General features: G+C 42.3%; 95 protein-coding genes and 3 tRNA genes (2 of these 98 only partly in view). 62 read left to right on the forward strand and 36 right to left on the reverse strand.

The window, feature by feature from the left end; translation table 11 throughout:
* Nucleotides 1-1,487: the 3' end of a ribonuclease E gene (gene rne / locus HFU86_RS11510; protein WP_187129301.1), read on the forward strand. Its footprint begins 1,708 nt before the window's first position; only the last 1,487 of its 3,195 coding nucleotides appear in the window; its start codon lies off the left edge, out of view; it ends in the stop codon at nt 1,485-1,487.
* 157 nt (nt 1,488-1,644) lie between these two features.
* Here rne and tmaR read toward each other — a convergent pair whose 3' ends face one another.
* Nucleotides 1,645-1,980 carry a PTS system regulator TmaR gene (gene tmaR, locus HFU86_RS11515; protein WP_132495292.1) on the reverse strand — a complete coding sequence of 112 codons (336 nt, stop codon included), beginning with the start codon at nt 1,978-1,980 and terminating at the stop codon, nt 1,645-1,647.
* A 288-nt stretch (nt 1,981-2,268) separates the two neighbouring features.
* Between tmaR and HFU86_RS11520 the strand changes: the two genes are divergently transcribed.
* The 3 genes from HFU86_RS11520 (at nt 2,269) to sbcB (ending at nt 4,423) form a co-directional block, all read left to right on the forward strand.
* On the forward strand, nt 2,269-2,583 hold the full coding sequence (locus HFU86_RS11520; protein ID WP_132495294.1) for a type II toxin-antitoxin system RelE/ParE family toxin: 315 nt from the start codon (nt 2,269-2,271) through the stop codon (nt 2,581-2,583).
* Nucleotides 2,584-2,591: 8 nt separating this feature from the next.
* Complete coding sequence (locus tag HFU86_RS11525) at nt 2,592-2,909, forward strand: addiction module antidote protein (protein WP_132495296.1); 318 nt, start codon at nt 2,592-2,594, stop codon at nt 2,907-2,909.
* Between the two features lie 74 nt (nt 2,910-2,983).
* Complete coding sequence (sbcB, locus tag HFU86_RS11530) at nt 2,984-4,423, forward strand: exodeoxyribonuclease I (protein ID WP_187129851.1); 1,440 nt, start codon at nt 2,984-2,986, stop codon at nt 4,421-4,423.
* A 178-nt stretch (nt 4,424-4,601) separates the two neighbouring features.
* Here sbcB and dld read toward each other — a convergent pair whose 3' ends face one another.
* The 5 genes from dld to HFU86_RS11555 all read right to left on the reverse strand — a co-directional run bounded on the left by dld (nt 4,602) and on the right by HFU86_RS11555 (nt 12,524).
* Nucleotides 4,602-6,329, reverse strand: a complete 1,728-nt coding sequence (gene dld, locus HFU86_RS11535) for a D-lactate dehydrogenase (protein WP_187129302.1) — start codon at nt 6,327-6,329, stop codon at nt 4,602-4,604.
* Between the two features lie 353 nt (nt 6,330-6,682).
* The gene (locus HFU86_RS11540) at nt 6,683-8,065 is read right to left on the reverse strand and encodes an APC family permease (RefSeq protein WP_036953041.1); all 1,383 of its coding nucleotides are present in this window, start codon (nt 8,063-8,065) and stop codon (nt 6,683-6,685) included.
* A 524-nt stretch (nt 8,066-8,589) separates the two neighbouring features.
* Nucleotides 8,590-9,147, reverse strand: a complete 558-nt coding sequence (locus HFU86_RS11545) for a hypothetical protein (RefSeq protein WP_132495304.1) — start codon at nt 9,145-9,147, stop codon at nt 8,590-8,592.
* A gap of 186 nt (nt 9,148-9,333) precedes the next feature.
* A complete protein-coding gene (locus tag HFU86_RS11550; RefSeq protein WP_132495306.1) occupies nt 9,334-11,355 on the reverse strand; it encodes a ligand-gated channel protein in 2,022 nt (673 codons plus the stop codon).
* 383 nt (nt 11,356-11,738) lie between these two features.
* A complete protein-coding gene (locus HFU86_RS11555) occupies nt 11,739-12,524 on the reverse strand; it encodes a DJ-1/PfpI family protein (RefSeq protein ID WP_132495308.1) in 786 nt (261 codons plus the stop codon).
* A 101-nt stretch (nt 12,525-12,625) separates the two neighbouring features.
* Here HFU86_RS11555 and HFU86_RS11560 point away from each other — a divergent pair, with 101 nt between their 5' ends.
* Nucleotides 12,626-13,261: a TetR/AcrR family transcriptional regulator gene (locus HFU86_RS11560; RefSeq protein ID WP_187129303.1), complete on the forward strand. Its 636-nt coding sequence runs from the start codon at nt 12,626-12,628 to the stop codon at nt 13,259-13,261.
* Nucleotides 13,262-13,337: 76 nt separating this feature from the next.
* Here the strand turns inward: HFU86_RS11560 and HFU86_RS11565 are convergent, their stop codons facing one another.
* Together HFU86_RS11565 and yieE are read right to left on the reverse strand one after the other, a co-directional pair.
* A complete protein-coding gene (locus HFU86_RS11565; RefSeq protein ID WP_036953029.1) occupies nt 13,338-14,825 on the reverse strand; it encodes an amino acid permease in 1,488 nt (495 codons plus the stop codon).
* A 145-nt stretch (nt 14,826-14,970) separates the two neighbouring features.
* Entirely contained in the window at nt 14,971-15,834 is an 864-nt protein-coding gene (gene yieE, locus HFU86_RS11570; RefSeq protein WP_187129304.1) for a DNA-binding transcriptional regulator YeiE, read from the reverse strand.
* Between the two features lie 190 nt (nt 15,835-16,024).
* Here yieE and HFU86_RS11575 point away from each other — a divergent pair, with 190 nt between their 5' ends.
* Both HFU86_RS11575 and nfo read left to right on the forward strand, forming a co-directional pair.
* Entirely contained in the window at nt 16,025-17,104 is a 1,080-nt protein-coding gene (locus HFU86_RS11575) for a YeiH family protein (protein ID WP_132495312.1), read from the forward strand.
* 132 nt (nt 17,105-17,236) lie between these two features.
* The gene (gene nfo / locus HFU86_RS11580; RefSeq protein ID WP_132495314.1) at nt 17,237-18,082 is read left to right on the forward strand and encodes a deoxyribonuclease IV; all 846 of its coding nucleotides are present in this window, start codon (nt 17,237-17,239) and stop codon (nt 18,080-18,082) included.
* An 82-nt stretch (nt 18,083-18,164) separates the two neighbouring features.
* On the opposite strand, the gene fruK is transcribed toward nfo, so the two are convergent.
* The gene (gene fruK, locus HFU86_RS11585; RefSeq protein WP_036953017.1) at nt 18,165-19,100 is read right to left on the reverse strand and encodes a 1-phosphofructokinase; all 936 of its coding nucleotides are present in this window, start codon (nt 19,098-19,100) and stop codon (nt 18,165-18,167) included.
* 182 nt (nt 19,101-19,282) lie between these two features.
* Between fruK and HFU86_RS11590 the strand changes: the two genes are divergently transcribed.
* The 3 genes from HFU86_RS11590 (at nt 19,283) to yeiP (ending at nt 21,830) form a co-directional block, all read left to right on the forward strand.
* Nucleotides 19,283-19,723 carry a nucleotide triphosphate diphosphatase NUDT15 gene (locus HFU86_RS11590; RefSeq protein ID WP_132495316.1) on the forward strand — a complete coding sequence of 147 codons (441 nt, stop codon included), beginning with the start codon at nt 19,283-19,285 and terminating at the stop codon, nt 19,721-19,723.
* A 147-nt stretch (nt 19,724-19,870) separates the two neighbouring features.
* Entirely contained in the window at nt 19,871-21,115 is a 1,245-nt protein-coding gene (mtr, locus tag HFU86_RS11595; protein ID WP_108477943.1) for a tryptophan permease, read from the forward strand.
* 142 nt (nt 21,116-21,257) lie between these two features.
* Entirely contained in the window at nt 21,258-21,830 is a 573-nt protein-coding gene (yeiP, locus tag HFU86_RS11600) for an elongation factor P-like protein YeiP (protein WP_132495318.1), read from the forward strand.
* A gap of 154 nt (nt 21,831-21,984) precedes the next feature.
* On the opposite strand, the gene HFU86_RS11605 is transcribed toward yeiP, so the two are convergent.
* Nucleotides 21,985-22,317 carry a hypothetical protein gene (locus HFU86_RS11605; RefSeq protein WP_243698965.1) on the reverse strand — a complete coding sequence of 111 codons (333 nt, stop codon included), beginning with the start codon at nt 22,315-22,317 and terminating at the stop codon, nt 21,985-21,987.
* Between the two features lie 1,064 nt (nt 22,318-23,381).
* Here HFU86_RS11605 and mepS point away from each other — a divergent pair.
* Nucleotides 23,382-23,969 (forward strand): bifunctional murein DD-endopeptidase/murein LD-carboxypeptidase, encoded by a 588-nt coding sequence (mepS, locus tag HFU86_RS11610; protein WP_036953007.1) that lies wholly within the window; start codon nt 23,382-23,384, stop codon nt 23,967-23,969.
* A 132-nt stretch (nt 23,970-24,101) separates the two neighbouring features.
* On the opposite strand, the gene HFU86_RS11615 is transcribed toward mepS, so the two are convergent.
* The 3 genes from HFU86_RS11615 to rsuA all read right to left on the reverse strand — a co-directional run bounded on the left by HFU86_RS11615 (nt 24,102) and on the right by rsuA (nt 27,080).
* On the reverse strand, nt 24,102-24,443 hold the full coding sequence (locus HFU86_RS11615; RefSeq protein ID WP_132495320.1) for a hypothetical protein: 342 nt from the start codon (nt 24,441-24,443) through the stop codon (nt 24,102-24,104).
* A 723-nt stretch (nt 24,444-25,166) separates the two neighbouring features.
* Nucleotides 25,167-26,351, reverse strand: a complete 1,185-nt coding sequence (locus tag HFU86_RS11620; protein ID WP_036953002.1) for a Bcr/CflA family multidrug efflux MFS transporter — start codon at nt 26,349-26,351, stop codon at nt 25,167-25,169.
* 24 nt (nt 26,352-26,375) lie between these two features.
* Entirely contained in the window at nt 26,376-27,080 is a 705-nt protein-coding gene (gene rsuA / locus HFU86_RS11625; protein WP_187129305.1) for a 16S rRNA pseudouridine(516) synthase RsuA, read from the reverse strand.
* Nucleotides 27,081-27,302: 222 nt separating this feature from the next.
* On the opposite strand from rsuA, the gene HFU86_RS11630 reads away from it, so the two are divergent.
* Both HFU86_RS11630 and rplY read left to right on the forward strand, forming a co-directional pair.
* Nucleotides 27,303-29,075 (forward strand): DEAD/DEAH box helicase, encoded by a 1,773-nt coding sequence (locus HFU86_RS11630; protein WP_187129852.1) that lies wholly within the window; start codon nt 27,303-27,305, stop codon nt 29,073-29,075.
* 209 nt (nt 29,076-29,284) lie between these two features.
* Nucleotides 29,285-29,566: a 50S ribosomal protein L25 gene (rplY, locus tag HFU86_RS11635; protein ID WP_187129306.1), complete on the forward strand. Its 282-nt coding sequence runs from the start codon at nt 29,285-29,287 to the stop codon at nt 29,564-29,566.
* 126 nt (nt 29,567-29,692) lie between these two features.
* Here the strand turns inward: rplY and yejK are convergent, their stop codons facing one another.
* Nucleotides 29,693-30,694: a nucleoid-associated protein YejK gene (gene yejK, locus HFU86_RS11640; RefSeq protein ID WP_187129307.1), complete on the reverse strand. Its 1,002-nt coding sequence runs from the start codon at nt 30,692-30,694 to the stop codon at nt 29,693-29,695.
* A 238-nt stretch (nt 30,695-30,932) separates the two neighbouring features.
* Here yejK and HFU86_RS11645 point away from each other — a divergent pair, with 238 nt between their 5' ends.
* The 27 genes from HFU86_RS11645 to HFU86_RS11770 all read left to right on the forward strand — a co-directional run bounded on the left by HFU86_RS11645 (nt 30,933) and on the right by HFU86_RS11770 (nt 64,762).
* Complete coding sequence (locus HFU86_RS11645; RefSeq protein ID WP_108477939.1) at nt 30,933-31,160, forward strand: YejL family protein; 228 nt, start codon at nt 30,933-30,935, stop codon at nt 31,158-31,160.
* Between the two features lie 21 nt (nt 31,161-31,181).
* Nucleotides 31,182-32,897 carry an LPS biosynthesis-modulating metalloenzyme YejM gene (gene yejM, locus HFU86_RS11650; protein ID WP_036952989.1) on the forward strand — a complete coding sequence of 572 codons (1,716 nt, stop codon included), beginning with the start codon at nt 31,182-31,184 and terminating at the stop codon, nt 32,895-32,897.
* A 106-nt stretch (nt 32,898-33,003) separates the two neighbouring features.
* Nucleotides 33,004-33,080, forward strand: a tRNA-Pro gene (locus tag HFU86_RS11655).
* 141 nt (nt 33,081-33,221) lie between these two features.
* Nucleotides 33,222-33,764, forward strand: a complete 543-nt coding sequence (locus HFU86_RS11660) for a YcxB family protein (RefSeq protein ID WP_187129308.1) — start codon at nt 33,222-33,224, stop codon at nt 33,762-33,764.
* Nucleotides 33,765-34,286: 522 nt separating this feature from the next.
* Complete coding sequence (tssB, locus tag HFU86_RS11665) at nt 34,287-34,784, forward strand: type VI secretion system contractile sheath small subunit (RefSeq protein WP_036952987.1); 498 nt, start codon at nt 34,287-34,289, stop codon at nt 34,782-34,784.
* 19 nt (nt 34,785-34,803) lie between these two features.
* Nucleotides 34,804-36,348: a type VI secretion system contractile sheath large subunit gene (gene tssC, locus HFU86_RS11670; RefSeq protein WP_187129309.1), complete on the forward strand. Its 1,545-nt coding sequence runs from the start codon at nt 34,804-34,806 to the stop codon at nt 36,346-36,348.
* A 22-nt stretch (nt 36,349-36,370) separates the two neighbouring features.
* The gene (gene tssK, locus HFU86_RS11675; protein WP_132495334.1) at nt 36,371-37,708 is read left to right on the forward strand and encodes a type VI secretion system baseplate subunit TssK; all 1,338 of its coding nucleotides are present in this window, start codon (nt 36,371-36,373) and stop codon (nt 37,706-37,708) included.
* Nucleotides 37,705-38,361 carry a type VI secretion system protein TssL, short form gene (tssL, locus tag HFU86_RS11680; protein WP_132495336.1) on the forward strand — a complete coding sequence of 219 codons (657 nt, stop codon included), beginning with the start codon at nt 37,705-37,707 and terminating at the stop codon, nt 38,359-38,361. The genes tssK and tssL overlap by 4 nt, the downstream gene beginning before the upstream one ends.
* A 2-nt stretch (nt 38,362-38,363) precedes the next feature.
* A complete protein-coding gene (locus HFU86_RS11685) occupies nt 38,364-40,103 on the forward strand; it encodes an OmpA family protein (protein WP_187129310.1) in 1,740 nt (579 codons plus the stop codon).
* A 2-nt stretch (nt 40,104-40,105) separates the two neighbouring features.
* Nucleotides 40,106-40,597 carry an Hcp family type VI secretion system effector gene (locus tag HFU86_RS11690; RefSeq protein ID WP_006660409.1) on the forward strand — a complete coding sequence of 164 codons (492 nt, stop codon included), beginning with the start codon at nt 40,106-40,108 and terminating at the stop codon, nt 40,595-40,597.
* 203 nt (nt 40,598-40,800) lie between these two features.
* Nucleotides 40,801-43,464 carry a type VI secretion system ATPase TssH gene (tssH, locus tag HFU86_RS11695; protein WP_187129311.1) on the forward strand — a complete coding sequence of 888 codons (2,664 nt, stop codon included), beginning with the start codon at nt 40,801-40,803 and terminating at the stop codon, nt 43,462-43,464.
* The gene (locus HFU86_RS11700; protein WP_187129312.1) at nt 43,461-45,986 is read left to right on the forward strand and encodes a type VI secretion system Vgr family protein; all 2,526 of its coding nucleotides are present in this window, start codon (nt 43,461-43,463) and stop codon (nt 45,984-45,986) included. Before tssH ends, HFU86_RS11700 begins: the two co-directional genes overlap by 4 nt.
* Before the next feature lie 43 nt (nt 45,987-46,029).
* The gene (locus HFU86_RS20170; protein WP_336431768.1) at nt 46,030-46,872 is read left to right on the forward strand and encodes an esterase/lipase family protein; all 843 of its coding nucleotides are present in this window, start codon (nt 46,030-46,032) and stop codon (nt 46,870-46,872) included.
* A gap of 82 nt (nt 46,873-46,954) precedes the next feature.
* Complete coding sequence (locus HFU86_RS20175) at nt 46,955-47,749, forward strand: acetyltransferase (protein ID WP_336431769.1); 795 nt, start codon at nt 46,955-46,957, stop codon at nt 47,747-47,749.
* The gene (locus tag HFU86_RS11710) at nt 47,730-48,842 is read left to right on the forward strand and encodes a T6SS immunity protein Tli4 family protein (protein WP_154599443.1); all 1,113 of its coding nucleotides are present in this window, start codon (nt 47,730-47,732) and stop codon (nt 48,840-48,842) included. Before HFU86_RS20175 ends, HFU86_RS11710 begins: the two co-directional genes overlap by 20 nt.
* 199 nt (nt 48,843-49,041) lie before the next feature.
* Nucleotides 49,042-50,178 carry a T6SS immunity protein Tli4 family protein gene (locus tag HFU86_RS11715; protein WP_187129313.1) on the forward strand — a complete coding sequence of 379 codons (1,137 nt, stop codon included), beginning with the start codon at nt 49,042-49,044 and terminating at the stop codon, nt 50,176-50,178.
* 190 nt (nt 50,179-50,368) lie between these two features.
* Nucleotides 50,369-50,626: a PAAR domain-containing protein gene (locus HFU86_RS11720; protein ID WP_187129314.1), complete on the forward strand. Its 258-nt coding sequence runs from the start codon at nt 50,369-50,371 to the stop codon at nt 50,624-50,626.
* A 17-nt stretch (nt 50,627-50,643) separates the two neighbouring features.
* Nucleotides 50,644-51,729 (forward strand): hypothetical protein, encoded by a 1,086-nt coding sequence (locus HFU86_RS11725; RefSeq protein WP_154634308.1) that lies wholly within the window; start codon nt 50,644-50,646, stop codon nt 51,727-51,729.
* Between the two features lies 1 nt (nt 51,730).
* Nucleotides 51,731-55,084: an ImcF-related family protein gene (locus tag HFU86_RS11730; protein WP_187129315.1), complete on the forward strand. Its 3,354-nt coding sequence runs from the start codon at nt 51,731-51,733 to the stop codon at nt 55,082-55,084.
* 20 nt (nt 55,085-55,104) lie between these two features.
* The gene (gene tssA, locus HFU86_RS11735) at nt 55,105-56,715 is read left to right on the forward strand and encodes a type VI secretion system protein TssA (RefSeq protein ID WP_154633510.1); all 1,611 of its coding nucleotides are present in this window, start codon (nt 55,105-55,107) and stop codon (nt 56,713-56,715) included.
* 23 nt (nt 56,716-56,738) lie between these two features.
* Complete coding sequence (gene tssF / locus HFU86_RS11740; protein ID WP_187129316.1) at nt 56,739-58,490, forward strand: type VI secretion system baseplate subunit TssF; 1,752 nt, start codon at nt 56,739-56,741, stop codon at nt 58,488-58,490.
* Nucleotides 58,466-59,557, forward strand: a complete 1,092-nt coding sequence (gene tssG, locus HFU86_RS11745) for a type VI secretion system baseplate subunit TssG (RefSeq protein ID WP_187129317.1) — start codon at nt 58,466-58,468, stop codon at nt 59,555-59,557. The genes tssF and tssG overlap by 25 nt, the downstream gene beginning before the upstream one ends.
* 15 nt (nt 59,558-59,572) lie before the next feature.
* The gene (gene tssJ / locus HFU86_RS11750; RefSeq protein WP_187129318.1) at nt 59,573-60,112 is read left to right on the forward strand and encodes a type VI secretion system lipoprotein TssJ; all 540 of its coding nucleotides are present in this window, start codon (nt 59,573-59,575) and stop codon (nt 60,110-60,112) included.
* A 1-nt stretch (nt 60,113) separates the two neighbouring features.
* Entirely contained in the window at nt 60,114-60,542 is a 429-nt protein-coding gene (tssE, locus tag HFU86_RS11755) for a type VI secretion system baseplate subunit TssE (protein ID WP_004912512.1), read from the forward strand.
* 23 nt (nt 60,543-60,565) lie between these two features.
* A complete protein-coding gene (locus tag HFU86_RS11760) occupies nt 60,566-61,909 on the forward strand; it encodes a VasL domain-containing protein (RefSeq protein WP_187129319.1) in 1,344 nt (447 codons plus the stop codon).
* A gap of 48 nt (nt 61,910-61,957) precedes the next feature.
* Nucleotides 61,958-63,505, forward strand: a complete 1,548-nt coding sequence (locus HFU86_RS11765; RefSeq protein WP_255425975.1) for a lipase family alpha/beta hydrolase — start codon at nt 61,958-61,960, stop codon at nt 63,503-63,505.
* A gap of 189 nt (nt 63,506-63,694) precedes the next feature.
* Complete coding sequence (locus HFU86_RS11770) at nt 63,695-64,762, forward strand: T6SS immunity protein Tli4 family protein (RefSeq protein WP_187129320.1); 1,068 nt, start codon at nt 63,695-63,697, stop codon at nt 64,760-64,762.
* A 19-nt stretch (nt 64,763-64,781) separates the two neighbouring features.
* Here the strand turns inward: HFU86_RS11770 and HFU86_RS11775 are convergent, their stop codons facing one another.
* Nucleotides 64,782-65,012, reverse strand: coding sequence for a hypothetical protein (locus tag HFU86_RS11775; RefSeq protein WP_187129321.1), 231 nt, complete (start codon nt 65,010-65,012; stop codon nt 64,782-64,784).
* 165 nt (nt 65,013-65,177) lie between these two features.
* Here HFU86_RS11775 and HFU86_RS11780 point away from each other — a divergent pair, with 165 nt between their 5' ends.
* Both HFU86_RS11780 and HFU86_RS11785 read left to right on the forward strand, forming a co-directional pair.
* A complete protein-coding gene (locus HFU86_RS11780) occupies nt 65,178-65,855 on the forward strand; it encodes a DUF1345 domain-containing protein (RefSeq protein WP_132495366.1) in 678 nt (225 codons plus the stop codon).
* A gap of 140 nt (nt 65,856-65,995) precedes the next feature.
* The gene (locus tag HFU86_RS11785) at nt 65,996-66,256 is read left to right on the forward strand and encodes a DinI-like family protein (RefSeq protein WP_036952942.1); all 261 of its coding nucleotides are present in this window, start codon (nt 65,996-65,998) and stop codon (nt 66,254-66,256) included.
* Nucleotides 66,257-66,426: 170 nt separating this feature from the next.
* Here HFU86_RS11785 and HFU86_RS11790 read toward each other — a convergent pair whose 3' ends face one another.
* Nucleotides 66,427-66,666, reverse strand: coding sequence for a hypothetical protein (locus HFU86_RS11790; RefSeq protein WP_187129322.1), 240 nt, complete (start codon nt 66,664-66,666; stop codon nt 66,427-66,429).
* A gap of 161 nt (nt 66,667-66,827) precedes the next feature.
* Here HFU86_RS11790 and HFU86_RS11795 point away from each other — a divergent pair, with 161 nt between their 5' ends.
* The 3 genes from HFU86_RS11795 to HFU86_RS11805 all read left to right on the forward strand — a co-directional run bounded on the left by HFU86_RS11795 (nt 66,828) and on the right by HFU86_RS11805 (nt 69,560).
* Entirely contained in the window at nt 66,828-67,502 is a 675-nt protein-coding gene (locus HFU86_RS11795) for a response regulator (RefSeq protein ID WP_132495368.1), read from the forward strand.
* Complete coding sequence (locus tag HFU86_RS11800; RefSeq protein WP_187129323.1) at nt 67,492-68,859, forward strand: ATP-binding protein; 1,368 nt, start codon at nt 67,492-67,494, stop codon at nt 68,857-68,859. Before HFU86_RS11795 ends, HFU86_RS11800 begins: the two co-directional genes overlap by 11 nt.
* A 125-nt stretch (nt 68,860-68,984) precedes the next feature.
* Nucleotides 68,985-69,560 (forward strand): cysteine hydrolase family protein, encoded by a 576-nt coding sequence (locus tag HFU86_RS11805; RefSeq protein ID WP_132495372.1) that lies wholly within the window; start codon nt 68,985-68,987, stop codon nt 69,558-69,560.
* Nucleotides 69,561-69,896: 336 nt separating this feature from the next.
* On the opposite strand, the gene HFU86_RS11810 is transcribed toward HFU86_RS11805, so the two are convergent.
* Nucleotides 69,897-70,412 carry an anti-virulence regulator CigR family protein gene (locus tag HFU86_RS11810; RefSeq protein ID WP_187129324.1) on the reverse strand — a complete coding sequence of 172 codons (516 nt, stop codon included), beginning with the start codon at nt 70,410-70,412 and terminating at the stop codon, nt 69,897-69,899.
* A gap of 175 nt (nt 70,413-70,587) precedes the next feature.
* On the opposite strand from HFU86_RS11810, the gene HFU86_RS11815 reads away from it, so the two are divergent.
* The 5 genes from HFU86_RS11815 to HFU86_RS11835 all read left to right on the forward strand — a co-directional run bounded on the left by HFU86_RS11815 (nt 70,588) and on the right by HFU86_RS11835 (nt 76,707).
* Complete coding sequence (locus HFU86_RS11815) at nt 70,588-71,838, forward strand: mechanosensitive ion channel family protein (protein ID WP_036952924.1); 1,251 nt, start codon at nt 70,588-70,590, stop codon at nt 71,836-71,838.
* Between the two features lie 308 nt (nt 71,839-72,146).
* The gene (locus HFU86_RS11820; RefSeq protein ID WP_132495376.1) at nt 72,147-74,576 is read left to right on the forward strand and encodes a DMSO/selenate family reductase complex A subunit; all 2,430 of its coding nucleotides are present in this window, start codon (nt 72,147-72,149) and stop codon (nt 74,574-74,576) included.
* An 11-nt stretch (nt 74,577-74,587) separates the two neighbouring features.
* A complete protein-coding gene (locus HFU86_RS11825) occupies nt 74,588-75,205 on the forward strand; it encodes a DMSO/selenate family reductase complex B subunit (RefSeq protein WP_036952921.1) in 618 nt (205 codons plus the stop codon).
* A gap of 1 nt (nt 75,206) precedes the next feature.
* Nucleotides 75,207-75,983: a dimethyl sulfoxide reductase anchor subunit family protein gene (locus HFU86_RS11830; protein ID WP_187129325.1), complete on the forward strand. Its 777-nt coding sequence runs from the start codon at nt 75,207-75,209 to the stop codon at nt 75,981-75,983.
* Between the two features lie 124 nt (nt 75,984-76,107).
* The gene (locus HFU86_RS11835) at nt 76,108-76,707 is read left to right on the forward strand and encodes a TorD/DmsD family molecular chaperone (RefSeq protein ID WP_132495380.1); all 600 of its coding nucleotides are present in this window, start codon (nt 76,108-76,110) and stop codon (nt 76,705-76,707) included.
* 61 nt (nt 76,708-76,768) lie between these two features.
* On the opposite strand, the gene HFU86_RS11840 is transcribed toward HFU86_RS11835, so the two are convergent.
* The gene (locus tag HFU86_RS11840; RefSeq protein ID WP_036952909.1) at nt 76,769-77,311 is read right to left on the reverse strand and encodes a DUF924 family protein; all 543 of its coding nucleotides are present in this window, start codon (nt 77,309-77,311) and stop codon (nt 76,769-76,771) included.
* A gap of 464 nt (nt 77,312-77,775) precedes the next feature.
* On the opposite strand from HFU86_RS11840, the gene HFU86_RS11845 reads away from it, so the two are divergent.
* The gene (locus tag HFU86_RS11845) at nt 77,776-78,051 is read left to right on the forward strand and encodes a hypothetical protein (protein WP_036952907.1); all 276 of its coding nucleotides are present in this window, start codon (nt 77,776-77,778) and stop codon (nt 78,049-78,051) included.
* Nucleotides 78,052-78,119: 68 nt separating this feature from the next.
* On the opposite strand, the gene HFU86_RS11850 is transcribed toward HFU86_RS11845, so the two are convergent.
* The 5 genes from HFU86_RS11850 to HFU86_RS11870 are packed head-to-tail and all read right to left on the reverse strand — an operon-like array spanning nt 78,120 to nt 84,310.
* On the reverse strand, nt 78,120-79,862 hold the full coding sequence (locus tag HFU86_RS11850; protein ID WP_187129326.1) for an acetyl/propionyl/methylcrotonyl-CoA carboxylase subunit alpha: 1,743 nt from the start codon (nt 79,860-79,862) through the stop codon (nt 78,120-78,122).
* Nucleotides 79,849-81,453 carry an urea amidolyase family protein gene (locus HFU86_RS11855; protein ID WP_036952904.1) on the reverse strand — a complete coding sequence of 535 codons (1,605 nt, stop codon included), beginning with the start codon at nt 81,451-81,453 and terminating at the stop codon, nt 79,849-79,851. The genes HFU86_RS11850 and HFU86_RS11855 overlap by 14 nt, the downstream gene beginning before the upstream one ends.
* 8 nt (nt 81,454-81,461) lie before the next feature.
* Nucleotides 81,462-82,268 carry a putative hydro-lyase gene (locus HFU86_RS11860; protein WP_187129327.1) on the reverse strand — a complete coding sequence of 269 codons (807 nt, stop codon included), beginning with the start codon at nt 82,266-82,268 and terminating at the stop codon, nt 81,462-81,464.
* Nucleotides 82,265-83,044: a LamB/YcsF family protein gene (locus HFU86_RS11865; protein ID WP_187129328.1), complete on the reverse strand. Its 780-nt coding sequence runs from the start codon at nt 83,042-83,044 to the stop codon at nt 82,265-82,267. Before HFU86_RS11865 ends, HFU86_RS11860 begins: the two co-directional genes overlap by 4 nt.
* A 27-nt stretch (nt 83,045-83,071) precedes the next feature.
* Nucleotides 83,072-84,310, reverse strand: a complete 1,239-nt coding sequence (locus HFU86_RS11870; RefSeq protein ID WP_132495390.1) for an NRAMP family divalent metal transporter — start codon at nt 84,308-84,310, stop codon at nt 83,072-83,074.
* Between the two features lie 429 nt (nt 84,311-84,739).
* On the opposite strand from HFU86_RS11870, the gene HFU86_RS11875 reads away from it, so the two are divergent.
* The 3 genes from HFU86_RS11875 (at nt 84,740) to HFU86_RS11885 (ending at nt 88,962) form a co-directional block, all read left to right on the forward strand.
* A complete protein-coding gene (locus HFU86_RS11875) occupies nt 84,740-85,402 on the forward strand; it encodes a GntR family transcriptional regulator (protein ID WP_132495392.1) in 663 nt (220 codons plus the stop codon).
* Between the two features lie 396 nt (nt 85,403-85,798).
* A complete protein-coding gene (gltP, locus tag HFU86_RS11880) occupies nt 85,799-87,106 on the forward strand; it encodes a glutamate/aspartate:proton symporter GltP (protein ID WP_132495394.1) in 1,308 nt (435 codons plus the stop codon).
* A 347-nt stretch (nt 87,107-87,453) separates the two neighbouring features.
* Nucleotides 87,454-88,962, forward strand: coding sequence for a phosphoethanolamine transferase (locus HFU86_RS11885; RefSeq protein ID WP_187129329.1), 1,509 nt, complete (start codon nt 87,454-87,456; stop codon nt 88,960-88,962).
* Between the two features lie 407 nt (nt 88,963-89,369).
* On the opposite strand, the gene HFU86_RS11890 is transcribed toward HFU86_RS11885, so the two are convergent.
* The 4 genes from HFU86_RS11890 to HFU86_RS11905 all read right to left on the reverse strand — a co-directional run bounded on the left by HFU86_RS11890 (nt 89,370) and on the right by HFU86_RS11905 (nt 90,269).
* Nucleotides 89,370-89,657, reverse strand: coding sequence for a putative quinol monooxygenase (locus HFU86_RS11890; protein ID WP_154599427.1), 288 nt, complete (start codon nt 89,655-89,657; stop codon nt 89,370-89,372).
* Nucleotides 89,658-89,724: 67 nt separating this feature from the next.
* On the reverse strand, nt 89,725-89,892 hold the full coding sequence (locus HFU86_RS11895) for a hypothetical protein (protein ID WP_187129330.1): 168 nt from the start codon (nt 89,890-89,892) through the stop codon (nt 89,725-89,727).
* A gap of 208 nt (nt 89,893-90,100) precedes the next feature.
* A tRNA-Thr gene (locus HFU86_RS11900) sits at nt 90,101-90,176 on the reverse strand.
* A gap of 5 nt (nt 90,177-90,181) precedes the next feature.
* Nucleotides 90,182-90,269: transfer RNA gene (locus tag HFU86_RS11905), tRNA-Ser, on the reverse strand.
* Between the two features lie 215 nt (nt 90,270-90,484).
* On the opposite strand from HFU86_RS11905, the gene rcsD reads away from it, so the two are divergent.
* Both rcsD and rcsB read left to right on the forward strand, forming a co-directional pair.
* Nucleotides 90,485-93,184 (forward strand): phosphotransferase RcsD, encoded by a 2,700-nt coding sequence (gene rcsD, locus HFU86_RS11910; RefSeq protein WP_187129331.1) that lies wholly within the window; start codon nt 90,485-90,487, stop codon nt 93,182-93,184.
* Nucleotide 93,185: 1 nt separating this feature from the next.
* A complete protein-coding gene (gene rcsB / locus HFU86_RS11915) occupies nt 93,186-93,836 on the forward strand; it encodes a response regulator transcription factor RcsB (RefSeq protein ID WP_004259923.1) in 651 nt (216 codons plus the stop codon).
* Nucleotides 93,837-93,916: 80 nt separating this feature from the next.
* Here the strand turns inward: rcsB and rcsC are convergent, their stop codons facing one another.
* Both rcsC and gyrA read right to left on the reverse strand, forming a co-directional pair.
* Nucleotides 93,917-96,769 (reverse strand): two-component system sensor histidine kinase RcsC, encoded by a 2,853-nt coding sequence (gene rcsC / locus HFU86_RS11920; RefSeq protein WP_187129332.1) that lies wholly within the window; start codon nt 96,767-96,769, stop codon nt 93,917-93,919.
* Between the two features lie 147 nt (nt 96,770-96,916).
* Nucleotides 96,917-99,520, reverse strand: a complete 2,604-nt coding sequence (gene gyrA, locus HFU86_RS11925) for a DNA topoisomerase (ATP-hydrolyzing) subunit A (protein WP_187129333.1) — start codon at nt 99,518-99,520, stop codon at nt 96,917-96,919.
* A gap of 329 nt (nt 99,521-99,849) precedes the next feature.
* Between gyrA and ubiG the strand changes: the two genes are divergently transcribed.
* From ubiG to yfaE, 4 genes are all read left to right on the forward strand, one after another.
* Nucleotides 99,850-100,572 carry a bifunctional 2-polyprenyl-6-hydroxyphenol methylase/3-demethylubiquinol 3-O-methyltransferase UbiG gene (ubiG, locus tag HFU86_RS11930; protein WP_036952802.1) on the forward strand — a complete coding sequence of 241 codons (723 nt, stop codon included), beginning with the start codon at nt 99,850-99,852 and terminating at the stop codon, nt 100,570-100,572.
* 335 nt (nt 100,573-100,907) lie between these two features.
* Nucleotides 100,908-103,199 (forward strand): class 1a ribonucleoside-diphosphate reductase subunit alpha, encoded by a 2,292-nt coding sequence (nrdA, locus tag HFU86_RS11935; RefSeq protein WP_187129334.1) that lies wholly within the window; start codon nt 100,908-100,910, stop codon nt 103,197-103,199.
* An 11-nt stretch (nt 103,200-103,210) separates the two neighbouring features.
* On the forward strand, nt 103,211-104,347 hold the full coding sequence (nrdB, locus tag HFU86_RS11940; protein WP_036952796.1) for a class Ia ribonucleoside-diphosphate reductase subunit beta: 1,137 nt from the start codon (nt 103,211-103,213) through the stop codon (nt 104,345-104,347).
* Between the two features lie 2 nt (nt 104,348-104,349).
* Nucleotides 104,350-104,613, forward strand: a complete 264-nt coding sequence (yfaE, locus tag HFU86_RS11945; RefSeq protein ID WP_108478594.1) for a class I ribonucleotide reductase maintenance protein YfaE — start codon at nt 104,350-104,352, stop codon at nt 104,611-104,613.
* A gap of 164 nt (nt 104,614-104,777) precedes the next feature.
* On the opposite strand, the gene HFU86_RS11950 is transcribed toward yfaE, so the two are convergent.
* Complete coding sequence (locus tag HFU86_RS11950; RefSeq protein ID WP_006660307.1) at nt 104,778-106,118, reverse strand: anaerobic C4-dicarboxylate transporter; 1,341 nt, start codon at nt 106,116-106,118, stop codon at nt 104,778-104,780.
* A 483-nt stretch (nt 106,119-106,601) separates the two neighbouring features.
* Between HFU86_RS11950 and tyrP the strand changes: the two genes are divergently transcribed.
* Nucleotides 106,602-107,750 carry a tyrosine transporter TyrP gene (gene tyrP, locus HFU86_RS11955; RefSeq protein WP_255426013.1) on the forward strand — a complete coding sequence of 383 codons (1,149 nt, stop codon included), beginning with the start codon at nt 106,602-106,604 and terminating at the stop codon, nt 107,748-107,750.
* A gap of 245 nt (nt 107,751-107,995) precedes the next feature.
* On the opposite strand, the gene HFU86_RS11960 is transcribed toward tyrP, so the two are convergent.
* Complete coding sequence (locus HFU86_RS11960) at nt 107,996-108,538, reverse strand: YfaZ family outer membrane protein (protein ID WP_006661376.1); 543 nt, start codon at nt 108,536-108,538, stop codon at nt 107,996-107,998.
* A 334-nt stretch (nt 108,539-108,872) separates the two neighbouring features.
* Between HFU86_RS11960 and HFU86_RS11965 the strand changes: the two genes are divergently transcribed.
* On the forward strand, nt 108,873-110,312 hold the full coding sequence (locus HFU86_RS11965) for a catalase (RefSeq protein ID WP_187129336.1): 1,440 nt from the start codon (nt 108,873-108,875) through the stop codon (nt 110,310-110,312).
* 84 nt (nt 110,313-110,396) lie between these two features.
* On the opposite strand, the gene menE is transcribed toward HFU86_RS11965, so the two are convergent.
* The 5 genes in view from menE to menD are tightly spaced (at most 12 nt apart) and all read right to left on the reverse strand, a layout consistent with a single transcriptional unit that may run on beyond the window.
* Nucleotides 110,397-111,812 carry an o-succinylbenzoate--CoA ligase gene (menE, locus tag HFU86_RS11970; RefSeq protein WP_132495424.1) on the reverse strand — a complete coding sequence of 472 codons (1,416 nt, stop codon included), beginning with the start codon at nt 111,810-111,812 and terminating at the stop codon, nt 110,397-110,399.
* Nucleotides 111,800-112,771 (reverse strand): o-succinylbenzoate synthase, encoded by a 972-nt coding sequence (gene menC, locus HFU86_RS11975; protein ID WP_132495426.1) that lies wholly within the window; start codon nt 112,769-112,771, stop codon nt 111,800-111,802. The genes menE and menC overlap by 13 nt, the downstream gene beginning before the upstream one ends.
* Nucleotides 112,771-113,628 carry a 1,4-dihydroxy-2-naphthoyl-CoA synthase gene (menB, locus tag HFU86_RS11980; protein WP_036952775.1) on the reverse strand — a complete coding sequence of 286 codons (858 nt, stop codon included), beginning with the start codon at nt 113,626-113,628 and terminating at the stop codon, nt 112,771-112,773. The genes menC and menB overlap by 1 nt, the downstream gene beginning before the upstream one ends.
* Nucleotides 113,629-113,640: 12 nt before the next feature.
* The gene (menH, locus tag HFU86_RS11985; RefSeq protein ID WP_132495428.1) at nt 113,641-114,423 is read right to left on the reverse strand and encodes a 2-succinyl-6-hydroxy-2,4-cyclohexadiene-1-carboxylate synthase; all 783 of its coding nucleotides are present in this window, start codon (nt 114,421-114,423) and stop codon (nt 113,641-113,643) included.
* Nucleotides 114,417-115,343: the 3' portion of a 2-succinyl-5-enolpyruvyl-6-hydroxy-3-cyclohexene-1-carboxylic-acid synthase gene (menD, locus tag HFU86_RS11990; RefSeq protein ID WP_187129337.1), read on the reverse strand. It continues 753 nt past the right edge of the window; only the last 927 of its 1,680 coding nucleotides appear in the window; its start codon lies beyond the right edge, outside the window; the stop codon is at nt 114,417-114,419. The genes menH and menD overlap by 7 nt, the downstream gene beginning before the upstream one ends.

Consider the following 115,343-nt stretch of genomic DNA (forward strand, 5'->3'; position numbering starts at 1 on the left):
TTGCTGCTTTCTTTAAAGGTCTCTTTGCTGAAGAAGAAAAAGCGGTTGAAAAACCAGCGCAGAAACCACGTCAAAATAACAATGACCGTCGCCGCAATAATGATCGCCGTCGCAATAATAACGACCGCCGTAATAACAATCGTCGCGACCGCGATGATAATTACGAAAATCGTGATAACCGCGACAATCGTGACAACCGCGATAACCGTAATAATCGCAATGCACAATCTGAAGATGCTGCAAACCGCAACAAGGGACGTAACAACAAAAATACGAACCAAGTTGAAGAGCAAACCACTGACAATGCAAACCGCGAAAATCAGCAGCAACGTCGAGATCAGCGTGCAGAACGTCGCCGTCGTCAAGATGAAAAACGTCAACAACAAACTGCAAAAACGCAGCAAGATAACCAGCAAGCCGCTGTTGATAATGCCGCTGTAGAAAAAGATGAAGAAGAACAACGTCCTGTTGCTCCTCGTCGTCAACGTCGTCAATTAACACAAAAAATTCGTGTGACTGACAATGACCAAGCAGCAGAAACGTCAATGGTTGCTGATACCGCCGTTGTTGCAGAAAAATCTGCGCCGATTGCAGCATTACCAGCAGCAGTGAATGTTGAGAAAAAACAATCTCATGTTTCGCTGGACGAAGATGACAACGTAGCAACTAGCTCAGAACAATTGGATGATGATGAAAAACAAGACACCATCATTCCACGTCGTTCTCGTCGTTCGCCACGTCATCTGCGTGTGAGTGGTCAGCGTCGTCGCCGTTACCGTGATGAGCGTCATCTGAATAAATCACCAATGCCTTTAGCGGCGGCTGTAGCCTCCCCTGAATTAGCCTCTGGTAAAGTATTTATTCGTTACCCAGTCGTTCAGCCTCAACAAGAAAGCATGGCTATCATGACCAATGAAGAGATGCTGGAACAGCAGAACACGGTTCAAGCGCCTGTGGTAGCTGCACCGATTGAACATATTGAAGTGAAAGCGAAACATATTGACGTACCTGTAGTCAATGAAGCTCTCGTTGAAACGCCAAAAGTAGAAACTGAAGCCCGCGTTATTGTTGAAATCGCAGCAATGGAAAGCGATGTTGCTGAAAATGGTGTTGTTGAGAGTGTCGCAGCAGACGTTATCGAAGAGACAAAATCAGAAGTCGCTGAAACCCTGGTTGAAGTCCCTGTAGCTGAAGAAATCAAAACTGTTGTTGAACCTGTCGTTGCTGATGTAGTGATTGAAACCGCAGTTACAGCAATTGTTGAAAACGCCGTAATTGAACCAGCTTCAACAGCAAATGCAGTTAGCTTACACAAACGTCATGCATACTCACCAATGACGAAAGCCCCAGCGCCTGCTGTAGTGGCTTCAGACTTTGAAATTAAAGAGTATCAACGTGAGCCATCAACCTTTGAATCTAAAGGTGCAGGTGGTCATGTGGCAGCCAATATTGCGACATCAGAAATGGCAAAACCTGCTAGCGTCTGATTTTAGCAAGTTACTGACGAAAGCCTTGATGGGAAACTATCAAGGCTTTTTTGTTGGTAACACATTTCTCCATCGCTAATTCGCATAAAACCCGCAAAAACAAAAAGAGCCATTAATTAGGCTCTTTCTTCGTATTTAACCACTTTAGATTGGGGGATTATTTAATATCTAACTTAGAAGACAGTTCACCCATTTCTTTAAGTTTTTTAGAGATCTCGCGACGCTCTTTGGATAACTCAGCATTCTTAATGATGTAATCATCGATACGATCATCATAGTCGCTACGCATGTTTGCGATGATGCCATGGATATCATCAATGGACATACCTGGTTTGATATACTCACTCAGGTTATCTAACAGCAAAACACGCTTTTGGTTATCACGAATTTTCTTTTCGTTATCCGTGATTTCGCGACGAATTTTATTTTTACGACGAAACATACGCACAAATTCCAGTACATTCTGGAAAGTTGGTTTGTTGGCGTTGTCCATGTTTAAAATCCCCTATTCAATAATCAAAATGTATTGTCTATTAACACAATACCTTCTTCTAGGGTCACCTTACAAGATACATTCGCTATTTTATTGATTTGAATTTAATGATTTGCATTGCCAATGCATCTTTAGACTTCAATTTGCGAGCGTGCTCGTAAGCCATTTACATACAGACAAACTTCCTCTATTAAATCCCGCCTGTTTTATTAATCAATGTTAGTAATAACCTTCTTCATTGAAACAAAACACTTGAACATTGTAGCCTATAAGATACCATGAGGACATATGCGTATAATTCGGCATTATTTAACCACGGATGGTAAAGATCCATGCTCAGATTTCATCGATAAAATCAAAGACCCAATTGCTAGAATTAAAGTGGTCATGCGTATTAACCAACTCGCTAAGGGGAATTTAGGGAAACATAAATATTGTCGAAATAGAGTATGGGAGTTAAAAATTGAGCAAGGACCTGGATATCGCGTCTATTACAGCTTAGTTAAAGACGAGATTATTTTACTGCTTTTAATGGGTACGAAAAAAACACAACAAGCAGACATTGATATCGCAATTCAGTATCTAACCGATTATTTAAGGTAGGAACAAATATGGCTAAATCTCGATTACATGACGATGCAGTAGTTGAAATGCTACGTAAAGATCCAACTCTCATCCCAATTTACCTACAGCAAGCCTTTGTACAGATTGATGAAGATGGCGGGCAAGCCGCATTTTTATTAGCTTTACGTCATATTATTGAAGCTCGAGGAGGGATGGCGGATATAGCCGAACAGTCCGGCTTATCCCGAGAAACACTCTATCGAACATTATCCCCGACTGGAAACCCAACATTAAAAACGCTACGCAGCATCATTAATGCAACTGGAATACCATTTTCTTCACTCGCGACGCCATCTCCCACATAAGTTTAGATTTTTTGCCAGATGGTTTACCATAGCATCAAACCGTTATGCGTTTGCATTACTCACCTAAATCGACGATGGATCTCATTTTGAAAAATAAGCATAATCAGCCGACCTTTTTTATCCATGACTATGAAACATTTGGTAAGCATCCGGCTCTGGATCGCCCTGCTCAATTTGCGGGTGTGCGGACAGACTTAGATTTCAACATCATCGATGAACCTGAAGTATTTTACTGCAAACCTACGGATGATTATCTTCCTCAGCCAGAAGCAGTAATGATAACCGGCATTACCCCGCAAATCGCCATGGCCAACGGCGTGAATGAAGCGGAATTTGCGAAGCGCATCCATAACGCATTCAGCGTACCTAACACCTGTATTATGGGTTATAACAATATTCGCTTTGATGATGAAGTGACGCGAAATATTTTTTATCGTAACTTTTATGACCCTTACGCCTATAGCTGGCAGCAAGGTAATTCTCGCTGGGATTTATTGGATGCATTACGTGCTTGCTTTGCGCTGCGCCCTGAAGGGATCAACTGGCCAGAAAATGATGACGGGTTACCTAGCTTACGCCTTGAGCACTTAACCAAGGCCAACGGTGTGGCTCATGAAAATGCTCATGATGCGATGTCTGACGTTTTAGCGACCATTAATATGGCTAAGTTACTGAAACAAGCTCAACCTCGTATGTTTGATTATTTCTATCAACTGCGAAATAAAAACAAAGTTAACCAGCTGATCGACATCGTAGATATGACCCCGTTAGTTCATGTATCAGGAATGTTTGGTGCGGTACGCTCTTATGTCAGCTTAGTTGCCCCTCTCGCTTGGCACCCCGAGAATAAAAACGCGGTGATTATGTGTGACCTATCTTCCGATATGTCTCCGCTTCTCACGTTAAATGCGGATGAACTTCGTGAGCGCTTATACACACCGAAAGCTGAGTTAGGTGACGAGCTACCCGTCCCAGTTAAGCTGGTACATATTAATAAATGCCCAATCCTTGCCCCTGAAAAGACCTTGCGAACGGTAGATGCGGAGCGTACAGGCATTGATCGTGACCTGTGCATGCGTAATTTAGAGCTGTTACGTAAGAATCCTGATGTGCGTAATAAGCTGATTGAATTGTTTAGTGTCGCCCAACAATTTGAAGAAAATAACGATGTAGATAGCCAAATCTATAATGGCTTTTTCAGCCCATCAGATCGCTCTACGATGGACATTATTCGCGAAACGCCACCCCAAAATTTACCCGCATTAGATCTTAGCTTCGAAGATAAGCGAATGAAGGAGCTATTTTTCCGTTATAAGGCACGCAATTTCCCTGCGACACTCTCTTATGATGAGCAACAGCGTTGGTTACAGCATCGCCGCGATTATTTTACTGAGAGCCGTTTAACGGATTATCTACAGCAAATTCAATTACTCATGGAAGTTTATCATGAAGATGAAAAACGCTGTCAGCAATTAAAAGCCTTAGTGAACTATGCCGCAGAATTAGCAAGTTGATTGTCAGTGATAGGGATGAAAATGGCTCTTTTTGAGTTGTAAAATTAACAAGGAAAATCAATTTATTGATTTTCGCCTGATAACACAAAGAGGGAAAAATCACGCTTTTATCCCTCTTTGTGATCAATCTCATGGGCAGAAAACCCGCCCATTTTATTATCTTCTATCTTTTAGTGACCTAGTGGTCACAACCGCAATCCCCTTCCCAATGTTTCCGCTTAGTGGTCTTTCCAAGACCTGGATTCATAGTATTTGTTGGGTCGGACTCTTTATAGAACGATTTCAATTGTTCCGGCGCTTTATACAAATGCCCAACGTTGTGCTCTGCTGGGTACTGAGCGCCTCGCGCATCCAGTAATTCCAACATTTTTTGCTTCAGCTCTTTCGGATCTACGCCTTTTTTCAAGACATAATCTTGGTGCATGACGTGGCACATAAAATGTCCGCAATATAATTTATGCACGATCAGATTTTCAATTTCTGGTGGCAATTTTTCAAACCAATCACGGTCATTACGTCTTAGTGCAATATCTAGCGGTAGGACATCTTCCACATCATTATTATGTACGGCATGGTAGCGAACGGCAGATCCCGCAGCGGCAAAGCGATGTAAGAATGCTTTTGCACCTTCTTCTGGTGTGCATTCAAAATAGCCACCATCGGCTGTGGCGAAGAAGGATTTCAACCAAACTTTAGCTTCATCAATACCGTCCCCCGCCATTTTGAGCATTAAATGGTGCTCGTACTGGTCACGGAACTGTTTCATGCGCGGTGGTAGATGAGATGGCCACAGTTTGCTTAGCAGCTGCATGGTGCGGTCAATTAAGTTTGATGGCAGAAGTGGTACTTTATTCAGCACCGCATCCATACGCCCTTTAATGGTAAAGAAGGTTGGCATTTTGTCGGTGCCAAATTTATCGATCATTAAGAACGTATCTTTGCCGTAAATTTCGGCAATATCAAAGCAGCCACGGTGCATATATTCACCTGCGACAGGCAAATTTTCAAACTCACTCAAAATATGGCGACGAATGTCTTCTAGGACATCAGGATTGTTTGAACCAATATAGAAAACTTGTGTGGCTTTGTCCGCAGGGAAAGTATCTAAGCGAACAGCGAAAACCGCTAACTTACCAGCACAGCCTGAGGCTTCAAACAAACGACGTTCGTCCGCATTAAAGCGCGATGGCGTGTCTGCATCGACATCACGCACGCGTTCTGCGTAATCATGATCGGATGCCAACTTTTCACTATTTTCGATATCTTCACTGCTATAGCGACGGTTTTGTAGGTTGGTTAAGATCTCTTCTGGGGTTTTCCCCAATTCGATACCTAAATGGTTTACCAGCTCAACCTTGCCATTTTCATTGACGCGTCCATATAGGGCCAACTCCGTATAAGCCGGACCACGACGCACAAGGGAGCCACCAGAACTATTACAGATCCCTCCCACAACGGATGCACCAATACATGAAGAGCCAATTAAGGAGTGCGGTTCACGCCCCAGTGGTTTGAGGATTTTTTCGAGGTCATAGAGCGTACTGCCAGGCATCGCAACCACTTGGTTAAATTCGGGTAGTACTTGAATTTGGTTTAGGCGTAACGTGCTGATAATGACGATATCGCGATCATAATCATAACCGCTTGGGGTTGAGCCTTCGGTGAGCCCCGTGTTCGCCGCTTGCATGATCACAATTTTGTCAGCTTCGACGCAAGCTTTAAATACATACCACTGTTCGAGTAACGTGGTTGGGAATACAACGGCAATGGCATCACCCACTCCTGAGCGGAAGCCTTTGCGGTAACGTTCTGTTTTATGGGGTTCGGTAAGGATATTTTTTTTGCCAACAATGTTCCTGAGTGTGAGTAATAATCGTTGGTTCTCAGGATTTTTTACATCATTCATCTCATGCCTTCCTGTCAGGGTCTTGTCATTAAACCCATTCACAATATCACATAAGATTAATATGTTAAGAAATTATTAATACCCTTTAGAAACAAAAACAGCACCCAAAGGCGCTGTTTTTATTAGTCATCAATTTCAGTTCGCAGTTCGCAGTTCGCAGTTCGCAGTTTAACTATTTTGATGCCAACCTGTATTTGAAGTTATATTTAGGCAGCTATGCTGACATATATTCAAAATAATTCGTGTTGTAGCTAGGCGGCAAGCAAGCTAGACCCTAGGAGCATACATAAGTATGTGACTAGGGCTAGCGCGTGCAGCCAACAACGCTACGACGCGAAGAATGAAGAATATATTTATAGGTCGCTCATCTGCGGCATAGGCCTACGGAACATACGTGTTAATACCGCCATATACACCAGACCAACCGCCGTCCAAATCAGACCATAAACCATTGAATCTTCTTCGATATTCAGCCACAGCACACAAACTGTTAGCGTACCGATGATCGGTAATATCAAATAGTTCATGATATTTTTGAAGCCTTTAATTCGGCGTTCACGAATAAAGAACTGGCTGATGACTGAAATATTGACGAATGTAAATGCAATCAGCGCACCAAAGTTAATTAATGCTGTTGCAAAATCCATCTCAAACCAGATAGCGCCGAGGGCTAAGAAGCCTACTAATAAGACGTTATACGCCGGAGTACGCCATGTTGGGCTAACGTAGCCGAACACTTTTTCTGGGAATACGCCATCACGACCCATTACATACATTAAACGCGCACTACCCGCATGAGCTGCCATACCGGATGCTAATACCGTGACACAGGAGAACACAAGGATAATGGCTTGGAAGAAGGACCCCGCCACAAATCGCATAATGTCAGGCTGTGTTTCGTTAATATTCGCAAAGCGTGAAACGTCTGGGAAAAATTGCTGTAAGAAGAACGAAACGGTAATAAAAATCACACCACCAATCAGTGCAGTTAAGAAAATTGCACGAGGAATAACTTTACCTGCGTTTGGTGTCTCTTCTGACAGTGAACTTAACCCATCAAAACCTAAGAATGAGAAACAGAGTATGGTTGCCCCAGCTATCAGCGGGATCATCTCAGTTTTTTCATTCGCAAATGGATTGAATGTCCAGATCTCCCCTGTCCCTTCACCATTTGAAACTCCGTGGATCACTAAACCTGTAAATACCGCCATTACCCCCATTTGGATAATCGCAATTACAGTACTTAAGTTTGCAATCACGTTGATACCCCGTAAGTTGGCGGCAGTCATTAAAATGACCAAGCCAATAACAAAATACGCAGGTTCAACATTCGGGAAAATATCTTGTAAATAAATCTTTGCCAATAAGATATTGATCATTGGCATGAAAATGTAGGACAGCAAAGATGTCCAACCCACAAGGAAACCAATATGTGGACTCATTGATTTCTGGGCATAAGTATAGGCTGAACCCGCTGATGGGAAGCGTTTAACCAGCTTACCATAGCTCAGTGCAGTAAACAGTATCGCAGCAAGTGCAATAATGTATGAAGTCGGGACGTGACCACCAGTCTTATCTGATACCATTCCGAAAGTATCGAAGATAGTCATTGGCTGAATATACGCAATACCAATCATAACAACTTGTACAAGCGTTAATGTCTTCGCAAGTTGAACACGGTTATTGGCGCCAGTTTGGTTGTGGCCGATATCTAAAGGTACGGAATTATTTTGCATGATAAAGCCCCCCCATAACTTTCGATTGCGTACTTCGACTCAATCGACAGTTACTGGGAAGACTTTGCATCTGCCTATAAGCAGAGAAGAAAGAAGAGAAGTGGAAAAGGGTCTGTGCGAAGCCGGTGTTTGCTCCGTAGTCATCAATGCGGCAACGACGACCGCTTGGCCCTGCTGCCAGTGCGAAAAAGTAAGCCATAAAAGCATTCCTCAAAGCTGTAGCATGAAATATTAGCTACATGTAAATATTTATTTATCTATCCGGCCTGATATCCGGCCCCGTTAAAATGAAAGAACCCTAAAAAGCAAAAAAACCGATGCCGGTTTTTATCAGGCATCAGTCATTTTTTAGTCCGCGCATTTTGCACGTCATACCTGTAAATAGCAAGCCAATTTGTTAACAAAACGCCCCCTTTTCGATGAGAAATTCTGATAATTTTGGACTTTCCGTTCTGATAGCTAATATGACATGCTTTTAAGACGATAAATGACACTAAAGCCGATTGATTATCCTTAATAAAATGCTAAACCGGTCGGTCTAATTTCGCGGCACTTTTTTCCAATAACATATCTAAACTTGAATGCAATAATTTACTTTTTACGGCTTTGGTTTCTGACTGCAATGGACTACCGACTTTGTTATCCATCGTATAGACCGTCACTTTTCCCTCTTGATGGTTATAAATCAATAAACCATCCACGCCATAATCATATTGGTCTTTAAAATTACCCAGTACCGATTGCATACTGTTTCTCGCCTCAACATCACCATTGACGGCTTTACGGAGTGCTTCGATGGATAACCCCACCGGAACTGAGTAGACATACAACACTTCCACATCAGAATCACCATCGTCACTGCCATTACACATAAAGCAGGCATCCCTTTGAACTGAAGAAAGCCGTTCCATTTTGCGTAATTCGATTAATAATTTTTGACCATCTTGATACGGTGATTGCGAGATATCGAGAAAAACTAATCGGTAAGGTCCCGGGTCACCTGCAAGGGCATGGGAAATACCGCCTATAAATAGTAAAAAACTCAGACAACTAGCTCTAAAATAACGGTTAAATTTGGGCATAGTCTATTCCTGCTCGGCTCCATATCGCGGTGAGGAAGATTGACGCAGTTAGCGGTAAATAACCATATCTTTATTCCGAATTACTGATTTTCTTTTTGGATACCTATTTTCTTTTTAAATAATAGTACAAAAAAGCCCTTTGGCGATTAACCAAAGGGCTTAGATAAATAAAAATTAATGGTTTAATTAGAAGTTGTAGTTGATACCGATATTATAACGACGACCATCCGAAACTTTATCAAACTCTTCTTCAGTTAAACGCTTGTCTAAAATGTTGTATACACCACCCACTAAGTTCACATTCTTAGTAAGATAGTAGCTTGCGCCTACATCAACAAACGTATAAGAAGGTCGTTCTTTTGCCATGCTTGAGCGAGATAAGAATGCACTGCTACGGCCATTAAAGTTCACTCGGTTCCATAACTGCAGATCTTCTCTTGCTTGCCATGTTAAAGAACCATTCGCCATGTGCTTAGGTGTACGGCTCAGAGGCTTGCCACTGAATTTCCCACTTTTTTGTTCTGAATCGGAATAAGTATAGTTTGCCGCAAATGCTAAGTCTGCCGTGATATCCCAATTAAAGGTCAACTCAGCACCACGTAGATTTGCCTTATCAACGTTTTCACGCGTGCTGATAAATTTATAGGCTTCTCCGTCATACATACATTCCCCACTGGCTACGCTTCCTGGCGTTTTACCTGTTGAGTCGGTACAGGTACGGATCTCCATAATTTTATCTTTAAAATCAGTATTAAAGAATGTGATCCCCACATTTAGATTGTCTTGATTGTTCCAAATAAAGCCAATCTCTTCTGTCACACTTTTCTCAGGTTTCAAGTCTGGGTTACCTATGATAACAGCAGGATCGCCACCACCGCCGGTACCTTGCCCCCAGTTAGCCGCAACTTGACGTAACTCTGGTGAACGGTATCCCGTAGAAACCCCACCTTTAATTACCCACTCATCCGATGTATGCCAAACACCATATAATCTAGGAGTCCAATGAGAACCGAAGTTTTCATCTTTATCCATACGTAGGCCACCTGTTAAGGAGAAATCGTTTGTCATCATCCACTCATCTTCTGCGAATAACGCCCAGCTATAACGATTTAATTGGTCAACGCCACCCGCAGATTTCAGTTTGTTTCCTTTATCACGCAGGTCTTCATAACGATATTGTCCACCAATACTTAAAGTATGGTCACCTAAGTTAAAGACGGTTTGGTTCTTCACTAATGTATCGTTGTATTCCATATTACGACTTGGGTTTTTAGACTCGTCACGCTGAACGAATGTTTCAGCAGCACCCCAGTCATAAACCCCATTATGCGTAAGCGCATAGTTATTTTTTCTATATGTCGTATTGGAATCTTCGCACTGAACTGGAACAGGTTTACCATTCACTTTAGTTGTACACATCAGCACTTTTGATTTTCCAGCTGTACCATTCCGTTGCTGTTCATCATATTTAAAGTCAAAGTCGAAGGTATTAAACTCATCAGGCGTTAACGTTAGTGTCGTCCCAATCGCACCGATCTTTTGCTCGTTGAAACCACCTTCGAATTTGTCTTCACCGCGATGTGAATATAATCCATTGAATTTTACGCCCAGTAATCCATCCACTAATGGGCCAGATGTGTAGAAACTACCTTGGCCTTGATTCCCTGAATCACGATGAGAGTTAATGGTTGTATCCGCACGTAAAGATGTGGTCCATTCTTTACCAACTTTACGAGTGATGATGTTGATAACCCCGCCCATTGCATCAGAACCGTATAATGATGACATAGGACCACGTACCACTTCGATTCGTTCGATGGCAGGTAATGGTGGCAACCAGCCTTGCTCAATACCGGAACCATCACTGTTTGGACGCGTTCCTCGGGTATCAACACGTTTACCATCAACCATGATCATGGTGTACTTCGCATCCATTCCTCGGATACTAATATCAGAGCTACTACCACCACCTGTGACTTGAACACCCGGTAAATCCTTCAGGGCATCCGTCACATCGCGATAAGCTTTAGTTTCTAGCTGTTCACGTGTCACAACGGAAATTGATGCTGGCGCATCTTCAATCTTTTGCTGATAACCTGATGCAGTTGTTACAAAAATTTTATCGCTGCTGTCATCCGCAAAAGCAGGTACCGCAGTGATAGCCGCAATAATGCTAACTGCTATTTTTCTTTTAGTAAAAACAACCATTCCCAATTCTCCAAGAGATTTCTTTATCTTAACAATGAATTTTCTATGCTCAGCATGGGTCGTCTAACGCCCCAAAGGTTTATTATTCTTTTGACATGATACTTTCTGAGGTTTACCACTTTTGAAGTTAAATCAATTAAGTAATTAACTCTCATTCGCAGGCGGTAACAATAATGTAAATGGTAATACTTATCAATACCATTATTGAATGATTCATGACTTTCCGTGATGAATTGTGTGACTTAAGTCAAAGGTTAAATCTTTTGAATCAAGATCTGCGGCTGATTATTCATCAGTCGTAGATCCTCTTAAAAACGAAGAAAGGTGAGCGCTTGCCAAAAGAAGACTAAATACAAGCGCGAAAAGACAGTAGATACAGAAGGCTAATGATTAATATTCTGGTTAAACTGTTCGTAACCGCGTTTTGCCGCAGCGTGATATTGTTGGTTTAATGGTGCAGTCATCTGTTGCGCTATTCCCGTCATTTCAGGGCCTGCGAGTTCAGGTGAACCGGTACGAAACGGTGGGCGAGGATCATACTCAATTGCCAATTCGACAAGGGAGGCAACCTCTTCTCCACGTAAGGCTTTGAGCACCAACAGTGAAGCGTCAAATGAACCGGTTGCGGGTCCAGAGGTATAAATCGAACCATCGATGACAACATCACTGCCCCCTACGGCGATTGCCCCTACGTCTGGTAGCATCGGGACAACATTACTATTACTGGTTGCCCGCTTACCCCGCAATAACCCTGCCGTTCCTAACATTAGCGAACCATAGCAAGTACCAATCACCGTTTTTGCGGTATGCCCAACCCGAGCAAAAAACTGAATCACTTCAGGATCTTCAATAACCTCTGGAGGCACCATACCCGTGACTAAAACATCTAAATCATCAGGGCACTCATCGAATGTCATTGTTGGCATAGTTGGCCACCCTGTGTAACCCTCAAGCAACTCTTTACGCTTCCAGATAAAATAAATTTCAGCGCCCACAATAGTAAAAACGGATTGTGCTCCATTAATGTCCATTGGCATAAATCCTGGGCAGACAAAAATACCCACTTTAAGTAAAGAAGATTGTTGCGCCCTACCCCCTGCAATCAGCGCCTGAATTGACGGTGTTGTCAACCCAGCGGCTGTGCTAATGGCATAATCATATTTATTCATTCTATTATCCTTGGTTATTTAATCATCATTATTATACTGATCGGTAAGATAATATATGATATACAATGAAGTAAACTATTTTTGTACTGAGTGGTAATAAAATGGCACAAAAAGGTAGACCACGAAATTATGATAGCCATGAAGCGCTAAATAACATCATGGCGTTATTCTGGCGCAAGGGGTATTCCGCGACTTCACTTGAAGATTTGGTTGACGTCACTGCGATGAAAAAGCCGAGTCTCTACGCCGCTTTTGGAAACAAAGCGCGACTGTATGAATTAGCAATGGCACGGTTTGGTGAAATCGCGCAGGCACATTATGCAGCTGCGCTAGCTGAGCAATCGCCAAATGAGCCGTTGTTTGCACGACTTAGCCGTTGGCTTCGTGCCACCGTCTCCTTGTATAACGGAGTAGACGGTAAAACGGGCTGTATGGTGCTCTCTACTGCCGTAGCAGAAACCGATGACCCACAGGTACAAGCCTTCCTAAAAGACGTTATCCTTGCACAGGAGACGATGCTTATCACTTGTCTCGAAAAGAAAAAATCGGCCTTACGTGAACCTGAAAATGCGCGATTACTGGTAAAAACGCTTATCGCATTACTGCATTCAGTATCGCTACGAGCGAGAGCGGGCGAAACAGAAGAGGAGTTGTCCGCGCTAATTGATGCGGGAGAGATGGTGCTGCGTGCAACGCTAGTTATACCAGAAAACACCCAATCAACGTCATCCCCTTAGAAAACAAAAATGGGTAATGTCGTCAGAAAACTCACTGACCAACATTACCCATTAACATCTTAATTTTAAGAGAAAATTACTTCTCTAAATTCTCTTTATATGACGGGAAGCTCATCTCTTTATAACGGATAATCGAGGTTTTCTTCACGATTTTATATCCGAACCAGATAGCTAAGAATAGAGGAATACCGATATAGGTTGCGGTAACACCTACCCAGTCAATCTTATCTTCTAAGAAAGCTTGATAGTTTTGACCCAGTGTAATCACTAAGCACAGGATAAAGGCGAAAATTGGCCCGATTGGGAAGAAACCTGACCGATATGGTAAGTCATTAAGATCTCTACCTTGCGCAATATAGCCTCTTCTGAAGCGGTAATGGCTGATGGCAATCCCTAACCACGCGATAAACCCAGTCATACCTGACGTGTTTAATAACCACAGATATACCGTTTGGTTCCCAAACATTGAGCTTAAGAAGCACAAACCCGCCACAACCGTGGTTGCCAGCAATGCATAACGTGGTACACCACCTTTAGAGAGGCGAGCAAAGATTTTCGGCGCTTTACCCTCACGAGCTAAGGTGTACAGCATACGCGTTGAGGCATACATCCCGGAGTTACCCGCAGAGAGAACCGCAGTTAAGATAACGGCGTTCATCACCGCAGCCGCTGATAATAAACCTGCATTCTCAAATACTAGTGTAAATGGACTCACGCTAATGTCTTTCACGTCGTTACGCAGTAAGCTTGGATCAGTGTAAGGGATAATTAAGCTAATGATTAAAATCGCGAAGATATAAAACAGCAAAATACGCCAGAACACTTTACGCACCGCACGAGGGATATTTTTCGCTGGATCTTTTGACTCACCCGCCGCAATACCGATTAATTCAGTACCTTGGAATGAAAACCCTACGATCATCGCCACACCAATCATGGCAGAGAAACCTCCAGCAAATGGTGCATCACCAATTTCCCAGTTATGCCAACCCGCGTTTTCTGCGCCGTTCATAATGCCGAAAATCATCAGCACGCCAACGACGATAAAAATAACCACCGTGGTCACTTTGATTAGCGAGAACCAATATTCCGCTTCACCGAAGCCTTTAACGGAAATGTAGTTCAGTAAGAAAATGATTGCTAAGAAGATAGCACTCCAGATCCAGCCTGGGGTATCTGGGAACCAATAGGTCATCACTAATTGTGCCGCTACAAGGTCAACCGCAATAGTTACCGCCCAGTTGTACCAGTAGTTCCAACCTAATGCGAAGCCAAAGCCTTCATCGACATATTTTGCGCCATAAGTCGCAAAGGAGCCAGAGACTGGCATGTACGCAGCTAATTCACCTAAGCTGGTCATTAAGAAATACACCATTAAACCAATAATGGCGTATGAGAGGAGCGCTCCACCCGGTCCAGCTTGTGCTACTGTGGCACCGGATGCCACAAATAAACCGGTTCCGATGGAGCCGCCAATTGCGATCATCGCGAGGTGGCGAGCTTTTAGTTCTCGACGTAATCTTGGTCCGCCGCTCATCGATGTCGTTGTATGTTGTTCTGCCATCTGTTCCCTGTATTTTATTTTCAGTCAATAACGCGGGGGATTCTAACAAACTCAAACGGCAGAACTAAGCAACTCTTTGCTGTTATAAGATACCTTCATAATCCAGCGATAATTATTAGCAAAACACGTTATAGTGAATAAAACGTCAATTACAATAATCCAACAGATTCGTTATCGCGTTAGAAAGATGCTTCTGACGGTGATAAATCAGGTATAACGTACGCTCAAGTTGTAACTCTTCCACTTCAAGCTCCACCAGCGTGCCATTCTCTAATTGCTCCGCAATCACACGGCGAGATAAACAGCTCATACCCATCCCAAAACGTACCGCATGTTTAATCGCTTCGGAATTACCTAACTCCATTAAAATATGGAATCCTGGAAGGTGAGCAAAGAGTAGTTGATCTAGTACATCGCGCGTACCAGAGCCTCTTTCACGCAAGATCCATGGCGCATCTTTTAACTCTTTTAAAGTCACTTTTTTTTGTGCTAATGGGTTACTTGGCGCGGAAAACACCACTAACTCATCTTTTAACCACGGTTTTGAGATGAGTTCAGGACTGTGGCAAACCCCTTCAATCAGCCCCACATCAGCCCGAAACTCCATCACGCCTTTAATGACTTCCTCAGTATTTCCGATAAATAATTCCAGTGGAATTTCAGGATTATCATGACGGTACCCGGCTAAAATCTCAGGCAACATATAGTTACCGATTGTGGTACTTGCCGCCAAACGAACTGCGCCCATCTCTTTTTTGAACAGTTGCTCGACTTCAAATGCTTGTTCTAATAACGCTAATGCCTTTGGGTAAAGTAGGCGCCCATGTTCGTTAGTGACAAGTCGTTTACCTACACGGTCAAAGAGTTGCACACCTAATTGCCCTTCCAAGTCAGTCAGTGAAGCGCTCACTGCGGACTGCGATAACGCTAATAATTGCGATGCTTGCGTCGTGGAGCCACTTTTTAATACTTCCGTGAAAACTTCAAGCTGCCTCAGTGTAATACGCATACAGAAAGCTCCAAGATGATTATGTAGTTGTAATAATATTGTTAATATTAATCATTTATTAGCAATATACCAGAAGAAACTCTTAATCTGTTTTTTAGATAAATAATACAAAAACAATCAATTTAGATTATTACATTTTTTGTTATATGCTTATTCCAACTTAATCTAAGTCGTCATAAAGAGTGTAGTCATGGATAAAACTGGAACCAAAGCAATCACACAAAATAATTCATTCCCTATTCTAAAACTTGTTCCGGGGATCATTTTAGCGGGAATTTTAACAGCCATTGCCATATACCTTGGTGAACAATCATGGTTTATGGATATCGGGCTGGGCGCGCTCACTCTAGCTATTCTTCTTGGTATTTTTGTGGGAAATACCGTTTACCCTGCGATTAGTACAAGTAGCGATGCAGGAATTAAATTCGCTAAGCACTATTTTTTACGTGCCGGTATTATTTTGTATGGCTTTCGCCTGACTTTTCAGCAAATCACCGACGTGGGAGCCACTGGACTGATTATTGATGCGCTCACATTAACCTCCACTTTTTTATTAGCTTACTGGCTTGGTAAAAAAGTGTTCAAACTTGATGATGAAACCACCATGTTAATTGGTGCGGGTAGCAGTATTTGTGGTGCCGCTGCCGTAATGGCAACCGAGCCGGTTGTTAAAGCGTCCGCAAGTAAGGTCGCTGTTGCCGTTTCAACCGTGGTGATCTTCGGCACCATTGGCATTTTTGTCTACCCATGGTTATATCAGTTAAATGCGCATTTCGGCTGGATCCCTGCGACTCAAGAAACGTTCGGGATTTATATCGGTTCAACCGTACATGAAGTCGCCCAAGTTGTTGCCGCAGGTCATACTATTGGCCCAGATGCAGAAAATGCTTCTGTGATAGCGAAAATGTTACGCGTGATGATGCTGGCGCCGTTTTTAATTATCTTATCTGCATTTATTAGCCGTAAAAATGCGGCCAGCACGCAAGAAGGCGCCCAAAAAAGTAAAATTACGATCCCTTGGTTTGCGGTGATTTTTATCTTGGTCGCCGCGTTTAACTCATTCAACTTATTACCTGAGCAACTGGTTAAACAAATTATTACGTTAGATACCATCCTATTAGCGATGGCGATGGTGGCATTAGGGTTGACAACGCATGTCAGTGCGATTCGACAAGCGGGGATCAAACCTTTATTGATGGCTGCTATCTTGTTCGCTTGGTTAATTTTCGGCGGTATCGTAATTAACGTTGTTATTCAGTCGGTGTTTTAACCCTCATTTTCTACTTGCTAAGTTTGTCTCCTTTTCTAAGCACCTCCGATTGCCGCTTTTTATAAGCGGCATTTTTTATTGGTTTCATTTCTTTAGTTATTAATGGCATACTCCTGAAAAAAGGAGTCAATCATGAAATATGTTGGAGCACATGTCAGCGCCTCTGGCGGCGTAGACCAAGCAGTCATTCGCGCCCATGAAATTGGAGCCACCGCATTTGCTTTATTTACCAAGAATCAGCGTCAATGGAAAGCAGCCCCCCTTAGCGACGAAGTAATTAAAAGCTTCAAACAAAACTGCGCTAAATACGGTTATGGGAAACACCAAATTTTACCCCACGATAGTTATCTCATTAATTTGGGGCACCCTGAATTTGAAGCATTAGAGAAATCTCGCGTCGCTTTTATTGATGAAATGCAGCGTTGTATGCAATTGGGGATTGACCTGCTGAACTTCCATCCCGGCAGCCACCTTAAGCAAATTGAAGTTGATGATTGCCTAGCTCGCATTGCAGAATCGATCAATATCGCCTTAGAAGAAACTGAAGGCGTTATCGCCGTCATTGAAAATACCGCAGGACAAGGGACAAATCTTGGTTTTGATTTTACGCATCTAGCTAAAATCATCGAGCGCGTTAAAGATCAAAGCCGTGTCGGTGTTTGTATTGATACGTGCCATGCTTTTGCCGCAGGTTATGACCTGCGCACAGCAGAAGATTGCGAGAAAACATTCCAACAATTTTCTGACATTGTGGGCTTTGAATTCTTAAAAGGTATGCATCTTAATGATGCGAAAAGTGAATTTGCCAGTCGTGTTGACCGCCATCATAGCTTAGGTGAAGGCAACATTGGCTATGCACCATTTAGCTATATTATGAAAGACCCACGTTTTGATGGTATTCCGCTGATTTTAGAGACCATCAACCCTGATATTTGGCCACAAGAAATTGCATGGTTAAAATCGCAACAAAATAGCTAAGACAGCTAATAAACTAAAAGTATCGCAAACAAAAAGGCGGCCTTCTATAAGCCGCCTTCTCAATGAAACAATCGTAAAATAGTTACAGCGATTTCATCTCTATTTTTGCCATCATATCTGCTAGCTTATTACGATTTTTCAAGCCAACATCCGGCTGAGAAACTGATAACGCAGAAATTGCGGTTGCCATGCGGAGTGTATGTTCGCTAGTCTCACCATTTAATAAACCGTAAGCTAACCCTGCAACCATTGAGTCGCCAGCGCCTACCGTACTGACAACTTCACATTGAGGCGGTTTCGCGAGCCAAGACCCCGAAGCATTTACCCAAAGAGCACCTTCTTCACCAAGAGAAATGACCACGTGAGATATGCCTTTATCCCGCAGCTCATGTGCCGCCGCAATAACATCTTTTAAATCCGGTAATTTGCGCCCTACCCATGTTTCTAACTCTTGACGATTAGGTTTAACTAACCATGGGGATGCTTTCAGGCCCGCTTTTAATGCTTCGCGGCTGCTATCAAAGATAATACAAGGGCATAACTGACGCAGGCGAGTCATCCAACGTGTGAATTCTTCAGGTTCAATCCCATTAGGTAAACTTCCGCTGACCACCACCATGTCAAAATGACCAAGCCAATTAAGGGATTCCGTGGAAAAACGGTTCCAATCTTCTTTACTGACATCAAAACCAGAGAAATTAAAGTCTGTGGACTCACCGTTATTTTCTGTGAGTTTAACATTAATGCGTGTACGACCTGGCACCATGCTAAAACGGTTTGCCATGCCATTTTCACTAAAGAAGTGTTGGAATTCTTCTTGGTTGTCCTTACCCATAAAGCCGCTAACGGTGATATCAATACCGAGGTCACGCAGGACTTTTCCTACATTAACCCCTTTGCCTCCAGCATTGAGACTAGCGGTCTTAACTAAATTGACTTCACCGACTTCGATGGAAGGGCATAGCCCCACAAGGTCATAAGCAGGATTTAATGTAATTGTAGCAACCCGGCGAGTCATAACCACTTATCTCCCTTATCATTATTGTCTTCGTGCAGACGGTCTTATCACAAGATTTTCAGGGCATAGTTATAACACTAATAACTGTTAGTTTCAGTGATATTTGTATTTTTTCCTGATTGTAATTTGAAAGTAACGTGGCAAAATTCTTTCCTCTATAAAAATAAGAAGAAGGAAAAATAATGTCGGATCCTCAATATGTTGTTGTTGGTGTCGGTGTACTGATTACTAACGCCCAAGGGCAAATTCTCCTAGGTAAACGTAGCAGTCAGCATGCGCCTTACTGGTCTATTTTCGGAGGCCATGTTGACCCAGGAGAATCTTTCGAAGCCTGTGCAATCCGTGAAATAAAAGAAGAGATTGGTATTGATATCGAGACCCCAACCGTATTTGGTATCAGCAATAATATCGAAACCTTCCAACAAGAAGGAAAACATACCGTTTCCATCTGCATGCATGTGGAATATAACGGAGAAAAAGCCCCACAGATCATGGAAGCGGATAAATGCGAAAGCCTGTTGTGGATTTCTCCGACTGACCCATTACCTGAGCCTCATTTTGAAGCTAGTCGTAATACCATTGAGCTATGGCTCAACAAACGCTTTTATCAGCCTCACTTCTAAACCCCATATGCACAAATTTCATCCTGTTTGTGCATATAGTAATCACCATTAATTATTTTTTATTTTATTATCTTTTAGATGTTTACATTATTTCAGTCCTAATGTATCGTTCAGCTAGTACAGTGAAACAATCATTCAGGAGTCATCATGGAAGCCGATGTAACAAAACCACCAAAGCGCCCCTCTATTTTAGGCGGTTCAATGATCATAGCCGGTACCGCAGTCGGTGCTGGTATGTTTTCTATTCCGATGGTGACTTCAGGTGTTTGGTTTTCCGGTTCAGTTGTCTTACTGATCTACACATTTATCTGTATGTTATTATCAGGATTAATGATTTTAGAAGCCAATATGAATTACCCGGCAGGTGCTAGTTTTCATACCATGGTAAAAGATTTATTAGGCTCCGGCTGGAATACCATTAATACCCTCTCCATTACGTTTGTATTATATATTTTGACCTATGCCTATATTTCGGCAGGTAGCTCAATTATTACAGAGAACATTTCTCAATATGTTCAAGTTCCACAAGCACTCTCAGGCTTTGTTTTTGCGGTCGTTATCGCGTTTTTTGTTTGGTTATCTACCCGTGCAGTTGATAGGTTAAGTACAATTTTAATTGGTGGGATGGTGATCACGTTCGTCATGTCTATTGGTGGCATGGTCACAACCGCTTCGCCTTTAGTTCTCTTCGACCAATATGAAAATAGCCACAGTGAATATTTACCTTATGCATTAGCTGCGTTGCCTTATTTACTGACCTCTTTTGGTTATCACGGTAACGTGCCGGGATTAGTGAAGTACTACAATAAAGATAGCCGTAGTGTCATGTTGAGCTTAGTGTATGGTGCAGGAATTACCGTCACTATCTATATCTTATGGCAGTATGCTATTCAGGGTAATATTCCGCGCTCATCCTTTATTGCGATCAGAGAAAATGGTAACAATATTGGCGCGTTACTGAATCAAATGAATATTTCCGCACAGAGTAGCTTTATTTCGCAATTTTTAACACTGTTCTCTTACATGGCATTAGCTAGCTCGTTTTTAGGCGTATCCCTCGGCTTATTTGATTTTATCGCTGACTTCTTTAAATTTAACGATAGCCATCAAGGGCGATTTAAATCAGTCATTATTACTTTCTTACCGCCAACAGTTTTAGGTTTAGCGTTCCCTGACGGCTTTATTTATGCCATCGGTTTTGCAGGACTTGCAGCCACTATTTGGGCGGTCATTGTCCCTGCCATGATGGCAAGAGCAAGCCGTAAGCGTTTTCCTAATAATAGCTATCGAACACCCGGCGGAAGCTTTGTGATTGGGTTCGTAATCTTATTTGGTTTGATTAACGCAGCAGCCCATATTTTGTCTCTGTTAGGTTTATTGCCTGTTTATTAAGTTATTCAAAGACAATCATTGTTTAAAAAGAGATCCCTAGCGTGAAAACTAGGGATTTTTTTGATGTTAACATCTTGCCTAATCCGTTATCTGCGAGTAATTTTGTCGAACTCTTTTTGACTAATAACAAAGAAGGTTATTTATGGCTAAGGCCAACGAAATCAAACGTGGTTTTGCAATAAACTACAACGGGAAATTACTGCTGGTTAAAGACATTGATATCCAATCCCCAAGCGCTCGTGGCGCAAGTACACTGTATAAAATGCGCTTTACCGATATCAAAACTGGCCAAAAAGTTGAAGAACGCTTCAAAGGCGATGATGTTTTAGACACTATTTCACTCACTCGCCGTGCGGTAAGCTTCTCGTATATTGATGGTGATGAGTATGTGTTCATGGACAATGAAGACTATACCCCATATATCTTTAAAAAATCTGATATTGAAGAAGAGCTGCTATTTATTCCTGAAGAAGGTTTACCAGGAATGCAGGTTTTAACAATGGATGGGCAAGTGCTAGCACTTGAATTGCCACAAACTGTCGATATGGTGATTGCTGAAACAACGCCAGGTATTAAAGGCGCTTCTGCAAGTGCTCGTACTAAACCTGCAACAATGCCGACTGGCTTAACAGTTCAAGTTCCTGAATATTTAACTACCGGTGAAAAAATCCGTATTCACATTCCTGAACGCCGTTATATGGGCCGTTGTGATTAATTATTTTACTCTATTTTCTCAGTAAGAAAATAAGCTTACACTACCTATGGGCATTCCGCCCATAGGCGTCATTATAAATAAACATCACTCATTCATCCTAGAATCGCATTCCATTTAACATTCAAAAATTAATATAAAAATGACAATTTAGTTATTAGTCATAAATAACCGTGTAAACCCCTATTTTATTTTCCTTATTAATCCATTTGAATGTTTGAGTTCCTTTATGATTTGGAAGCACAGTTCCTTTTTCAGTCAATTTATTAAACTTTACTGACGTCGTTTTAACGGCTCCATCATCATTCCAACATTTTGTATCAATACTCTGTTCAATACTCGTGATAACGCAAGGTGATGCGACAATCGCTCCGACAAAGTGGATAGTACCTGATGCAACGGGTTTTGCTTCGCTATGTGTAGAGGCTTTAGCGTGCATACCGAATGTTAATGCCATTAAAGAAAATACTGCTAATGTTATTTTTTTCACTGAGTGATCCACAAGAATTTCTCCGCTTAAAATTAAGTTATCGTCAATTACTAGAATTTATTTACATCTAATTGATGCGTTGTTTAATAAATTTCGGATATAAGCTTAATTTGAGTAGGGAAATAGTTATTTCACATATGGTCGCCATTTTTTATTTTTAGAAACCCGCAAAGGGAGGCAAGATTTTTAGTGTTTAAAATTTAACTTAGATACAATAAATTTCATTGGAATTGATTTCATTTATATAACAAATCACTTTCTATTTTATTAAAATTAGTCATCTTATCCATCAATTGCATTTGATGTTTATTAATTAGAACTACTATCAACAATTCTCTAATTAAATTCATTTTCTTAGTAAGTTTTTAATCTATTTAATTCATTTCACTTATTAAAAGAGTAAAACTTCATAGTATTGAATAATGAACATAACTGTTTAGCTCTCTTCATTGGAAGCTTAATGCATAAAAAACACACGATAATGTAGTAAGAATATCCGCAACATATACCCATCTAATACGGACAATTTGTTTTTACATTTAAGTGACAAACAATATAAATTTAAACTTCTTTACAAATCAGATTGAAATTTAAAAAATCACCACTGTTTTTATAAAGATATTAGATAATAAACGTGACTATGATCATGTTTTCTTTGAAAACGGTCTTCCTAAGAGCGCAAAAACACTGGATTATTCGCATTCTGAAGGCAAGTTAATGATGGATCTCTCGTTTTATATAATGTTTTGTAAATTATGCCCCTATTAACTCGCCATTTCAGCTTTGTTTATGTATATTCTTTATGTTTGGTTAAAGAACCTAATATTCATCAGCCAAATATATAAAATAAGTACGATTTTTAGCAGCTTCTGATTATTTTTTTATAATCAACAGGTGTTAGAGCACAAGATAGCTGCTAATTTAGAGCATAATTTGTTCGATACATAAACACTTTCTGCGAAAAATACACTCAGTCGTTTAATGCGTTTTTCACAGGGATCAGTTTAAGTGTGTTGTGTAATTTCCACACGGCAACAAATAAAATGGCAAGGGATATTCTATTAATGTTAACTTCTGAAAAATTTAAGCGCTATATCTGGCGCATTGTTCCGGCAGTCGCAATTGCCGTAACGCTTTCAGCATGTACGGCACCGAAAACGTCGAAGAATGGTCAGACAACCACAAGATCTTCAGATGCTCGTATGTTAAATGCAACATCGAATGACTCACTCGCAATGGCATCTCAAGATGAATTCGAAGATTTAGTCAGAAGTGTTGATACCAAATCCAAAATCATGGATCAATATGCAAGCTGGAAAGGCGTAAGCTACCGTTTAGGTGGAACCACGAAAAGTGGTGTTGACTGTTCTAGCTTCGTACAACGTACTTTCCTCGAACAATTTGGCGTGCAATTACCACGTACTACCTCTGAACAAGAGTCTTCAGGTAAAAGTGTAAAACGCAATAATTTAAGAGCGGGTGACTTAGTTCTGTTTAAAACAGGTCGCACGATGAAGCATGTAGGGATTTATATCGGGGACAATAAGTTTGTTCACGCCTCTACAAGCAATGGCGTTATCGTTTCTGAAATGACTAACGATTATTGGAGCAAGCGTTATTACGCAAGCCGCCGTGTGGTTAATGGTTCATAAAACCCAGAAACATTAATGCAGTAACATATAGATACCTTGCCAATAAAAAAGCTTCCAGGCTCTAAACCGGAAGCTTTTTTATTGGGCCGAATATCATAAAGACGACCTTAAGATTAAATAGTTTCAATGCCATCAAGCACAATAGAAACCAGAAGCCATTTCTGCGATAGCAACACCGGATGCTTTTAAACGGCACATTGCGGTTAGCTCATCACTCGCTCGGATAAATAAACACATCTCTTTTTGCCATTCTAAAATGGCGTTATCGATCTGCATTTCCGATAACGAGTCAGATAAATGCTTCATTGCAATACAATCTGTTGCACAGTCGTGGCTCAGCAATTTTAGCCCCACTAGCTTATCGCTATTCATATCATTCATAGGCACAACTTCAACATCTGTCCCTATTTTTCCCGATAACCAGCGGTAGCTTTGCGGTAGCCTGTGCACCACCGAAAGACCTAATTTTTCCACAAAAATTTCCTATTAAAACATGTCATCATTTTGCCAAGTAAATTGACTAGCCAAATCGCCATTTAATTTACATTTCACTCAATGAATATCGATTCTTTTAGATACTGAAACTCCCCCAAGAGACAACGTCCCTCTTCCTTGTACCTCTCTCTATATTAGAGAGTGAATAGAGCTACATATGTCTTAAAGAAATCCTCGTTCAAACCGAACTTTTAACTCAATCGAAAAGTAACATGAATGTTAAAAGCAAGAACTTAAATATAACATTAAAAAAGTAGCATGTCGTTAAATTTTTGTGACACACATCATTGCATACGAATTTTTTTGACAAAAAAGTTAATTTTTAAACAAATTTTGAGAACAAACCTCAAAATAAACCATAGTAAATTAATCTATTTTTTACATTATTATTCAAATATATTAACAATTATCTATTTTTTAAGCTCATGTAACCTTATTTAGGATCATTAGAAAATGAGTCCCACCTTTCATCGAAAACAGAAATTTAACAAACATTCCATTTAAGATAATTGATATGGATCATTTTTTGATAAATACTTTAATTTCTTCACGAAATTAATCGATTTTATCGAAGTGTTAAGCAGGTTAATCAATAGGTATTGTGAATAATATATTGGTGAGATAAATCAGCATGATATAAATAATTGAGGGAAATTAATGAGTTTATCAGTTTCATCCTTGAAACTGATTCTATTGGAGATGTTATTTTGCTCTTTTCGCTAAAAGCACAAATAACATGGAGAGAGCCACACAACCAACCATCGAGCCTACCATCGGCCATGCATTTTTAGCAGGGATCATCGATAACAAAGTCCCCACCAATGCACCAATAGAAAAACGAATTGTGCCGGCAAGTGAAGACACTGTTCCTGCAATATGAGGATAATTATCGAGTATCACTGCCATCGAGTTTGAGGTGATCATGGCAATCCCACTCACATAAATCGCGACGCCGATCACTAATGTCCAGAAATCCATACCCAATGCTGTCGTCGTTAATAACCATATTCCCATAACGAACTGAACAATAATCCCGAAATACAACATTCGCTCAGCGCCAAATTGCCTTACAAATTTGCCGTTAATCGTCGTCATAATAAATAAGAAGACAATATTGATGCCAAAGTAATAGCCAAAATGTTGAGGCGATACTCCGTTAAGGTCGATATAGACAAATGACCCCGCATTCAAGAAAGAAAACATACCGGAAAACGAAAATGAGCTGGCCAAAATATAGAACAATACTTGGCGAGCTCTGAATAACGTCGCAAATTGGCGTAATGTGGTTCCAATATGGAATTTTTGTCGCCTTTCAACGGGTAGTGTTTCTCGGATAAATAAACTGACTAGCACCACAGCGATAACAGCCGCAATTGCAATACTCCAGAAAATGGCGTGCCATGAGAACCAGCGCATCATTTCGCCGCCCATGATAGGTGCCATCAACGGTGCAATTGTCATCACTAATACGACGAAAGACATGCTTCTGGAGAATTCATCTTTAGTAAACATGTCGCGCATTAATGCGTTGATCACGACGCTGGCTGCGGCTGCCGCAAATCCATGAAGGAAACGCAACCAGATAAATGTATCGATCGATTCCGCAACAGCACAAGCCGCCGAGGCTAATGCAAAGACAATCACCCCACCTAAAATTACGGGTTTGCGTCCTAGACTATCCGCCATCGGACCATAAAAAAGCTGACCAATTGCAAAACCAAAAATGTAGCTGTTTAGGGTCATCTGAATGCGCCCTTCATCTACATTAAAGTAACCTGTCATTGCAGGGAAACTCGGTAAATACATATCAATCGCTAATGGCATTAGCATTGATAGTAAACCTAAAATTAAAATCAGCCCCAAATAGGATGAACGCTGTTGTTGCACTTATTAACTCCTGCTATGACATCATTAACGGGGAACCGTAATACTCTCAATCTCAGCTTCAGTCAGTGGACGATATTCCCCCGGCTCTAGCTGCTCATCTAAACGAATTTCCCCGACTCGCTCACGATGCAAACCACACACATGATTTCCGACGGCCGCAAACATCCGCTTAACTTGATGATAGCGCCCTTCACTGATTGTCAGCCGGACGTCACGTGGAGAAATAATCTCCAATCGAGCAGGTTTCGTGAGTGATTTCTCACCATTTAACATGACGCCTTGTTCAAATTGAATAGCGACATCGTCGGTAATATCTTCACTCAGTTGAACTCGGTAGGTTTTCTCACAATGATGTTTTGGCGAGGTAATGCGGTGAGACCATTGCCCGTCATCCGTTAATAACACTAACCCTGTCGTATCAATATCCAAGCGACCTGCTGCATGCAGTTTTTGGGCGACGGGCTCATCAATAAAATAGAGAATTGTTGGGTGCGTTGGGTCATCAGTAGAGCAAACATAGCCTTCAGGCTTATTGAGCATAAAATAGCGAGGTCCTGTGACTTGCACTAACACATTGCCATCATAGGCAACTTCATTATCAAGACCCACCTGCATTGAACCTGATTTTACAACTTCATCGTCAACCATGACATTACCGGCACGTAGCTCACGCGCCACCAAACTCCGGCTTATCCCAAGTTGCTGGGACAAAAATTTATCCAGTCGCATAGATTCTCTTAACTTGATGGAATGTCAGCGAGAGGTACAATAGCACCGCGCTGTCATAAGATAGAAAGATGGATTGCTGTGATTACTATCACATAATTTATTATACCAATAACCTGTTACAAGTGATAGCGCAGCAAGGGGAACGCTTAAATTTAGACCTAGCAACGGATTTAACTTAAATTTAACATTAATAATCTGACTTTTTTGAAAAAACTAACTCATATGCCTGCAGCCTCATCCCGTTTTACTTTACGCCCTTACCAACAAGAAGCCGTTGACGCGACGATCCAGCATTTCCGTCGTCATACTACACCAGCGGTGATTGTGCTCCCGACAGGGGCAGGAAAAAGCTTAGTGATCGCAGAATTAGCGAGGCTGGCTCGTGGGCGCGTATTAGTTTTAGCGCATGTCAAAGAGTTAGTTGAGCAAAACCACGCTAAATATCTGACTTATGGTCTAGAGGCAGATATATTCGCAGCAGGTCTCAATCGCAAAGAATCCCACAGTAAAGTGGTCTTTGGGAGCGTACAATCGGTAGCGCGTAACCTTGAACACTTTGACGACAAATTCTCCTTAGTGATCATCGATGAATGTCATCGCATCAGCTTAAACGAAGAAAGTCAGTATCAACAAATTATCCTAAGCTTACAAAAGCATAACTCTGCACTGCGTATTTTGGGCTTGACCGCGACGCCCTATCGCCTAGGGCATGGATGGATTTACCAATATCACTACCACGGAATGGTTAAAGGTGATGAACACTGTTTTTTCCGTGATTGTATCTATGAATTACCGCTACATTACATGATCAAAAACCAATTCTTGGTTCCCCCTGAACGCCTTGATATGCCAGTGCTACAATATGATTTTAGTCAGGTATCGGTTAACCAATCGGGAATTTTTAGTGAGCAAGAGCTCAATTTATCCCTCAAAAAACAGCAGCGCATTACACCAAAAATTGTGGCGCAGATTATTGAGTATGCAACGCCATTACAAGGTTGCATGATTTTTGCCGCTACGGTTGAACATGCTAAAGAGATCCTCAGTTATTTACCTCAAGATACTGCGGCATTAGTCACCGCGGATACACCATCCCTTGAGCGCCAAAGCATCATTCAACAATTTAAAAACAAGCAATTACATTATCTTGTCAACGTTTCAGTACTGACTACTGGTTTTGATGCGCCACACGTAGACGTAATTGCCATCTTACGCCCGACAGAGTCTGTCAGCTTATATCAGCAAATCGTTGGACGTGGCTTACGTTTGAGTGAAGGAAAAAAACAGTGCCTAATTCTGGACTATGCCGGAAATCCTCACGACCTCTTTCGCCCCGAAGTGGGTAGCAGCAAACCCAATTCCACCAGCGTTCCAGTCCAAGTTTTCTGTCCACTGTGTCAGTTTGCCAATGTTTTTTGGGGAAAATGCACCGCTGATGGTCAAATTGTCGAGCACTACGGGCGTCGCTGCCAAGGGTGGGAAGAAGATGAGCATGGACGAAAACAACAATGTGAGTTCCGCTTTCGATTTAAGCAATGCCCCCATTGTGGCACTGAAAATGACATTGCCGCACGACGTTGCCATAAATGCCAAGAAGTGCTTACTGACCCCGATGATATGCTTAAAGCCGCATTACGACTCAAAGATGCGCTAATCTTACGCTGCGGGGGAATGGAACTCACATCAGGCTCGGATGCAAAAGGCGAATGGCTGAAAATCACTTACTATGATGAGGATGGCACGTCGGTGTCTGAACGTTTTCGACTCACCACTCCGGCTCAAAAACGCGCATTTGAATTCCGATTCTTACGAGAACACCATCGAGCTCCTGGTGTTCCTTTCCGTTGGAATAATGCAAACGACATTATTTCACAACAAGCTTTATTACGTTACCCACAATTTATTGTTGCGCGAAAAAAAGAAAACCACTGGGAGATTAGAGAGAAAATCTTTGATTATCAGGGGCGTTTTCGTCTTGCAGCATCGTTAAGATAATCAGAAAAAACGCGATTAATGATGAATAAATCATGCCAAGTCAGAAAGATAATGATCTTAATGATTGCCCGCTAGCCGTTTTTTCGTTAAAATGCCGCCCGCCTTTGTATGTCTCGCTTAGCGAAATGATGTTACAGGGCCAAATCTCGAACCTGCTGCTGGGTCGCCTGTAGCAGGATTTTTATTTTTTCTTTTATAGAGAAATTGTAATGTTAACTATCAATGCAATTGAACGTAAAGAGCAGGGTAAGGGTGCGAGCCGCCGCCTGCGCAGAGCTAACCAACTGCCAGCTATCGTTTACGGTGGCAACCAAGAAGCTATCTCTGTTACTCTGAACCACGATGAAATCATTAACCAAGAAAGCAAAGCAGAATTTTACGAAGTTCTGACGCTGGTTATCGATGGTAAAGAAACTAAAGTAAAAGTTCAGGCTGTTCAACGTCACCCATTTAAGCCAAAAGTGATGCACATTGACTTCCTGCGCGCTTAATTAAGCCCATAGCCGAGCTTTAAAGTTTTTTCGGGACGCCGAGTAAATAACGCCGCAATTGCGGCGTTATTTATTTCAAACATACGATTTCTAACATAAAAATTTCGATAGTGAATCCATCATTCACTATTTATTACCGCGACGTTGCAACTGGTCACGCAGATTCGGCGGTGTACCACGGATAGTCAATGTGTCCGTCACGGGATCCCAGAAAATGCGTTCTCCCATTAACATCGCGTCAAAGCTAATCGTAATACCCCCACCACTGCCTGAAAATTTCGTTAATTGCTTCAACGTACCGCGATCAGCAGGAAAACTCTCTTCCAGTTGATAATCATTTTGGCGAGTAAAATCTTCAAAGCTTTGCTCTTCCACCATAGGTAACTCTTTTGAGAGTTCCTTCAGCTCAATCTCTTCGCCTGATTGCAGTTGCTCACTGCAATAGCTATGAACTTGCTGGCGATAGGCTTGGCGAGTGTTTTTATCCATTTGCGCATTATCACAAAAATCATCCAATGCTTGGACTAACCCTTTATTCTGTACCTTCGCATTCAAACCTTCAGACGCAGCTAAAAAGTCCATAAAGAAATCAGATACTTTACGCCCCACTCGTCCTTTAAGGAAAGTCAGATAACGCTTCGACTCAGGATTGGTTTCCCATTCAGTCAAATCAATACGCGCTACAATATCCGCATGAGGAATATCTAAGTAGTGAGTCGTACCCAAATCGAGGGACTCAGTCACAAACATACTGTCGCAACTATTCAGAACAGCGATAAGGAGATATTCCACTGCCAAGTAACGATATTGGCAGAAGAGAACAATGCCGCCTTCAGCAAACGGGTATTTTGCCAGCTCATCTTTTAAACGCACGGTCATTGCGCGGCTAAAGCCTAAAAATTCTTCTTCACCCTTACGCAGTAACGTTAACGCTTCAGCCAGTTCACTCTCTTCGTTGAACTCACCAAACGCCTTACTTTTTGCACTGTATACACGATGTAATTCTGCCATCATGTCTTGCACAACACTGTCTGTCGTCAATAACGAATCACGCAACATGACTTCTAAGGTCTGTTCATCTCGTTTAATCAACTGGTGTAACGCTATCTGGGTAATTTCCAGACTCATTGTTGGCTCCTTTCGCTAGCAGAAATAATGTCGCGTATTCAAACACTGTTAGTATTTGTCTGCAACTGAAACCGTTAACCGCCATTTTTTTATTACTTTTATGGCGAACTATTATCCACTTCGGTGATCTAAATAAACATTATTATCAATTAAACGAAAATTTGTTTAAAGAAAGAAGAAAAGTCACCCACAATGGGCTATCATATGGAGCTTTCATTAATTTAGGATGCCATAATTTATGCCACAATCATCTCGCTATAGTGATGAAAAAGTTGAAGGTTTACTGTCTGACCTTGTTAGTGTGTTAGAAAAAAACCATACTCCCGTTGATCTATCATTAATGGTACTCGGTAACATGGTTACCAATCTGCTCAATACGTCTGTCGCCCCTGCTCAGCGTAAAATGATTGCAGAGTCCTTTGCCAATGCATTACTTTCTTCTGTACAAGAAGATAAATCACACTAATTTGGTTGATAAATAAACAGCATGGTCACCCATCAGCGCTACCGAGATAAAGTCTCCAACATGATTGGTTGGGGGCATTGGTTTGCACTTTTTAATATACTACTTTGCCTTTTGCTAAGTAGCAGCTATCTGTTTATTTTTGACTGGCCAGATACCTTCGCTGGTCGCGCTTATGCCTTCGTCAGTTGGTTGGGTCATTTCAGTTTTGTGGTGTTCGCCACTTACTTGCTAATCATCTTTCCGCTGACCTTTATCGTTATGTCCCAACGATTGTTGAGGGTTATCTGTGTGGCGCTAGCCACCGCGGGACTTACCTTATTACTCTTTGATATTCGCGTCTTTAGCCAATTTGGTCTTCACCTTACCCCGCAGGTATGGGATTTAGTCATTAACCCTGCCAAGGGTGAAATGGCGCGCGAATGGCAATTGATGTTCATCAGCATCCCCATTATCTTTCTGGTTGAGATGCTATTTGCGACCTGGAGCTGGCAAAAACTACGCAGCTTAAGCCGACAAACATTTGGACGCCCACTGGCAGGTCTATTCATCGCAACATTTGTGATGTCACATTTAATGTATGCGTGGGCGGATGCCAATTTTTATCGCCCAATCACGATGCAACGCTATAACTACCCGCTGTCTCAACCAATGACAGCGCGTAAGCTACTTGATAAATATGGTCTACTCGACCTAACTGCACATCAAAATCGTGTATTCCAGCAAGGTAGCCCAACTGCACTGAAACTTCAGTATCCATTGAAGCCGCTTAGCTACCAAGACCAAGGTACAGGTTACAATTTACTGTTATTGGTTGTTGATGATTTAGGTAATGTTTCTCAGCAAAACCAAATGAACTCATTGAAAGAGTTTAAAAATATCAGCTCCCAATTTACCAATCACTATACTTCTGGGTTACGCAATGACACCGCCCTATTTGGGCTGTTCTACGGTATCTCATCAAGTTATATTGATAATATTCTCAATGGTCGTCACCCTTCTGTACTGATTGAAGCTTTACAGCATCAAGGCTATCAGTTTGGTTTATTCTCCACTGATGGATTTAGCTCACCATTATTCCGACAAGCGATTTTGTCTGACTACTCCTTGCCGACAAAAGCAGCGGACAATGACAAACAAACTATTGCACAGTGGAATTTATGGCTAGATAACGTGAAACATGGCTCTCCTTGGTTCTCATTCTTAAATATCAAGGGAGCGCCGGGAAGTAATCAAACGGATAACCAAATCAGTCAAGTCATTGAGACGTTGAAGAGCCAGAACAAGCTGAATAATACCATTGTGGTGATCACGGCAAACTACAACAGTAACGGTTCGCAAGATACTGATTGGGTGAATAAAAAACACTTTAACCGCGATAGTATGCAAGTTCCGTTATTTATCTACTGGCCTAATACTCCAGCGCAACAAATTGATAAGCTGACTAGTCATCAAGATGTAATGACCACCCTCATGCAGCGGGTGTTACATGTTAATAATCCGCCTGATGATTACAGCCAAGGAGAAGATCTCTTCAGTGCGCAGCGCACTTATCCGTGGGTGATCACCGGCGATAAAAGCGATGTCGTCATTACCACCAACAGCGCTACCATGTATATGGATCATAACGGGCAATTTAATATCTATGACCCACAAGGTAACGAGCAAACTGACGACAAACCAGACCTTGCTGAGCTACTGAAAATCTTTACTGAACTTAAACGCTTCAATGAAAATTAGCGCTTAAATTTCAATCAGTCATATGAATTTGCTCTTGATTTCGCCAATGTTTTGAGTAGTATATTTTTACTTAAAGCCCTTGTTGTAAAGGCATGCATTCATTAATCGGCACGTAGCGCAGCTTGGTAGCGCACGGTCATGGGGTGTCCGGGGTCGGAGGTTCAAATCCTCTCGTGCCGACCAAATTCTCACTCAAGCCAGCCTTTTCGGTTGGCTTTTTGTTATTCAATGTTTCCCTTTCTTTAACCATTATCTGATAGCCAAATTGCATTGCTATCGGAATAATAGCCACTATTCTTTTAACCTTTTATTGAGTTATACAGCATGTCGCTATCCGTCACAGTTGCATTATCACGCCAAGAATTTATCGCCTTTAGCCGCTACTGCCATAAAAATAACTACTTTTTACCCAAAAACCGCAGCTTACTCACTTATACCCTGCTCTATTTAGCTTTCTTTGCCATCATGGGAGGGGTATTCACCTTACTCCAACATTTTGATATCGAGCTTAATATGGGGCAATTTGTTGTTTCAGTTCTGATGGCGATATTACTTTATGCCATCTTTGCAATACGTTTGTTTAACACATTGAATAAAGCGATTCCTGATGCGGATAGCTCGACTTTCTGCACAAAAACATTCACGGCAGATGAGAATGGATTACACATTGAGAGTGCTTATGGTTTATGGCACTACAATTGGAATTCAATGCGTTTTATAAAACAAAATGGAGACACACATTATCTATTTATTGATAGAACTAGCGCCTTTATTTTCCCAAAACGAGCGTTTGATTCACACGAAAACTATCTAAAGTTTGTGCAATACCTCACTCAACAAAATTATTTTTTAAATAATCCGGAATAAATCTTAGTAAACTAAATTAATTTAGCATAATCATCCGTTATGCTTTATTTTAAATTTTGCGAAGAATTTATATTCACTACACATTTTTTTACACTTTATTTTTAGCTTTAATTAACGATTTATATTAAAAATTAGAAATAACTCCACGAATAGTATTTCGTCTATATTATCACCTAATACCACCCCCTTTATGAGTAAAAATATTTATATATTCTGTTTTTCTTAAGAATAATCTCTATTTTCACTATTTAAATTTCCTGCCAATTATCTACTCACATTTATTGTGACTGTAAGTTCACATTGATTTTAAATGATTTTTAATTAATTAAATAGGTTTACATACGTAAAAATACGTTGTATCGCACTCAAACATAAAATCAAATCCATTAGAAACCTTGATCTATCCATCTTAAAATTATATAAAATAGCAAACTGATTTAAGCTAAATTAAAGTTAAAGAATATATTTCATTTACCAATAATTCATATTTAAAGCGAGTAATACCACTAAAGGACTCCTAAAATGTCAGATAGCTTCCAAAATGAAGTACCGAAGGCTCGGGTTAATATCAAATTAGACTTGCACACGGGTGGTGCGCAGAAAAAAGTGGAATTACCACTTAAATTATTAGCTGTTGGTGATTACAGCAATGGACAAGATAATCGAGCATTATCTGAGCGCGAAAAAGTTAATATCAATAAAAATAACTTTAACAGTGTACTCACTGAATTTGCGCCGACCATTAACCTCACGGTGAAAAATACCCTTGCCGGTGATGGAAGTGAAGAAAGCATCAACCTCTCTTTCAAAAACATGAAAGATTTTGAGCCTGAGCAAGTTGCCCGTCAAATTCCTCAACTGCGCGCAATGTTAGCTATGCGCAATCTGCTGCGTGACCTGAAATCTAATCTCCTCGATAACGCAACGTTCCGCCGTGAACTGGAAAATATTCTTAAGGATCCAGAACTCAGTGATGAACTTCGTGAAGAACTAGCACAGCTAGCGCCGAAGAAAGATTAATTTGGATTATTAAAGGATTATGCTGATGTCTGTAAAAACTGAATCAACTCAAGGCGCAACAACTGTGCTGGATGACACCTCAAATCAAGGTGTTTACGCTTCTTTGTTCGAAAAAATCAATTTAACGCCAGTCGCATCAATCAGTGATATTAACGCATTCCAAGACAATGCTGCCTTGGCAGATGCAACGGCTGACGAGCGTGTCACTGTCGCCGTTCAAGTCTTCTTAGATCGTTTAAAATCATCAGGTCAAAAAGTTGAGCGTTTAGACCGAAACCTACTTGACCATCATATCGCTGAACTTGATAAACAAATCAGCCAACAACTGGATGAAGTCATGCACCATCAAGACTTCCAAAAAGTTGAATCCACTTGGCGTGCCTTGAAATTCCTCGTTGACCGCACTGATTTCCGTCAAAACGTTAAAATTGAGCTGTTAGATATTGCTAAAGACGATTTACGTCAAGATTTCGAAGATAGCCCTGAAATCATTCAAAGTGGTCTTTATCACCATACCTACATTGCTGAATATGACACCCCAGGCGGCGAACCTATCGCAGCCATGATTTCCAACTATGAATTTGACCGTAGCCCGCAAGATATCGCCTTACTGCGTAGTATCTCCAAAGTCTCAGCATCCGCACATATGCCATTTATTGGTTCTGTGGGGCCAAAATTCTTCGGCAAAGAGACGATGGAAGAAGTCGCAGCAATCAAAGATATTGGCAACTATTTTGACCGCGCCGAGTACATCAAGTGGAAATCATTCCGTGACTCTGATGATGCTCGATATATCGGCTTAACCATGCCTCGCGTGCTAGGTCGTCTACCATACGGACCAGATACCGTGCCTGTTCGTAGCTTCAACTACGTTGAAGAAGTTAAAGGTCCTGATCACGAGAAATACCTGTGGACCAACGCCACCTTTGCTTTTGCTGCCAACATGGTAAAAAGTTTTATCAACAACGGTTGGTGCGTACAAATTCGTGGACCTCAAGCCGGCGGTGCAGTTAAAGATCTCCCAATCCACCTGTTTGATTTAGGTACGGGTAGCCAGGTAAAAATTCCATCCGAAGTGATGATCCCTGAGACCCGTGAATTTGAGTTCGCCAATCTTGGATTTATCCCGCTGTCTTACTACAAAAACCGTGATTACTCCTGCTTCTTCTCGGCTAACTCGGCGCAAAAACCAGCGTTATACGATACCGCTGATGCTACCGCGAACAGCCGTATCAACGCCCGCTTACCGTACATTTTCTTACTGTCTCGTATCGCCCATTACTTGAAACTAATTCAACGCGAAAACATTGGTACCACCAAAGACAGACGCTTACTTGAATTAGAACTCAACAACTGGGTTCGTGGCTTAGTCACTGAAATGACCGATCCCGGTGATGATTTACAAGCTTCTCACCCACTACGTGATGCAAAAGTGCTTGTTGAGGATATCGAAGATAACCCAGGCTTCTTCCGTGTGAAACTGTACGCCGTTCCACACTTCCAAGTCGAAGGTATGGATGTTGATTTATCGTTAGTTTCTCAAATGCCTAAAGCTAAAGCCTAACGATTATTAAAGGTCATTCAGGATGAAAATCTACCGTCCCCTATGGACAGACGGGGCCTTTTTGGCCCCTCAGCAATTTCAACAGCAAGCCCGTTGGGACGGTCATGTTGCTGAAGTCGTCGCACAAATGGGTATCGCCTCCACGTGGGGCGTCATTAATACCGAGTTTGATGTCAGTGCATTAACGCTCTCTCGCGTAAGCGCCCAAAAAATCGTGGTGCGCTTTCACGACGGCACACTGATTGACACAACCTTAGCTGATGCCATTCCTCCGGTATTGTCCCTCAATGATTATGCAGATCGCCAGTCATTGGATATCGTTCTGGCACTGCCTTTAATGTTAGCCAATGGTGGAAACTTAGTTCCCGAAACAGGAACCGATCGCCCACGCCGATTTAGCCAAGAATGGGTTAAAGTCCAAGACTTATTAGGGCATGAACAAACAGATATTGCCGTGCTACGTCACGTGGCAACGCTGCGTTTTGCTCATGATGAGAATGAGGCCTATATGACCTGCCCTGTTGCACGCCTTATTCGCAACGCTCAGGGGATGTGGGAATTTGATAACCACTTCATTCCCCCCTTACTTTCCTGCCAAGGAAGTGCTGAATTACGAACATTACTTTCTGAGTTTATGCACCGTTTAGTGGCTAAGCGCCGTCGTTTAATGGCACTACGTCGTGAAAGTAATGAAAAAATGGCCGACTTTGTGGTCGCTGATGTTTCACTGTTTTGGTTATTGAATTCACTCAATAGTGCCGAGCCTGTCCTCAATGAACTCAGCACAGCGTTGCATCGTCATCCTGAATTGCTATATCGAGAGCTAGCTCGTTTAGCGGGCAGCTTATTAACTTTTTCCTTAGAAAGTAAGCTGGAAGACATTCCGCTGTACAAACATGAGCAGCCAGAGCTCGTTTTCCCGCCCCTTTTTGCCTTGTTAAATACACTGCTTGAAGCCAGTTTGCCTTCTCGCGTGATTAGCATTGAACTGGCGAAAGAAGGTCCATTCTGGAAAGGTCAACTCCATGACGGTCGATTACGTGAAGAAGCCGATTTTTACTTATCGGTTCGCTCATCATTGCCTGCTCACTTATTGATCGCTCAATTTCCACTCCTTTGCAAAGCGGGCAGTAGTGATGATGTGGCTGACGTCGTTAATGTGGCACTCAATGGTATTCCATTGAAACCGCTCAGCCATGTCCCAACGGCAGTTCCTCTTCGCCTAGAAAATCAATACTTTGCGCTAGATATTGAAACACCTGCGGGTCAAGCCATGCTCTCTTCTGGGCAATGTGCATTCTATGTTCCAAGCACGTTAGGTGACATTCAATTAGAGCTGTTTGCGGTACTTCGCTCATGAACAATACAACATCGCACCATACTATCGACATGATCTTCGCCCAAACTTGGCTGATGGTTTGTCAACTACATCAAGGCACCGCCATCACTCAAGGGGATAGTTTTTATCGTCGCGTTTGCCAACTCATTGATGAAACACGTCAAAAACTGCTCGAACATGGCTACCCTGAATCCGCCATTGAGCATATGCAATACGCACAATGTGCCCTGATTGATGAATCTGTGATGAATCGCCAGCAGCAAGATGATGGTTACAACACATGGATCCAGTCTCCTTTGCAAGCACGTTACTTCAATACATTAGAAGCGGGAGACAAACTTTGGGATCGCCTACGCAGCATTTTAAACGAAACAGCCCCGAATCCTGACGTTTTGCTCTGTTTTCATCGCGTGCTTACCCTCGGATTTGTCGGTAAGTTTCGCCAAAAAGAGGCGCCAGAACGTGAACGTATCGTCGCTCAACTCAATGTTCAGCTTCCAGATTATCTGATCACGTCAGAATTACCTCTCGTCGTAAAACCTAAATTACGGTTTAGCCGTCGCAGACTTTACTGGTTTGGTTGGATAGGCGGCATCCTAGTACTCGCCGCCATGTGGTGGGGGTTCAGTGCTTCGTTAGAACATTTACTACAACAGTGGATGACACAAGGATAGGCATGCAAAATCCAATCAAACAGTGTCTGACGCTTTTTGCTACGGGGCTTTTCTTGTGGCTACTCTGGGGATTTTGGTCTCTAGGGCAAAGTGTCACCATTTTTGTTTCCGTCTTCGTCTTAGTACTGACGGGAGGAATGTTGTTCTGGCAATATAAACAACGACGCCAAGTGTTATCCACTGAACATGATTATACGGGTGCATTTCCTACTGATAATTATCAGGGACCTGTCATTTTAGTCTGTGGTCAATCTCAAGCACTATTCCTTGATGACCAATTACATAGAGAAACAAATCAAGGTTGGTATATTCGTGTATCCGCGCCCACTGAGCTCGTTAAACTGATTGCCGCATTGGTGGAATATGCCCCATCGCTATCTGGGCACTTATCCTTACTTTACGTTGTATTACCCGAGCAACTGACCCAACAAGAAACCCTAACACAAGTGCTACTCAACTGGCGTCGAGCTATTGGGGAAGGCCGTCAAAAAATCGGTGCTAAATTGCCATTTTGGGTAACGGTATACCTTTCTAAACCTCATCATACTGATACCGCTATGCATGTTGATGATGAACATACACCTTGGATGACGTTACTCAGCCACCAAACTGAATTTCAGGTGGAGCAAGAAGGTGCGATGTCAGTCCCTTACTCCGTGTGGCTACCTACGCATTTCGGACAGTCAGAACAAAGCCTGCAATTTTCGCTATGGCTAGATACCTTACAAAGCTGGCTAAACCAAGTTTTAGTTCCTCAATTCACCCTACCTCAAGCTGGAGCACCGAAGCAAATCCCTTCCGCATGGGCCATTCAGTGGATTGATATCACTAGCCAGCCGAACAATTTATGGCAGCAATTCATCCAAGAAAAAACCACATTGCCATTGCTTTCCTCAGTGCAAAAAACGGATTTACTCCCTTTGCCGGATGTCATGCTACGCCGCTTACATCATGATATTAGCCTAAGCAGAACAGAAAAAAGCCTCGGTGCAATTGGCGTCATCTTTGGGGTTTTCTTAGTGGGTGCTTTAGTCGGTAGCTACCACCATAACCAGCAACTCATTCGCCATATTGGTGAAGATATTGCTCGTTTCTCTCAGCTTTCAGAAGTTCCACTCGCACCAAAATTGACCGCTTATCAACAGCTCCAAGATGATGCTGCTGAGCTTGCACGCTGGGAGCGCGAAGGAATCCCAAGCGCTTACTCTTTAGCGTTATATCAAGGTAATCGAATATTGCCTTACTTACATACTCTGCTAGGGAGTTGGGCGCCTTCTCAACCTGAAATCACCCCTGAAGCGCCAGCTGCACCACCTCAAATCGTCACTTTGGACAGCTTGTCCTTATTCGATGTTGGACAATACACACTCAAAACGGGCGCGACCAAAGTGTTAGTTGATGCGCTACTCAATATCAAAGCCAAACCCGGCTGGTTAATTATGGTTTCTGGCTATACCGATAACACCGGGAATCCCGAACAAAACCAAAAACTGTCTTTAAAACGCGCAGAGTCTGTCCGTGATTGGATGATCCAAACCAGCGATATCTCGCCAACCTGCTTTGCAGTGCAAGGTTACGGGCAAAATAACCCCGTTGCCGACAACAACACCGCTGACGGACGTGCTCGCAATCGCCGCGTAGAAATTCGCCTGATACCGCAAGCTGAAGCTTGTCAGATATTAGGCGTCAACACCGTACCATCGATGGATGGTGGTACACATTCCACACGAAAGGAGAAGTAGTTATGGCTATTCCAGTTTATTTATGGCTGAAAGATGATGGCGGTGCTGAAATTAAAGGTTCTGTCGACGTACAAGACCGTGAAGGCAGCATCGAAGTGGTTGCTCAAGACCATAACCTGTACATCCCAACGGATAACAATACCGGTAAATTAACAGGTACACGTATCCATACGCCATTCATTTTCGTTAAAGAAATTGATGCTTCAAGCCCTTACCTTTACAAGGCTGTGACCACGGGTCAAACCTTGAAAGAAGCTGAATTCAAATGGTATCGCATTGATGACGCAGGACAAGAAGTCGAATATTTCAACACCAAACTTGAAAACGTCAAAGTCGTGAAAGTCGCTCCAAAAATGCACGACATCAAAGATCCAGGTAAAGAGAAGCACAACCATCTCGAAGAGATTGAGCTGCGCTATGAAAAAATCACTTGGACATACAAAGACGGCAACATCATCCATTCCGATTCTTGGAATGAGCGTGCTACCGCTTAATTAAGACAAGCAGGCGTTTCGGCGTCTGCTTTTTTCTTGCGCAACATCACTCACACACAACACATTTTGCCATTAAACAAGCTATACGCGCTTTCAACCGCGCATTCCCATCGCGAATATCACCTTATGAACCTCGGTTAACGGTTAGGGGCGGTAGCGTGCCTAAACACATTGATATCCACCAGATTATCTAGGGAGAGAACATGGAAAATTCTTCAGTTATGTTATTGCGTCGCCTAAACCCTTTCTGTGCAAATGCACTAGAGGCAGCAGCTTCCTTGTGCCAAACACGCGCCCATGCTGAGGTTACCATCGAACATTGGTTACTCAAGCTGCTTGAGCTAGGAGAAAGTGATATCACTGTGTTAGCTCGCCGTTATGAATGGGATATTTCCGCACTTTGGCAAAGCCTGTTAACAGAAATCGACAGCCTACCCCGCTCTATCCATAGCCGCCCCGCCCTCTCAAAATCACTCCTAAACTTAATTCAAAACGCATGGGTGATAGCCTCATTGGATGAAGATATCGAGCACATTCGCAGCGTCCATATTCTTGCGGCGATGGTGAAGCAACCCTCTTTAGTTCCGAACGACGCCCTTTGGCCATTAATGACCTTAAGCATCACACAATTACAACGCTTAAGACCGATGCTGGATGCACAATCCGATGAGCGCCCTGAAGTGCAGCAACTTGCGGCGCATAATCAATCTTTGCCGGCAGAAGCGCCACTTGAAACGCAATCAACAAATGAAACTCCAGCACCGAATGTCATCGGTAACACACTGAATGATGCCTTACTCGCCGTGCTGAATAAATTTACGGTAGATGTGACCGAAAAAGCGCGCGAAGGCGCTATTGACCCTGTCTTTGGACGTGATGACGAAATACGTCAAATGGTGGATATTCTTTCTCGTCGTCGCAAAAATAACCCCATTCTCGTGGGCGAACCGGGTGTTGGGAAAACGGCGTTAGTGGAAGGTTTAGCCCTACGTATCGTTGAAGGTAATGTTCCTGTCAGTCTGCAAACCACATCATTACGCACATTAGATTTAGGTCTACTGCAAGCGGGGGCTGGCGTCAAAGGCGAATTTGAACAGCGCTTAAAAAACGTGATTGAAGCCGTACAACAATCTCCTACTCCGATTTTACTGTTTATCGATGAAGCCCATACCATCATTGGCGCAGGCAACCAAGCTGGTGGCGCTGATGCCGCTAACTTACTCAAACCCGCCCTTGCCCGTGGTGAATTACGCACGATTGCCGCCACCACTTGGTCTGAATATAAGCAATACTTCGAGCGTGACGCCGCTTTAGAACGCCGCTTCCAAGTAGTCAAAGTCGATGAACCTGATGATGAAAAAGCCTGCTTAATGCTGCGGGGGCTAAAACCACGCTATGCAAAATATCATGGTGTTCACATTACCGATGATGCGGTCAAAGCCGCTGTCATCTTATCTCGCCGTTACTTAACTGGTCGTCAACTCCCCGATAAAGCCGTGGATTTGCTCGATACCGCCAGCGCCCGTATCCGCATGAGCCTCGATACACTCCCTGAAGAATTGACTCGTTTGAAGGCCAAGCTCAATGCATTAGAACTTGAACAACAAGCGATTCTTGATGATTTGGCGATTGGCAACACCACCAACCAATCCCTACTAAGCGAATTAGTCACTCAAGATGCCCAAATCGCCATACAACTGGCTGAGTTAGAACAGCGTTTTGAGCAAGAAAAAAACCTTATCAGCGAGCTCTTAGAACAGCGCCGTCAATCCCAAGATGTCAGCGATATCCAATCACAGTTAGAACTTATTCAGCAAAATGAACCGCTGATCACCCCCGATGTGGATGTCAGAACCGTTGCCACTGTCATTGCCGACTGGACAGGCGTGCCATTATCCAGCCTCTTAAAAGACGAACAAACCGAACTGCTGGAGCTAGAAGACTCGCTAGGTAAACGCGTTGTGGGGCAAGAGAGCCCATTACTGGGGCTTGGACAACGACTGCGTGCTGCTCGCACGGGTCTCGCCTCAGAAAATGGCCCTCAAGGGGTATTTTTATTAGTGGGTCCAAGCGGAATCGGTAAAACTGAAACCGCCTTAGCCTTGGCTGATGTCCTGTTTGGTGGCGAAAAATCTTTAATTACCATCAACATGTCCGAGTATCAAGAAGCCCATACCGTCAGCCAATTAAAAGGCTCGCCTCCAGGTTATGTGGGTTATGGCCAAGGCGGGATTTTAACGGAAGCCGTTCGCAAGCGTCCTTACAGCGTCGTGTTACTTGATGAGGTGGAAAAAGCTCACCGCGATGTGCTCAACCTGTTTTATCAAGTTTTCGACCGTGGATCTATGCGCGATGGCGAAGGTCGTGAAATTGATTTTCGCAATACCGTGATCTTAATGACAGCCAACTTGGGCAGTGACTTGTTGATGCAGCAACTCGAAGAGTTCCCTGAATCTACCGACAGCGAGCTGCAAGAACTGCTGCGTCCAACTTTGCGCGAACACTTCCAACCTGCCTTACTCGCACGTTTCCAAACCTTGATTTATCGTCCATTAGGCCCTGTGGCACTACGCCAAATTGTTGAAATGAAACTGGCCAGCGTCATTAAGCGTCTTTACACCCACTATAAGCTTGAAGGCATTATCGAAGAAGCGCTGTATGACACGCTCGTGAGCGCCTGTTTATTACCTGACACCGGCGCCCGCAATATAGACAGTCTGCTTAATCAACAGATTTTACCGGTACTTAGCCAGCAATTACTCATGCGCCAAGCTAACCACCAGCAAGCGCAAAGCCTGACGTTGGGGTATAGCGAAGAAGACGGGATCACCCTGAGTTTCAGTGATATTGAGGAGATAAATCCATGAGCCTACTCGATACAGCAAAAAACCTCCTTCAAGGTCAAAACCGCTATCGCCTAGAAGTCCAAGGCTGCTCAGATTTACTGGACGTTGAACATTTTACGGGTCGTGAAGCCGCTAGCGATACCTATCGCTATCAAATTACGTTTACCTGTTCCGCCCAAGATCTTTCTGCTCAACAATTATTGCGCCGCAATGCCAGCCTGACCTTTTCCGCGCCGATAAATAACCTAATGGGACTCGCCACTCAGCCGAGCGTTGCCAAGCGCGTTCATGGCGTAGTGACGGATTTCCGTCGTCTCTCTGGCTCTGCGGATGAAGCTCGCTACCAGTTAGTTATCGAGCCTTTTTTTGCGCTACTCCGCCATCAAATTCGCAGCCACCGTTTCTTTATCAACCAATCCATCCCTGATGTGGTTGAACAGATCCTGCGCGAACATAATTTCAAAGGCTGGGAATTCGAATTTCATCTCGAAAAAGAGTACCCAAAACGCGAACAAATCAACCAAATTAACGAAAGTGACCGCCAATTTATTGAGCGTTTACTTAGTGAAGTGGGTATTTTTTATCGCTTTGGTTTACAAGATGATACCCAAACCGAGGTGCTCCACTTTACGGACAGCCAACGCGGTTATGTGTATGACAAAACGCTGCCATTAAATAGCCCATCTGGGCTGAGCGATAACCATGTTGACAGTGTTTGGGGATTATCTTTGCGCCATCAAGTGGTTGAAAGCACTGTTTTTGCCAAAGACTATAACCACCGACTAGCGGAAGATACGTTGATTTCCGCCGTCGCAGACATGACCCGCGGTGATGGCGAAAAAATCAACTACGGCGATGTTTACCACTATAAAGGTCGTCACCTAACCCGCGGGGATAAAATTCGCCCTGAAACTGAAACCGCTAACTTCTGGGCAAGACTCGACCACGAGCGCTTTTTAGCTCGCCAGACTTTACTCCGCGGAGAAAGCAGCGCAGCAGACCTGACGCCACTATTAGTATTAAGCATTCAAGATAACCCGCTCAGTTCGACGTTACCCAGCGTATTTAAATCACCGATTTTAATTACTCGCCTACGTTTTACTGCCAGCCGAGATAAAGCGCTGACTGTTCGCTTTGACGCCGTGCCATACACTGAATCACTGTGCTGGCGCCCTGATCTAAAACCACGCCCTGTCATTGCTGGAACATTAATGGCGCGTGTCACCAGCGCAAAAGACCACGACATTTATGCCCACCAAAATGAACATGGCTTTTATTGGGTAAAATTCGACGCAGATCGCGATGATAAAACCAAGGGCTATGAAAGTATGCCCGTACGTTTGGCGAAACCTTACGCCGGAGATACTTATGGGATGCATTTCCCACTGATTCAAGGGACTGAGGTCGCTATCGCCTTCCATGAGGGTGACCCTGACCGCCCTTACATCGCCCACGCACTGCATGACTCTCGCCACCCCGACCACGTGACGGATAAAAATAACACCCGCAATGTGATCCGTACGCCTGCGAATAACAAACTGCGCATGGAGGATAAACGCGGGCAAGAGCATATTAAGCTCAGCACCGAGTATGGCGGAAAAACCCAGCTAAACTTGGGGCATTTGGTCAACGCCGAGCGCGAACAGCGCGGTGATGGTTTTGAGTTACGCACAGATAGCTGGGGCGCGATTCGTGCGGGTAAAGGGTTGTTTATTACCACCGATAAGCAGGATAAGGCCGGTGGGGATGTGTTGGCGATGGAAGAAGCTGTTGCTCAGTTAAAACAAGCCCAGCAGCTGACTGAATCTCTTAAGGAAGCAGCAAAGATCGCAAAAGCTGAGCTGGCTGATTTGCAAACTCAAAAAATTCTCCTCTCTGACACTCTTCACGAACTTAAACAATCTGCGTTGCTTGTTTCTTCTCCAGAAGGTATCGCACATACCTCACCTAAAAGTATTCAACTTTCATCTGGTGAAAACATTATTGCAACAGCACAGAAAAGTGCCGATTTTAGTATTGCCAAAAAATTCACAGTTGCGGCAGGTGAAATCATTAGCTTATTCGCTCAAAAATTAGGCATAAAAATCTTTGCTAACCAAGGTAAAATTTCCATAGAAGCTCAGCACGACGAAATGTCATTAGATGCATTAAAAGATTTAAGCATCAGCAGTCATGATGGCAAAGTCATTATCAAGGCTAAAAAAGAAATCATTTTAACTAGTGGTGGAGGTTATATCCGTATTGCGGATGGTTCTGTTGAATGTGCCGCACCCGATAAAATCATCGAGCGTGGGGCTGTCTGGCAAAAATTTGGTGGGCAAAGTATTAATACTGCAATGCAATCTTGGGAAAGCTCTGAGTTTGCAGTTAAGCCTCAGTTTGTGAGTTATGACAAAGAAGCACAAATTGATTTATCACATCCTGTTGGCATTATTGCTGACGGTACTAAAAGTTCTAGCACTAGTGACACATTAGGAAACGTATCTGAGCAAAAAGGATTAGGTCTCGATAAATTGAACATTGAATTTAACGACAAGAAATAGTTTGTCAGCAATGGATGCAGCGATTCCATTTTAAGGAGATTATATGGCCGATAAATCAGATCATGCAGCAAAAATTGGCGAGTGCCAGCACACTTCATATCATTTACCTCAATGGGATGAAAATGGGAAATGCAGTTGGGTTGATATCCAACGTCAACATAAATCCCTCAATGCTGAAGCGAAATGTATCGTACCGCCAACAAAAGTAATACCTATTATTTTTATCCCTGGGGTCATGGGAACAAATCTTAAAAGTAGTGTTGGTGAAGATTCTTGGAAAGCGGAATCGATTAAGGGGGCTGATACTCTTTGGTTTGTTCCTAAAGACGGTCATGAACGTAGAAAAACTTTAAACCCAGACACTACTACTGTTGAAAACAGGAAAACAAGTATTAGCTCTCGAGTTCATTCTCTCTTCCCTGATAATGGAAATCTACTCCCTACTAGACAGGAGCGGCATTGGGGTGAAGCGTTATATTTAAGTTATGGAAAATTTTTAGAATTTTTTCAATATGCTTTGTTGGATGATTGGCAGACTGATGTTTATCGTATGTATTCTGACGCTAAACTAAAACAATTCAAACGTTCAGGTGTATTAGCTAACTTAGTTAACCGAAAATTAGGGGATACTCATGACTCTCCGCTAACCGATCCTGAGCTAACGCACTTTAAACGCTTCCTCTTTTCTGTTCATGTTTTTGGCTATAATTGGCTGAAGGATAATGTTATATCCGCTGAAGAACTGACTAAATATATTGATGATGTTTTAGATATCTACAAAAATAAGCATGGGTATGGTTTAGCAGTAGAAAAAGTCATTTTAGTCACGCATTCTATGGGGGGATTAGTCGCTCGTTACGCAATGACCCCCCCTGAAGGGGGTTGAATTTAAAGGTTGTCAAGATAAGGTTTTAGGCGTTGTTCACGGGGTTATCCCTGATTTGGGGTCTCCTGCAGCTTATCGCCGAATGAAAACCGGAGCGGGTAAAGAAGATATTCCAGGGCAAGTTCTAGGAGGAAACGCAGAAAAATTAATGCCTGTTTTAGCTAGAGCACCAGCTCCATTACAATTACTGCCGTATCCGTCATACCCATCAGGATGGTTAAAAATTGATGGTGAGAGTGCATATCCTAAAGTAGACCCTTTTGACGAAATTTACTTACGTAATGATGTGTGGTGGAAATTGTATCAATCTGACATTATTGATTCCGATAATGCGAAGGTCACGAGTAATTGGGATGAATATGATAAATTAATGGAAGGTTCGGTTAGACCTTTTATGGAGCATCAGGAAAAAGGCTTTTATCACCCTAACACTTACGTATTTTATGGTAATGAAAAAGAATCCGATAATTATCTATCATGGAGTCGAGTTTCATATAAACGAGAAATACAACTGAGTGAGGATGCATTGCGACGTTTACCGGCCGTTAAAAATGTTCGATTTGAAAAACAATCAGATGGTAAAATGTATGTTATTCCTACAGGAGATGTTCCGCATTATTATTACAAAATAGATGACGATAATGTTTATGAGTTAGTTTCGTCGTTAGGCAAAGGTGATAGCACCGTTCCCATTGAGTCACTCAATAAAATAAAAATACATACATCAATTAAAAGTGTCTTGGCGACAAATGTTGATCATCAAAATGCTTATGCATTAGATGATACGGCTTATTCTGAATTTAGTGATGCCATTAAATTTACATTAAGATCAATAATTAAAATTGTACAAGAGGTTGATGCCAGTGCAGCTGACTAAATTACAAGCATCGTTCATGATAATTTTGTTTATGCTCATAATTTCATTTTTATGGCTCATTCGTGAAGTTGCTCCAGCTCCGTTAAGTGACAAGGAAAAGATTGTGATAGAAACTCTGTTTGATAAAACGAAACCTCAATGTATTGGTCGTTATGTTATTGATGTTCCTGCATCATTTAATAATAAATTGCAAGATAAGATATTTATTGATGATTTTAAAATTGAGAGCAAATTTATTTATCCCCCTGCATTTCGGCAACGAATTGAGTTACGAGAAAAGGAGTTAATAGAAAGAAAAACGAGTAAAGAAAATACACCTGTACTGAAGGAGGTTATACAATTGCCAGATGGAAAAGGCGTTATTTTCGATGCGAATCAGTCTGGATCTAATGATGCTTATAGAACATTAGAAGCTCATGTGTATGTTAATCATATCGCGTTTATAATTACTACTGATATCCGAGATCTTTCTGATAAAAAATATGAAAAAAGAAAAGCTAGCTTTTTAGCTAGAGGTGGAACAGAATTTCAATCAAACCAAAAACCAGCTAAATTAGCTGCTATGCAATCTTTGATCTCACGATTAAGTGGGCGGTTAGATCATGTCGTTCCCACAGAGAAAGGGGTTTGCATTCCTAATGGTTTTATTTTAGATGATAATAGTAAACAACAAGAAGATATTTATTTTTTATATGAAAATAGTGATTTTAGTTTAGCCATAAACATGGATCATCATGAGACGCCGCAAGATGAAATATTATTAAATAAATCTTTTGAAATAAAAAAAGCAATGGCGTTAAATAATATGCACACGTTTAAAAAAGGTGAAATAAAACCTAATGGAGTCCCTGCTCAAGAATGGCTAATGTATGGGAGACAAAAAGTTTATAACGAAGAAAATAACGAAGAGTCAGGATTTTCTCATTATTCTTTTCTTTTGAAGGTAAATCAAGGTACATCCTCTTTTGCTAAACCATTTTTAAGTATAACTTTATTTAACAATGATAAAGAAACAACATACAGTGATGCCGAAATGGTCGAAATTTGGGATCGAATTGCCAGCTCACTACGTTATAAACCCAACGCCTTTTAATTTAAAAACTATAATTAACCAATTGAATTTCAGGTAAAAATACCATTAATTACTCATATTAAATCATCATCTATCATCGCCTATTTCACTTTTATACATTATTATTTAGTAATAATGTATGTGGTGTGTTACTGGCCTAAAAACACCATGATTCTATTAAATAACGTTTTACCGTTAGATAGTAAAATAATAGGAACTAATGTCTGTGCGAATAATTAAGAATCACTATTGGGGTATAATCATACTTGTTGTGATTATGATACTTGTTGGACTCATTCTTTTTACAGAACAACAAGCAAACACCAAACTGAACGATAAAGAAAAAATCGTGGCAGATGCATTATTTGAAAAAACTAAGCCGCAATGTGTTGGGCGTTATATTATTGATGTTCCTGATAACTGGGAAAATAGTTCACGTGATAGTGTGTTTATTGATGATTTTCATATTGAAAGTAAATTTATTTACCCTCCCGCCTTTAAACAACGCATTGAATTACGAGAAAAAGAACTTCGAGAAGCAATTAATTGTCCTGAAAATGAAATGAATAATGCTCCATACCTTAAAGAAGTAGTTCAATTGCCGGACGGTAAAGGTGTTATTTTTGATCGAAATGAGCCTGGGGCAGATGATGCTTATCGAGTATTAGAAGCTCATGTCTATGTTGACCATATCGCATTTATTATTACTACTGAAATCCGAGATTTTTCGGATAAAAAATATGAAAAAAGAAAAGCCAGTTTTTTAGCTAGAGGTGGGACAGAAGTTCAATCAAACCAAAAGCCAACTCGTTTAGCGGCTATGTATTCATTAATTTCTCGATTAAGTGGGCGATTAGATCATGAAATCCCGACCGATAAAGGTATTTGTATCCCGAATGGGTTCATTTTGGATGATGATAATAATAAGCACCAGCAAAAAATCGCTATGGTCTATAAAAATGATGAATTGTTATTGTTCTTGGAATCTGACAATCGTTATTTTGGGTCTAATGATACGTTACTAAATAGAGAAAAAGAGATAAATGAGGCAATGAAGCAACAAGGGTTACACACAATAAAAAAAAGAGATTTATCAATTAGTAATATTCCAGCACAAGAATGGTTAATGACAGGGAATCAGGAAATTTACTCTAAGGAAGAGAATAAAAGAATATCCAATTTACCATATTATGATTTTTGGTTTTTTGCCAATGAGGCAACATCAACTGAAATAATACCACTACTACATATTGGTATGAATAATCGAAATAAATTCACTTCATACAGTGATGCACAAATGGTCGAAATTTGGGATCGGATTGTCGGTTCTCTGCGTTATAAACCCAATGCATTTTAATCTATACAAAAGGGATAATAAATATATAAACAGTAAGCCCTATTTCTGATACGAATCCGAAAGGGAGCGATAAAATAACGGCTAAAAAACACTGAGTATTCTGGTGGTTCTGATAAAAATGGTTTTCCATTATCAATGACTGAACTTTCGCGTAAAGATAATAACGTTATTTCCAAAAAATAGGTTCACAATGAAAGGATTTGTCTGTCTTGGTGACAAAAATACCCATGGGGGATATGTACTGTCCGCCTCATCAAGTTTATTCATTAATGGTAAACAAGTTGCACTCATCGGAGATCTTGTTTCCTGCCCTAAACACGGTAATAACTCCATTATAGAAGGGTCTGATTCCACTTTTGATAGTGGCATTGCTGTAGTGGTTGATCAGTGCCTATGTTCATGTGGGTGTCGAGTAATCAGTTCTGAGCCTACTACTTGTATAGAATAGATAAGGATATCAAACTAATGCATTGGAAAATCCCCTCTATCCCTGATAAAACACCGAGAAAGAATCCCAGCTATAAAGTTTTAATTGCCTTTTTCATAGGGATAGTTACCGCAATTTATGCTTATGGAGTAACATTACCTACCGAACAAAAAATGCGTTTATTTATTATCACATTACCTGTGACGGCTCTTTTATTTCTGGCATGTTTTAGTTTTTTATATATACGCTATCAGCATTCCGTAATCACCTGTAATAACTGGGAAAAAGAAAAGAAAATCACCGAAATGGAGTGGCAGCATTGGTGCCAATCCTCAATTACATCTCTTGGTTATGTTAACTATACACCAGATAAAGATGGCGCTGGCGTATTTTTAAAAGATGACGAATCTATCCCAATGTTCCCAGATAAGCCACGGCAGTTATTCAACAAACAAAAAACTGATGAAGACCTTTTTTCAAAAATTGATAAAAATCTTGAAAAGCAGTGTCCAAACTACAGAGTGTATCTATCAAATATTTATATCTTCGATAATGAAAATCGCGTTGATAACAACCTACTAATTTACAATCAATGGCATCTTAAACCGACTGAGTCATCATCATATCAAACTATTTTCTCCGCTTATGACACTAAACATGAAGATACATTTTTGATTATTACTATCCAATCAGAACCAAAATTTAGTCAATTCGTTTCAGCTCAATTATTTTCAACTAATAATCAATTAATTAATCCAAGTCATTCTCGTGTAAGTATAGAAAGGATTATGGAGATTGATATGCAAGATATTGACAATGAAATAATCAAGTTTATCAACTATAGCGGAATATCAAGAAAGCATAGATTTCAGACCTGGGTAACAGAGTCCAAGCAAGATATAATTGATAGTATTCTAATCAATTATAGTGATAAAAAAATCGAATTTGATAAACATCGCCCTATTTACTCTCTAGCATTATCTTATTCAGTTCCCCATCCTAATGCATTTTTAAGCTATCTCTCGTTAGTGAGTGAAATAGCAAAAAAATCAGGTACAGATCAGGTTCTCATCCATTCTAATACTAATGGCTCTAGCTATGCCGTTTACATTCGCAGGTTTTAATATGATAAATAGAACACCTATCAGTTTACCTAGAGGGAAATTGTTTTTTATTCTTTTCCTCGTTGTTATTCTCTCATTGATAACTATGTTTTTTGTTTATCAATATAAACCTTTTGATACAAATCCATTCCTGATAGGAATATCTGTACTTAGTGTAATTGCTTTATTTCTTATTTCTTTTTATCCCATAAAAAATAAGTTGACACAAAAAAAACAACAAAAAGAATTCAAACCTCAAAATACCCCAATCGATTTGAATGCACCAACTAAAGAAATAAGCTTATTGCATAATCAAATTATTCAAGCACTACGCAACCAATACGGCACTTTCTGGCATTCCAAAGTCTCTATTCAACTCCTCCTCGGCTCCCACTCCGCCGTCGAAAAACTTGCTCCTAGCCTGACGCAAGAAATCTGGCAAGAGTGTGATGGAACCCTACTTATCTACGGTGGCGATATCGGGAGTTCCATCGACTCAGAGCGACTAGAAACCCTCAAACACCTGCGCAGACGTTGTCCGCTCGATGGCGTGATTTGGGTGACAGAAAACAGCATTTCGTCTCAGCTTTTAGACAACAACGTCACTTTCACTAATCTCAATACCGCAACAGCCCACAATGCAGGGCGTGCAATCCAAAACCTCTTCCAAGAATTAGGTTGGCGTGCGCCGGTTTGGGTATGGAGTGTCAGTGACCAGCAATCCCTCAGCGCGGTTGAAACGCCCTCGATCCTCTGCATGACAGAACAAAACATGCCAGCCGAGGCACTATCGCCTAGCTTATTAAGCCTGATCCCTGCACTTGTGATCAACGGAACTCAAGCATTACTTCGCGAACAGAAACACACCTATCTACTCGCCTTAGCCCAATTTTTACAAAACGGTGGCAGCCAGCAGCTTGCGACCGCATTAGCACCACTCAATACCCAATTACGTACGCTGCCTTTTTCCGGCATCGCATTCAGCCCTTCTATCAATCCGTTAAACCAGCAACGTTTACCCAATAGTTGGCATCCTGATACCCGCTGGAAAAGCTGGTTGAATGTGCAGTCTGAACTGGCATCCGGTTTACAGCCTGCTTCTTTAGGCTTTGACAAAAAACGTCTCGTTCAATACGGTGCGGCCACCGCCATGACCTTATGGGGCGCGGGCATGATTGTCTCTTACTTCGCCAATCGCCAGCTTATTGAAGAGAGCTACCAAAGCGCGAGCGTCGCCGCTAACGGCCAATTACCAGAAACTGAACGCCTCAAAGCCCAGTACGATTTTCAGCAAACCCTAGGCTTACTCAATCATCGCGAACAAACTTCTGTGCCTTTCTGGCTCCATTTTGGGCTAAACAGTAATCAGCCACTATTAGCCCATTTATGGCCACTATACCAACAAACGGTATTACCGCCTTTGCGTGATACCATCGCTCAACAATTGACTCAACAATTACAAGCCTACGCCCAGTTATCCCCTAACAGTGATGACCGTCGCCAAGCCACCCAAGGGGCGTATCAAAGCCTAAAAACCTATTTAATGATGAGTACTCCTGAGCGCATGGATCCGGCGTTTTTTACTGATAGCGTGCTCTCGACTCTCCCCGTCCCGCAAGGAATGAACGAAGGCGAATGGCAAACCCTCGGTAAAGAATTACTTATGTTCTATGCCCAACAGCTACCGAAGCACCCCGAATGGCAATTAACTGCCAACAATAACCTGATTAATCAAAGTCGCACTTTACTCATTCGACAAATTGGTCAACGCAGCGAAAGTGCTACGCTATATCAAGAAGTGTTACTACAAGCGCAGCATCAGTTCCCTGATATGACCTTAGATGATATGACGGGCGATACCGATGCCAGCTTTTTATTCACCACGGATGAGTTTGTGTCGGGTATTTTTACCCGCAAAGCGTGGGAAGAATCTATTCAACCTGCCATCAAAAAAGTGGTTGAATCCCGCCGTAATGAAATTGACTGGGTATTAAGTGATAGCCAACATGAACTTAGCCAAGATATTTCGCCTGATGCACTTAAGCAGCAGCTTACTGAACGCTATTTTGCTGACTTTTCTGATAGCTGGTTAAACTTCCTCAATAGCCTGCAATGGCGCCATACTGAAAGCTTGTCTGATACTATCGACCAGTTATCCTTGATGAGCGATGTGCGTCAGTCACCTGTCATTGCGTTAATGAATACCGTGGCTTATCAAGGGAAAACCGGACGCCAGCAAGAAAAGCTCGCCGATTCCTTTATGAACTCCGCGAAAGACCTGCTCAATAAAGAACAGAAACCAGTCATTAGTCAGAAAGCCGACTTTACGGGGCCACTTGAAGATACCTTCGCCCCTATTCTGAATTTTGTGGATCCGCAAGCCACCACGCAAACAAGCGATAACCTCAGCCTACAAGCCTATCTCACCCGCATAACCCGCGTGCGATTAAAACTTCAGCAAGTGGTTAATGCGCCGGATCCGCAAGCGATGTCTCAATCCTTCGCGCAAAGTATTCTAGAAGGTAAAAATGTCGATTTCGCCGAAGCGCGGGATATGGGTAGTTTGATTGCCGCCAGCTTTGGGCAAGAGTGGCAAAGCTTTGGGGATGCGCTGTTAGTGGAGCCGATGACCCAAGCGTGGCAACAATTACTCACACCAACCGCCCAAGGCATTAATAGCGAATGGCAAAATGCCATTGTCAGTGAATGGAACAACGCTTTTGGCGGACGCTATCCTCTAAAAAATACCCAAAGCGATATCTCCTTACCGTTGATGGCGCAATATCTGCGCCCCGATAATGGTCGGATCCAACGCTTCTTAGAAACTCGCCTACAAGGAGTTTTACGCAAAGAAGGCAACCATTGGGTACCCAATAGCACCAATGCCCAAGGTTTACGCTTTAACCCTGCCTTTTTAACTGCGCTAAATACCTTGACAGAGTTAGGCGATGTGGCCTTCGCGAACGGGGAAGCGCGTCTCTATTTTGAAATGCGTCCAGGCACCAGTAAAAATGTGATGCAAACCATATTGGTGATCGATAGACAAAATCTTACCTACGATAACCAATTCCCTGAATGGCAACGTTTTGTTTGGCCTGCCGATACCGTCGCGTCTGGCGCATCTTTAACCTGGATGACCACGTCATCGGGTACCCGACTCTATGGCGATCATCGTGGTGTTTGGGGGCTGATCCGTTTACTCGAAACAGCCAACGTCGCGCCTTATGCGGGCAGCACTAGCAGCTATACCGTCTCGTGGGTAACACCGGATGGCATCTCTCTAAATTACCAACTACGCACCGAAATGGGTCAAGGCCCGCTAGCGCTATTAAAACTGCGCAATTTCGTTCTGCCTGAAAAAATCTTTTTGGATTAGCCATCGATAGGACATCACCTATGCCTTTATTAACTGCCTTGCGCACCGCTTGCTTTACTGGAAATCCGCTTGCTGCTAACCAGCTTGTTGAGCAACAAGTGGCACTATGGGAGCGCTGGCTACTGCCCATTACAGCTGAAAATCCAATGGGGGATGACCCCGGTTATGACGATGACTTCGAACGCATGAAAGAAGAAGTTAACAAACTCTCGGGGTCAGACACTGAGTTGATTTGTGCTCTTGCCGAAAACCTCCTGACCAACGTCTGCAAAGATGCGCGAGTTATCACTTATTATATTTGGGCACGTTTGCATCGCGAAGGGGAAACAGGGTTAGCCGATGGGCTCGGCCTACTCACAGGGTTACTGCATCGCTACCATGACAGCCTACTACCTTCGCGCCCAAATAGCCGAAAAGCCGCCATCGAATGGCTGGCGGGTCAACGTGTCATCGACAGCTTATCCCTCTACCCTGAGGTGGATAGCAACGAATTTTCCCGCATTGTGGCACTACTTAGCGCGATCGTGGATGAGTTTAATACGTGGGATGAAGCAAGCCGCCCTAACCTTGCCCCCCTCTTACGCGCCTTAGAAAATCGGCTCGCCCAATCCGGTGGGGCTGATAGCGTCATCCCGCAAAATATCAAAGCGTCGGAAAATGTCGCGACAAAGCAAACGGCCTCGGGGATCAGCCCTATCGCCCCCATCCAATCGGGTCGTGAGCTGCTCGACCAAGCCAAAGTCCTTGCCAATTATCTACGTAATCAACCCAACGGCTGGCTGTCAGGTCACCGGCTGATGAAATCTGTCCGTTGGGATACCCTGCACCAATCGCCACCACAGAACCAGCATGGTTGCACACGTTTAGCTCCACCGCGCTCGGATGCGAAAGCCCAATTAAAACGTTTATATCTGCAACAAAACTGGTTGGAGCTCACCGAACAAGCCGACCGCCTATTTGCCGAAGGCGTTAACCATTTTTGGTTAGATGTTCAATGGTACCTACACCAAGCGCTCAGTAAATCTCCCGCGCCTTGGAACGGTTGGGCAGACGTTATTGCCTCGGATTTAAAACAATTTTTATTGCGCCTACCCGGGTTAGAACATCTCGCATGGGAAGATGGTACCCCCTTTGCTGATGAAGTGACCCTCGCGTGGATCAAACAACAGATTCTGGAAGATAACATTCAGTCTCTGCACTCTATGCCAGTTCAAGGCGCGGATGACGATGATAACGGCTCGATATTTGCCTTAGAGCAAGAAGCATTAACGCAAGCCGATACCGAAGGGGTAGAAGCCGCCTTAGCATGGTTAATGTCTCGCCCGAATATTCAGACCACCCGCCAAAAATGGCTATTGCAATTGGTAATGGCAAGAGTGGCAGAGCAATTTGCCCGTCATGATTTAGCGCTGAACTTATTGCGTGAATTAGACAATCGCGCTGAACACATGCAACTGGCTGATTGGGAACCGCATTCCCTGTTTGAAGTCAAAGCCCGCCAATTACAACTTCTGCGCGGTAAAGCGCAACGTAACACACCGGATAAGGCCGAGTTACATCACCAAATGTCTGAGTTATTGGCTCAATTGACTCGCTTAGATCCTGTCCGAGCGCTAGTACTCTACCCTTAAATTAATCAGTGAGAGTGATACGAATGGATGATTTAACCCTTCGCTATTATGATGCAGAAATGCGCTATCTACGCGAAGCTGCGAAAGAATTCGCCCAAGCTCATCCCGACCGGGCGGCACTATTAGATTTAGATAAAGCCGGCATTCCCGACCCTTTTGTTGAGCGACTATTTGAAGGTTTTGCCTTTTCGATGGGGCAACTACGCCAGAAAATTGATGATGATTTACCTGAATTAACGGAAGGATTGGTCAGCCTACTTTGGCCTCATTATTTACAAACCATTCCTTCACTGTCCGTGGTTGAACTCGCACCGGATATTCACGATATGAAATTATCGTCGGTGATCCCAGCCAATTTTGAAGTGCTTTCACGCCCGATTGGCGAAAAGAAAACCGTTTGTCGTTACCGCACTACGCGGGATTTAACCTTAAATCCCATTGCACTATCCACAGTGAATTTAACCACTGAGCCTGATGGACGTTCCGTGATCCGATTACGCTTCGATTGTGCAAAACTTGTCGATTGGAAACAGAGCCCTCTTGGCGCCATTTCCTTTTATTTGGCGGGTGACGTTCCAACCACTTACGCCCTGCATCTGGCACTCACCAAACACGTCGCAGCAACTTATATTCGCTTACCATCGTCCCCTGACCGCGTTCGTTTACCGCTGTGGTTTTCCCCTGGAGGATTTGCCGAAGAAGATCAACTGTGGCCTAAAGGAGATAGTACTTTTAGTGGCTACCAGTTGTTGCTGGAGTATTTTTCTTTTCGCGAAAAGTTTTTCTTCGTCAACTTAAACGGGCTTGAAGAGATTCAATTACCCGAAGGATTAAGTCACTTTGAACTGGAGATTGTGCTCGATACCTTGTGGGATAGCGACATTCCATTAAGTCACGATAACCTAAAATTGCACAGCGTGCCGGTGATCAACTTATTCAATATTGAAGCGGATCCTCTTACCGTTAATGGGTTAGAAAGTGAATATTTACTGCGCCCTCGTCGCCTACAAGATGGGCATACCGAAATTTATGCTGTCGATACGGTTCATGGCACAAGGCGAGGTGAACACATTCACTATGTTCCATTCAGCAGTTTTCGCCATCGAGGCGGTATGTTGCGCCGCAATGCACCAGAACACTACTACCACACTCGCGTTAAGCGCGGGGTCAGCGGGTTACATGATACATGGCTGATTTTAGGGGGAGAACGCGAACAGCCGACCGCTGCCCTTGAAAGTGAAACCTTATCTTTGCAATTAACTGGCACTAACGGGCAACTTCCACGCAAAGCGCTGCAAAGTACATTGCTCGACAGAACCGAAGAAACCCTACAAACCCAATTGCAGGTCCGCAATTTATGCAAACCAACCCTGCCTTGCTATCCCCCAGCCGAAGACCGATTTCATTGGCGCGTTCTCAGCCACCTTGGCGCCAGCTTCCTCAATATGATGGACAACGTAGAGGTATTGCGCGGCACATTGGCACTCTATGACTGGCGAGAGGATGATTTAAACAGCCGCAAACTCGATGCCATGATCCACGTTGAACAGCACCTTATTGAGCGCTTCGAAAAAGGCTTTTTACAGCGCGGTATTGCCATTGATATCACCCTTGATAGCAACGGATTTAACGGTGAGGGTGATATTCATCTCTTTGGCGAAATGCTCAACCGCTTTTTCGCACTGTATACCGACGTGCATCTATTTAACCAATTGACTCTCCATATTTTACCAACAGGAAATAGCCTCACATGGACAGAGAACCATCCTCAGTAAATCAGCTTTTTGATGCGCTAGGGGAGCGTCTACCACTGGTTAACTTCTATCGGTTTTGCCAACTGCTAGAACAGAGTAATAAACAGCGCCCGCCACTTGGTAGCACCCAAGACCCGAAAACAGATGTTATCCGGTTTCGTCCCCATCGTGGGATGGGTTTTCCTGTCACCGAAATTAAAGGCATCGACATTGAAGACCGCTACCGAGATAGCAACACACCCAGTATTCGAACTACCTTTTTAGGGTTATATGGTGTCACATCACCGTTACCCACCGCCTACCTCGATGACATCGCGCAACAGCGGGAAGGAACCGAATCGCTCACAGACTTCTTGGATATTTTTAACCATCGGCTCACGACGCAGTTTTACCGTATTTGGCGAAAATATTCCTATCCAGCAACCTTTTCCACGGGGGGCGAAGATGAAACTTCCCAGTATTTATATGGGTTAATTGGCTTGGGGATCCCCGGCACTGCTCAACATGTGCAAGCGCCTTTATCCCGCTTTCTCGCCTTACTGGGTACGTTACGTTTTCCAACCCGCACCGCAGAAGGCGTTGTGTCACTCGTAAAATTACTCGCGCCTGACACTCATGTGAAAATCAAACCCCATGACCCGCGGCGTATCGAGCAAACAACTCAAACAGGGCTGTCGTGCAAAACCCCAATGACCTTAACCAATAAGCCCGTTTTAGGTCAGTATTCTACCGATGTAAACAGCCAAATTTTGATTACCTTACAGACAGATAACTTTGATGAAGCCCGCAATTGGCTGCCTGACGGACAGCTGTATCAAGATTTAATGGCGCTATTGCATGTTTACCTAGGGTCAAGAGTCAATGCCCGTCTTTGTCTTAAATTACCCAGAAAGTTGCTCCCTAACGCAACGTTAAGCTCGCAATCTCACCAAGGTGTTCAGCTGGGACGAACAGCCGCGATGGGCACATTGGCGCCTAATGTCGCTCTCCGCGAACACATTATTACCTTAAATCTGGGACGCTATCAGCGATTATCGGCAACATCACACTCTACGCCGCCCTCACATTACGCTAATTATCGATTCTAATTCAGGGACTCTCCTATGAAACACATCCCTTTATTGCCATTTTGCGGCAAAACATTGGTGCTTCTGACTGCATTAAACCTCACTGGATGCGGGCTCACTCAAATGGTCAGCGATGGCACTCGCAGTGCAGCAAACGCGATATTTTATAAGCAAGTGAAAGTCGTCCATCTTGATTTCGTAGCACGTGAAGCGCTCAATACCGATGATACAGGCGCATCGCTGTCCACCATCATTCGCGTATATCAATTGAAAGATACTGAAAGCTTTGATGAGAGTGATTACGCCTCGTTATTTGCCAAAGATAGCCAAGTACTAAAATCCTCTCTCGTGGTACAAAAAGATTTGCGCATTCGCCCAGGAGAGTCGATTTCCCTTGATATGCCCCTTGAAGACGGCGCTGAATTTGTTGCCATTGCCGTGATGTTCCATCACCCAGACCTTATCACCGATGACTGGCGCGTAGTGATCCCCAAAAAGCGGTTACTACCGGATGACCCACGCTTATTCACCCTTGCGGATAACTCCATGACCTTAAAACCACTTGGAGAAAAATAGCATGTCCCAGCCTTCATTATATGAAATGTTGACGGGGTATTTTGCGGGAGGATTGGATATTGATGCTATCCCAGAACATGACCAAGTGATGGTGTCTGTGATGGACAATATTCGCCGCATTCTCAACGCCAGAGCGGGTAGTATCGAGCATCTTCCCGACTACGGGCTACCTGATATGAGTAAAATGATCCAAGGTCTCCCCGGCACTGCTCACAATATGATGACCATTTTATCGGCAACGTTACTCAAGTATGAGCCCCGCATCAAATCACTCTCTTTAGTGTTATTACCGCAAAACAGCTTTGGGGCACTCCATTACGCCCTTGAGGTTGAATTACATGAGCAAGGTTTGATCCGTTATGGCACTGAATTTATGCCGGATGGACGCATTCTCGTACACCATCTAAAAAAACAATTCGATACGATTTAAACTGACGACTGCGTGAGAAGACTATGAACCCAGATTTAAACACATTGCGCCTTGGTGGCGACCCGCGCACGCTGGCTGATTTTGCCGCGCTCAAAGAAGAATTAAATAAACGCTTTCACCCCGCCCGCCCAGATGTAGACTGGGCGCGCGCTCATGGGCTATGTTTGTCCTTATTCAACCAAAACGGCGCTGATTTACAAACTTGCGCATGGTTTACCCTGATCCGCCAGCATCAAAATGGCATCGCGGGATTAAACGAAGGCTTATCTTTACTTCAACATTTACTGAGCCGCCACTGGCAAGGATTATGGCCACAACAGACCCATGCCCGGGTTGAGATCCTCGCTACGCTGAGCCAACAACTCATGACAGGGTTACGCGCCCATGCACCTGTTTATGCAGACCTGCCAGCTCTGTATCAGACTGAAGCGACGCTCAACCAAATTGGACAGTTGCTACAAACATTAGAGCTCAAACACCTCACTCAGCTGGAACGACTGCAAAACTTGCTCACCACTCAAGCCAAGCAGCTCGAAAATGCCGATGTTCCTGATAGTGGCTTTATTCCACCAACGCCGCTGCAATTGCCAAAAACTGCGCCATCGTCATTTCATGCCCGTACCGCAGCAACGCCAATTTCCATCAAAGCCAATGCCACTATCAGCACACCGACACCGACCAAGCCTTCTTACCGCAAAGGCATTTGTGTGGGTTTGGCTTTCGGTATTGTGCTCACAGGCGCGCTGTGTGCAGGAACTTTGTATGTGTTACACCCACAAATCAATAACCATGTTTTAGCGCAAGCGCTACCCCAGTTACCTGACTTTACGCCGAATATTGCCTCAATTCTTGAGCAACAATTACAGCCTAATGCCGCACAACCGAATAGTTTTTCTCCTGAAAAACTCAAGGTAATCGATAACTATCTCGTGGAATTAGAGTCCGTCTCCCCAATTTGGCCTCAGCTGTATGGATTAAACATGGTGAGTTACCTCACTAAGCAATATGGTGAACGTCAAGAAGTCAGCGCATTTAACGATAAATGGCAGCAAAATATGCAAATTAATGCGCTATCTAACGATAAATTACAACAGTGGTCTGAAGGGATGGCCGAGCTAAACAATCTCAGTACGCGCTTAGACAGTCTTGATGGTAAACCTCGCAGCTATATCACGGGGTCTGAATTAAAAACCATTATTTTCAATGCCCGCCAGCATTTTAATCAAAGCGTTCCGTTAGAAGAAGAATTGCGTCGTCTTGAGCAACTTCAAACCCAAGGCTCCGTCCCTGAGTCTGAATACCAACGGATTGATAACCATTTTAAACAGCTACTCAATCGCTATGCGTTGATTCAGCAAAATAAATAATTCTTCATCTCTCAATTAAGCCAGCATGCTCAATTAAAAGGACACGCAATGAGCCAAGATGAACAAAGCGAAAATATTCAGCATTGTTTTGCTGAATTTGATGACAATAAATGTGCAGTTTGGAAAGACTTGCGGCTGAAACACCAATCTGAAAATGCCAAAGCGAATTGTTATCTCCCATCAACTAAAGTGGTTCCCGTTATTTTTCTACCCGGCATTATGGGGTCTAATTTAAAACATAAAGATACGGGAGACTCTGTCTGGCGGATACGCAGTAATATGGCGTTAATGCTATGGGATGCGTTGGGTTGGGGATTGACTGGCGGAAAACGTCGTCGTGAATTGCTAGATCCTAATGCCGTTGTAACGGATTTTGGTCAAAAAGTGGGTAATGATGATAACGAATCAACCTATTTTGCCAGTTCACGTCAAAAACGAGGTTGGGGCAGCGCATTAGAGTTCTCTTACTTTGAACCCTTAGAGCAATTACAAAAAGAATTACTGGTTTGGGAGCAGTATTACAATAAAGCGAAAGATCAGGGATGCGCGACGGCAGATGAAGCTGAGGAGTATTTCTCTCAACACTCTATTTTTAAAAATATTCTAGAGAAACCACTTTCGCCAGAGGATACTAACCTGCTTTCGTATGGTGAAACGGGGAAATACCGTAGCTTACTGCTTCCACTTCATGTTTTTGGTTATAACTGGTTACAAGACAACGCTCAGTCCGCACAAGATCTCGCCAAATACATTGATGAGGTTTTAAATTTATACCGTCCTAAACAGAATGGCGGGATTGGGCATGGACTCGCCTTTGAAGAAGGGCAGGAGAAAGTCATTCTTGTGACCCATTCGATGGGAGGCTTAGTATCACGTTACGCTTCCGAATTATTAGCAACACCCTGCAAAGATAAAATTCTTGGTATCGTGCATGGTGTGATGCCCGATTTAGGTTCGCCAACCGCCTATAAAATGATGAAAATCGGGGAACATGCGTTTCCGATGTCACTTGTTTTGGGGGCCAGTGCCACACGGCTTATGTCTGTTTTAGCGCAATCCCCTGCACCGTTACAACTTTTACCTTCTCCGAAATATAACCATGGTCAACCGTGGATGCGGGTTGAAAAAGGCAGTCCTGATGGGGTAACTGATTTATTGTTGCCGCAAAAAGGTGATCCATTTAAGGAAATCTATCTTCAAGATAAAGTTTGGTGGCGAATGTATGAGTCTGATATTTTGGATAAAAAAGAGGATAAAATTACTACTAACTTTATAAATTATAAAATGTTAATGATAAAACAAGTAATACCATTCATGGAAAAAATGAATTCTCATTATCATGCCAATACTTACCAATTTTACGGGGCGTATGACGATAAAAAAGACACTACGCTGGCTAAAGATCCTCGCCGTTCAGATGAAACGGTGACCTGGAAATTACGGGATAAAACGTCGTGGTTATGGGTATCTGACGATAGTCGAGAGACAACGGAATATAGTGATAAACGGGAGTATACATTACTTAAATCCAGCTATGCGTGGAAAAACCCCAATGGAAATTATGAAGGGGGGGGCGGGAGATGGTACGGTGCCTAAATACGCTATCAACCTACAGGAGTCGTGGAGATTTAAAGACATTTTAGAAACGAATGTTGACCACCAGAATGCCTATAAATTTGATCCCATGAAGGGGGATGGTATTTATGGTGAGGGTAAATTATCACCAGCGATAAAATTCACCTTACGCTCCTTATGCCGAATATTGCAAACGGGTGAGGTTAAACCATGATAAGAAATAAATTTATTGCTTTTTTAAGCTTGGTCTTATTGGGAGCTTTAGTTGCGTGTTCCGTACCCAATAAGACCTATTCCCGCTCACTTAATGAAAAGGATTCTGCTGTGATTAATACACTGTTTGATGATGCACCGACCTACTGTTTAGGTCGCTACACCTTTAATTACCCAAAAGCGTTAACCCAAGAGCTTTCCTCGGTCATCACCATCGATGATATGACGATTGAAAGTCAATTTATGTATCCCCCTTCATTTAAACAACGTATTGAATTACAGGAAGACGAATTAAAAAAACAGCGAGTGAGTGAGGAGCGGGATGGGCCCTTTTTGAAAGATATTGTGCGATTAGAAAAGGGGGTAATTTTTGATAAAAATGAAAGCTATGCTTACCCTGGATTTGCCAGAGAGCTAGAAGCTCATGTGTATATTGATAATGTAGCGTTTATTATAAAAACTAAGTTCCATGATCTGACATCAGATAAGTATGCTAAAGAAAGATCATATTTTACAGGTGATTATCCTATTACAGATAAGTCTCAAAAACTAGCAGCGATGCAATCCTTAATTTCTCGCTTACAAGGGCGACCAAAGAATGAAATTCCGACCGATAAAGGGATTTGTATTCCTTATGGCTTTATTCACGATGATGGACGTGACCACAAATTTAAATTGTCTATGCTCTTTAAAAACAATCAATTTGCATGGGCAATTGTGATGGATAATTTATTGGGAAGTGAAGATGACAGTTTGCTTGAACGCTCATCTGAAATTAAACCGATTATGCGGCAATTAGGGGCTTCTACCTTGAAAAAAGGCCCAGTGAAATACAATACGATTGCTGGTGAAGAGTGGTTAATTTCCGGTGAAGAAGACGGAGATAAAAAATACCGTTTTCAATACAATGCCAATGAGAAAAATGTCACTTATTTACAACCTTTAGTGCTTATTTTACTTCATAACTCCGGAATATTGACAGTGAAAGATTACACCGATGCGCAAATGGTTGAAATCTGGGATCGGGTTTTACAGTCATTTAAACTTCGTCCTAACGCGTATTAAGATTTAATGCAATGACAGATTATCCCCTGTCATTGCGCTTTCTATTCCTGTCATTATCATCAGACACCGCATAGTAATTGGAAAGAAGAAACGCCCCTTCCACTTCCATTTGTCCAGACACTTGGCCGCCAGAAATGACGAAAACATCCACAACTAAAAATGTGTCATCTGTTGTATAATAAAAATAGGCTTTATCCTTAACTATCATGGCACTAAACATCAGCAGTAGAAAGGTCTGCGACCTTTTCACACAATTCATTTGCATATAACGGCGCTGAAAAGCACAGCAGCAAGCATAAATAGAACTGTTTCATTTCATTCCTTGAAACGCAGTGATTAGTGCATCCTTTTTACCAATGGTATACTCAATTTAATTTAGGAAAAACACCCGATTATTAAATTCAAGGAATACCCCATGCTTCGCTGTGCTGCTCGTATCACCCACCAGCTACGTCATGCATTTCATTCTCGACCGCGCTTTTTGGTCTCGCTCATTGTTGCTTTCATCACTTTCTTCGCTTTATTTCAAACACAAAGTCTGATTATTAACTTAATTATCAGTTGGAACGCATTTGCGTGGTCCTATTTGCTGTTTCTATTCCAGAGAATTATTAGCCACAATGTGAAAGATATTCGTAAGCTGACAAAAATCGAAGATGAAAGCGCGAGCATGGTAATATTTTTCTTGATGTCAGGCTGCTGCGTCAGTTTATTAGCCTTATTTTTTGCCTTGGGCGGACACAGTGATATCCCGAAAGCCGATAAAATTTACTCTTATATTTTAACTGCCTCGACATTGATATCCTCTTGGCTGCTCTTACCTACGGGCTTTACCATGCACTATGCCCATCTCTATTACGGCAATAGTGAAAATGAAAAACCGTGGCTAATTTTCCCCGATAAAATCACCCAACCCAGCTATTCGGATTTTATGTATTTCTCATTCACCATTGCCGTCGCCTCACAAACGGCAGATGTGGAAGTAGCCTCAACCCCTATGCGTCGTGCAGTATTGCTCCAATCCGTTATTTCATTTGTCTTTAATATGGCCATTTTAGGGTTGTGTATTAATATTTCTGCCAGCTTCTTTTAAAGGTTATCGGAATAACTTGCCGAAATAAAAAGAGTTAGCCTGCTATCACAATAAAAAAATATTCAATGCAGGATATTGACAATATCCCCATATAGATCTAAAAATGCTGTATATTAATACAGTCTTTAGTAGAGGCTATTATGTTACGCATCGAAGTGTTATTTGATAAGAATTCACCGCAAAAACCAAGTGGCTTGGTTTTACAAGCTTTAGAGTCTGAGATTTTACGCAAACTACAGTCACAGTACCCTGATATGGTCACTCGAGTAGGCTTTAGCTCTCAGCAGGCGATTAATATTTCAGGAACGAAGATTGCGGATGACAAATTACGCATTGAAGAGATCTTAGAAGAAATTTGGATGGATGACGGCTGGCTACCTGAAGCAAATACCGATGACTAGATGATTAGCAGAGAAATGGAAGGGTAATATCCATCTTCCATTTCTTAATCCATTATTCTTTGAAGTTAATCTGAGTCACTTTCAATCTGTTTCTGCCTATCGTTTATACGCTTCTGTGTATAAAAACCGATAGCACCACAATTCACTATTCCGCCATTATAGAAAGAGTATTAATAAAGTTTCTGACGAAGATACGATTTAAACTCATTCACCGGATTACGTTTCGTTTTACTCACTTCAAGTATTCGAGCCTCTACTAAGCAAGTTTTCGCATCAGTGCATCGCTGAACTTCATTTAATTTCGTCGGATTCAACGCCAATTGTGGTTTATTGAAACTCGCCCCCATAAATACCATGGCAATAAAAATAATCCCGATAAATAGAGGCACTTCAATATACGCTTGTTTCATGATAAATGCTCTTGTTATGGTTGTTGAGGGTATATTAGTGCTTTTGCATTTTAGTACCTTAATATTTGGTTAAACCAACCTTAAGGGATGCTTAAGGGGATAAATATCCTAGTTGCTGGGTGAGCGGAGTCTGCTTATACTCCGCAACAGAGGTAATAAATATGAATATTTTATTGGTAGAAGATGATCTTCAGCTCGGCAAAGCGTTATGTCGTGGACTGGAATTAGCCGGATTTAATCCTTGCTGGGTCAGATTATTATCTGATGCTAAGCAGCAATTACAGGCACGCAATTTTGATGTCATGCTTTTAGACTTGGGATTACCTGATGGTGATGGTCAAGAGGAATTAATTTCATGGCGCCAATCTGGAGAATCGATACCGATTATTATTCTTACCGCCCGCAATAAAATGGATAATTTAGTGGCGAGTTTAGATTCTGGTGCCGATGATTTCTTAACAAAACCCTTTGAGATGCCAGAGTTAATTTCTCGCGTAAAGGCTATTAGCCGTCGTATGGCTGGATTTTCATCTGAAATTTGGCAATTGGATAATCTGCAATTAAATCCGTTAAACCATCAAGTCACCTTGGATGGTCAATTATTATTACTCTCCGGCAAAGAATATTTGTTGCTATACGAGTTAATTAAAAATGCCGACAATGTCGTGCGAAAAACAGATTTAGAGCAACGTTTATTTGGCTTGGATGATGTGGAAAGTAACTCCCTTGAAGTCCACATTCATAATTTACGCCGCAAAATTGGTAAAGACAGAATTATTACTATCCGTGGCATCGGTTATTTACTAAAAAAAGAAGCGCAATCTGGTGAAGATTAAATCCTTTCTTGTCTACACATTTGGTATTCAGATTGGCGCAGTCATCTTTTTATGGCTGCTGCTAGTCGGTTGGTTACAATTTTTTTATCTACCTGATTTGGTCGATGATGATGAATTTAACCAACAACAGCAAATCGTCACACAAGGGATTGCGCGTACATTAGGTACAGTATCAGATACCCCAGAATATTTTGATAAGCTCGCGGTTATTCTGCAAAAAATGTATACCGATGCCATGGAAAACGGCATTGAAACTAGCTATAAACCGTATATGGTTGTGCGGGATAATCGGGGACATGTGCTATATCGCAATAGTGAAAAGATTTCAGACCCATCACTAAAATCAGTCGATATGCTAACTGCCCAACATAAAGATTGGCATTTCACTTCTGCATGGGATGATGACCATACCCTCGAAGTTGTGATTGCAGAATCGTATCTTGAGCGACGAAAGTTAATTGGTAACCCAGCCGAAGGCACTGCAATTCCTCTCGCCTTTATTTTGGGCATAATGTTAATCGCTATTTTGATCACTGCCTATTTTAGTATTCGCCCCATTAAACAAGTCGCTAAAATTATTTCATCGCGTCAACCGGGAAATTTAACGCCGATTGATACCAAAGATATGTATAAAGAAACTCGCCCTATTATTTCCGCAATTAACCAATTAATGGCACGAGTCGATGCCGCGAATTTACGCGAAAAACGTTTTATGGCAGATGCGGCTCATGAATTGCGGACTCCGATTGCCGCGGTGACAGCACAATTACATGTGTTAATGCATATCGATAATCCAAAGGAAAAAGCCGAAATTATTAATGATATGAAAGAGACATTAACGCGCGCCGCCTCTTTATCTCATCAATTAATTGATCTCGCACGTTTGGAAGCGGAAGATTTTGCCATTCGTAAAGAGCAAATTGATTTACCGATGTTAATCAGTAATCTCATTTCATCCCATATTCCTTATGCCCTCAATAAACATATTGATGTGGAATTATCCAGCCCAGATTCTTTTTATGTTGAAACTGATAAGCTAGCGCTGAGTAATATGTTCACTAATTTAATCGAAAATGCGATTAAATATTCTCCAGAAAAAGCCAAAATAAAAGTGACACTGGTGGATCTCACCCCTTTTGGTGCCACTATTACAGTTCAAGATAATGGACGCGGTATTCCAGAAGAGAGCCGAGCACATCTATTTTCTCGCTTTTACCGTGTGCCCGGAACATTAGAAACAGGAAGCGGTTTAGGATTATCTATTGCCCATAATCTGACATCGAAAATAGGTGCAACATTAAAAGTCACGGATGGTTTAGAAAATAAAGGTATTGGATTTATTATTGATTTACCTTAATTGTGATGGTAGTTGAGAATAATACCATTATTTAAAATAATGTTATTCAGTTAACATCCCTAGTGCATAATAAACATTACAATCCCCTTTTACGTTAAATTACTTAGCCATAAAAAGGGGCAATAATGTCACAGGCGCTAATCATCATTGATCTTATTAACGATATTGTGGGTAAAAACGGTTTATCCAATAGCAGTTATTCCCAAGTCAATTCCCGCAATATTATTGAAAAGGCGAATCAAGCCGCTAATTACGCAAGAAGTCAGCGTATTCCTGTTATTTGGGTCAAAGTTGGCTTTAGCGATAATTATCAAGATATCCCTGCTGGCTCCCCACTTTTTTCACAAGCTAAACAGAGAGGCGCATTAAAATTAAGTGGCTACGGCTGCCATTGGGTGGAAGATTTGGTCGTTCATATGCAAGACAGAGTGATCATTAAGAAAGGCGTTTCTGCATTTGCAGGCAATAAACTCCACCAATGGCTTAACGATAATAATATTACTCAGCTCTATTTCGGTGGGGTCAGTTCGGTGATGGCAATCCAAAGTAGCGTGAGACAAGCCCATGATTTAGGTTATTTTTGCCATGTCCTTGAAGATGTGTGTGCCGCCGCAACCATTGAACTACACGAACAAAGCATGCAGGCACTGTCAGCTCTAGCTACGATTTCATCCAGCAAAGCCTTTATGCAAGGCAATTAGCCGTCATGATGAGTATACTGTAAACAATAATTTACAAGGTTTGACCTAAAAATTAGTTTAATATTTAAAATATATTTTGGCTTATTATTGACTTTGATCAATAAAAAACTAGAATGCTCCTACGTGATCAAGATCACACATTAACATTCGGAGCGAACATGAAAAGCATCAAAGAATTTTTCGTTAACCTGCAAGAAGTTGTTGAATTACTGTCCAAGCGTTTTATGTAATTTGCTTTAAACTTTAGTTAGTTAAACCATAGTCAATCAAACCTTTCATTTACCTCATTCAAGTATTTGCAAATTTTTGCTAACGGCCTTTTTTAAGGCCGTTTTTTTATTCAAATACGTTCTCAATAATTTCAGCAACCACTGCCGTGCCAATCGCTACCAAAATAAGATCTTTACCACTCATTTTCCATTCATAGCCCGCATAAACAGGCAACTGATGGATAAACTTTGATGGTAGAACCTTTTTAGCTATCCCCGGAGGTAACGGTTTTCCTCTTCTTACTTGCTTTGCAATTCCTGGTGGTAGCCCTTTGTAGCCCGTAAGACCATACTCAATGGCTAAAGGTCGAACATTCCCAAAATTCACGCTAAAACTAATATTAGGTGAAATACGCAACGTTCCTTGAATACCTGAATTATCACCGTCCCATTGCTTCGCTTTATAATGGTCATCATCTTTATTTTTATGACCGTTGTTGCCTTTAAATTCTTTATTATTATGTTTGTTACCGTTTCCATGCCCGTTGTTACCATTTGGGTCGGAAAACGCAAGTGGTGATGTCCCCATGAATGCTAAAAGAGCAATCAGTGGTAGACAGCTATTTTTCGTAGGCTTTTTCATCAGTATTTCCTCATAAACATGATCGTTTGAGAGTATTCCTCAAAGTATAGAGCATCAATCAGACTAACCGCCATTTTCCGTAATCTTATGTAAATATTCGGTATATTTCACAAACTTAAGTCCTATTTGCTTATACTGGGTCGTCATTTATGGATAACGCAATAAAGGAGAATTTATGCAGCAGCAACTGCTCGACTGGGCTCGCCAGTTTAATCAAGACTATGCCACCCTCGCCTCTCTCTTAATGGTTCTTGGGCTGATACTGATTGTCGCCCTGATTTTGCATCTTTTTCTGCACAAAATTTTGCTTCCCACGATTGAAAAAAGAGGATTAAAAGCGGGTTCCGGTTGGCAACATCAACTCACCCAATATAATCTGTTCAATCGAATTGCCTTTATTATTCAAGGTATTGTTGTCAACATTCAGTCCACCTTATGGCTATCTTCGGGCTCAACGACACAAATGGTATTGAATGTCGCTTCCCAAGCATGGTGCTTACTGTTTGGCTTACTGACGATTTATTCCATTTTGGATATCACGCTGGGCGTATTACAACGTGCGGCAAAAACAGCTCATCTCCCGCTACGTGGAATTTTCCAAAGCATTAAGCTTATCGCCACCGTTTTGATTTCGATTATGATCATCGCGCTACTGATTGGTAAATCTCCGTTGATTATCCTCAGTGGTTTAGGTGCGATGACCGCCGTCATGATGTTGGTGTTTAAAGATCCAATTATGGGCTTAGTCGCCGGTATTCAGCTCTCTGCAAATAACATGGTCAACATTGGTGATTGGCTGGAAATGCCTAAATACGGTGCTGATGGCGCGGTAATTGATATTGGATTGACCACAGTTAAGGTTCGAAATTGGGATAATACCGTCACCACTATTCCAACTTATGCACTGATTTCCGATTCATTTAAAAACTGGAAAGGCATGACTGAATCAGGCGGGCGCCGTATCAAGCGCAGCCTACGTATCGATGCCAATAGTATTCATTTTTTGAAACCTGAAGAAGTTAGCAACTTTGAAAAAGCCAACTTATTAGAGCCTTACATCGGGAAAAAAGTCTCTGAGATCCAGGTCTACAACTCTGCGTTACCAGAGGATAAAGCGACGCCACTCAACCAGCGACGCCTCACTAATATCGGGACATTTCGCGCCTATATTGAAGCGTATCTGCGTGCTCACCCGCAGATCCATAAAAATATGACCATCATGGTTCGCCAATTAGAGTCAGACTCAAACGGTATCCCAATTGAGATTTACGCGTTTACCAACACGACGGTGTGGTTAGAATACGAACGCATCCAATCGGATATTTTTGACCATATTTTTTCCATTCTGCCGCAGTTCAATTTATCTGTGCATCAATCACCTACCGGTAATGATGTTCGATTCTTAGGTCATTCAACAAATAAATAACTCATCATAGGTAACTTATAAATACTACTTAATGATTAGCAAACATGGCCAGCCTACCTAGAGGGGGAAACCCCTCTTATACTCACAGATCCCACCCTACCATTATATAATTTTGAATATAACGATTGATAATAAAAATAGAACAAAAATGGCATCCATGACAAGAAAACTCCTTATAAATTAAATAAATAAAAATATTTCCCTTGGTTTTTTCAAGGATATTGTTGATGCATATCATGTTAGTGAGTGGGTATTTTTTCTAACATATTGAACATACCTAATACGTTATTTACATATAGGCAATGTCAATGCATAAAAATAAAACAAATACTCATTTCGCAGAACTGAGCAGGAGGGAGTTTCTTCAGACCTCCGCAACCGTAGCGGGTGCAGCCGCCGTTGCAGGCTCAATCACTCTGCCTTTTGCTGCTCAAGCAAAAACACCAACCATCATGCCTGACGAAGTCAGTGAGAAAATCAGCTACAGCGCTTGTTTAGTTAACTGCGGTAGTCGCTGCCCTCTAAAAGTTCATGTGAAAGATGGCGTTATCAGCCGTATTTCCAATGAAACCATGTATGACGATTCAACACTGGGAGAACATCAGATTCGCCCTTGTCTGCGTGGTCGTTCAGTTCGCTGGAAAACCTATAATCCAGACCGTTTAAAATACCCAATGGTACGTGTGGGTAAACGTGGTGAAGGTAAGTTCAAAAAAATTAGCTGGGATGAAGCTACCACTATCATTGCGGAAAAACTGAAATATACCATAGATAAATACGGCAACGATGCCATTTATTACCAATATGGTTCTGGTTCAACGGGTGCCAACTTGCACGGTCGTGCGGCCTGTAAACGTCTTTTGAGTTTAACCGGTGGATTTTTAGGTGACTACGGAACTTATTCCTACGCACAGTTAATGGAGATCACGCCATATGTTTACGGCAGTGTGGAAGAATCTTATTTAACGGAAATCCAAAACTCCGATCTCGTGGTGATGTTCGGTCATAACTTGGCTGAAACCCGTATGTCCGGTGGTGGTCAGTTCTATGAAACACTCAATGCGCTCGATAAGAGCAAAGCAAAAGTGATCATTATTGACCCACGCCGTACCGATAGCGTCACAACATTAGGCGCTGAATGGATCCCTATTTATCCAGGTACTGACGCCGCATTAGTGGCAGCCCTGGGTTATGTGATGATCCAAGAAGGCTTAACCGACGAAGAATTCCTGAAAAATTACTGTGTAGGCTGGGATGAATCAACCCTGCCAGCTTCAGCACCACGTAATGCCTCTTACAAAGATTACATCTTAGGCAATGGTCCTGATGGGATTGCAAAAACCCCTGAGTGGGCGAGCAAATTAACGGGTATTTCGGTTTCACGAATCATTCAGTTAGCCCGTGAAATTGGTAACGCTCAACGTGCTTGGATCTCACAAGGCTGGGGCTTACAGCGTACCGAAAATGGTGAGCAAGCCTGTCGCTCTATCATGATGCTGCCTATTATGTCTGGCAATATCGGTCGTTCAGGAACTAACACCGGTTTATGGGGTAACAGTTTTGCCTATCCAGTGGCTGGATTTGGCTTGCCAAACCCTGTGAAAGCGTTGATCCCTACTTATATGTGGTCAGAAGCGATTGTGCGCGGTAAAGAATTAACCGCAGAAAATGGTGGGATCAAAGGCGTTGATAAGCTGAATAATGACATCAAATTTATGTGGTGTTATTCCAGTAACGTCATCGGAAACCAGCATGGTGACTTGAATAAGACCCATGAAATTCTGTCTGATGAATCAAAATGTGAGTTTATCCTTGTTTGGGATAACCACGACACTCCATCGGCAAAATATGCGGACTTACTGCTGCCAGATGTGACCACCGTCGAAACAAACGACCTGATCAATAACTCCTATGCAAGTGGGGCTTATCACTACCTAGTGCGTCTACAAAACGCCATTGAACCACTGTGGGAAAACCGTCCAAACTACGATGTATTAGTCGAAATCGCAGAAAAAATGGGCGTGAAAGATCAATTCACTGAAGGTCGTACCTACGCAGAATGGATTGAGTTTTGCTACAACAAAACCCGTGAAAAAATGCCTCATTTACCTGAGTTTAGTGAGACTGATGGCGCAGGGATCATCGACCGTAAGTTCCTCAATAGTGCTGAAAACGTGGCACTGAAAAGCTTCCGTGATGACCCAGTGAATAATCCACTGAAAACACCATCGGGCAAAATTGAAATTTACTCCGAAAAACTGGCTGAACGCGTGAAAAATTGGGAACTTCCAGAAGGTCAGCGTATTCCAGCTATTCCTGAATATTGTGTGAATAGAGAAGGTGTTGAAGCGCAATCTGCACAGAAGAAACATTCTTTATTAATGACAGGCTTCCACGATAAGGGTCATGTTCACTCAACCTATTACAACGTGGCTATGCTGCGTGAGGCTATTCCTCATCAATTCTGGTTAAACCCAATTGATGCACAAGAACGTGGCTTGAAGAACGGCGATTTAGCTGAAATCTTCAATGATCGCGGGCGTATTCAGATTAAAGTCAAAGTGACTGAGCGCGTCTTACCGGGTGTGATTGCGGTTCCTCAAGGTGCATGGCGCACATTGAATACCGAAGGTTTAGATGTTGGTGGTTGTATCAACACCCTAACCTCCCATGTCCCTTCTCCACTGGCGAAAGGCACACCACAACATACTAACCTTGTTGAAGTCAAACGCGCTTAAGGAGTTAATTGATGAAACAGTATGGCTTTTATTTTGACTCCACAAAATGCACTGGCTGTAAAACCTGTCAGGTAAGTTGTAAGGACGAAAAAGATTTAGATTTAGGTCCTAAATTCCGCCGTGTGTATGAATTCGGTGGCGGTAGCTGGCAGAAACAAGACGGTATTTGGCAACAAAACGTCTATAGCTACTACCTGTCTATTTCGTGTAACCACTGCTCGAATCCAACTTGTGTGGAAGGTTGCCCAACTGGTGCAATGCACAAACGCAGTGAAGATGGCTTAGTGGTTGTTGACCAGTCTATCTGCGTAGGCTGTCGTTACTGTGAACTGCGCTGTCCATACGGTGCACCACAGTTTGACGAAAAGAAAAAACTGATGAGCAAATGCGATGGCTGTTATGAACGTGTCGCAAAAGGAATGAAGCCGGTTTGTGTAGAGTCTTGCCCGCAGCGCGCTTTAGATTTCGATGACATTACCGTTTTACGTGAGTTACACGGTACGGAGTGCGGCATTGCACCGATGCCAGATCCAAGCCTGACTAACCCGAATATCGTCATCAAGCCACACAAAGATGCTAAGCCATCAGGTGATAAAAGTGGCGAATTGAAAAACCCTGCGGAGGTCTAATATGCATGAGTTACCACTGGTTTTCTTTACTGTCTTAGGGCAATCCGCGGCGGGTTTATTTCTGTTAGCTTATATTGCGAAAAAAATGGGCTCAATCGACGATAAACAGCTGAAAACAGCCAATATTATCGGGTTTATCATTGTGATGATTGGCTTAGGTATTGGCGCACTGCACGTCGGTCAACCACTGCGTTTCTTCAATATGTTGTTGGGCGTGGGTCGCTCACCAATGAGTAATGAAGCATTCTTAAGTGGCGTGTTTGTGGGTTGTGCTGCCGCTACGCTATTTTTCACCCACTTTGTTAAGCAAGCCGCTCTGCGTGAGCTGTCTAACATTGCGGCGGTGATTTCAGGATTAGCGTTCGTTTGGTCAATTCCGCAAGTGTATAACATTGCAACCATTGCTAACTGGGATACCCAATTCACTACGCTACAAATGTGGACAACCCTGTTTGTGGGTGGTGGCGCACTTGCAATTGCAATCGGGGCTCGTGGTTTAGGATTAACGGCGTTTTTAGTCGGTACCTTTGCGATTTTTGCCAGCCGTGCCAGCTACCAAGCATTTTTAAGCGAAACTGCACCCGTATTAAGCGCAGAGCAGACCGGTTTTTGGGGTTTTCAAGTGATTGTATTAGCGATTGCCTTAGCGGCATTCGTTGGGTTCGCTATCAAGCAACGTTCACCAAAAATCCCATTACTGGCCTGTGCAGCAGCCGTATTACTCGCTGAATTGTCTGGCCGTATTGCCTTTTATAACCTGTGGCAAATCACCATGTAAGGTGCTATAACCACAGATTATGGTTAGCAGTATAAAATAAATAATAATATAAGAGCCTGAATTCAGGCTCTTTCTTTTAAGTTAATTGAAGCTTTAAATTAATTGCAGCTTTATAGGTAATATCATGCAAACTCTCGATACCACTCTTTTTCGTATTTTAGGGGGAATGTTTTACTACTCTCCTGAAACCCCCACATTTCAAACGTTACAACCTGTACTGCGTGAAATCCCATCCCTGTATGATTGGCAAGAACCTGCTCAGCTGATTGCCGATTGTGAGGCATTAAGTGATTACCCAGCAGATACGCTTACCTATGATTTTTCAATTCTTTTTGAAGGTCAAGGTGCAATGCCAGCACCACCGTGGGGCTCGGTGTATCTGTCTCACGACAACACCGTTATGGGGGATTCCACCAGCGCCTATCGCCAGTTTTTGATGTCCCATGGATTAGTTACCGATACAGGATTACGAGAGCCGGAAGACCAATTTGGTTTGATGTTAATGGCCATTTCAGCACTGGCAGAGCAAGGTCAAGACGACGCCATTGTGGAATTACTCGAGCAGCATTTATTACCTTGGGCGGAACGTTACTTAACGTTGGTTCAGCATACGTCAACTGAACATGGGTTTTACCCTACCCTTGCAAAAATCACTCAGACCTATTTGGCTAGTGTGCAAAAACAGCTCGGTTTACAGCCTGCAACGGCTGAGCTTTTCCGTTAATAAACCTTGAAAGAAAATGAGTTTGCTAGTGCGTAAGCAAACTCATTTTTATGTAGACGAATTAGAATGACGAGTTAGGTTGCTGTAGAAAAGCAATTTCTTCTCGAGTTGATGGCCGACCGAGAATCTCATTGCGATGCGGGTAGCGCCCAAACTTATCGATAATAGCCTTATGGCGCATTTCATAATCCAGCGTACTATCATCCCCCAACATTCGGAATAGCTCCACCGCTTGCAGGTGGATAAAGCTCGATTCTGAATGCATAAACGGCATTAACATAAATTTTCGCTGAGATAGCGTAAGTAGATGATAATCCGGCTGTTTAATGGCTTCTTGGGCCAGTGCTAGCGCCATCGCATCTTGCGCGAACGCTCTTGGGGTATCTCGCCATAAATTACGGGAAAACTGGTCAAGAATAATAATTTCCGCTAAACGACCGCGAATAGAGGCTCGCCAATAAGCTAGCTCCCCTTTTGCCGCCTGTTCACTGAGCGCAGTAAAACGTTTTGCGATGGTTAAATCGAATTTCTCGCTTTTCTCAAACCACTGTTTTGGGGTCGATTCTTCAAACCAAAATGAAAGCACTTCTTCCATGGCATTCATAAGTTACCTATTTATATTATTATTGCGATTATTATTACGATATCGGGTTCATCGTAGATAAAAATAGTTCAAATTGACAGGATGGAGATCTAAAAACACAAATTTGCAGATAAAAATTTTGTTATTTGCGAGCTAGCCCTAAAATAATCACGATAGCACTCTGTAACTTCCTACTCTTTTTTATTACATCACGTTTTTATTGCATCAAGTTTTATTGCATCAAGATAAGTATTCTTTTTTTGATAATGGTAAATGCTCGATCACACATTCTTATTTGCTGTTTAATGTGAATTTAAATTTATCTATCATATGAATACATACATTTATTTAATCCAATGTTAGAATTTGACTTATATTTTATAGACAAAGCATTTTATAGACAAAGAACGCGCCCCTATATATTGAGCGTGTTAATTTGACATCTTGGGTGTACTTCATTAGCGGTGAGTGGGAAGGCAAGATAAATGGCAGGACATATGGTACTTATCGGTTGGGCTTTGTGGGTCAGTCCTTGTGGCACTGATTCATGCGATGCATTACCCGTGACCGAAACCATTTTTACCCAAGAACAGTGCATGAGCCGAAAATCGTATTTAGAGGCAAAACGCCCTAATTTGTTTTTCTTATGTGGTGAGGTTTATCGTGATAGCGATGAAATCGCCAAAGAGGAAAAAAGTGTCGTGCCCGCACCTAATCCACCATTACCTGTACGCAACTTACCTGAACGCAAATCACGTTGAGTTACGATCAAATAGGTAAGGCGGTGGCTATTCGCCACCCCTTATTAACGATTAATCGCCATTAGCGATTAGATAATCTCCGCAATTTTATTATCTGCATTGATAAAATCCCCTTGTTTAGCCGTATATTTCAGTTCCCCTGAACGGTGGGCGATAACTTGAACTTCCATTTTCATTGCCTCCATCACGCCAATAATGTCCCCTTCTGTTACCTTATTTCCTTGAGGAACTAGCCAATTAAATAGCACACCTGAGATAGGGGCGTTCACGCTGTTAGGGTTGTTTTCAACGCTTTGAGGTGCAGAAGTTGCTGTCGTTGGGTTCACCGCCATTCCAGCAAACAATTGCGCGGGCAAACCCAGTTCGCAACGTTTTCCATCAATTTCAATAAATGACCGTGTTAACGCTTGTTCGGCTTGTGGTAATTGGCGTTTCGCTGGGGGAATTTCAACACTAAATTCCGTTTCAATCCAACGGGTATGCACCTTAAAGTTTTCACAAAAATCCGCTTGCTCCATCACCGCACGATGAAAAGGCAATACGGACGCGACCCCTTCAATCTTAAATTCAGCTAATGCACGACGAGCACGTACAATCGCTTGTTCACGGGTTTGACCGACCACAATCAATTTTGCCATTAGCGAGTCAAAGGTACCGGGAATAGTTTTGCCTGTTTCAACGCCACTATCAACACGGACGCCTGGGCCTGATGGTGCATCAAAACGTAAGATGGTTCCCGGAGTTGGTAAGAAGCCATTCCCTGCATCTTCCGCATTGATACGAAATTCAAAAGCGTGACCACGAGGTTTAGGCGTTTCTTGAATACTCAGCGGCAAACCTTCAGCAATACGTAGCTGCTCAACCACTAAGTCAATTCCTGCCGTTTCTTCTGTGACTGGGTGCTCAACCTGCAAACGAGTGTTCACTTCTAAGAAGGATAAAGTGCCTTCTTGGCTTAATAAGAACTCAACCGTTCCCGCGCCCACATAGCCAGCTTTACGGCAAATATCTGTGGAAGCGCGAATGATTTGCTGTTCCAGTTCAGGGGCTAAAAACGGGGCTGGAGACTCTTCCACCAGCTTTTGGTTTCGGCGTTGCAACGAACAATCCCGCGTTCCCACGACAACAACGTTACCGTGGGTATCGGCGATGACTTGCGCTTCAATATGGCGAGGGTTATGCAAAAATTGCTCAATAAAACATTCCCCGCGACCGAATGCCGCTGTCGCCTCACGCACCGCAGAGTGGTATAACTCTTCCACTTCGTGCATCTGCCATGCCACCTTTAAACCGCGACCGCCGCCGCCAAATGCAGCTTTAATTGCGATGGGTAGCCCATGCTGATGGGCAAACTGCACCACTTCTTGGGCGGTTTCAACGGGATCTTTGGTTCCTACGACAAGCGGCGCACCCACTTGTAAGGCGATATGTCGGGCTTGAACTTTATCCCCTAAAATATCAATACTCTCTGGGCTTGGACCAATCCAAATCAAGCCAGCTTGTTGTACTGCTCGCGCGAATTCAGCACGTTCAGAAAGAAAACCGTAGCCCGGATGCACCATGGTTGCACCAGATTTTTTTGCTACCTCAATCAGTTTCTCAATGTTTAAGTAGCTCTGTGCTGGGGTATTGCCACCTAACCCATAAGCTTCGTCCGCCATGTTGACATGCAATGCGTCAATATCGCTATCGGCATACACCGCCACAGACGTAAAACCATAATCGCGGCAAGCTCGAATAATACGTACGGCGATCTCACCGCGGTTGGCAATCAATACCTTATGCTGTGCATTTTTATTATTGGTATTCATAAGCTTCATGACTCCCTTCAAGTTGATAAAATTCACGTAATGGATTAAAGCGGATTTTGCCATTCACGGGGATTTGCCCTGCAAGATCCAAATGATAGTCACACACCGCCCCTATCACCGGATATCCTCCCGTCAATGGGTGGTCATTTAAAAATAAGACCGGCTGCCCATTAGCTGGGACTTGGATGGCGCCAATACAGGTGCCTTCGCTTGGTAATTCTTGTAACAGTTCACGACTTAGCGGCACTTCACCCGCAAGGCGTAACCCAATACGGTTTGAGGCGGCAGTCACTTGCCAAACTTGCTGACGCAGTAATTCGGCGGCTTGTTCAGTAAACCAATCTGTTCTGGGTCCCATTACTACATCCAATACCACCACATCATCTGCTGTCGGGTAGTCAAAGGCTGGGGATTCTGTGAGCGAAATGGCGCGATGATTCATTTTTTGATGAATCGATAAAGATTGTCCAACCATCAATGGTGCGGGTCCTACTTGGGCTAAGGTATCGAATGAGCAGCTTTCAAGAACTGGCGCCACAGAAAAGCCCCCGCGTACGGCAAAATAACTACGTACACCGTTGATTGGGCGTCCTAATTGAATGACATCCCCTTTCGCGAGGTGAATCGGTTGGTAGGTTGCTGAGGTAAATATTTGCCCATCTTCTGTCGTGATAGTGACAGGGCACTGGGCACCTGTAATACCGACCAAAAGGTCTCGATTAGCACGGACTTTTAAGCCACCTTGAGTGACTTCCAGTACAGTGGATTGGGTACAATTACCGACCAAACGATTTGCACTGTATAGCGCCGATTTATCCATCGCTCCTGATTCGGAGATCCCTAATGCTGACTGCCCAATACGCCCTCTATCCTGAAATAAGGTTTGTAGCCCGGTCGCCAACACGGTGAGATCGTACGTTTGGTTCTCATCGATAGATTTAATGTCAGTTTGACTCGGTAAACTATAGCTCACGGAACTCTTGCTTTGGTCAACAAATTGTACCCGATAACCCGCTTGTAAAAGTGCCGGTTCTGGTCGATTAATATCCCACACGGCTAAATCAGTCTGACCTATCAGTTGCCAACCACCGGGGCTGGCTTGTGGATACACACTGCTAAATTCTCCCGCCAATGCCACTGAACCAGCGGGAATTCGCACACGAGGGGATTGGCGGCGCGGTACCTGTAATTGCGCTTGCTTCGATACCATATAACCAAATCCAGGCGCGAAACCGCTAAATGCCACCAGATATTCATTTTCCGTATGGCGACGGATCACCTCTTCGATAGTGACCCCTAAATACTCCGCCACTTCCGGTAAGTCTTCCCCGGTATAGTGCACGGGAATAGTGACTAATTTCCCCGTTTTAGCTTCGCCGCCTTCAATGTTGCGCAGAGAAATTTGCTGCACAATCGCATTAATATGCTCAATTGCTGGGTTATAACGCACTAATACCGTTCGTGCCGCTGGGGTTATCTCTTCAATGCCGTTAATTGGGCGATGCGTTAATGAGTCTGTCAGTGCCATCGTCTGTTCGAGACTTGGCAGTTCAACCATAAACGCGCTTAAATTGACAGGTAAGAAACGCATAAGCCCCCCTATACGTGGTAAGCGGCGTCAGGAACATCCGTGATAAACATATATCCCGGAGCATGACTTAATGCAAAAGGAACACCTGATTTCATCACCGCCGCTTGAGGCGTCACACCACAAGCCCAAAATACAGGAATTTCACCATCTTCAATGCGGACTGCATCCCCAAAATCAGGGCGCATAATATCTTGGATCCCCAGTAATTCAGGTGCGCCAATATGTACGGGAGAGCCATGTACCGCGGGGAAACGCCCCGATATCATGACGGCATCGGCAACACGATCGGCAGGGATTGGGCGCATGGATACCACAAGCTCGCCCTCTAGACGCCCCGCAGGACGACACAGTCGGTTTGTTTTATACATCGGCACATTAGAACCGTCGGTAATGTGGCGAACATCAATACCTGCCTCTATCATCGGTGTTTCAAAGGTAAAACTGCAGCCAATCAAGAAAGTGACTAAATCAGGATGTTGCTGATAAATAGCCGTCGCATCCGTAATTTCATCCACCAGCTTGCCCTGTTCCCAAACGCGATAACGAGGAATATCAGTACGCAGATCGGCGCCTTCGGCTAACACAGTTTGCCAACTCCCTGATTCGCACACATCCAAGACAGGGCAACTTTTGGGATTACGTTGAGCATAAAGTAGGAAATCAAACGCCCAATCTCTCGGCAACGCAATCATATTGGCTTGAGTCATTCCCGGCGCCATACCTGCTGTGGGTTTATCATAGCCATGGCGAATCGCTTCTCTCGCTGATTTCGCCGCTTGAATAGCCTCTTTTGAGGCTTTCATTAATGCATTCATGCTTGACCTCCCTTTCCTGCAAATGCACGGATACCGATCCCTTGCAGCTCAAAGAGTTCACGCACTTTTTTCGCCATCTCTAACGCACCGGGGCTATCTCCATGTACACAAATAGAGCCCGCTTCAATAGGAGTGAATTTCCCATCAATAGCGACTACGCCACCTTCATTCACTAACTGCAACATGCGCTTAGCCACTAACTCTGGATCATGCAGAACGGAGCCTGCTAGCTTACGAGATACCAGCGTACCATCGCTGTTGTAAGCTCTATCAGCAAAGGCTTCTGCAACCACCTTCAATCCGCTCTCTTTTGCCCAACCAATCAATGGGGATCCCGCTAATGCCACCAGCGTTAACTGGTTATCAATCTTCAAGATCCCATCAATGACTGCCATTGCTTGGCGTTTATCGTGAGCGATGGTGTTATATAACGCGCCGTGTGGTTTAACATATTCCACTTGCGTGCCTGCTGCCGTTGCAAGCCCCTTTAATGCCCCAATTTGATAAATCACGTCTGCGGTTAATTCGTTAGACGCAATGTCCATATTTCGACGACCAAATCCGACTAAGTCTGGATATCCCACATGCGCTCCTACCGTCACACCCTGCTTTTGCGCGGCAATGAGCGTTTGGAGGATCCCATCGGGAGAACCCGCATGAAATCCACAGGCAATGTTGGCGCTACTGACAATGCTCAACATCGCCTCATCATTGCCCATTTTCCATTGACCAAAACTTTCACCAAGGTCGCTATTTAGGTCGATTTGCTTATTCATTATTGTTCCTCAATCCTTGATAACGGCTTACTTTAAGTAGTTGAAAATTGCACTCACGGACATGGCACCCATGTACCACGTTAACGCACAGGTCACGACACCCGACCACAGTAACCAACGTGGGTAATGATACCCTTCCATTAAATCTGCACGTTTCCAGCCAATATAGACAAACAGCGTCAGACCTATCGGTAAAATCAAGCCGTTAAAACCACCGGCGAAGACCAATAAGGCTGCTGGCGCGGTTCCCATTAACAGGTAAACAGCTAATGAAACAGCGATGAACAGGATAGTGGCAATATTGCGTTGTCTTTCTGTAATGGAAGATTTGAACGCTTTTAAGAAGCTCATTGAGGTATACGCTGCGCCGATAACGCTAGTCAGCGCTGCCGCCCATAAAATCAAACCGAAAATACGTAAACCGAAGTTACCCGCTGCGGCTTGGAAGGCCTGAGAGGCAGGGTTCGCCGCTTTACCTGAAATATCAATCGTCACGCCACTGGCAACCACACCTAAGATGGCTAAAAACAGGACATAGCGCATGACACCGACGACGATAATGCCTTTGGTCGCCGCACTGGAAACCGCTTTGATGTTTTCGACGCCAACTTCGCCTTTATCCAGTAAACGATGCGCCCCTGCGTAGCAGATATAGCCACCGACCGTTCCACCAACAATCGTGGTGATCATCGCAAAATCAACGGTGTCAGGGAGTACGCTTTGACGTAATGCTTCACCAATTGGCGGGTTAGACGCAATCATCACAAAGAGGGTTAGACCAATCATGACCAAACCTAATGCAATGATTAATCTATCAATAAAACTACTGGCTTTGCGGGACGAGAATATATAAATCGCTAAGAGCGCACTGAGTAAACCACCCCACTTAGGGTCGAGACCAACGAGTGCATTCAAACCTAAACCAGCCCCGGCAATGTTACCGATATTAAATATCAATCCACCAAAGATGACTAACACAGCCAGTAAATAGCCACTTCCGGGAATTGTCGCATTGGCGATATCGGATGAGTGCATTTTCGTGAGTGTCACCACTCGCCAAATATTTTGCTGTACCACGAAATCAATCACGATGGAGGCTAAAATACCAAAAGCAAACGCGGCACCTAAAGTGACGGTAAATGTCGCGGTTTGGGTGATAAATCCGGGACCAATCGCTGATGTTGCCATTAAAAAAATAGCGCCAATCAGCGAGGAACGACGTTTCTTCACATATTCTGCTGTCGAGATATTTTCATGAGCTGCCATATGCATACTCCTCTGTAGTTTTTGTTGTTATCTGTATTTTGATGTTGTGCAAGTTTTTTAATACTGAACTCATTTGTAGAGGCAATTTTCGTGCCATTGTTCTATCAATGGTATGAATTGTTAATTTATTGAATGAGGATTGTTGAACAATTAATACGGAGCGATGAATAATTAAGCAATAAAAATCGTTTCTGGTAAGTTAAAAATCAAATCTTGATCACTTTTTTAACAATTAATGTTTATCTGTAACATTAAGAATGAGAGGCGTAATACGTCAAAGCACCAATTTAGTGCTCAAAAAGGAAAATGCCCTGAATTAGTGCATAAAAGGAGTCTTGCTGCCCTACAGCGAATATGTGAAGATAGCGCTCAAATAACTGTTTTAATGAACTGTTCACCCTACTTTTCTTCAACTAGGCTCACCTTTTTATGAAAAAACAGCCCGTCGCACAAACCTTGTCAGTCACTATCGCAGAAACTATCCGCCATAAAATTACGATTGGTGAGTTAACGCCGGGACAACGTTTATCAGAAGCCGCATTAAGTGAAGAGTTGGATATTTCCCGTAATACCTTAAGGGAAGTCTTTCGTGTATTAACCCAAGAAGGTCTACTCACCTACGCTCCCAATAAAGGGGTGTATGTTTCCGTCCCAGATATGGCGGCGATTATTGATATTTACCAAGTGCGTCGATTAATTGAATGTAATTCATTGACCCATGCTTATGCTCTACATCCTGCCGTTCAAAAAATGAAACTCGCTGTCGCTGAAGCTCGAGAGCATGAAAAAACGGAAGATTGGGTAGGTGTCGGTACCGCCAATATGAAGTTTCATACCGCGATTGTGGAATTGTCGGACAGTGAAAGGTTAATTAAGCTTTATCATAATATTGCCGCTGAGCTACGTTTAGCTTTTGGTCATTTAAATGATGCCAAACTGCTCTATGCTCCCTACATTGATAAAAACCAAGCTATTTTAGAGTTACTTGATGCAGGTAAAAATCAAGAAGCGGCCGCAGCGCTTTTACACTACCTCGATTTATCTGAACGCACATTACTTGCCGCCTACAAGCGCAGCCAATCACTGCTATAAAATCCTTATTCTTGCAGATTGCTCGTTTTATCCAATGTCTTTTGTTACCCCTCTATTTTTTTTAATTCAATATCTATGCAAATAACCTTGCATAGATATTGCAGAATTAAACACTCCACAGAAAATCCAACTCATAAAAATTGTATTTAACAATCTTTATAGATTAGATTAATCACTTTTTGTTATCAATCTGACAACATATATAGGTACAAATAGAAATAAATATTAACAAAGTATTCAATTTCAGAAACTTAATTTACAATTTGTTATAAGTAACCATTGTAAATAACTCTACTTTCTCGAATAAATGATTGTGGTTTTTCCGAATATTGGTTATAAAACTGAGCATAATAAAAATACAATGTTAAATATTATTAATATAAACGAGAATTATTTATGACACTAAACAACATCGTTCCAAAAAAACCGTTTAAATTTGGGTTAGGGTGGCAGATTCTAATTGCGCTTTTTTTAGGTGTTATCGTTGGTGCTTTATTGCATGAAAGCGTGGAATACAAAGATTGGTTAATACTGAATGTTCTCTCTCCCGCCGGTAAGATTTTTATTCAGTTAATCAAAATGATTGTGGTACCTATCGTCATTTCGACCTTGATTGTGGGGATCGCAGGTGTCGGGAATACAAAACAATTAGGCACATTGGGTTTCAAAACGATTCTTTACTTTGAAATCATTACTACCATTGCCATCATTGTTGGTATTTCGTTTGCCAATATCTTCCAACCAGGTGTGGGCATTGATATGTCTCAGCTCACTCAAGTGGATATTTCTCAGTACCAAAAAACGACGCAGGAGGTTGCTAGCCATCCTTCAGGGATCGTGAATACTTTATTATCTTTGGTACCGAGCAATATTTTTGCTGCCATGGCGAGTGGCGATATGCTTCCTGTTATTTTCTTCGCAGTTTTATTTGGTTTAGGATTATCTTCTCTACCAGTAGCAAAGAAACAGCCACTATTAGATGTTCTGCAAACTTTTTCTGAAACCATGTTCCGTGTGACTAATATGATCATGATGTATGCGCCAATTGGGGTATTTGCATTAATTTCCGTCACCGTTGCAAACTTTGGATTTACTTCACTGGTTCCTCTGTTGAAGTTAGTTATTTTGGTTCACTGTGCGATTATTTTCTTCGCCGTTGTGGTACTCGGAATTGTTGCTCGTTATTGCAAAATTAATATTTTTACTCTGATGAGAATATTAAAGGATGAGTTACTTCTTGCTTATTCAACCGCCAGCTCTGAAACTGTACTTCCTCGTATTATGGATAAAATGGAGAAGTATGGTGCGCCAAAATCTGTCACCAGTTTCGTTATCCCAATCGGTTATTCATTTAACTTGGATGGTTCCACCTTATATCAAAGTATCGCCGCTATTTTTATTGCTCAGCTATATGGTATTGAGCTGTCATTAGGGCAAGAGCTTATTTTAGTCTTTACCTTAATGATCACGTCAAAAGGTATTGCAGGGGTTCCGGGAGTTTCATTCGTCGTCTTGCTGGCAACGTTAGGCTCTGTGGGGATTCCATTAGAAGGTTTGGCATTCATTGCCGGTGTTGACCGTATTCTCGATATGGCAAGAACCGCACTTAATGTGGTTGGTAACGCATTAGCTGCCTTGATTATCGCCAAATGGGAACACAATTATGATGAGAAAAAAGCCCGAGAGTATGAGGAAAGTTTTTGATTAAGGACTAAATATCTAAGCTCTTCTTATTTCTAATTTCTAACCCAAGCCATCTTTAACCGATTAAAGATGGCTTTGAACCAGCGTATTCACCGTTGATTGCCCTCACTCAGCCCTATGAGAATTACTTTACTATTCAATCAGTTATGATAAAATCACCTAAAATCAGTTAATTATTAGAAATAATATCTAGCTTTATCAAAAAATGATTTATTAAATATTTTTTATTACACTATTATTTCATTCTACTGCTGATATTTGTACACTATTGGATCTACGATTGATATATACTCAATGATACCTGCTAAGCGATAACCTCTTACTCAAAAACAGAAATTGATGAAAATATGCACAGCTTAGTAAAAAATAATTTCTTATTAAAATTTATTGCGTTATTTTTGTTCTTTACCGCTATTCATTATGCAATGGGTTACCACTTCAAGATTTTCTACATCCTAGCCATCACAGGAATATTAATTGTCGTTAATGACTATCCTAAAGTGTATAAAACCATTATTGCCATTTATACCCTAGTGGGTATCTTCTATCTACCTGTAGGGTTACTTTACGGCTATCCTGATTATAATATCTTTTCATCTTTTTATTATACGGATAGCGAGGAAGCTAAAGGCTTTCTTAAAAACATCAATTACAAGTATTATCTACTCTCAATTCTTCTCTTATGTTTCAGTTATTTCATATTCAAATTAAAGTTTGAGGTGAATAAAAAAAGTAAATATATTTTCTCTGCTATTTTTTTGATAATCACCGCTATATCCCCTATTAAAGCTCTTTCTGAAGGAAGCTGGCGGTTGCTTTTAACATCAGGATTACCTGAGTGTCGTTTCTTTACTGAAAGCCTTTTTTACCTAAACTATTTACAGCAAGAAAAAAAATCTATTGAAGGTGATGATACCTTTGAAACAGTCACTTCCAATCCTAAATATCATGTTTATGTCATTGTTATTGGCGAAAGTGTTCGCCGTGACTTCATGCACAGTTATGGTTTTCCAATAGAAAACACCCCTTTTACCGATACAGTAAAAGGCTATATATTCGATAATTATATTTCTGCATCAGGTTCAACCAACCTTTCGTTGTCGAATACCTTATCTTTATATCCAAAAATGCAAAATAATATTATTTCTCTCGCAAACAAAGCGGAGTTCAAGACTTTTTGGATTTCGAGACAAGGCACTTACGGTAAACATGATGGTCCTGTAGCATCAATCGCCAAGCGTGCAACACATGCTTATTTTGTCGGTGGAAGTGCGTTACTCGATAATAATGTTATGTCTCAAGATGCCCCTGTAATCCCTAAGTTTATTGAATCCTTAGAGCAGCCGGGTCAACATAAACTTATTGTGGTGCATTTAATTGGTAGTCATTCACCATTCTGCGATCGGATTGATAATACTTATGAGCAATTTCATATAAGTGACAGACTCTCTTGCTATATTCAATCTATCAAAAATACGGATGTCTTGTTATCTCAGATACAACAGCTACTTATAAAACAAAATACATCATGGTCTATGCTTTACTTTTCTGACCATGGTCTGTCTTTTATCGACAACCAAACTGATCTGATCCATGGTGATAAAACACGGCAAAATTATGAAGTGCCGTTTTTTATCACATCGTCTGATTCGACTCAACGAGAGGTTATTTCTGCTCGTCGAAGTGCAATGAGTTTTATGACTTTGTTCTCTCAGTGGACAGGAATATCGGAGAAGAGAATTTCTCAGTCATGTTCAATGATTTCGAATCAAGAATGTGAAAATCAAAATACCGTTATTAATTTTGATAAAAATTCAATGAGCTTTGAACGACTCAATAACGACGAAAAAAAATAAAATACCAATTAAAGGCGATAAATTAACTGAGTTTGTCGCCTTTTTAATAGTTACTTTTACGTAATTTGAAATTTAATTAGTTACTTATGTGATATTTTCTCGCAAGATTTTATTTCATTGCTACGCTAAATATACACTTTAATTTAGGTCATTCTTTATTTGGGTTAGCCGCAATGAATCAAGTCAGACGCTTTCTTTTATTCTTAAAAGTTTTACAGCACCTAATGATTATCTTTGTATTTACCCTGTCATATTTTATGTTTCAGAATTGGCTATAATTCAATAAAGTTGAATGTAAACCCAAAGCCCCCTTTTGTAGTAAAACAATACACCGACTATTTAGGGGGAACTTCTGAGACATTATTTGGATGAGTTTTACATACGATACTTAAATGTTCTCTTCAGTGTTAAAACGCCGCATCCATCAAGATAAATTTAGGCTCTGCTCTTTGATAGTGGTTAATCATCGGTACTAATCGTTGGAAGTGTTCAGACGCACAATGTGAATCTAATGCAGCACGATTCGGCCACTCTTCAATAAAAACAAAATGCCCAGGATCTTTTTCATCAATATAAAGGTCATAAGCGATACATAGAGGTTCTTTCTTTGTGGCTTCAACAAGTGCCTTATAGAGTGGTAACACGATTTCTACCGCTTCCGGCTTGATAAAATCTTCAGCAATGACTTTTAGCATTGTAATCCTCTTTATTTAACTTGTTAAAATTCAAATCAATTCCTTCCAGCTCAGCAGGTTGCGGAAACTATGACTGATTCAGCTTATCATCCACATTTTTAATTATCTGCGCTAATTTTGCTTTATCTTCATCAGAGAGATAATCATGGTATTTTTCAACAAAACGCTGGATTCGCTCTGCCCCAGCAATAATTTTTTGAGCAGCCTTGTTGATGTCATTTTGAGCGGTATTCATGTTGAGCCTCATTAATCTGTGCCATGACAAAGAAAGTAGCACGCGATTAATAAATGATCATCAAATAGACCTTTCGTAGTATATGGGGATTACTGAAAACAGATATTGTCGACGGACGGAGCTACTGAAAATACAACGTAAAATTGAGGATATAAATGACTGACAAAGAAAAAACCCGCTATATCTTTCGATATAGCGGGTTCTTATTTGGTGCCGGCTACCGGAGTCGAACTGGTGACCTACTGATTACAAGTCAGTTGCTCTACCAACTGAGCTAAGCCGGCTAATTTGGCGGAGAGATAGAGATTCGAACTCTAGGATGGTTTCCCATCGGCGGTTTTCAAGACCGCTGCCTTCAGCCGCTCGGCCATCTCTCCATGGGGCGCGATTATGGAGGAATCCCGGGGGCTTGTCTACCCCTGATAGTAAAATAATTGCATTTTTTTGTTCGTTTGACTAATCTTCACTCAATTGTTCTCTATTGCCCTAAAAAAATGCTAATATCTGTGCAAAATCAGTGTCTATAACGTACCTAGGCGTATGATTTTTAATCTGATTAATCTAATTTGCCAGTGTGACGGCGTGGGACTGTATGTACAAACAATCATTATTAAAACCGAATGTTCTTTCTCGCATTTTTATTGCCTTTATTGTGCTGCTTGTCACAATGCTGTCGTTGTCCCTCTATAATTATTATCACGCATGGATGTTAGCGCACCAAACAGCCATCAACACTCTCGCTAATCGACTCGCTTATCAAATTGAAGATTATCGCTATCAAGCGGGTCACATCTATAAGCTTGCCAATGATAAAACTACACCTGACTCTGTTAACGACATTTCCGTGACTGAAATGCGCCACGATGTTTATTGGCTAAGTAGCAATAACCAGACCATTGATTCCATTGTGTTTGGTCTCAATAAACCAAGCAGTAAAGCCTTAGCGACAAAGCTCGCAAACTATATGGAAATTGTATGGGGGGCACGGAATGAATTTAACTCCATGTACTACCTTAATGGTCAAGACAACTCCTTAGTTCTGGTAACTACCCATTCCATTCTAAAACCAGAGTTACGCTATAAAGAAAGCTATTTAACACTAACGGCGGAAGATAAGCGCTCTGATATGATCACCCAATCGACATTATTAGATCGCCGTGAAGTTATCTCCAATATGCAGAAAAATGCCCAAGATAATGTTTACTTCTATACCTATCGCTTAGTCTTTAACTCACCAGGGCGCCTAAGTAGTGTGATCTCCTTTGATATTTCTATCAATTCAATCCTCCCCTTTACATTACAAGGCGATGATATTTCGATTTCACAGCGACCAAACAATCAAGAAAATAGCCAAGCGGGCAGCGAACTCGTTGGCACCAGCCTGATGCTCTCTCAACCCATTGAAGGCACTAATTACCAGATTAGCTATACCCTTTCTCTGAAAAATATTATTTTCGGGGTGCTAAGTTACAATTTTTGGCTAATTACCTGCATGATTGCGGTCAGTATTTTGGCGCTGATCACCACCATGTTTATTCGCAAGCGAATTATTTCACCCAATGCTTCAATGCTGGATGAGCTCCAGTTTAAAGATGCCCTCAATAATGACATTCTTAACCATATTTCTTATGGCATCCTAGTCTTTGATTTTAATAGCAATAAAAAATTATTAAGTAACAGTATCGCGAATCACTTATTACCGTCTATGGATCTGATACATATCAAAGAAATGGCAACCGATCATAATGATGTCATTCAAGTTTCCATAGAAAACAATATCTATGAAATCATTTTGGTGAAAAGCTTAATTAAAGAAAACACCATTTTGTTTATCATCATAGATAAAGATAAAGAAGTTCTGACGCAAAAACGCCAAGAAATGGCTACGCGTGAGCACCAACGAAATATTCAACTTAGAAAAGTGGTTTTCGAAAATATTTGCCAGGAAATTCTACCCGCTGTTAATCAAATTGATGCCAAATTTAACCAATTAAGCTCTTCACTCGGCGAGCCTAAAAATCCATTATTATCTGAAATTCAAAACCAACTGTTTTATATCAATAATTGGTTTAGAAATATCGAACTTATTAGTCAATTAGAAACTCAACAGATTGAGTTTAAAACACAAAAATTTGCTATTGGTCAGATGATTAACCAATATCTTAAACAAAATTTAGCACATTTAAATCGAAAAGGACTTTCGTTCTATTTTTATAACAACATTAATCCTGACTCATTAATTGAAAATAACCCGGATTATTTCCAGACTTTATTCCAATCAATTTGGGAATACTCAATAGAAACTACAGCCTTTGGTAAAATTACCGTTTCAATTGACTATATTGAAGAAAAAAGTGAAGTTTCTATTGATATAAAAGACAGCGGAATTGGGTTAACTCATATTGAACTGAATAACTTGCAAAGCCCATTCACAGGGAAAGCACAAAGTTCAAATCAATTTAAGCGTTCTGGCATGACCTTTTACCTCTGCAAATTATTAACGAAAAAAATGCAGGGAACATTTAGTATCAAGTCAAGTGATGCCATCGGTAGCCATTATCAAATTAAGCTCCCTGCGCAACCCCATATGCAAAGCCATGAATACCCTGCTCTGCTTGAAGATATGTATATTCGCTTGAATATTCAGAATATTGATACTCGTCGCATTGTTAAACAGACCTTATCGCATTATGGTGCAGAGTTTCTTGATATCGATGAGAGCTCACCACATAGCCACTGGGATCTCTTGATCGCCGACAATGATGACGTTTCCTTTAATAACATAATTAAAGTTAAGGGAAATCTATCTTCAATAAATTGTATTAACCCAAATTATATTGAAGTTAACTACAATTTCGCGGATGAACTTATCGATGCTATCTCATTATTGATAGAACAAGCGGATGAGACAGAAGATAATAATGAATCCAACCTATCTTCATCACTCGTTCTACGAGAAAATAACTCTCAGTCGAATAATTCTGTCGATAATATTATTTCAGGCTATCATTTAATTCTGTCGAAGAGCGATTATAAAGATTTGTTTATCTCAACAGTACCGATAGATATTAATAAACTGTATAATAGTGAAAGTGTTGCGAATTTAACCGAATTAAAAGACACTGCACATCGTTTAAAAGGAGTTTTTGCTATGCTTGAATTCCATTATCTTCATAAACTTTGTGAAGATTTGGAACATTACATAGCAGATGAAAACGGATTTGAAATAAAAAATTGCATTAGAGAACTGGATGTCTCAGTGAAAAGACTAATGCCAGAAGGTAACCAATAATATGAATAACCTAAATGTCATTGTTGCCGATGATCATCCTATTGTTCTTTTCGGTATCAGAAAGTCGCTTGAACAGATTGAATGGGTAAACATCGTCGGTGAATTTGAAGATTCTACTTCTTTAATTAATAACTTAGCGCGCCTGAATGCAGACGTTCTGGTTACTGATTTGTCTATGCCTGGCGATAAATACGGCGATGGTATTACATTAATTAAATACATTAAGCGTCACTACCCTGACTTATCGATTATTGTCCTCACCATGAACAATAATCCGGCAATCTTAAGCGCTATTCTTGAGCTTGATATTGAAGGTATCGTACTAAAACAAGGTGCGCCTGCTGACTTACCAAAAGCGCTAGCTGCCTTACAAAAAGGGAAGAAATTTACCCCTGAAAGCGTCAGTAAATTGCTTGAGAAAGTGAATGCGAGTGGATATGGCGATAAGCGTTTATCACCAAAAGAAAGTGAAGTGCTACGCTTATTTGCAGAAGGATTCTTAGTCACTGAGATTGCTAAAAAACTAAATCGCAGCATCAAAACCATTAGTAGCCAGAAAAAATCAGCGATGTTAAAGCTGGGTGTTGAAAATGATATCGCACTGCTGAATTACCTTTCATCAGTCAGTATCGACAATTCACCTTCTGAATAATCGTTTTTTGGTGCTAAAATAGAAGCCCGTTCAGGGCTTTTATTTTTTCTATTCAATATGTTAACTGTTTAATAAGTAATTCATTCATTAGGTTTAACATATTTCACCAACGACTCCCGTAGCACACTGATCGATGTAGGCTTCGAGAGACAATCATTCATACCCGCATCAAGACAACGCTGCTTCTCTTCTGCCATGGCATTTGCCGTTAACGCAACAATAGGTTGCCTAAAGCCTTGTTCTCGCAACGTGCGCGCCAATTGATAACCGTCCATATTGGGCATATTCACATCAGAAAGAACAATGTCCGCATGATTATGCTCAAGGAATTTCAACGCATCTAATCCATCAACTGCCGTGTTTGTCATAAAGCCAATGCTTGCCAGCTGCTCTGTCAATAGCATTCGATTTATAGGATGGTCATCAACAATTAAGACTTTAAACGTATTCAAATCTGCATCAGCATCTTCAAGGTCATGGTTCTCTAAACTCTCTTTAGCACCTTGAACCAACTTAACAATGATTTTATCAATCAACATTGGCAGCTTATCGAGCTGATAAGTGTTATAGAGCCAATTACTTGGTTGAGTTTCAAATAATTCACCTGAATATAAACTACTGAGTTTCAGCAAGTTTTTATTCTGTAAGGCAACACTTTCTTGGGTATCCGTAATCAATAAGTCATACGTCTCATTGATATCAATGGATGAGCCCGTCACCACATTAAAATGATGGTGTTCGAGCAATCTTACAAGAAAATCAATTAAGAATGCATTTTGGCCCGTCACGGCAACACGGTAATTTTTTCGATACTCAGGAATAACGGGGTCTAAATATTGCTGGCCATAGAGTGGAATGCGGATCGTAAAGGTACTTCCCAGCCCCGCTTGAGAATCCACACCAATATCACCATCCATCAAGTTGATGAGTTTCTCACAAATAGCGAGCCCTAACCCTGTCCCTTTGTGTCCATTATTTTGATCGTATACTTGGAAGAATGGGTCAAATAATTGCATAACCACTGCTGGGGTCATTCCAATCCCCGAATCCTTGACTTCAATTTTTAAATAATTTTCATCTTTCCAAACATGCAGCATCACAAAACCAGAGTCTGTGAACTTTATGCTGTTATTCACAATATTGGAGATAACTTGTTGTAGGCGAACTGGGTCGCTAAGCATCATGTCTGGAATGTTCGGCTCAATATAAGAGTAAAGCGACACTTGTTTTTTAGTTGCTAAAGGCACGTAGTTAGCAAGGACATAAGTAAATACATTGCGGCAATTGAATAATTTATTTTCTATTTTCAATTGTTTGGATTCAATTTTGGAGAAATCCAAAATATCACTGATAATCTGCAACAGCAGCGATGACGAGTTATCCATCGTAGAAACTAATCGAAGCGCTTTATCTGATAAATCATATCGTTGCAATAATTCAATATTACCGATGATCCCATAAAGTGGCGTTCTTAATTCATGGCTCACCGTGGCTAAGAACATCGATTTCGCTTGGTTCGCCTGATCCGCTGCATCTGCGACATCCTGCAATGATTTTTCCATCTGCACACGAATACTAATGTCGATCAATACGCAGATAGCCACATCTTCATTTTGATAACGTGAATTCACAAAACTAATTTGTAGATGGGTGCCATTCGTTGCAACAACATCAATATAGTTGCTAGATTTTTGACGAATAATCGTCAAAATTCGCTGTTTATCATCTTCACTCAGTAATCGGAAATAGTTATGTGCGAGCTCATTACTCAAAATATTGCCGCCATCACTTAGCCTTAGGATAATGATCCCAACAGGAGCTGATGCCACAATTTTATGGTTAAATTGTTCATGCTCTTCAAGACGAATCGCTGTATTGGCTGCTGGCTCCAACATTCGTCTTTCTAACAACCAAATTAAAAAGAAGATTAACGTACCAGATAAAATATTAATTAATATTGCGTAAATTATTGATGTTTTTAGGTTGCTGATTAAATACGATGTCTCAATTGAATAAATAACCGTTAGTTGCGAAGGTGCTAAGCGCTTCTTAAAAAACAGCTGAGTATAATCAGAGTTAAAACCGAAATAATTTATCTCTCCAGATGTCAGTAATGGTGAATTTTTAATATTCGAATCTGATGAAGTGTAGAGAACAGGTTGATTTGATGAGTTAATTAATGTGATTTCAACGGCTGGATTATTACGTAAATTAAACTGATTTAAGTTGATCGCTCGCTCAATCCCAATAAAACCAACAATTAAGCTTTTCTCATAAATAGGGATCATCAAATAGAGTTGACCATTTGATGGTTGAGAACTGTGGGTGATGGTATATAAATTGCGCTCCTGACCCTGCTGTCTTAACTGTTTGTAGATCCGCGCATTGTCATAGACCACTTTTTTTAGCGTATCAATATCAGAAACTGCAGCACGAATTGAATAATCCATCATGCAATAACTGCCTGTTCCAAAGACAAATACGTGATTTAAACCTTGGGGGACCGCAATGCTGTCTTTCCAGAAAATATTGAGTTGTTCAAAAGCAGAAAGATAATTCTGAGTTCGCTGCTTAAATACATCACAATCTGCCGACGGCATGAGTGGATATAGCGAGTATGACGTGGATGCGGGTAAAGTAATATCTTCTTGTTGAATACCCACTTTTTGTTGATGTTCTTCGTCTTTGAGTCGTTGCTGTTCCGTCATGGAATGAATAAGGCGAAGTGTAGCATTTGACTGCTGAATATAAACTTGCAGGTTTTCATAACCAGAATGGAATTGCTGGCGCAGATCAGATTTATGTTCATTGAACTGCATATAAAGGAAAAACAGAGTGATGAAAAGCCCCATTCCCCATAGCATAACGCCTAGGACACGAAAAAGATCTCTAGATAATCTGAGGGATGTTTTAAACGAGGGTAAATATCTCAATCCGTTACCTACAAGTACATTATCACTAATACTGAGTATACTCGATTAACTCGATGAAAAGCGACAACCAATAACTTCCATGTATATTGCTAGTGTAAAGATACAAAAACGGGCGGATAATCCGCCCGTTTCATTGATGAATGCTACTTACTCTTCGGTATCTGCATCAGTTTGTGCTTCACCGTCAACATCAATATCCTCTTCATCGGTATTGTCATCGTCTTCAGTTTCAGCAACACGTTGTAAACCAACTACTTTTTCATCTTCAGCAGTACGGATCAACGTCACACCTTGAGTATTACGCCCAACGACGCTAACTTCAGAAACGCGGGTACGAACCAGAGTCCCAGCATCCGTAATCATCATAATTTGGTCGGTATCCTCAACTTGGATAGCGCCAACAACTTGACCATTACGCTCGCTCACTTTAATAGAAATAACCCCTTGAGTTGCACGAGATTTTGTTGGGTATTCTGCTTCTTCAGTACGCTTACCGAAGCCGTTTTCAGTCACGGTCAGAATATGGCCTTCACCACGAGGAATAATTAAAGAAACAACTTTATCGTCGTCCATTAATTTAATACCGCGAACACCTGTCGCTGTACGTCCCATCGCACGAACCGCATCTTCTGCAAAGCGCACCACTTTACCTTGCGCAGAGAACAGCATGACTTCATTGCTACCGTTGGTTAAATCAACACCAATCAGCTCATCGCCTTCGTTCAAGTTCACGGCAATAATACCGGCACTTCTTGGGCGACTGAAATCTTGCAGAGGGGTTTTCTTCACGGTACCGCTCGCGGTCGCCATAAAGACATAATAGCCCTCTTCGTATTCACGCACTGGTAAAATCGCAGTGATACGTTCATCTTGCTCAAGTGGCAGTAAGTTCACAATTGGACGTCCACGAGCACCACGGCTAGCTTCAGGCAATTGATAGACTTTCATCCAATATAAGCGACCACGACTGGAGAAACACAAGATAGTATCGTGGGTATTCGCCACCAGCAGACGCTCAATAAAGTCTTCTTCTTTAATACGCGCTGCGGATTTACCTTTACCACCACGGCGTTGTGCTTCGTAGTCAGACAATGGCTGATACTTCACATAACCTTGGTGAGATAGCGTTACCACCACATCTTCTTGGTTGATCAAATCTTCAATATTGATATCTGCGGTATTTTCAGTGATCTCAGTACGACGCGGGTCGTTATAAGCATCACGAATCGCTTCTAACTCTTCACGAATAACTTCCATTAAACGCTCAGGGCTACGCAGAATAAACAGTAATTCTTCGATTTGTTTCAGAAGTTCACGGTACTCTTCCAGCAGTTTTTCATGCTCAAGACCGGTCAATTTCTGTAAACGCAGATCCAAAATTGCTTGTGCTTGCTGTTCAGTCAGGAAATATTGACCTTCATGAACACCATATTGTGGCTCTAACCACTCAGGACGCGCAGCATCATCACCCGCACGTTCCAGCATCGCAGCAACATTACCCAGAGCCCAAGAACGGGCAATCAGCCCAGCTTTTGCTTCAGCTGGTGTTGGTGCTTTACGGATCAATTCGATAATTGGGTCGATATTCGCCAGTGCCACCGCCAACGCTTCAAGGATGTGCGCACGGTCACGGGCTTTACGCAGTTCGAAAATAGTACGGCGTGTAACAACTTCACGACGATGGCGAACAAACGCAGCAATAATATCTTTCAGGTTCAAGATTTTTGGCTGACCCTGATGCAGTGCCACCATGTTGATACCGAAAGAAACTTGCAATTGCGTCAGTGAATACAGGTTATTTAGTACTACTTCGCCGACTGCATCGCGCTTAATTTCAATGACAATACGCATACCGTCTTTATCAGACTCATCACGCAGTGCACTGATACCTTCAACGCGTTTTTCTTTAACTAATTCCGCAATTTTTTCAATCAAGCGCGCTTTGTTCACTTGATACGGAATTTCGTTGACGATAATGGTTTCACGACCATTTTTCTCATCAACTTCGACCTCGGCACGTGCACGAATGTACACTTTACCGCGACCGGTACGGTACGCATCGATAATACCACGACGGCCATTGATAATAGCGGCAGTCGGGAAGTCTGGACCTGGGATGTGTTCCATCAAGCCTTCGATACTAATATCTTCGTCTTCTATATAAGCTAAGCAACCATTAATCACTTCCCCTAAGTTGTGCGGAGGAATGTTAGTGGCCATCCCGACAGCAATCCCTGAAGAACCATTGACCAAAAGGTTAGGTATCTTCGTTGGCATCACTTCTGGGATTTGCTCTGTACCATCATAGTTAGGAACAAAGTCTACGGTTTCTTTTTCTAAATCAGCCAGCATTTCATGGGCAATTTTCGCCATACGGATTTCCGTATAACGCATTGCAGCGGCGGAGTCTCCGTCAACTGAACCAAAGTTCCCCTGACCATCTACCAGCATGTAGCGCATAGAGAAAGGCTGCGCGAGACGAACGATGGTCTCATAAACGGCGCTGTCTCCATGTGGATGGTATTTACCGATGACGTCCCCAACGATACGGGCAGACTTTTTATAGGGTTTATTCCAATCATTTCCCAGTACATTCATCGCAAATAACACTCGGCGGTGTACTGGCTTCAGCCCATCTCGAACATCTGGAAGTGCACGGCCGACGATAACGGACATTGCATAATCCAAATAGGAACTTTTCAGTTCTTCTTCGATATTGACTGGGGTGATTTCTCTGGCAATCTCGCTCATGGAACCACTGTCCCTCATAACTTCAGATTCAAAGAGTAAACTATACCACAACTCCCTTATTTAATTAAGAGATAAGAGAAGTGAGTATTTGTCTTTCAAGCTATGTATAATAGCGGAAAAATGCGCTTATGTGTCCGAATCTTGTAGATTTTCAAGCAATAGTCTCTCAAGGATTTTCATATTTGGCTCATAATCCCAATAAATTAACTCACGGGCGACTATCGTCCCATTACGAATTCCAACCTGTTTTTGCATTTTGCAAAATAAATATAGTCCAATAGGTAAAAATAAGTAATGCGAGGATAGAAATAGATATAGGAGTTCCTCAGATGAATGATACCCAAGACCAAACGTACCTAAACGTCGACAAACAAGAAATTGAAAAGTTTGAATCGATAGCATCACGTTGGTGGGATCTTGAAGGCGAGTTTGCCCCATTACACCGCATTAATCCGCTGCGTTTAGGCTACATCATGCAACGTGTAGACGGCATTTTTGGTAAGAAAATCCTCGACGTTGGCTGCGGTGGCGGTATTTTATCTGAAAGCATGGCGCGCGAAGGTGCGGATGTCACGGGTTTAGATATGGGCGCAGACCCGTTAATGGTCGCTCGTCTACACTCTCTGGAATCGGGCATTCCTGTGGAATACGTCCAAGAAACCGTCGAACAGCATGCAGATAAACACCCTCAGAGCTACGATATCGTCACTTGCATGGAAATGCTTGAGCACGTTCCAGACCCAGAGTCTGTGGTAAGAGCCTGCGCGAAATTAGTTAAACCTGGCGGACATGTTATTTTTTCCACCATTAATCGCAACAGAAAAGCATGGCTAATGGCTGTCGTGGCAGCGGAATATGTGATGAAAATGGTTCCAAAAGGCACGCATGATGCTAATAAGTTTATCCGCCCATCCGAATTAATTAGCTGGGTCGATAAAACGCAATTAAAAGAACAACATATGATGGGACTGCATTATAATCCAATCACCGATAAATTTTGGTTAGGTCCTAACGTTGATGTGAACTATATGCTGCATACGATCAGCGAATAAATAGCAAGCGGTACGTTTAAGAAAACAGCAAACGGTCTCAACTTTACAAAATAATTTTTAGGTTAATGTCGGTAAGTCAATTTTTGGCAACTCCACTTCTCATGCTGCTTACCGACATGATCAATTTTTCTTATCCAGTTGTTATCCACAAAAACTATCAGATTTGTACACTTGATAAAATCGCACATTAACATTATCTTGTTATTAGATTCTTAACAAACTACTACATATAGTGGTCATCACAAATATAATATACAAGTCTCATGATTGTTCATCATGAGCTTTTTTACGTTTGGGAGACTCTATTTTGTAACTCAACCAAGGTGTACTTGCTCATGAACCAGAGTCTGTTAGTCACAAAACGTGATGGACATAAAGAACGCATTGACCTCGACAAAATCCATAAAGTTATTACATGGGCGGCGGAAGGTCTTAGTAACGTATCAGTTTCACAGGTGGAGTTACGTTCTCAGATTCAGTTTTATGATGGGATCAGAACTTCTGATATTCACGAAACGATGATTAAAGCCGCTGCTGACTTAATCACCGGTGAAACACCAGATTACCAATATCTTGCTGCACGTTTAGCGATTTTTAACCTGCGCAAAAAAGCCTATGGCCAGTTTGAGCCACCAAAATTATATGCCCACGTAAAACATCTGGTTGAGATGGGTAAATATGATAAGCATTTGCTGGAAGACTACACCGAAGCAGATTTCGAGCAAATGGATGGTTTTATTGACCATTGGCGTGATATGAATTTCTCCTACGCCGCTGTTAAACAGTTGGAAGGGAAATATTTAGTTCAAAACCGTGTCACCGGTGAAATCTACGAAAGCGCCCAGTTTTTGTATATTCTGGTTGCTGCATGCTTGTTCTCTCATTATCCACAAGCAACCCGTTTAGATTACATCCGCCGCTTCTATGACGCGGTATCAACATTCAAAATTTCTTTACCTACGCCAATTATGGCGGGGGTACGTACACCTACACGTCAATTCAGCTCATGTGTTCTGATTGAATGCGGTGACAGCCTTGATTCTATCAACGCAACCTCAAGTGCTATCGTGAAATATGTCTCTCAGCGTGCCGGTATCGGTATCAACGCGGGTCGCATCCGTGCACTGGGTAGCCCAATCCGTGGTGGCGAAGCATTCCACACTGGCTGTATCCCATTCTATAAGCATTTCCAAACTGCGGTAAAATCTTGCTCTCAAGGTGGCGTACGTGGTGGTGCAGCAACTCTGTTCTACCCTATCTGGCACTTAGAAGTAGAAAGTTTATTAGTGCTGAAAAACAACCGTGGTGTTGAAGGGAACCGTGTTCGCCATATGGACTACGGTGTACAGCTCAACAAATTAATGTACGAACGCCTGATCAAAAACCAAGATATCACTCTATTCAGCCCGTCTGATGTTCCGGGCTTGTACGATGCATTCTTCGCGGATCAAGACGAGTTCGAACGCCTATATGTGCAATATGAGCAAGATGAGAAAATCCGTAAATCCAGCGTGAAAGCGGTTGAATTATTCTCATTGATGATGCAAGAACGCGCATCTACAGGTCGTATCTATATTCAAAACGTTGACCACTGCAACACCCACAGCCCATTTGACCCGCAGGTTGCCCCTGTTCGTCAATCCAACCTGTGTCTGGAAATTGCACTGCCAACTAAACCATTAAATAACGTCAATGACGAAAATGGTGAAATTGCCCTGTGTACGCTGTCAGCGTTTAACTTAGGCGCCATTGAAAGCCTCGATGAATTAGAAGAGTTAGCTATCTTAGCGGTTCGTGCATTAGACGCACTGTTAGACTACCAAGATTACCCAATCCCTGCGGCGAAGAAAGGCTCTATGGGTCGTCGTACTCTGGGTATTGGTGTGATTAACTACGCTTACTACTTAGCGAAGCACGGTGTTCGTTACTCCGATGGTAGCGCCAACAACCTGACGCACAAAACATTCGAAGCGATTCAATATTACTTGCTGAAAGCCTCAAATGAATTAGCGAAAGAGCAAGGTGCTTGCCCGTGGTTCAATGAAACCACTTATGCGCAAGGCGTGTTACCTATCGATACTTACAAACGTGAGCTCGATAAATTAACTGACGAACCACTGCATTATGATTGGGAAGCGCTGCGCCAAGAGATCAAACAGTACGGTCTGCGTAACTCAACGCTGTCTGCATTAATGCCATCAGAGACCTCGTCTCAGATATCTAACGCGACCAATGGTATCGAACCACCACGTGGTTATATCAGCATTAAAGCATCAAAAGACGGTATCCTGCGCCAAGTGGTGCCAGATTACGAAAACCTGAAAGGTGCTTACGAGCTATTATGGCAAATGCCTTCCAATAGCGGCTATTTGCAGTTAGTTGGGATCATGCAGAAGTTTATCGACCAGTCGATTTCTTCTAACACAAACTATGACCCAACCCGTTTCCCGAATGGCAAAGTGCCAATGAATCAACTGTTAAAAGATTTATTGTTAGCCTACAAGTTTGGTGTGAAAACACTTTACTACCACAACACCCGCGACGGTGCTGAAGATGTTCAGGGGGATCTGGAAGAGGTTGTTGAAACCGCAGATTCTGATTGTGAAGGCGGGGCTTGTAAAATTTAATAGGGATGGTTATGTCACATTCATACACGATTTTTTCTCAGAAAAAAAATAACCAGCTGCTGGAGCCGATGTTTTTCGGCCAGCCTGTGAACGTTGCCCGTTTTGATCAGCAAAAATATCCTATTTTTGAAAAACTGATTGAAAAGCAACTCTCATTCTTCTGGCGTCCAGAAGAAGTTGACGTGGCGCGCGACCGTATTGACTATAATGCGCTGCCAGATCATGAGAAACACATTTTTATCAGTAACCTGAAATACCAAACGCTGCTCGACTCTATTCAGGGTCGCAGCCCTAACGTGGCATTTTTGCCACTGATTTCAATCCCAGAATTAGAAACTTGGGTTGAAACTTGGTCATTCTCAGAAACAATTCACTCACGTTCATACACCCATATTATTCGTAATATCGTGAATGACCCGGCGATTATCTTCGATGATATCGTTGAAAATGAAGAAATTCTCAAGCGTGCAAAAGATATTTCTGAGTACTACGACACGCTGATCGAAATGACCAACTATTACCATATGTTTGGTGAAGGGACACATACGCTGGGTGGTAAACAAGTCACCGTTTCACTGCGCGCACTGAAAAAGCAGCTTTATTTATGCCTAATGAGCGTTAACGCCCTTGAAGCAATTCGTTTCTACGTCAGCTTCGCGTGCTCTTTCGCCTTTGCTGAGCGCGAATTAATGGAAGGTAACGCAAAAATCATCAAGCTGATTGCTCGCGATGAAGCGCTGCACTTAACGGGAACTCAGCATATGCTGAACCTGTTACGCTCAGGTCAAGACGATCCTGAAATGGCAGAGATTGCCGCTGAGTGTGAAGATGAATGCTATCGCCTGTTTGTGGATGCGGCAGAACAAGAAAAAGAGTGGGCTGAATATCTGTTCAGCGAAGGCTCTATGATTGGTCTGAACAAAGATATTCTGTGCCAATATGTGGAATATATTACCAACATTCGTATGCAAGCAGTTGGCCTGAAATTACCATTTGAAGCGCGTTCTAACCCTATTCCATGGATCAATGCATGGTTAGTGTCTGACAACGTTCAAGTGGCGCCACAAGAAGTCGAAGTCAGCTCTTATTTAGTCGGTCAGATTGACGCTGAAGTTAACACCGATGATTTGAGTGATTTCGAACTGTAATTATGGCAAGTCATAAAATCACCCTGCGTCTTACGCAGGGTGTTCAAGTCCCCTACCACACGGATGTTCACACCAGTTTATTGGATGCCCTTGAAGATAGCCGAGTGCCTGTCGAGTACCAATGTCGAGAAGGCTACTGTGGCTCATGCCGCGTAACATTATTAAAGGGAAAGGTTGGATACAAACGTAAACCGCTCGCTTTTGTTCAAGAGGGTGAAATTCTGCCCTGCTGTTGTCACCCGCTATCCGATATTGAAATCGAGTAGCCGCGCTAGTAATACGGTATTACTAACAATAAAAAGCGATTGCTTTGATGACTCGAGCAATCGCTTTTTGCTTATAAACTTTTTGCTTATAAAATCATACCTAAAATAATGCGAGTTACCAGTAAGCAGCTAACCCCCTGCAATTTGAAGTATGACGGGTATTTTTATAGATAACCGTACATCGCAGCAAAAATCCAGCCAAACACACAGGATACACCCACCCCAATTAAACCAGGCAAGATAAAGCTGTGGTTGATAACAAACTTACCAATACGTGTAGTACCAGAACGGTCAAACTGAATAGCCGCAAGGTCACTTGGATAAGTTGGCAGGATATAGTAACCGTAACACGCTGGTGCAGAAGCGATAATGTATGCAGGATCAACACCAATACCCAGAGCGATTGGCACCACCGCTGCTAATGCCGCTGCTTGTGAGTTAACAAACTTGGATACCAACAGCAAAATCACCGCATACGCCCAAGGGAAATCTTTGACTAGTGAACCTAAAGTGCCTTTGATTTCATCCATATGGGCACCGAACATGGTTTCTGCCATCCACGCGATACCATATACCGCCACGATAGCAATCATCCCTGACCGGAACACTTCGTTTTTAGAAATCTGTCCTGGATTGGTTTTACAAATGATAATAATCAGCGCACCCGCTAATAACATAAACATCTGGATCACTAACACCATCGATAACGGCTTACCGTTAATTAATGGTCTGAGCTCAGAAAATGCACCCAGTAATGCCACCACCACGATGGATGCTAAGAAAATCCACATCGCCACCCAGTTAATTTTTGGCAATTTTTTATCTAACAGCGTAACGCTATCACCATAAACATAGTCATGGTTTTCAGGTACAGAGATAAATTCTTGGAATACCGGGTCTTTATCCAGATCTTTACCACGGAACCAGCTAAAGATACCTATCGCTAAGATACCGATTAAGGTTGATGGGATGGTGATTGCCAGTAAATCTAAAAATTCTAGTGATTTACCGTTGATGGACACGCCATTTAACATTGCGACTAAAGAAACAACTGCCACGGAAACAGGGCTGGCAATAATCCCCATTTGCGCCCCAATACTACTCGCCGCCATTGGTCTTTCAGGACGAATATTATTCTTGATCGCCGCATCGTAAATGATTGGCAAAATGGTATATACCACATGCCCGGTACCACACAAAATGGTTAAAATACAGGTAACGAAAGGTGCAACAATAGAGATGTATTTTGGATTTTTACGCAGTAAACGTTCTGCGATTTGTAGCATAACGTCCAAACCGCCTGATGCTTGTAAGGTTGCTGATGCTGCAACAACAGCAATGATAACAAGCATAACGTCTACAGGCGGTTTTCCTGGAGGTAAACCAAAGCCAAAGACAAGTATAACTAGGCCAACACCGCCTAGCAGCCCGAGCGCCATACCCCCTTTTCTTGCTCCGTAGAACAAGCAGACAAGAATAATGGCAAGTTGAATCATAAAGTCCATAGGTCCATCCTTTATTTATAGGTTTCCCTTATTATCCAGATGGTCTTAACGTATTAATTTGATTTATATTAATTTAAAAAACAATATTGTTTTATTTTCATTCCTAATATTTTGGTCCCATCACAAAATTCCCCTTTAGTTGCTGCCATAATACTCAGTTAAATAATATAATGAGTAAAATCAATCTTATAAACCCCATTTTTTAACATTTAACCCTCATCAAGTTTCACTTCTTATTTTCATTCTTAACAAAAATTCACCCTTAGCGAGCAAGTTGTTACTTGCCCATACATTAATAGAATTTTTGACTTATTTAGGCTGTAAATATTTATTTACACACACTGTAATTCAGATTTGACAGAATAATCGCAATCGCATAATCTGCTTAAATTATTAATAACCCGAATTCAATTAGAGGAATTTGTGAAGAATCGTACCCTTGGCAGTATTTTGATCGTGGCAGGAACAACAATTGGTGCAGGAATGCTAGCAATGCCGCTAGCGGCAGCAGGTGTTGGCTTCACTGGAATAGTATGTTTGTTAATTGGTTTATGGATGTTAATGAGTTATACCTCATTACTACTAGTCGAGGTATATCAACATAATCCTGCCAATATGGGGCTCGGTAGTGTTGCGAAAAAGTACCTCGGTCCTGTCGGTCAAATTGTCACTGGTTTGAGTATGTTATTACTGATGTATGCTCTGACAACTGCCTATATTGGCGGGGCTGGAGTGCTTATCTCTGATAGCCTATCTTCTTGGTGGGGGATTACGGTTTCGACTCAAACAGCCATTATTATGTTCACCATTGTTGGCGGGGCTGTCGTCTGTGTGGGTACACACTCTGTTGATTTTATTAACCGTATTCTTTTTACCGCTAAAACTATCTTCTTAGTAATTATGCTTGCCGTTATGATGCCTCATGCCGAGGCGGTTAACCTAAGCACCATGCCGCTGGAAAAAGGTCTTATATTCGCTGCTGTTCCCGTGATTTTTACCTCTTTTGGGTTCCACGGAAGCGTACCTAGTTTAGTCAATTACATGAATGGTGATGTACGCAAGCTGCGTATCATTTTCATTACAGGGAGTGCAATTCCTCTGGTTGCCTACATTTTATGGCAAATTGCGACTCTCGGCGCTATCCCATCCAATACATTTATGGGGATCCTTGCCCAGTCTTCAGGTTTAAATGGGTTATTAACCGCAATCCGTGATGTGGTTGCTACCCCACGCGTGAATATGGCGGTTGCCCTGTTTATGGATTTAGCGTTAGCAACTTCGTTCTTAGGTGTGGCTTTAGGTTTGTTTGATTACCTTGCAGACTTATTTAAGCGTAGTAATGATTTTATTGGTCGCGCACAAACCACGCTGCTGACCTTCGTACCACCGTTACTCGCCGCGTTGTTCTTCAGTAGTTTTGTCCAAGCACTGACCTATGCCGCTGTCGCATTATCAGTCCTCGCATTAATCATACCGGCACTGTTAACCATGCGCGTACGCAAGTTAGAAGCAAATGGCATTTACCGCGTCAAAGGCGGCACACCAATCCTCACTTTAGTCCTGCTGTGCGGTATTGCGGTCATCGCCATCCAATTCGCCATCGTCGCCGGCTTCCTACCAAACGTAGGTTAATCCCTAGAGTTTCATTCATAAAAAAACACCCCAATTTGGGGTGTTTTTCTTGGCATTTTTTGATGTTTTTTTGAAAAACTATCACTGCCATTTTTCAACTCATAATGAGCACTAGCATTATTCTCTAAATAGTTTGAATTGTGGCTAGGCGGCAAACGAGGATATCTTGGGGAGCATACATGAGTATGTGACCCGAGTATCCGAGTGCAGCCAACAACGCCACAAATCAAAATATGACGAGAATATTAGAAGGATAGGCCGGCGCCCACATACCATCCATCTGCCAACTTCTCATTACGATCATCATGCGCGCCTTTCATCTCAATCAGACGATAACCCGCATCAACCGACAGCGGTTTAAACACGGTATAGCGCGCACCTGCTTTCGCTTCCATGTAGGATTTGCTGCCTGAAGTCAGTGATTCTGGTGCGCCATACGCTTCACCGTAGAAACTTAATGATGGCAGTGCTTGCCAGCTTAAGCCACCACCTAATGCTGCCGCTGCACCGTTAGAGCCATCTTCAGGAGATAAATACAATGCTTTACCACCTACATAGGCATTAAATGGTCCTAATGGCAGACCGAAAGTTGCGCCTAAGCTACCTAACTCGCCATTATGATCGCTACGAGCCCAAGAGCCATTAAATGCTAAACCTGAACCTTGAGTTCCTAAACCAGCACTTAATTCTGTAAAATGTTCACCCGCGCTGAAATCAGCAGAAATTGCTTGGGCAGCACCCATATAAAATGCAGAGGTCGCTGCAACAGCTAAAAGAACTTTGCGCATTATCATTTCCTTTATTATTAAAAATTAAAGTATCGTGACGATGTTACGTGATTTAGTGCACGTACTCAGTCTTTTTTGCTTAAATTTACGTTAGAACACCGTTTAACGCACAATAAGTGAAATTCATCAGTGGTTTACTTCAATTAATTCTTCATTTTCTGACTAAACTTCTTACTATGATTACAGTGATTGGTCAGAGCGATTAGATAATTAATTCTTTGCTTATTATACTGTTCATCAAGTTTATTATAGAGATGAAGTGATATTCTACAAATATTCATCCAGTTAGTTACTTTTGTGTAGTCTATAAATCTAATAGCTTGGGAGTATTGTGATGAAAAAAAGAGGTTTAACTACCGCTTCAGGCGCACCTGTTGTGGATAACAATAACGTGATGACTGCGGGCAAACGTGGCCCGATGCTGTTGCAAGATGTTTGGTTTTTGGAAAAGCTCGCCCACTTCGATCGTGAAGTGATCCCAGAGCGCCGTATGCACGCTAAAGGTTCAGGGGCATTCGGTACTTTCACTGTCACCCATGACATTACCCGCTATACCCGCGCAAAATTATTCAGTGAAATTGGCAAGAAAACTGATTTATTTGTTCGCTTCTCCACCGTAGCCGGTGAACGTGGTGCAGCTGATGCCGAGCGCGATATTCGTGGTTTTGCGATGAAGTTTTATACCGAAGAAGGCAACTGGGATATGGTGGGTAACAACACTCCTGTATTCTATCTGCGTGATCCACTGAAATTTCCTGACTTAAACCACGTTGTCAAACGCTGTCCTTACACCAATATGCGTAGCGCTGCCTATAAATGGGATTTCTTCTCCCACTTACCTGAAGCACTTCATCAATTAACCATTGATGTCAGCGACCGCGGCTTACCAAAAAGTTATCGCTTTATGCACGGTTTTGGTAGCCATACCTATAGCTTTATCAATGCGAATAACGAACGTTTTTGGGTGAAATTCCACTTCCGTAGCCAGCAAGGTATCGAAAACCTTATGGATGACGAAGCAGAAGCACTGATTGGTAAAGATCGTGAAAGCTCTCAACGTGACCTGTTCGATGCTATCCAACGTAAAGAGTACCCTCGCTGGAACTTACAGATTCAGATCATGCCAGAAAAAGAGGCGTCAACCGTCCCTTATAACCCATTTGATCTAACCAAAGTGTGGCCACACAAAGATTATCCATTGATTGATGTGGGCTATTTTGAACTGAACCGCAACCCAGATAACTATTTTTCGGATGTGGAACAAGCGGCATTTAGCCCAGCGAATATCGTTCCGGGCATTGGATTCTCTCCAGACAAAATGCTGCAAGGTCGTTTGTTCTCTTATGGGGATACTCAGCGTTACCGTTTAGGTATTAACCACTATCAAATTCCGGTGAATGCCCCACGCTGCCCATTCCACAATTATCATCGTGATGGTGCAATGCGCATTGATGGCAATAGCAGCAATACCGTAACCTATGAGCCAAACAGCGCAGGGATGTTCCAAGAACAACCGGACTATAGCGAACCACCATTATCCATCGAAGGTGCGGCTGATCACTGGAATCACCGTGAAGATGAAGATTACTTCAGCCAGCCTCGTGCGCTTTATGAATTGCTGGACGATGCCGAACATCAACGTATGTTCCAACGTTTAGCGGGTGAGTTAATTGAAGCGTCAGAAGAGACACAAAAACGTCAAATCGAGTTGTTTAAGAAAGTGCACCCAGAATACGGTGCTGGTGTTGAAAAAGCGTTGAATACGCTGAAATAAACAAGCATTTCCTGTTATGACCAAGCGCTAGAGCTTTCTAGCGCTTTTATCTATTCCTTAATTCATTCCGCGTTTAGTTCATCACTATCTTTGTGTTAACACCCATCGCTTCACCTGCTGGCGAGAGACTTTAATCCCTCCCGCTTTCAATTCAGGCTCTAGACGATAAAACGCCATTGGGAATTGATACGGAGCTAATTTATCTTTTAGCCAATCCGCCAACATGTTCAAATTCATTGATTTATCAACGTCAATCACTGCCACTGGGCGCTGTCCAAATTGCACATCATCAACAGGAACAATAAAGCTTTGGTGCACACCAGGATGAGCATTGATCACCGCTTCAATATCTTCAGGCTGCACACACTCCCCACCACTAATGAATAGATTATCCAAACGACCTAAAACCTGATATTCACCCTCAATAAAGGCGCCTTTATCATTGGTTTTAAACCATCCATCCACTAAATTTAAAGGATGTAATTGACCATCAAACCAATACCCTAAGGATTGGCTGTCCGACTGAATTTGAATTTCATCATCCACCAGCCGTACTTGTTTACCCGCTAATGGAAGCCCTACGCCTTTCTTACCATCTGTACGTTTGGCACATACGGTTGACGCCATTTCTGTCATCCCATAACCACTCCAACATACAATACCGCGCTGCTCGGCTAGCTCCGTTAAACTGGTTGGGATCATGGCGCCACCCAACAAGACTTCTTTCAACGAAAGAGTTAATGGCATCTCGTCATTCAGTAACCGCCATAGCTGAGTCGGCACTAATGAAGCATGGGTAACACCCTGTAATGCTTCGGGCAATGGTGTAGAACGAATGGCGAGTTTTGCGCCGCTCAGTAACCAGCGCCATACAATCCCTTGCCCTGAAACGTGAAATAATGGCAATGAAAGTAGCCAGCAATCATCTTGCTGATAATTCATGGCATCCAGCACACCTGCCGCACTGTTTAAATGAGCCGAAATACTGTGTACTGCTGCTTTAGGTAAGCCCGTTGAACCTGAAGTTAAAATTAACGTTGCAGGTTGCTCAGCAATTTTCTGAAAGCTTACCGAAGGGAAATCATCATATTCAATAAAATGATAATAAAGCTGGTGGTCCAAATGACGATAATTCGCGAGCGCGTTTTGTTCATCGGTAAAATCAATCACTGCGCTAATATCAAGATGCGGCAGTAATTCATCTAATAACCGTTCAGGAAGGCGAGGATTGAGAGGCAAAACTTTAGCCCCACAAGCTAGCAACGCCAATTGGCTAAGTAGCAGTTCAACGGAGTTTTTACCGCGCAAAGCGACACATTGCCCTTCTTGCACGCCTTGCATCGCAAAGTAAGTGACTAAATCGGCAATTTGCTGATTTAATGCCGCCCACGTTACCGCATCAGTATCCGTAAAAAGTGCAATGTTATTTGGTTGAAGACTGGCCCAATGCTTCCAAGGCCAGTCGGTAAAGCGGCTAGACGATGATGCTAACTCTGCCATACAACTGTCAGCTCATCTAACTGTTGAACAGGAATTTGGCATTGTGGCCAAGGTCTCACTAATTGAGATTGGATCAGTGAAACCGTATCTAAACCTGGAATGGTATTCGGTGTTAGCCAATTTGCGACCCGCGCCAATTGGGTTAAACCAAAGCTGCTTTCGATAGAAGAACTAATCACAGCCTGCATCCCTAACTGATGAGCCTGCTCCACCAAACTACGACAATAACTCAAGCTTCCCGTTAAGGTCGGTTTAATGATAATCGCCGCCACACCCGGTTGTGCTTCAACTTTGAAACCTTCTTCACGCACACTTTCATCCCATGCGATGGCGATGCCAGTCTCCGCAGAAAATTGCAAAGACTCCTCACGGGTTTTGCATGGCTCTTCAAGGAACGCAATTCGTGCACGGTAATCTGGATTCACATATTTAGCGAAACCATCTGCTTTTGCTCGAGTCCAGCTGCGGTTAGCATCTAAGCGCAGTTTTAGCTCAGGCACCGCTTCCAATAATAAGTTTGCCACCATGCCATCACGCACAGCTTCATAAAGCCCCACTTTCACTTTGGCGACTTTTTCCCCTTCCATGGCATCGAGGCTTAGGATCAGGTCATCAGGGTCACCGCTGCATAATGGCGCTTTACGATAATCCGCTTGTTGCGGAAGCTCACCGGTCAGCTCTGCTAATGCACAGCTACAGCCAAAGGCAACTGAAGGTAAATGGCTTGGCGTCATTGTGCCTTCATTCACCCATTCATTTAGCCATGCGATGGTGTCGGCTGTTGCTTCTTCCAACGTTTCACGGCTAAATTCTGGCAGAGGTGAAATTTCCCCCCAGCCTTCGCTATCCCCATCTTGTAAACAAACTAAAAGCCCATCACGGGTTTTCAATCGTTGATAGCGAAGGATAACGCCTGCCTCCATCGGCAGGCTGAACGAGTAAAGTTTGGCTTTTCTCATTATGGATTACGCTTATATTTAGAGAAATCTGGCGCACGTTTTTCGTTGAATGCGTTACGCCCTTCTTGACCTTCGTCGGTCATATAGAACAGCATCGTTGCGTTACCCGCTAACTCTTGCAGACCCGCTTGACCATCACAGTCAGCGTTCAGTGCCGCTTTCAAGCAACGTAATGCCATTGGGCTGTTTTCCAGCATTTCACGGCACCAGCGCACAGTCTCTTTTTCTAAGTCAGCATAAGGTACAACGGTGTTGACCAGACCCATGTCTAACGCTTCTTGCGCATTGTACTGACGGCACAGGAACCAAATTTCGCGGGCTTTCTTTTGACCGACGATACGAGCCATGTATGATGCGCCCCAACCGCCATCAAACGAACCAACTTTAGGACCCGTTTGACCGAAAATCGCGTTATCGGCTGCGATGGTTAAGTCACACATCATATGTAAAACGTGACCGCCACCGATGGAGAAACCGGCAACCATTGCAACGACAGGTTTTGGACAGGTGCGAATTTGACGTTGGAAATCCAATACGTTCAGATGGTGCGTACCGCTTTCATCGCGATACCCGCCGTAGTCACCACGAATTTTCTGGTCACCACCCGCACAGAACGCTTTTTCGCCTTCACCCGTTAGGATGATAGTCCCGATATGGTCGTCATAACGCGCGTCTGATAATGCTTGGATCATCTCTTTCACGGTTTGCGGACGGAATGCATTGCGCACTTCAGGGCGGTTAATGGTAATTTTAGCAATCCCTTCAGGGGATTTGTGATATCGAATATCGTCAAAACCAGCTGAGCAATCTTGCCACTCAATCGGTGCGTACAGTTTTTCTTCGCTTGGATAAATCATTATCAAGTTCCTTTAACCACAGTGTGATAAAAAATAGTGAAGTGCAGCTGCATAATGTTGGGGATTTTCCCGATGCGCATTATGCCCTGCATTCTCAATTAGCGTAAACGGCAATGCATATTGTTGCGAAACGCCTCGAAATTTTTGGTCTTTCTCACCGCAAAAATAGCAGTAAGGGACCGATAATTGCTTTAATGACTCAGCTAAAAATGGTTGTTTGGATAGCGACGTATTTTCTAGCATATCGGCAACGGCCAATGGGTTATTTTGACCTCGGAGTGCTACCAATTTTTCACGTTGAGCCGATGTAAGGTCGGCAAAAACCGCTTGTTGATACCAGTCATTCAAAACCTGTTCGATTGGCTGATGTCGAAAACGTTCTGCCCAGCGATGGTCGTTATCAGCTCTCGCAATACGTTCTTGTTCACTCTGTAAACCAACGTTGCCCCCTTCAATCACCAACCCTTGTAGCCCTTGATGAGTGCTAAAGCAGGCAAAGTGCATCGCTAAGCGGGCGCCGAGCGAATAGCCAATCAACACATATTGCGAAACAGAGTAACGCGCCAACAACTGAGTCAATTGCGTATCAAAATCCACAAAACCTTGGCAGCCGATATTGCGTGAATCACCATGCCCCGGCAAATCGACCACTAAGCGCGGATAATTGGGGCAAGCCTCAACAATCGATGACCAATCATCGTGACTCCCTAATAAGCCATGAAGGAAAACTAGCCACGGTGTTTTTTTGCCGTTGGCAGGTTGTTCCTGACTCGGATAATAGTGCGCTGCTAGCACGGTAAACTTTCCACGTCTTGCAGTAATTGTTTTAGTGTTCGAGCACCTTCATCCCCATCAACCACTAACTCAATCAGCAGTGTACCGCGTTGCTTGAACCAGAATTCTTGCACTGTCTCTTTTAAGCTCGACCAATCTGTTGGCGCGCAGTATTGCAGACCAAACATCATCGCCGCACCTTCAAAGCTTACATTTTGTGGCATGCAATAATAGTTTTGGCGAGCTTCTGGGGAGGTTGGCAGCATCGAGAAAATTTGCCCGCCATTATTGTTCACAATAATCAACACACTAGGAGCAGAAGGTTCGCGCAACAATGCCAAACTATTCAAGTCATACAATGCGGAGATATCCCCGACGATACCCAGAGTCGGCTTCGCCGTTGCTCTTTGTACCCCTGCCATCGTCGAGATCAAACCATCAATACCACTGGCGCCACGGTTACTAAATACAGGGTAACCCGCAGGCAATTGCGCTAGTGCATCAATTAAACGCACAATTAAGCTATTCCCCACGAAAAGTTGTCCGTGAGGTGGAAGAAGCTCAGGAAGTTGATGCGCTACCGCAGCCTCGGAAAATTGGTTTTGCAGCTGGGCTTGAACATGTTGCAACGTGCGTCTTGTCAAATCCGTTAAGCCTTCGCACCATGCACCACGCGGTTGAGCAGGATGTTGCTCTACCCACCCTTTTACGCTGCAAGTTAGTTTGCGACCTTGATGGTTAGCAGGATCTAAGCGCCCGGGGATAGTATCAATTATCCAATACTCTTGAGGATGACATTGGCTTTGCCACTGTAATGCGCGTTTTCCCGTTAAGCTTGAACCAAACTGAACCACTAATTCAGCTTCATCTAACCAGGCTTTAGCGTTCGGGTGTTGTAACCATAAATCAGCACATGGATAAGGTTGTCCAGTCTGAGAGAG

It is taken from the genome of Providencia sp. JUb39, from assembly GCF_012272845.1.
GTDB classification, from domain to species: domain Bacteria; phylum Pseudomonadota; class Gammaproteobacteria; order Enterobacterales; family Enterobacteriaceae; genus Providencia; species Providencia lanzhouensis.

Excerpts from the sequence above, each read along its gene's own strand:
- tmaR (WP_132495292.1), bottom strand. The coding sequence starts at position 1,980 with ATGGACAACGCCAACAAACCAACTTTCCAGAATGTACTGGAATTTGTG.
- HFU86_RS11520 (WP_132495294.1), top strand. The coding sequence starts at position 2,269 with ATGCGTATAATTCGGCATTATTTAACCACGGATGGTAAAGATCCATGC.
- HFU86_RS11525 (WP_132495296.1), top strand. The coding sequence starts at position 2,592 with ATGGCTAAATCTCGATTACATGACGATGCAGTAGTTGAAATGCTACGT.
- sbcB (WP_187129851.1), top strand. The coding sequence starts at position 2,984 with ATGGATCTCATTTTGAAAAATAAGCATAATCAGCCGACCTTTTTTATC.
- dld (WP_187129302.1), bottom strand. The coding sequence starts at position 6,329 with ATGAATGATGTAAAAAATCCTGAGAACCAACGATTATTACTCACACTC.
- HFU86_RS11540 (WP_036953041.1), bottom strand. The coding sequence starts at position 8,065 with ATGCAAAATAATTCCGTACCTTTAGATATCGGCCACAACCAAACTGGC.
- HFU86_RS11545 (WP_132495304.1), bottom strand. The coding sequence starts at position 9,147 with ATGCCCAAATTTAACCGTTATTTTAGAGCTAGTTGTCTGAGTTTTTTA.
- HFU86_RS11550 (WP_132495306.1), bottom strand. The coding sequence starts at position 11,355 with ATGGTTGTTTTTACTAAAAGAAAAATAGCAGTTAGCATTATTGCGGCT.
- HFU86_RS11555 (WP_132495308.1), bottom strand. The coding sequence starts at position 12,524 with ATGAATAAATATGATTATGCCATTAGCACAGCCGCTGGGTTGACAACA.
- HFU86_RS11560 (WP_187129303.1), top strand. The coding sequence starts at position 12,626 with ATGGCACAAAAAGGTAGACCACGAAATTATGATAGCCATGAAGCGCTA.
- HFU86_RS11565 (WP_036953029.1), bottom strand. The coding sequence starts at position 14,825 with ATGGCAGAACAACATACAACGACATCGATGAGCGGCGGACCAAGATTA.
- yieE (WP_187129304.1), bottom strand. The coding sequence starts at position 15,834 with ATGCGTATTACACTGAGGCAGCTTGAAGTTTTCACGGAAGTATTAAAA.
- HFU86_RS11575 (WP_132495312.1), top strand. The coding sequence starts at position 16,025 with ATGGATAAAACTGGAACCAAAGCAATCACACAAAATAATTCATTCCCT.
- nfo (WP_132495314.1), top strand. The coding sequence starts at position 17,237 with ATGAAATATGTTGGAGCACATGTCAGCGCCTCTGGCGGCGTAGACCAA.
- fruK (WP_036953017.1), bottom strand. The coding sequence starts at position 19,100 with ATGACTCGCCGGGTTGCTACAATTACATTAAATCCTGCTTATGACCTT.
- HFU86_RS11590 (WP_132495316.1), top strand. The coding sequence starts at position 19,283 with ATGTCGGATCCTCAATATGTTGTTGTTGGTGTCGGTGTACTGATTACT.
- mtr (WP_108477943.1), top strand. The coding sequence starts at position 19,871 with ATGGAAGCCGATGTAACAAAACCACCAAAGCGCCCCTCTATTTTAGGC.
- yeiP (WP_132495318.1), top strand. The coding sequence starts at position 21,258 with ATGGCTAAGGCCAACGAAATCAAACGTGGTTTTGCAATAAACTACAAC.
- mepS (WP_036953007.1), top strand. The coding sequence starts at position 23,382 with ATGTTAACTTCTGAAAAATTTAAGCGCTATATCTGGCGCATTGTTCCG.
- rsuA (WP_187129305.1), bottom strand. The coding sequence starts at position 27,080 with ATGCGACTGGATAAATTTTTGTCCCAGCAACTTGGGATAAGCCGGAGT.
- HFU86_RS11630 (WP_187129852.1), top strand. The coding sequence starts at position 27,303 with ATGCCTGCAGCCTCATCCCGTTTTACTTTACGCCCTTACCAACAAGAA.
- rplY (WP_187129306.1), top strand. The coding sequence starts at position 29,285 with ATGTTAACTATCAATGCAATTGAACGTAAAGAGCAGGGTAAGGGTGCG.
- yejK (WP_187129307.1), bottom strand. The coding sequence starts at position 30,694 with ATGAGTCTGGAAATTACCCAGATAGCGTTACACCAGTTGATTAAACGA.
- HFU86_RS11645 (WP_108477939.1), top strand. The coding sequence starts at position 30,933 with ATGCCACAATCATCTCGCTATAGTGATGAAAAAGTTGAAGGTTTACTG.
- yejM (WP_036952989.1), top strand. The coding sequence starts at position 31,182 with ATGGTCACCCATCAGCGCTACCGAGATAAAGTCTCCAACATGATTGGT.
- HFU86_RS11660 (WP_187129308.1), top strand. The coding sequence starts at position 33,222 with ATGTCGCTATCCGTCACAGTTGCATTATCACGCCAAGAATTTATCGCC.
- tssB (WP_036952987.1), top strand. The coding sequence starts at position 34,287 with ATGTCAGATAGCTTCCAAAATGAAGTACCGAAGGCTCGGGTTAATATC.
- tssC (WP_187129309.1), top strand. The coding sequence starts at position 34,804 with ATGCTGATGTCTGTAAAAACTGAATCAACTCAAGGCGCAACAACTGTG.
- tssK (WP_132495334.1), top strand. The coding sequence starts at position 36,371 with ATGAAAATCTACCGTCCCCTATGGACAGACGGGGCCTTTTTGGCCCCT.
- tssL (WP_132495336.1), top strand. The coding sequence starts at position 37,705 with ATGAACAATACAACATCGCACCATACTATCGACATGATCTTCGCCCAA.
- HFU86_RS11685 (WP_187129310.1), top strand. The coding sequence starts at position 38,364 with ATGCAAAATCCAATCAAACAGTGTCTGACGCTTTTTGCTACGGGGCTT.
- HFU86_RS11690 (WP_006660409.1), top strand. The coding sequence starts at position 40,106 with ATGGCTATTCCAGTTTATTTATGGCTGAAAGATGATGGCGGTGCTGAA.
- tssH (WP_187129311.1), top strand. The coding sequence starts at position 40,801 with ATGGAAAATTCTTCAGTTATGTTATTGCGTCGCCTAAACCCTTTCTGT.
- HFU86_RS11700 (WP_187129312.1), top strand. The coding sequence starts at position 43,461 with ATGAGCCTACTCGATACAGCAAAAAACCTCCTTCAAGGTCAAAACCGC.
- HFU86_RS20170 (WP_336431768.1), top strand. The coding sequence starts at position 46,030 with ATGGCCGATAAATCAGATCATGCAGCAAAAATTGGCGAGTGCCAGCAC.
- HFU86_RS20175 (WP_336431769.1), top strand. The coding sequence starts at position 46,955 with ATGAAAACCGGAGCGGGTAAAGAAGATATTCCAGGGCAAGTTCTAGGA.
- HFU86_RS11710 (WP_154599443.1), top strand. The coding sequence starts at position 47,730 with ATGCCAGTGCAGCTGACTAAATTACAAGCATCGTTCATGATAATTTTG.
- HFU86_RS11715 (WP_187129313.1), top strand. The coding sequence starts at position 49,042 with ATGTCTGTGCGAATAATTAAGAATCACTATTGGGGTATAATCATACTT.
- HFU86_RS11720 (WP_187129314.1), top strand. The coding sequence starts at position 50,369 with ATGAAAGGATTTGTCTGTCTTGGTGACAAAAATACCCATGGGGGATAT.
- HFU86_RS11725 (WP_154634308.1), top strand. The coding sequence starts at position 50,644 with ATGCATTGGAAAATCCCCTCTATCCCTGATAAAACACCGAGAAAGAAT.
- HFU86_RS11730 (WP_187129315.1), top strand. The coding sequence starts at position 51,731 with ATGATAAATAGAACACCTATCAGTTTACCTAGAGGGAAATTGTTTTTT.
- tssA (WP_154633510.1), top strand. The coding sequence starts at position 55,105 with ATGCCTTTATTAACTGCCTTGCGCACCGCTTGCTTTACTGGAAATCCG.
- tssF (WP_187129316.1), top strand. The coding sequence starts at position 56,739 with ATGGATGATTTAACCCTTCGCTATTATGATGCAGAAATGCGCTATCTA.
- tssG (WP_187129317.1), top strand. The coding sequence starts at position 58,466 with ATGGACAGAGAACCATCCTCAGTAAATCAGCTTTTTGATGCGCTAGGG.
- tssJ (WP_187129318.1), top strand. The coding sequence starts at position 59,573 with ATGAAACACATCCCTTTATTGCCATTTTGCGGCAAAACATTGGTGCTT.
- tssE (WP_004912512.1), top strand. The coding sequence starts at position 60,114 with ATGTCCCAGCCTTCATTATATGAAATGTTGACGGGGTATTTTGCGGGA.
- HFU86_RS11760 (WP_187129319.1), top strand. The coding sequence starts at position 60,566 with ATGAACCCAGATTTAAACACATTGCGCCTTGGTGGCGACCCGCGCACG.
- HFU86_RS11765 (WP_255425975.1), top strand. The coding sequence starts at position 61,958 with ATGAGCCAAGATGAACAAAGCGAAAATATTCAGCATTGTTTTGCTGAA.
- HFU86_RS11770 (WP_187129320.1), top strand. The coding sequence starts at position 63,695 with ATGATAAGAAATAAATTTATTGCTTTTTTAAGCTTGGTCTTATTGGGA.
- HFU86_RS11780 (WP_132495366.1), top strand. The coding sequence starts at position 65,178 with ATGCTTCGCTGTGCTGCTCGTATCACCCACCAGCTACGTCATGCATTT.
- HFU86_RS11785 (WP_036952942.1), top strand. The coding sequence starts at position 65,996 with ATGTTACGCATCGAAGTGTTATTTGATAAGAATTCACCGCAAAAACCA.
- HFU86_RS11790 (WP_187129322.1), bottom strand. The coding sequence starts at position 66,666 with ATGAAACAAGCGTATATTGAAGTGCCTCTATTTATCGGGATTATTTTT.
- HFU86_RS11795 (WP_132495368.1), top strand. The coding sequence starts at position 66,828 with ATGAATATTTTATTGGTAGAAGATGATCTTCAGCTCGGCAAAGCGTTA.
- HFU86_RS11805 (WP_132495372.1), top strand. The coding sequence starts at position 68,985 with ATGTCACAGGCGCTAATCATCATTGATCTTATTAACGATATTGTGGGT.
- HFU86_RS11810 (WP_187129324.1), bottom strand. The coding sequence starts at position 70,412 with ATGAAAAAGCCTACGAAAAATAGCTGTCTACCACTGATTGCTCTTTTA.
- HFU86_RS11815 (WP_036952924.1), top strand. The coding sequence starts at position 70,588 with ATGCAGCAGCAACTGCTCGACTGGGCTCGCCAGTTTAATCAAGACTAT.
- HFU86_RS11820 (WP_132495376.1), top strand. The coding sequence starts at position 72,147 with ATGCATAAAAATAAAACAAATACTCATTTCGCAGAACTGAGCAGGAGG.
- HFU86_RS11825 (WP_036952921.1), top strand. The coding sequence starts at position 74,588 with ATGAAACAGTATGGCTTTTATTTTGACTCCACAAAATGCACTGGCTGT.
- HFU86_RS11830 (WP_187129325.1), top strand. The coding sequence starts at position 75,207 with ATGCATGAGTTACCACTGGTTTTCTTTACTGTCTTAGGGCAATCCGCG.
- HFU86_RS11835 (WP_132495380.1), top strand. The coding sequence starts at position 76,108 with ATGCAAACTCTCGATACCACTCTTTTTCGTATTTTAGGGGGAATGTTT.
- HFU86_RS11840 (WP_036952909.1), bottom strand. The coding sequence starts at position 77,311 with ATGAATGCCATGGAAGAAGTGCTTTCATTTTGGTTTGAAGAATCGACC.
- HFU86_RS11845 (WP_036952907.1), top strand. The coding sequence starts at position 77,776 with ATGGCAGGACATATGGTACTTATCGGTTGGGCTTTGTGGGTCAGTCCT.
- HFU86_RS11850 (WP_187129326.1), bottom strand. The coding sequence starts at position 79,862 with ATGAATACCAATAATAAAAATGCACAGCATAAGGTATTGATTGCCAAC.
- HFU86_RS11855 (WP_036952904.1), bottom strand. The coding sequence starts at position 81,453 with ATGCGTTTCTTACCTGTCAATTTAAGCGCGTTTATGGTTGAACTGCCA.
- HFU86_RS11860 (WP_187129327.1), bottom strand. The coding sequence starts at position 82,268 with ATGAATGCATTAATGAAAGCCTCAAAAGAGGCTATTCAAGCGGCGAAA.
- HFU86_RS11865 (WP_187129328.1), bottom strand. The coding sequence starts at position 83,044 with ATGAATAAGCAAATCGACCTAAATAGCGACCTTGGTGAAAGTTTTGGT.
- HFU86_RS11870 (WP_132495390.1), bottom strand. The coding sequence starts at position 84,310 with ATGGCAGCTCATGAAAATATCTCGACAGCAGAATATGTGAAGAAACGT.
- HFU86_RS11875 (WP_132495392.1), top strand. The coding sequence starts at position 84,740 with ATGAAAAAACAGCCCGTCGCACAAACCTTGTCAGTCACTATCGCAGAA.
- gltP (WP_132495394.1), top strand. The coding sequence starts at position 85,799 with ATGACACTAAACAACATCGTTCCAAAAAAACCGTTTAAATTTGGGTTA.
- HFU86_RS11885 (WP_187129329.1), top strand. The coding sequence starts at position 87,454 with ATGCACAGCTTAGTAAAAAATAATTTCTTATTAAAATTTATTGCGTTA.
- HFU86_RS11890 (WP_154599427.1), bottom strand. The coding sequence starts at position 89,657 with ATGCTAAAAGTCATTGCTGAAGATTTTATCAAGCCGGAAGCGGTAGAA.
- HFU86_RS11895 (WP_187129330.1), bottom strand. The coding sequence starts at position 89,892 with ATGAATACCGCTCAAAATGACATCAACAAGGCTGCTCAAAAAATTATT.
- rcsD (WP_187129331.1), top strand. The coding sequence starts at position 90,485 with ATGTACAAACAATCATTATTAAAACCGAATGTTCTTTCTCGCATTTTT.
- rcsB (WP_004259923.1), top strand. The coding sequence starts at position 93,186 with ATGAATAACCTAAATGTCATTGTTGCCGATGATCATCCTATTGTTCTT.
- gyrA (WP_187129333.1), bottom strand. The coding sequence starts at position 99,520 with ATGAGCGAGATTGCCAGAGAAATCACCCCAGTCAATATCGAAGAAGAA.
- ubiG (WP_036952802.1), top strand. The coding sequence starts at position 99,850 with ATGAATGATACCCAAGACCAAACGTACCTAAACGTCGACAAACAAGAA.
- nrdA (WP_187129334.1), top strand. The coding sequence starts at position 100,908 with ATGAACCAGAGTCTGTTAGTCACAAAACGTGATGGACATAAAGAACGC.
- nrdB (WP_036952796.1), top strand. The coding sequence starts at position 103,211 with ATGTCACATTCATACACGATTTTTTCTCAGAAAAAAAATAACCAGCTG.
- yfaE (WP_108478594.1), top strand. The coding sequence starts at position 104,350 with ATGGCAAGTCATAAAATCACCCTGCGTCTTACGCAGGGTGTTCAAGTC.
- HFU86_RS11950 (WP_006660307.1), bottom strand. The coding sequence starts at position 106,118 with ATGGACTTTATGATTCAACTTGCCATTATTCTTGTCTGCTTGTTCTAC.
- tyrP (WP_255426013.1), top strand. The coding sequence starts at position 106,602 with ATGCTAGCAATGCCGCTAGCGGCAGCAGGTGTTGGCTTCACTGGAATA.
- HFU86_RS11960 (WP_006661376.1), bottom strand. The coding sequence starts at position 108,538 with ATGCGCAAAGTTCTTTTAGCTGTTGCAGCGACCTCTGCATTTTATATG.
- HFU86_RS11965 (WP_187129336.1), top strand. The coding sequence starts at position 108,873 with ATGAAAAAAAGAGGTTTAACTACCGCTTCAGGCGCACCTGTTGTGGAT.
- menE (WP_132495424.1), bottom strand. The coding sequence starts at position 111,812 with ATGGCAGAGTTAGCATCATCGTCTAGCCGCTTTACCGACTGGCCTTGG.
- menC (WP_132495426.1), bottom strand. The coding sequence starts at position 112,771 with ATGAGAAAAGCCAAACTTTACTCGTTCAGCCTGCCGATGGAGGCAGGC.
- menB (WP_036952775.1), bottom strand. The coding sequence starts at position 113,628 with ATGATTTATCCAAGCGAAGAAAAACTGTACGCACCGATTGAGTGGCAA.